The organism is Pseudomonas sp. F007 (assembly GCF_057814275.1).
The window spans coordinates 731,578-842,858 of record NZ_JBVATA010000001.1 but is presented as its reverse complement, the minus strand read 5'-3'; the positions used below and the strand labels follow the sequence as shown (position 1 = coordinate 842,858).

Here is a 111,281-nt window from a genome sequence, read left to right as displayed (position 1 = left end):
CATGATGAATTGCTTGGCTGGGTGACGCTGCATCGCTTTAACGATGACGTTCTGCTTGGTGCCGTCAACGTTCAGTTCGATAACGTGGCTGTAGGCAGCTTCGTTTTCGAACAGCTTGGCGATTTCCTTGGCCACGATGGTCAGGGATTCAGCAGGCTTGTCGCCACCGTATACAACGGCAGGGATGTTCAGTGCGTGACGCAGGCGGCGGCTCGCACCTTTCCCCAGGTCAGTACGCGCTTGAGCGTTCAGGATGAAATCAGTCATTTTGTATCTCCAAAATAGCCATTACCGGCAGGCGTTTGCGACCAGCGCCAAACACGGTATGGGCAAAAAAGCCCCGCCCCGACAGGAATGCCGGGGCGGGGCGCTTTCATCAACGAGAGGTTCGTGAAGGGCAGGGCCCTTAGCGGAACATCGCGCTGATCGATTCTTCATTGCTGATGCGGCGGACCGCTTCGGCAACTACCGGTGCGATATCCAGCTGGCGGATACGTGCACAGGCTTGTGCTGCAGCGGACAGCGGGATGGTGTTGGTCACCACCAGCTCGTCCAGCACGGAATTTTCAATGTTCTCGATCGCCCGACCCGACAGCACAGGGTGTGTGCAGTAGGCAAAGACCTTGGCAGCGCCATGCTCTTTCAGGGCTTTCGCCGCGTGGCACAGGGTGCCGGCGGTGTCGACCATGTCGTCAACCAGAATGCAGGTACGCCCTTCGACATCACCGATGATATGCATCACTTCAGAGTGATTGGCTTTCTCACGGCGCTTGTCGATGATCCCGAGATCCACGCCCAGGGATTTGGCAACAGCCCGTGCACGCACGACGCCACCAATGTCCGGGGACACGATCATCAGGTTTTCGAAGCGTTGGTCTTCGATGTCATCCACCAGTACTGGGGAGCCGTAGATGTTATCTACCGGAATATCGAAGAAGCCCTGGATCTGGTCAGCATGCAAATCAACCGTGAGGACACGATCGATGCCGACTACGGTAAGCATGTCAGCGACGACTTTCGCGCTGATAGCCACACGTGCGGAACGCGGACGGCGATCCTGACGGGCATAACCAAAGTAGGGGATCACCGCAGTGATTCGAGTTGCTGAGGAACGGCGGAAGGCATCAGCCATCACGACGAGTTCCATCAGGTTATCGTTGGTCGGAGCGCAAGTCGGCTGAATAATGAAGACGTCTTTACCGCGAACGTTTTCATTGATCTCGGCAGTAATTTCGCCGTCGGAGAACTTACCGACAGAAATGTCACCGAGAGGGATATGCAGCTGACGTACGACACGCCGAGCCAGATCGGGGTTAGCGTTCCCCGTAAAGACCATCATCTTGGACACGCGCAGTACCTGAAGGCTGAGGGTAACCTGGATGAGTATAGGAAAATGGCAGGGGCGGCTGGATTCGAACCAACGCATGGCAGGATCAAAACCTGCTGCCTTACCGCTTGGCGACGCCCCTGTATTTGTTGCAACGATTACCCAGTAATCGATTCCTTTAGAGCAGACTCTGCAGCTTGCGATGCAACATCGAAACGTTGCTTCCTTTTGCTACAAACCCTGTAAGGGTCTCTGTAAGAAGGGCCGAGACTTTATCAGCTTCAGCTTTGCTTGGGAAGCCCCCAAACACACAACTTCCAGTTCCGGTGAGCTTTGCTTCGGTAAATTTACCTAACAAATTCAAGGCGTTGGCTACAGCTGGATAACGCCTTGTTACCACCGGCAAGCAGTCATTTCGACTGTTTCCCTTGGGAACGGGGCGCACTTTAATGGGCGGCGTGTTACGTGTCAACAACGGATCGGAAAAAATTTCTGCCGTACTAACAGAGACTTGCGGCACAAGCACGACGTACCACGGTTCTTCGGGGTCCACCGGGGTCAGTTTCTCGCCCACGCCTTCGGCGAACGCCGCATGGCCACGGACGAAAACCGGGACGTCGGCACCCAGGGTCAAACCCAGCGTCGCCAGGCGATCTTCGTCCCAGCCCAGTTGCCACAGATGATTGAGACCCAGCAGGGTCGTCGCTGCATTTGAACTGCCGCCACCGATGCCGCCGCCCATGGGCAGGACTTTGTCGATCCAGATATCAATGCCCAGCGTGCATTCGGATTGTTCCTGAAGTTTCTTTGCGGCCTTGACGATGAGGTTGCTGTCGTGGGGCACGCCTTCGAATTCGGTATGCAGGGCAATCACGCCATCATCGCGCACAGCGAAGGTGATTTCGTCGCCGTAGTCGAGGAACTGGAACAGCGTCTGCAACTCGTGATAGCCGTCGTCGCGACGGCCGAGAATATGCAGCATCAAATTGAGCTTGGCCGGCGAGGGCAGAGTCAGGCGGTTGCTAGCCATGTCATTGCCCCAGCTTGCGCGGTTGCCAGGCCTTGATTACCAGCGTGACGTCGAGATCACTGCCATGCAGTTTGATCCGCTCGGGCAGCCAGTAGCCGTTTTGCTCGGTGTAGGCGGTGTATTCGACTTGCCAACCGTCCTGTTCGAGGCTCGCCAGGCGGCTATTACCGTCCAGGGACAGGCGGCTTTTGCTGGCGGGCGATGGCAGGCCGCGCACCCACCAGGCGAGATTGGAGACCGGCAGTTTCCAGCCCAATTGCTCTTCAAGGAGGAGTTCCGGGCTCGGCGCGTTATAACGGCCCTGGTTCGCCACCTCAAGGGTGACATCGCCCGGGCGTCCGGTCAGGCGTGCCGCGCCGCGACCCAGCGGGCCGGACAGGCGGATGTCGTAGTAGTCCTGGCGCTGCAGCCAGAACAGCGTGCCGCTGCCCGAATCTTTCGGCGCGCGGATGCCGATCTTGCCGTCAATCTGCCAGCCATCGAGGCCGGTCAGTTGCTCTTTGTGTTCGCGCCATTGCGCGGGATTGCCGTGACCCTCGACCGATTCGCGGGGGCCAAGGCCCGCACAGCCGGCGAGGAGGGCGATGAAGCTGAATACGATGAAGTGGCGCAAAAACATGATTTTAAAGAGTCTCGGATCCGGTCAGGCGCTTGATGGTGCTGCGCAGGGTAGGGCTGTCGGGTTGGTCCTTGAGGAACTTGGCCCAGATTTGCCGGGCTTCGCGCTGTTTGCCTTTGGCCCACAGGACTTCGCCCAGGTGCGCGGCGATTTCCTGGTCGGGGAAGCGTTCAAGGGCCTGGCGCAGGTAGCGCTCGGCGTCATCGAGGTTGCCCAGGCGAAAATTCACCCAACCCAGGCTGTCGAGCACGGCCGGGTCTTCCGGGCTCAGTTGATGAGCCTGTTCGATCAGGGTCTTGGCTTCGGCGTAGCGCGTGGTGCGGTCGGACAGGGTATAACCCAGGGCATTGAGGGCCATGGCGTTGTCCGGGTCGCGCTTGATGATTTGCCGCAGGTCGGTCTCCATTTGCGCCAGATCGTTACGCTTTTCCGCCAGCATCGCGCGGGTATAGAGCAGGTTCAGGTCATCCGGGTACTGCTTCAAGGCTTTGTCGAGCACTGACCAGGCGCGGTCTTGCTGCTTGTTGGCGGCCAGGGACTCGGCTTCGATCAGGTACAGCTGGATCGCGTAGTCCGGCTGCTCGTCACGCTCCTTGGCCAGGCGGCTCTGGGCTTCGGTGGCGCGACCGTTCTGCATGAGGATGTCGGCCTGGCGCAGTTGCGCCGGCAGATAATCGGTGCCCGGTTCGACCAGGGCGTATTCGATCAGCGCACCTTGTGGGTCATTGCGCTCTTCGGCGATGCGGCCCAGGTTCAGGTGGGCGGAGTCGACGTGGCTGTCGCGGGCGACCAGGTCTTCCAGGTAACCCTTGGCCTCGTCCCAGGCCTTGGCTTCCAGGCAGACCAGCGCCAGGGAGTAGCGCAGTTCATCGTCTTCCGGGTACTGCTGCAGCAGGCTGGAAAACTCGGCCTTGGCGTCGTCCATGCGGTCCTGTTCGACCAGCATGCGGGCGTAGGTCAGGCGCAGGCGCTTGTCATCCGGGTACTTGCGAATGCTTTTCTGCAGCAGCGGCAGGGCTTCGTCGCCGCGATTGAGGCTCTGCAGCAGGCGTGCGCGCAGCAGGATTGGCGCCACTTCACCTTCTTCCGGCGGGTTTTTCTCGAGCAGGGTCAAGGCGCCCTGGGAATCACCGTCCTGTTGCAGCAGCAAGGCCTTGCCGAAAATCAGCTGGCCGTTGTTCGGATGGCGCTGCAGCAGCCGGTCAAAACTTTTCATCAGGCCGTTGCGGGTGTCCTGGTCGGTATCGGCGGCGGACAGGGCGAGGAAATCGAAATGGGTATCGCCCTTGCCTTGCAGGACTTTCTCCATATACATCATGGAGTCGTCATAACGCCCGCTGCGCGCCAGCTGGATAGCCGCGGCGCGTTGCGCCTCGAGGTCGTCGGGGGCGTTTCGGGCCCAGATCAACGCGCTGTCGAGTGCGGCCTGGTCGGCGCCCAGGTATTCGGCGATGCGAAATGCCCGCTCCGAAATGCCCGGGTCCTGGGTGTTGATGGCCTGGGTCACGTAGTTGTCCAGGGCAATGTCGTAACGATTGCGCTGGCCAGCCAGCTCCGCGCTCAGCAGGCTGAAGACCGTGTCTTCGCTGAACGAGCTATAGACCTTGGGCTTTTCAGGGGCGGGTGTGCTCCCTTCGACCGGCGGCGTACCGTCCGTCGAGACGGGTGCCAAGGCCTGGCAGCCGCTGAGGAAGACAAAAGCGAGGAGCAACGCGGAGGATCTATTCATATGGGAAGAGGGCGACTAACCTGCGGTCGGATCATCATGACACAAGCCTTCGGTCAAACATAACCGAGGCGCTCTTTATCTCTTTACGGCCTTTTCACGGGCTGTCTATAAGGACAATAGATAACGGTGGTTGTTCTGAGTCTGGCGAAGTAGGACAATTGTCGGCTTCTCGTCATCATCAGCGATCTTGAATGGCCTTCCTTGCACTCGGTATTAACCACAAGACTGCTTCCGTAGACGTCCGCGAACGCGTGGCCTTTACTCCGGAACAGCTGGTTGAGGCCTTGCAGCAGCTCTGCCGACTCACCGACAGCCGCGAAGCTGCGATCCTCTCCACCTGCAATCGCAGCGAACTCTATATAGAACAGGATCAGCTGAGTGCCGAGACCGTGCTGCGCTGGTTGGCCGACTACCATCATTTAAGCCTCGATGAGCTGCGCGCGAGCGCTTATGTGCATGAAGATGATGCGGCAGTTCGTCACATGATGCGCGTCGCCTCCGGGCTCGACTCGCTGGTGCTGGGCGAACCGCAGATTCTTGGCCAGATGAAATCGGCCTACGCCGTGGCCCGCGAGGCCGGCACCGTGGGGCCGTTGCTCGGGCGCTTGTTCCAGGCCACCTTCAATGCCGCCAAGCAGGTGCGCACCGACACGGCTATCGGCGAGAACCCGGTGTCCGTGGCCTTTGCCGCCGTCAGCCTGGCCAAACAGATTTTCAGCGACTTGCAGCGCAGCCAGGCATTGTTGATCGGTGCCGGTGAAACCATCACTCTGGTTGCCCGGCATTTGCATGAACTGGGGGTCAAGCGCATCGTTGTCGCCAACCGTACCCTGGAGCGCGCCAGTCAGCTGGCCGAGCAGTTCGGCGCCCACGCCGTGTTGCTGTCGGATATTCCGGCCGAGCTGGTGCGCAGCGACATCGTGATCAGCTCCACCGCCAGCCAGTTGCCGATCCTGGGCAAGGGCGCGGTGGAAAGCGCGTTGAAACTGCGCAAGCACAAACCGATCTTCATGGTCGACATCGCCGTGCCGCGGGATATCGAACCGGAAGTCGGCGAACTGGATGACGTCTACCTTTATAGCGTCGACGATCTCCACGAAGTGGTCGCGGAGAACCTCAAGAGTCGCCAGGGAGCAGCCCAGGCGGCGGAAGAGATGGTGTCGATCGGCGCCGATGATTTCATGGTGCGCCTGCGTGAGCTGGCGGCGGTCGACGTGCTCAAGGCCTATCGTCAACAGAGCGAACGCCTGCGCGACGAAGAACTGCAGAAGGCCCAGCGCCTGCTCGCCAACGGCGGCAGCGCCGAGGAAGTGCTGGTGCAACTGGCCCGGGGCCTGACCAACAAACTGCTGCACGCCCCCAGTGTGCAATTGAAAAAGCTTACCGCCGAAGGCCGCCTCGATGCGCTGGCCATGGCACAGGAACTCTTTGCCCTCGGTGAGGGGGCGTCGGATAGCTCTTCGGATAAAAAACCGCAATGAAAGCGTCACTGCTCAATAAACTGGACGTCCTCCAGGATCGTTTCGAGGAACTGACCGCCTTGCTCGGCGATGGCGAAGTCATTTCCGATCAGACCAGGTTCCGCGCTTATTCCAAGGAATACGCCGAACTTGAGCCGGTCGTACAGGCTTATAAAAAGCTGCTCGGCGTACAAGGCGATCTTGAAGGCGCGCAAGCGCTGCTCAAGGACAACGACCCGGACATGCGTGAAATGGCCGTGGAAGAAGTTCGCGATGCCAAGGAATTGCTGGTGACCCTGGAAGCCGATCTGCAACGCATGCTGCTGCCCAAGGATCCCAACGATAGCCGCAACGTCTTCCTCGAAATCCGCGCCGGCACCGGTGGCGACGAGGCGGCGATTTTCTCCGGCGACCTGTTCCGCATGTACTCGCGCTACGCCGAGCGCCGTGGCTGGCGTGTGGAAATTCTCTCGGAAAACGAGGGCGAACATGGTGGCTATAAAGAAGTCATCGCCCGGGTCGAGGGTGACAACGTCTACGGCAAGCTGAAATTCGAATCCGGCGCGCACCGCGTACAGCGTGTACCCGCGACGGAATCCCAGGGCCGCATTCACACCTCGGCCTGCACAGTGGCAGTGTTGCCCGAGCCGGACGAGCGAGAAGCCATCGAGATCAACCCGGCGGATTTGCGCGTCGACACTTACCGCTCCTCCGGGGCGGGTGGTCAGCACGTCAACACCACCGACTCGGCGATCCGCATTACGCACTTGCCGACCGGCACCGTCGTCGAGTGTCAGGAAGAGCGTTCCCAGCACAAGAACCGGGCGCGGGCGATGGCCTGGCTGGTGGCCAAGTTGAATGACCAGCAGACCAGCGCGGCGGCCAATGCCATTGCCAGCGAGCGCAAATTGCTGGTGGGTTCGGGTGATCGCTCCGAGCGGATCCGCACCTACAACTATGCCCAGGGCCGGGTCACCGACCACCGAGTCAACCTGACGCTGTACTCCCTCGACGAGATTCTTGCCGGCGGCGTCGATGCCGTGATCGAGCCGTTGCTGGCCGAGTACCAGGCTGACCAACTGGCGGCGATAGGTGAGTAAATGACCATCATTGCCAGTTTATTGCGCGCCGCCGACCTGCCTGACTCGCCGACCGCGCGCCTGGATGCCGAGTTGCTGCTGGCGGCGGCCCTGGGCAAATCGCGCAGCTTCCTGCACACCTGGCCGGAACGCATCGTGCCCAGCGAAGCCGCGCTGACCTTTGCCGAATACCTGCAACGCCGCCGCAGTGGCGAGCCGGTGGCCTACATTCTCGGCCAGCAGGGTTTCTGGAAACTCGACCTGGAAGTTGCGCCGCACACCTTGATTCCGCGTCCGGACACCGAGCTGTTGGTGGAAGCCGCACTGGAATTGTTGCCAGCCACGCCTGCCCGGGTGCTTGACCTGGGCACCGGCAGCGGGGCAATCGCCCTGGCCCTGGCCAGCGAACGTCCGGCCTGGCAGGTGACGGCGGTGGACCGGGTGCTCGAAGCCGTGGCCCTGGCCGAGCGCAATCGCCAGCGCCTGAATCTGCTCAACGTCACGGTGCTCAGCAGTCACTGGTTCGACTCGCTGAAGGATCATCGCTTCAGCCTGATCATCAGCAATCCGCCGTACATTGCCGCCGCCGACCCGCACCTGGTTGCCGGTGACGTACGCTTTGAACCGGCCAGCGCTCTGGTGGCCGGCGTCGACGGCCTGGACGATCTGCGCCTGATCATTGCCCAGGCACCACAACACCTGGAAGCGGGGGGCTGGTTGATGCTCGAACACGGTTACGATCAAGCCGACGCAGTGCGTGATCTGCTGCAGAGCCAAGGCTTCGACGAGGTCCATAGCCGCAAGGACCTCGGTGGTCATCAGCGAATCAGCCTGGGGCGCCTGCCGTGCTGAACGATCAGGAGCTGTTGCGCTACAGCCGGCAGATCCTGTTGCAGCACGTCGACATCGACGGCCAGCTGCGACTCAAACAAAGCCGCGCGCTGATCATCGGCCTCGGTGGCCTGGGCGCGCCGGTGGCGCTGTACCTGGCAGCGGCCGGAGTCGGCCAGTTGCACCTGGCCGACTTCGATACGGTCGACCTGACCAACCTGCAACGGCAGATCATCCACGACACCGACAGCGTCGGCCTGAGCAAGGTCGACTCGGCGATCCGTCGCCTGAGCGCGATCAACCCCGAGATCGAGCTGCTTGCCCATCGCACCGCGCTGGATGAGGATTCGCTGGCGGCCGCGGTGGCAGCGGTCGACCTGGTGCTCGACTGCTCCGACAACTTCTCCACCCGTGAAGCGGTGAACGCAGCCTGTGTGGCGGCGCGCAAGCCGCTGGTCAGCGGCGCGGCAATTCGTCTTGAAGGGCAGTTGTCGGTGTTCGACCCGCGTCGCGCCGAGAGCCCGTGTTATCACTGCCTGTACGGGCATGGCAGCGAGGCCGAACTGACCTGCAGTGAGGCCGGCGTGGTCGGCCCGCTGGTGGGTTTGGTCGGCAGTCTGCAGGCGTTGGAAGCGCTGAAGTTGCTGGCCGGTTTCGGCGAGCCGCTGGTGGGCCGGTTGTTGTTGATCGACGCGCTGGGCACGCGCTTTCGCGAGTTACGGGTCAAGCGTGATCCAGGTTGCAGTGTTTGCGGTACGCCCCATGCGTGAGGCGCCGGTTGGAGTATTCGACTCCGGAGTCGGCGGGCTCTCGGTGCTGGCGGAGATCCAGCGGCTGCTACCGAATGAGTCACTGCTGTATCTCGGCGATTGCGGGTACATTCCCTATGGCGAGAAAACCCCGGAGTTCATTCGCCAGCGCTGCAGCGTGATGGCGAAATTCTTCCGCGAACAGGGCGCCAAGGCTTTGGTCGTCGCCTGTAACACCGCGACTGTGGCCGGCGTCGCGGATGTACGGCGCGACTATCCAGAGTGGCCCATCGTGGGTATGGAGCCGGCGGTCAAACCCGCTGCCGCGGCCACCCGCAGCGGTGTGGTCGGAGTGCTTGCCACCACCGGAACCCTGCAAAGCGCCAAGTTCGCTGCCTTGCTTGATCGTTTTGCCACTGATGTACGGGTGGTCACCCAACCCTGTCCGGGCCTGGTGGAGATGATCGAAGCGGGCGACCTGCACAGTCCGGCCTTGCGCCAATTGCTTGGGCATTACCTGGAACCGCTGCTGGCGGCCGGTTGCGACACGATCATCCTCGGCTGTACCCATTATCCATTCCTCAAGCACCTGCTGCTGCAGATGCTCCCCGCCGACATCAGCCTGATCGACACCGGTGCCGCCGTCGCCCGGCAACTGCAACGCCTGCTCGCCGAGCGTGAGTTGCTGGCGGATGGGCCGGCAGCGGCCACTCGATTCTGGACCAGTGGCAACCAGCAACACTTCATAAATATCTTGCCGTTACTCTGGAATAACCCCGGCGTTGTGCAAAGCTTCAGTCTGTAGGACGAATCAACAAGCAGGGAAATCCGGCTGAACTTTTGCGCGGGGGCAAGCTTCTATTGCTGCGTCTGTTGAACAAAAACTCTAAAAGTCGTTCGCAAAAAAAGGATGTTTCCTATGAGGCAAGTAGTCTGTCTGGCTGCGCTTGCAGCCGCGTTGTTGGGGAATAGTTTCAGCGTACAAGCAGCGGGCGTGGAGTTCGGGGTAGGCCAGACGAGTGATTCGACCATGACCTATCGCCTGGGGATGCAGTCCGATTGGGACAAGAGCTGGTGGCAGACCGATGTCGGGCGGCTGACCGGTTACTGGAGCGGTGCCTATACGTTCTGGGATGGCGACAAGGAGGCGAGCAATCACAGCCTGTCATTCTCGCCGGTGCTGGTCTATGAATTCGCGGGGGACAGCGTCAAGCCCTACATCGAGGCGGGGATTGGTGTCGCAGTCTTTGCCCATACCGAAGTGGAAGACAACAAGCTCGGTTCGGCTTTCCAGTTCGAAGACCGCTTTGGCGTCGGCCTGCGCTTTGCCGGTGGGCATGAAGTCGGCATTCGTGCAACGCACTACTCCAACGCCGGGATCAGTGATCCGAACGACGGCGTCGAAAGCTACGCGTTGCATTACACGATGCCGTTGTAGGCCTGACTATTTATACGCCGTGGCGATGCCCCGGCGTTCCTCCAGGCACTCAGGTGCGCCCATCTCGAACTCGCGGCAAATCAGCGGACGCTGCTCGTAGATCGTGCACAGCATGGTGTCGCGATCCAGTGCCGCGCACCAGCCATCGTCCAGGCGCAGCATGACTTCGCCGCCCCAATCGTCGGTATCGATGTAGCGCTCGGGCACGCCGGTGTCGGTGATCAGCATGACTTCGAGCTGGCAGCAGCAGGCGGCACAGGTCGAGCAGGTAGCCGACGGATCGACGATTTCGGTGAGGGGGATGGTGTTCATGGGCGCCAGTGTAAGGCAGCAGGCGCACGCCGTGTGAACGCCCTGACGGACGCTCGGCGTCAGACAGGCCTGAACACCTGCCTGACACCGTGGATCAAGGCTGGTCCTCGATGGGCGGCGTGCTCCAGCCGCCGTGTTTACCGATGACCAGGTCAATGCCGTCCGGGCCACTGTTCAGTGGCCAGAGTGCTTGCATATTGAGGGCCGGAAAGCTGATCTGCAGCGGGCGCTGCTTGAGTTGGTCGATGATGTAGTGCGCGGCTTTGTCTGCCGGCAAGCTCAGTGGCAGGGTATCGACGGGGCCCTTGTCGGCCGTACTGGGGCTGGCCACGGTGACTTCGATGCCCTCTGGGGCCAGATCGATTCGTACGGACTCGAACAGATAGCGCAGGCCGGGTTTCGCGCTACCGTTGGCTTCGGAGCGTGGCAACGGCATTTGCGTCAATGGGCTGGCGATGCCGACGAGATGCGGCGCGGTGCCGGCGCGCAACAAAGGCAGGGCGGCGTCGATGCAGAAACTGCTGGCGAGCAGGTTGGTGCGCACCACCAGTTCACTGATCGATGAATCGGACTGCCTGGCGTCGACGAATTCACAGGTCCCGGCATTCAGTATCACCGTGTCCAGGGAGCCCCAGTCGTGCTTGATCTGTTCGCCGATCTCGCGCACGGTCTGGCCGTTGGTCAAATCGCCGGGCAGCACCAGCACCTGGCCCGGGTAGTGGCGGGCGAGGATCTGCAATGGCTCGGCGGTCCGTGCGCTGACCGCCAGATGTACGCCTGCCTTGAGCAGTTGCTCCGCCAGGGCGCTGCCGATGCCGTTGCCGGCGCCGGTGAGCCAGTAGCGTCGTGGTCGTGTGAGGCTCATGCTGCGCTCCTTGTCTGGCATGACTTCCATCCTGAAAGTCGGTGTGCACTGCCCTGCGTCAGGTTAGCCATACAGACCTCCCGCTTCCAGGCGTGTTGGCAGGTTCTTGAAGGCGGCCAGGGCGCGTTCGCGTGATTGACTGAGGTTGACGATGGGCGGGGGATAGCCCGCCACGCCAAACAGTCCGCCTATATTGGCCGGGTTGTGGATATCTTTTTTGCTCAAGTCCGCCAGCTCTGGCAGCCAGTGCTTGATGAACAGGCCTTCGCTGTCGAATTTTTCCGATTGGCTCACTGGATTGAAAATCCGGAAATAGGGGGCCGCGTCGGTGCCGGTGGAAGCGCTCCACTGCCAGCCACCGTTATTGGCAGCCAGGTCACCGTCGATCAGGTGGCGCATGAAGAATCGCTCGCCTTCGCGCCAGTCGATCAGCAGGTTTTTGGTCAGGAACATGGCCACCACCATCCGTAGACGGTTGTGCATCCAGCCGGTGTCCAGGAGTTGGCGCATGGCCGCGTCGATGATCGGCAAACCGGTCCGCGCCTCCTTCCATGCTGCGAGGTCTTCCGGCGCGTTGCGCCAGGCCAGGGCTTCGGTTTCCGGGCGGAAGGCGCGATGTCGGGAGACCCGTGGGTAACCGACCAAAATATGTTTATAGAACTCTCGCCAGAGCAATTCATTGATCCAGGTCACGACTCCAACGCTTCCGCTTTCAAACTCACCCTGATTGCTCTGCAAGGCGGCGTGCAGGCATTGGCGCGGCGAGATCACCCCGGCTGCCAGATAAGTCGAGAGCTGGCTGGTGCCGGGCTTGGCCGGCAAGTCGCGCTCGTCCTTGTAGTAGTCGATCTGGGCGTCCGTGAACTCGGCAAGGCGACGCTGTGCTTCGTCCTCGCCTGCGGGCCACAAGGCTTGCAGCTGTGCACTTGGCGTGGGGAAGCCGTCGAGGTGGGCGGGTATCGGGTCGGGGCTGATGCCAGTCGGGGCCTGCGCCCCGGGCGCTGCGACCAAGGGGGGGAGGCTGCCGTGCAGGCGCGAGTAGCAGACTTTGCGAAACTGGCTGAACACCTGGAAATAGCCGCCGGTCTTGGTCAGGACACTGCCCGGCTGGAACAGCAACTGATCGAGATAGTTGTGCAGGCTGATGCCGGCGGCGTCGAGTGCCTGGCGCACGGCGGCGTCGCGGCGGGTTTCATGCACGCCATACTCGTCGTTGACATGCACGGTCTCGACCCCAAGCTCGTTGCACAGGCGGGCCAATACGCGGGGCGCTTCATCCCAGTGGGAGGCGCTGCGGATCAGCAACGGGATGTTCAGCCTGGCCAATGCCTGACTCAGCTCGGCAAGATTGCGCAGCCAGAAATCCACCTTGCACGGCGCATCGTCATGGGCGAGCCATTGCCCGGGGCTCAGCAGGTAAACCGCGACGCACGGGCCGCGCTGCGCGGCAGCACTGAGGGCGGTGTTGTCATGCAGGCGCAAGTCGCTGCGCAGCCAGACCAATTGCACGTTTGAATCGCCGCGCGACATCAAATCAGCCCTCGCGCAATGAGCGCCTGGTGAGCCGCCAAGGGATCCTCGGCCAGGCACAGATTGGCAAATTCACCGGTCATGCCGGATAACTCGGTGTCGTGAATGCACACCGTGGGGCCGGCCATCAAAATTGGGCAACTGAGCGTGTTCAGAAGTTTCACCAAGTGTTGAAGATTGTTGGTTTTGCTCGAATACAGCAGTACCGCACGGGGCTGCAGGTGTTCGGTGGCCAGGCTCAGCTCGGCGGCAGGCAGGGGCCAGTCGAACACTTCCACCGGGCAGTCGGCGCTGCTGATCAGCCAGGCGACCAGCCACAGGTGCGGTTCGAACGGCAGGTCCGACTGATTGACCAGCAGCACCGGAGCGCCGCGTAGCTGACGGTTGTTGTGGTAGATCCGCGCGCCGAATTTGCTGCGCAGCCAGCTGAAAAAGAAGTTGCGCTCCATCTGCGCGCCAAACAGTCCCTGCCAGCGCTGTTCGAGTTCTGCCAACAGTGGCATCAGCAACTGCTCGCACAGGGTACGGGGCGGATACAGGGACATCGCCTGGTTGAACAGGTCGTCGACCTGGCGCTCAGCCAGGGTACTGATGGCCTGGAGCAGGTTCTGGCGGAACATCTGCCAGTCGTTTTCCACCGGTAGCGCCAACGCCTGGTTGCTGTCGAGTAACGATTTGACCTGGCTGACGGCGACGCCACGATTGAGCCAGGTCAGCACGTCGTGGATGCGTTGTACGTGTTCGCTGGAAAACAGCCGGTGGCCCTTGGGCGTGCGCAGCGGTACCACCAGGCCATAGCGTCGCTCCCAGGCGCGCAAGGTGATTGCGTTGACACCGGTGCGTCGGGCCACTTCCCGGATCGGCAGCCAGCCTTCATCCAGCGCCTGTTGATAGTCGGCGCCGAGGCTTGCGGCAGGGGTGGGAGTGGCGGATGGGATGTTCATTCAGAGGGCATTTCTCAGGCTGAGGTTTTCCGGATGGGGCTGCAGGTAAACCTGTTGCGCAATGTACGGATCGGGATGGTGGCGCAGGTGATGCTTGAGCAGGGTCAGCGGCACCACCAATGGCACGATGCCCTGGCGGTACTGGCCGATCAGTTGCTGGATTTCCTGTTTGTCCTCGTGACTGATGGTCTGCTTGAAGTAGCCACTGAGGTGTTGCAGCACGTTGCTGTGAGTGCCACGGGTTGCGCACTGCTTCAATGCGCTCATCAGGGCGCTGAAATAACGTGGGCCAATGTCTTTCGCGTCGCTCTGGCCCATGTTGCCCAGTAGTTTGCCCAGGGCCTTGTATTGCACCGGGTTGTGGGCCATCAGCAGGTATTTGTAGCGCGCGTGGAAGTCGGTCAGGCCGCGGCGGGTCAGGCCACTGCGCAGCATGTCCTGCCAGGCGGCGTAGGCGAAGACTCGCGTCAGGAAGTTTTCCCGCAGCACCGGGTCGTTGAGGCGTCCGTCTTCCTCCACCGGCAAGTCCGGGTGCCGGGCGCAGAAGGCGTCGGCGTAGATGCCGCGGCTGCCGCCGTCCTGCACATGGCCCTTGGGATGGTAGAGCTTGACCCGCTCCAGCCCACAGGAAGGGGATTTTTGCATGAAGATGTAGCCGCAGATATCGGCCAGCTCAGTGGCCATGCGAGTGCCGTAGTCGGCCAGCGGTTGGGTGACATCCAATCCGGGATCCACGCTGCCGACGGCCCGGCGATGGAGCGCGTCGCCCACCAGGCGGATAGGCTCGCGAGGAATGCCCAGGCCGACCGCGACTTCCGGGCACACCGGGACAAACTCGAAATGTTCACTGAGAACTTCGCTGCACAGCCGGGAATTCTTGTGCCCGGCGTTGTAGCGCACCTCGGCACCCAGCAGGCAGGCACTGATGGCAATCTTCGGTTTGCTCGGGGATTGGCTGGACATCGATGGCCTCGGATTAAACCTGTACAGCGAGAGATAGCTGTACAACATGGCTTAATCATAGAACCAAGGGTCTACAAGTCAAATTTTTTGTATAGGTTTTGCCGTGGGCTGCTGTCCTGGCGACAGCAGCTTGCGAGGCGCCCAGGCGTTATTGCAGGTGTTGGTGCAAGCGGCGGGCGGCTTCCTGGCCGCTCAGCCAGGCCCCTTCGACGCGTCCGGACAGGCACCAGTCGCCGCAGGCGTACAGGCCCAGGTCGGCATCGGCAAGAACACCCCATTCGTGACTGCTGGCGGGGCGGGCGTAGAGCCAGCGATGAGCCAGGCTGAAGGTCGGCGCAGGCATGGCGCTGTGCAGCAGTTCGGCAAACGCGCCATGCAAATGCTCGATCACCGCTTCCTTTGGCAGGTCGATGTGCTGCCGGCTCCAGTTGCTGGTGGCGTGCAGGATCCAGGTGTCGTGGCTGCTGTCGCGTCCCGGTTTGCTGCGGTTGCACGCCAGCCAGTCGAGTGGGCTGTCCTGAACGAAGCAGCCCTGCATGGCGGTATCGAGCGGCGTGTCGAAGGCCAGTGCGACAGCCCAGGTCGGGTCCATTTTGACCCCGGCGGCGACCCCGGCGAGTTTCGGCGCGGCAGCCAGCAGGGCGGTGGCCTGGGGAGCGGGGGTGGCGATGATCACGTGGCTGAAGGGGCCGTGGGTAAAGCCTTCGGCGTCCTGCAGATGCCAGTGTTCTTCACCGCGAAAGACTTCGGTGATCCGGCAGGCGAAATGCACTTCCTGGTCGCCGATCAGGCCGCGGGTGATGGCGCTCATGCGCGGAGTCCCGACCCAGCGCGTCTGCTCGTCGGGCGACGGGCTCAGTTGGCCACCCTGGAAGTTGTACAGTTGCGGCGTCCACTCGGCGGCCCAGCCCTGGCTCTGCCAGCGCTGGACTTCGGTAACAAAACGCCGGTCGCGGGCGGTGAAATATTGCGCGCCCATGTCCAGGGAACCGGCGTCGCTGCGCTTGCTCGACATGCGGCCGCCACTCCCACGGCTTTTATCGAACAACTGCACGGTGTACCCGGTCTCCTGCAGAGCCTGGGCGGCGGAGAGCCCGGCGATGCCGGTACCGATGATTGCAATGGGTAGAGTCATAAGGGCCTCGTTTACCTTTCTCTACAGGCTACGCCGGGGATTAAACCTGTACAATTATATTTTTTGGTATAACTTCCAGCGTTCTGGTTCTGACGGCTTGGCCTATGGTTAATCATGAAACCTGCCCGATCCGAAACGTCCCTGCTTATAAAAATAGACTAGTGATCGAGGTAAAACGCCACGCGAGGAACAAGTCATGCACATATTGCTGACCGGCGGTACTGGTTTGATCGGTCGCGAGCTTTGTCGGCACTGGCTGAGGCAGGGCCACAACTTGACGGTGTGGAGTCGCAGGCCGGAAAAAGTGCCGGGGCTGTGTGGCGCCCAGGTCCGCGCAATTGCCCGGCTGGAGGATCTGGAAGAGACGCCGGTGGATGCGGTGATCAATCTGGCCGGTGCACCGATCGCCGATCGACTCTGGACCCATCGGCGAAAAGCGCTGCTGTGGAGCAGTCGAATCAGCCTGACGGAAACCCTGCTGACGTGGCTGGAAAGTCGTGCGCAGAAACCGCAGGTGCTGATATCCGGGTCGGCCGTGGGGTGGTATGGCGATGGCGGCGAACGGGAGCTGACCGAGGATTCGCCTCCGGTCAGCGAAGATTTCGCCAGTCAGTTGTGCATCGCCTGGGAAGAAACCGCACAGCGCGCCGAAGCCTTGGGCATGCGCGTGGTGCTGATACGGACCGGTTTGGTGCTGGCGGCGCGGGGCGGCTTTTTGTCGCGCCTGTTGCTGCCCTTCAAAGTCGGACTGGGCGGGCCTATCGGCAATGGTCGGCAGTGGATGCCGTGGATTCATATCGATGATCAAATCGGCTTGATTGATTTTCTTCTGCATCAGAATTCGGCCAGCGGTCCCTATAATGCCTGCGCGCCAAAACCGGTACGCAACCGCGAGTTTGCCAAGACCCTGGCCGCGGTGCTGCACCGCCCGGCGTTCATGCCGATGCCAGCCTTCGCGCTGAAGGTCGGCCTGGGCGAGTTGTCGCTGCTGCTGCTGGGTGGCCAGCGCGCGACACCGGCGCGGTTGTTGGCGGCGGGTTACATTTTTCGCTTCACTGATTTGCGCGCGGCTCTGGATGACTTGTCCAGCCGCCTTTGAAATAGGACGTTGCATGACCGATCACGCGTTGCTCCTGGTCAATCTGGGTTCGCCCGCTTCCACACAGGTGGCGGACGTGCGCAGCTACCTCAATCAATTCCTCATGGACCCTTACGTGATCGACCTGCCGTGGCCGGTGCGGCGGTTGCTGGTGTCGCTGATCCTGATCAAGCGCCCCGAGCAATCGGCCCACGCCTACGCCTCGATCTGGTGGGACGAAGGTTCGCCGCTGGTGGTGCTGAGCAAGCGCTTGCAGCAGGCCATGACGGCGCAGTGGACCCATGGTCCGGTCGAGTTGGCCATGCGTTATGGCGAGCCGTCGATCGAGACGGTGCTCACCCGCCTGGCCGCACAGGGCATTCGCAAGATCACCCTGGCGCCGCTGTACCCGCAATTTGCCGACAGTACCGTGACCACGGTGATCGAGGAAGCGAAGCGGGTGGTGCGCGAGAAAAAGCTCGCCGTGCAGTTCTCGATTCTCCAGCCGTTCTACGATCAGGCCGAGTACATCGACGCGCTCGCGGCCAGCGCCGAGCCGTACCTGGAGCAGGACTACGATCACCTGTTGCTGAGCTTCCATGGGTTGCCAGAGCGGCACCTGAAGAAGCTCAATCCGGGACATTGCTTTGAAGCGGGTGGCAATTGTTGCGCCCGGGCGCCTGCCGAAGTGGTTGCCACCTGCTATCGCGCGCAATGCCTGCGCACCGCGGCTGCTTTTGCCAAGCGCCTGGGGTTGCCGGATGGCAAATGGTCAGTGGCATTCCAGTCGCGACTGGGCCGGGCGAAATGGATCGAGCCCTACACCGAGGCGCGTCTTGATGAGCTGGGCAAAAGCGGGGCGAAGAAGATCCTCGTGATGTGCCCGGCGTTCGTCGCCGATTGCATCGAGACTCTGGAGGAAATTGGTGATCGTGGCCTGGAACAGTTCCGCGAGGCCGGAGGCGAGGAGTTGGTGCTGGTGCCCTGTCTCAACGACAACCCGCAGTGGGCGAAGGCGTTGAACAGCTTGTGCGAGCGGGCGCCATTGGCAATCTGAGCGCTGTGAGAGCGGGCAAGCCCGCTCTCACAGGTTCATCGGACGGCTTACAGCAACGGCTCATCCGGTTGCTTGTTCTTCCAGCCATCGTTGCCTGGCAGGATCAGGTTCAGCGCAATTGCCACAATGGCGCACAGCGCGATGCCCTTCAGGCCGAAGTCATCCGGGCCGGTACCGGTACCCACCAGCACACCGCCAATCCCGAACACCAGGGTCACCGAGACGATCACCAGGTTGCGCGCTTCGCCGAGGTCGATCTTGTGCCGGATCATGGTGTTCATGCCCACTGCCGCAATCGAACCGAACAGCAGGCAGAGAATGCCGCCCATCACCGGCACCGGAATGCTCTGCAGCAGCGCGCCGAACTTGCCGATAAACGCCAGGCTGATGGCGAAGATCGCCGCCCAGGTCATGATTTTCGGGTTGTAGTTCTTGGTCAGCATCACTGCGCCGGTCACTTCGGCGTACGTGGTGTTGGGCGGGCCGCCGAGCATGCCGGCGGCAGTGGTGGCGATGCCGTCACCGAACAGTGTGCGATGCAGGCCGGGCTTTTTCAGGTAGTCGCGACCGGTTACGCTGCCGACGGCAATGACGCCGCCGATGTGCTCGATGGCCGGCGCCAGGGCCACTGGAACAATGAACAGGATCGCCTGCCAGTTGAATTCGGGCGCGGTGAAGTGCGGCAGGGCGAACCAGGGCGCAGCGGCGATCTTCGCGGTGTCGACCACGCCGAAGAAAAACGCCATGGCAAAGCCCACCAGCACGCCGGAGATGATCGGTACCAGACGGAAGATGCCTTTGCCGAACACCGCGACTATCAAGGTGGTCAGCAGGGCGGGCATCGAGATCATCATTGCCGTCTGGTAATGAATCAGCTCAGTGCCGTCCCCCGCCTTGCCCATCGCCATGTTGGCGGCAATCGGTGCCATCGCCAGGCCGATCGAAATGATCACCGGGCCAATCACCACTGGCGGCAGCAGGCGGTCGATGAAACCGGTGCCCTTGATCTTCACGGCCAGGCCGAGAAAGGTGTAGACGAAGCCGGCCGCCATCACGCCGCCCATGGTCGCCGCGAGGCCGAACTGGCCCTTGGCGAGAATGATCGGGGTGATGAAGGCAAAGCTCGAGGCCAGGAACACGGGGACCTGGCGGCCGGTCACGAGCTGGAACAGCAGAGTCCCCAGACCCGCCGTGAACAACGCAACGTTGGGGTCGAGGCCGGTAATCAGCGGCATCAGGACCAATGCTCCGAACGCCACGAACAGCATCTGCGCGCCCGACAGGACCTGGCGCCAGAGCGGGTCGTTGAACTCATCCTGCATGGTTACGCGTCCTTCTGCTTGGTGCCGAAGATCTTGTCGCCAGCATCGCCCAGGCCAGGAATGATGTAGCCGTGCTCGTTGAGTTTTTCGTCGATCGAGGCGGTGTAGATGGTCACATCCGGGTGAGCTTTCTCGACCACGGCGATGCCTTCGGGAGCGGCCACCAGGACCATGGCGCAGATCTCCTTGCAACCGGCCTTTTTCAGCAGGTCGATGGTCGCAACCATTGAACCGCCGGTGGCGAGCATCGGGTCGATGATCATGGCCAACCGCTCGTCGATTTCTGGCACCAGTTTTTCCAGATAGGTGTGCGCTTCGAGGGTTTCCTCGTTGCGAGCCACGCCCACGGCGCTGACCTTGGCGCCCGGGATCAGGCTGAGCACGCCTTCGAGCATGCCGATGCCGGCGCGCAGGATGGGTACTACAGTGATCTTCTTGCCGGCGATTTTTTCGACCGATACGGTGCCGCACCAGCCTTCGATGTCGTAGGTTTCAAGGGGCAGGTCTTTAGTGGCCTCGTAGGTCAGCAGGGCGCCGACTTCCTGCGCAAGCTCACGAAAATTCTTCGTGCTGATGTCTGCACGGCGCATAAGGCCAAGTTTGTGTCGGATCAGCGGATGGCGGATCTCACGGATGGGCATAGGGAAAGGCTCCGGCGGCGGGCAAAAAAACCGGCCTAGATTAATCTATCCGAGGTTGTTGTCCTATAGACAATCAGTACGTTAGTCCAGAAACGCTTGATTCGACGCTGCGGGATGCGTACCTTTGCTCGCTTTTCCGAATCTGCCACCCCCCTTGGAGAGCGCCATGTCCGCTGATCTCGAGCATATCCGTCAAATCATGCGAGAGGCTGACTGCCTGTACACCGAAGCTGAAGTCGAGGCCGCCATTGCCCGCGTCGGTGCACACATCAACGAACAACTGGCCGAGCGCAATCCGGTGGTGTTCTGCGTGATGAACGGCGGACTGATTTTCGCCGGCAAACTGCTCACGCACCTGCAGTTCCCGCTGGAAGCCTCTTACCTGCACGCCACCCGTTATCGCAACGAAACCAGCGGCGGCGACCTGTTCTGGAAGGCCAAGCCGGAAGTCTCGTTCATCGACCGTGACGTGCTGATCATCGATGACATCCTCGACGAGGGGCACACCCTGGGCGCGATCATCGATTTCTGCAAACACGCCGGCGCACGCCAGGTGCACACCGCCGTGTTGATCGACAAGGACCACGACCGCAAGGCACGTCCGGACCTCAAGGCCGACTTCGTGGGCCTGCCCTGCGTCGATCGCTACATCTTCGGCTACGGGATGGACTACAAGGGCTACTGGCGCAACGCCAACGGAATCTTCGCCGTTAAAGGTATGTAAACATGACGACGCCCAGCTTTCTTGATCAAGCTTTGTTTGCACAATTGGCCGAGAAGGCTGCGGCCAATCCCCGTGGCCGCCAGCACCACAACTTCCACCAGATGGAAGAACCGTGCCACCGCATGGCCGTGGGCTTGCAGCCGTCGACCTACATCCCACCGCACCGCCACCTGAGCGACGACAAGGCCGAAACCTTGCTGGTGCTCAAGGGCCGCCTCGGCGTGCTGATCTTCGACGAGGCCGGCCAGGTGCTGGCCAAGCGCGTTCTGGAATTGGGCGGCGATACCCTGGGGGTCGACTTGCCGGCCCGGGTTTATCACGGTCTGGTGGTGCTGGAAGCGGACAGCGTGATGTTCGAGTGCAAGTCCGGGCCTTATCGGCCGGTGGGCGAGGGCGAACACGCGCACTGGGCGCCGCGTGAAGGCGAGCCTGGCGTTGCCGAGTATCATGCCTGGATGCGCGCGCAGTTCGATTGACGCCAAGCGGCACACTGTTACAGTGCTGGGCCCCGTTCCGGAGCCCGTCATGAGCCCTTTGATTCGCCGTTGCGCCATCCTCTTGCTGAGCTTCAGCCTGCCCCTGGCCGCCGCACCGGCGGTGATGCATGGGCAGTTCCTGCCGCCGGACGACCTGAACCTGCGTGATACCCCGCCCGAGCAGCAGCAATTGCTGCAGATCACTGATTATTCGGTGGTGGTGGGCAGCCAGCGCCAGTCCAATCAGCAGCCGATTCCGGTGACCTCGCCGGTGCTGATTCGCCTCAAGGGCAAATCCCTGAACAAGGGGGCGAACATCAGCCAGGTGCTGGTGAATTTCGACGGCGAAAGCAAAAGCCTGAAAAAGCCGGTCTACGACGCCGCGACCCGGACCCTCAGCCTGTATTACCCGATGGCTCAATACCGGGTGGTGATGGACTTGCTGCGCAACGATACGCTCTATTGCCAGTTCCTCAGCTACGCCAACGGCCATGTCTGGGCCGACCTGCACACCGGCACCGTGCGCACCCGCTGAACCCTGGTCGTTGAGGCTTGGGCCGGCGCAGGGGTAAACTGCCGGCCCCGTGAAATATCTGCGAGCTGGAGTCGGCAATGCGTAAAGACAAAAAACAAGTGATTGGTGACGAGATCGGCGACGAGCAGATCAAATTGTTCCTCGATTTCGAGCCGGCCGATGCGACTTCACCGTCCCTGCACAAGCTGATCAAGGCCTATCGTGGCCTGCGTATCGACGATTTCGAGCGTTTCCTGACCTTCTTCACCGAAGCCGGCTACGACGTTGACGGCAAGGATGATCAGGGCAATGATTTCGTTGCCCTGATCAAGGATCAGCGTAACGCGCCGGATTACATCGAGCTGATTGAAAAAGCCCGCGGCTAACGCGAAACGCCGCGCACCTTGTAGGAGCTGGCTTGCCAGCGAAGGCGGTCTGTCATTGAACATTGATGTCGGCTGACCCACCGCTTTCGCTGGCAAGCCAGCTCCTACAGGTCAAAAAAAACGCCCCGTTCTCGATGAGAGCGGGGCGTTTTTCATGGCGCCGAATCAAGCGAAGCTTGGGGTCTCGCTGCTGGCTTCAACCAGCTCCAGGGCAACGTTGTTCTGCGCATTGATCTTGCGATACAGCGCCGCGTCGGTTTCCAGGACCTTTTCCCGTGCCGGGAAGATTTCCGCCAGCTTGGCTGCCCACTCACCCTTGGCCTTGCTCGGGAAGCACTTCTCGATCAGCTCAAGCATGATCGAAACGGTCACCGAGGCGCCTGGCGAGGCGCCGAGCAGGGCGGCGAGGGAACCGTCCTTGGCTGCAACCAGTTCGGTACCGAACTGCAGCACGCCGCCTTTTTTCGGGTCTTTCTTGATGATCTGCACCCGTTGGCCGGCCACTTCCAGGCGCCAGTCCTCGGCTTTCGCCTCGGGATAGAAGCGACGCAGGGATTCCAGGCGTTGCTCCATCGATTGCATCACTTCGCTGACCAGGTACTTGGTCAGGTCCATGTTGTTCTTCGCCACGGCCAGCATCGGCCCGATGTTGCCAGCGCGAACCGACATCGGCAGGTCCATGAAGGAGCCGTGCTTGAGGAACTTGGTGGTGAAACCGGCGTAAGGTCCGAACAGCAGGGACTTCTTGCCATCGACCACGCGGGTGTCGAGGTGCGGCACCGACATCGGCGGCGAGCCTACCGCGGCCTGGCTGTAGACCTTGGCCTGGTGATGCTTGACCACTTCCGGATTGTCGCAACGCAGCCATTGGCCGCTGATCGGGAAGCCGCCGAAGCCTTTGCTCTCTTCGATACCCGAGGCTTGCAGCAGCGGCAGCGCCGCGCCACCGGCGCCGAGGAAGACGAACTTGGCGTCGACTTCACGGCTGTTGCCGCTGTTGACGTCCTTGATGCTGACGGTCCAGCCATTGGCGTTGCGCTTGAGACCGGTCACGCGCTTGCAGTACTTGACCTGGGCATCGGGTGCGCTGGTCAGGTGCTTGAGCAGTTGATTGGTCAGGTTGCCGAAGTTGACGTCGGTGCCATTGATTACGCGGGTGGCGGCGAGGGTTTCGCCGGCGTCGCGACCAGGCATCATCAATGGCATCCACTCTGCCATCTTGGCCTTGTCTTCGGTGTATTCCATATCCGCGAAGGCGTGGTGCTGCTTCAGGACGTTGAAGCGCTCCTTGAGGAACGATACGCCTGCGTCACCCTGCACGAAGCTCAGGTGCGGAACCGGGCTGATGAAGGTCTTCGACGAGCCGAACGTGCCTTTGCGGGTCAGGTACGACCAGAACTGCTTCGACACCTCGAACTGGGTGTTGATGTGCACGGCTTTCTTGATGTCGACGCTGCCGTCCGCGGCCTGCGGCGTGTAGTTCAGCTCGCACAGGCCAGCGTGACCGGTGCCGGCGTTGTTCCACGGGTTGGAACTCTCCGCGGCACCGGAATCCATCAGCTCAACGACTTCCAGCTTGATCGCCGGGTCGAGTTCTTTGAGCAGTACCGCCAGGGTGGCACTCATGATGCCGGCCCCAACCAGTACTACGTCGACTGCTTCGTTATGCGCCATTTAACGCGTCTCCAAAATCTGCAGCACCAAATTGTCGGCATGGCTGCCAGGAGTTACGGGGCATGCTCTACAGCGCCCCAGGTCACCCATGGCCAGAATCGCCATGTCCGAATCTTCGCAATTTTTTGCAACTTCGACAGACGTCAGCTTCCGGCCCCAGGGTTCCTATGAACTCACTTCAAGGCGCGGGAGACAATTCGACTTATGGTCGATACGTCCGTTTGTGCAACCAAATCCGTAGCGGACAGGCTTCAGGCTCCGGTATTCGAGGCGTGCCCGGTCCTGTGTCGTTGGGCTGTTGTAGACGCTAATGGTGCATATTCAGACGCAAAACTATTCATTTGCTCGCCACACTCTTGTGAAGTTGTGAAAACCCGTTTTTTCACGCTCTTTTGAAGACGTGAACCTCAAAAAAGGGCTATCTGCGCTGCAGCTCAGTGGCCGAGCGTCATGACAGCTCTGGCAGATTCGCGAAAAGTGGTGGTTTGCAGGATGAACAGCAAGCTCGCCAGCTTCACTCGATCTGTGTGGGCGGCTCTCTGTGGGCGGTGCGGGGGTGTCGATACGCAGGTATCAACGGTGCTGCGAGGCCCGATCAGGAGACGTCCTTATAATCGGGGGGAGATTGTAGCGAAGAAACGCAGGGAAATGGTCGTGTTTAATGAGGTTTATTTGCCCTTCGGTCAACTGGCCAGTGCTGGGCGCAACCGTGGATGACGGCTGCGCGGGCTCAGGCGGGCACTTGATGGCAAGGGCTGGTGCAACCAGTTGAGGCGAATTTCCTCGATTTCTACCCAACCCTCGCCCATTGGCGGCACCTGGCAGTGTTTGAACGACAGGCAGCAGTCGTTGCTGTCGAGACGGGCAAAGTTGCGGTATTTGCGGCGTGGCGCGAACAGCGACCAGAGAAATTGCATGGCGATGCCCTCGAACGGTTGACGGTGCAGAAGTTAGCAGTGTGGCATGACACTCCCGTTACGAGTGCGGGCGGTGGCTGACATTGCACAAGTCTTCAGCCACTGTTCAGGGTTGCTGGTTTGCAGCCGGCGCGCACCGCTATACTGGCGCCCTGTTTGTGCCTGATTTCTGGAGAGAAGCGCATGTTGCAACGCCTGTTGTTCGGTTTGATCACTGTGACCAGCTTGACCCTGGTTGGCTGCGCCCATAGTCCACAGCAACTGGCTCCCGAGCCGAAGCTGACGACCCAATTGGCGCCTGTCGGCCACGGTCAGCCTGTAGTAGTACGGGTCGTGGACGGGCGTCCATCGCCGACCCTGGGTACTCGTGGTGGTATGTACCCGGAAACCAGCGCGATCACCGTGCAGGGTGCGCAGATCCTGCCGAAGTTGCAGGCCCAGGCTGAAGCCGCCGTGCGCCTGCTGGGCTTCACCCCGACTTCCAACGCAATGAATGCACCGCAGTTGACCGTGACCCTGGCGGAGCTGAAGTATCAGTCGCCCAAAGAAGGCCTGTACGTGACCGAGGCGACTATCGGCGCGACCTTCCGCTCCGACGTACAGAACGCCAATCGCCGCTACAGCGGTCGCTACGGCGCTTCGCTGGACCAGCGTTTCGGCATGGCGCCGAATCAGGAAACCAACACCAAGCTGGTCAGCGATGTGTTGAGCGATGCCCTGACGCGCCTGTTCAAGGACCCGACCATCGGTCAGATCCTCGCGGAATAATCGCGCCCAGTTGTAAAAAAGCCCGGCAGCCAGAAATGGCGCCGGGCTTTTTCATGGGCAGGTGATTGGATGCGCTTGAGCCGGTCAAGCCGCCTGGGAGTAAAAGTCGAGCACACTGACACCCGTCAGCAGGTCGGTTTCCGGCAAGTCGGCGTGTTGATGACCGCCGAGGGCGCAATAGACCAGCCAATGACGATCCTGGACGTTGAAGGCCAGGCTGCCGACGAGGGTCTGTTGTTCGTCGGAGGGCGTAATGAGGTACAGGCGATCCTGGTTTTCGGCGTGCAGCATGACAGGCTCCATGTCAGCGGTTTCGAGGGGCGACAGACTGACCTATTTAGATGACGAAGCCGTGACGCAGGACATTAGTCGGGCAGATGTTTCGTTATTTGTCGGAAAGCCCGTGCAGCGCGTGCGGGTTTCGGTAAAATTCGCGCCGCGCTTGCCCTGTTCCATTTGAGGTTCCCGATGTCACTGCATCTCTGGTCGCTGTTTTCCGCCCATCCCGCCAAACTGATCAACGTGCTTGCCCTGCTGTTTGCCTGCCCAGGCAGTTGGCTGCTGCATGTGACGCGCCGCCGCGAGCAACAGGCGCGCGCCAGTCTCGCCGCCCAGGCCGGACGCGAAGAGGGCGATACGCGGTTGCATTTGTCGAGCATCGCCACCTTGCGCATGAACCGTTTCTTCTACGCCTTTGGTTTTTCCTGCCTCGGCGTTGCCCTGATGGTGTCGTGGCTCAGCACCCGGCTGTGATCCAGGCGAAAAAAAACGGCGCTTATCCAGCGCCGTTTTTTTATCGCTAACCTTGCCTCACAGCGGCACGCCGGCCTTGACCCGATACTGATTGCGCACCGGTGTGGCGTATTGCAGCACCAGGAACGGACGGTGTTCCGCAGGGCAGGCATCCAGGCGGCTCTGCCATTCTTGCTCGGCCTTGGCCAGTTCTTCGGCCGGGAACAACTCGGCCGCGCGCGGCACCTGCAGTTGCGGATCGGCGTCTGCCCACTGGGCGTACGCCAGGTAGTGCACCGGGAACAGCCGATAGCCGCCGAGGATCTGCCGGTCCATTTCCGTCGCCAGTTGCTTGGTGTCCTCGAAACGCTCGGTGATCGGCGCGGCAAAGTTCACATGGACCCGGCCCTTGTAGCCGGTAATGCCCTTGGCGATGCTCACGTCGTCCTCGCCCGGCGCCTTGGTGTAGCTGCCGCTGGTGGCGCGGATGAACAGCTCGCGGGCCTTGTCCTGGTCGCACGGATCGTATTCGTAGCTGATCGAGACCGGAGTCAGGTTCAGCGACTGGATGACGTCGGCGAATGGCTCGTCCTTGCGGCTCATGTGGAACATCTTGAGGATCGCCGACTCGGTACGGTCGTCACCGTCCTTGGCGCGGCCTTCGGCCTGGGCGATCCAGATCGACTGGCAATCGTTGCGGATCGAATGATTGATGTAGGCCGAGAGCAACTGGTACGCCGCCATCTTCTCGCGCCGTCCGGTGATCGAGCGGTGCACGATGAAGCTCTTGTTCAGGCGCATCAGGTCGCTGACGAACGGCTTCTGCAGCAGGTTGTCGCCAATCGCGATACGCGGCGTGGGCAGGCCAGCGTGGTACACCGCGTAGTTGACGAACGCCGGATCCATGACGATGTCGCGGTGGTTGGCCAGGAACAGGTAGGCCCTGCCGGACTTGAACTGCTCGACGCCGGTGTAGGTCACGCCATCGGTCGCGCGCTCAATGGTGTGGTCGACATAGTGCTCGACCTTGTCCTGCAAGGTGGCTACCGAAGTGACACCGGCAAACTCGCGGCGCAGCCGATGAGCTATAAGAGGTTTGAGCGCCCAGCCCAGGGCCCCGGCAAAACGCGGGAAGCGAAAGTGCGTGAGGATATCTAGAAATGCCTTGTCGCTCAGCAGCCGTGCCAGCACGGCCGGGACTTCGCTGTCGTCGTAAGGTCGGATGGCATCGAATTCGCCCATCATGCTCTCTTGTTGGAAACGGCTAGGGTTAGTAATGGGTTGGATCAAATCCACACAGGGTACGGTCTGAAAAATCAGCTCAAACAACAATAGCCCTGCAAATAGACCGGCGATTATACGCACAAGTCACTTGGGAGACCGCGATGCTGGAAACCGAGCGCTATGAATGTCCTTATTGTGGTGAAGAAGCCGAAGCTGAGCTGGATCTGTCCGCAGGTGACCAGACCTACATCGAGGACTGTCCGGTCTGTTGTCGGCCGATTACCTTCGTTCTGCAGACTGATGGTGTGGAATGGATGCTCGAAGTTCGCAGCGAAAACGAGTGAGGGGTGACCGCCATGCAGCGCATTTACGAGCCGGAGAACCTGATGGAGGGTGAGTTGCTGCAGGGGATGCTGGCCAGCGAGGGCGTCGAAGCGCACCTGGTGGGTCGTGATTTGCTCGGCGCGACCGGTGAGTTGCCGGTATATGGGCTATTGGGCCTGGCGGTGGAAAATGACCAGGCGCAATACGCCCGCGAGCTGATCGCTGCCTACAATGCCGCCTTGCCGGTGCCCGGCGATGAACCGGATAACTTCCCGGGTGTGCTCGTCTGTTAGGCTGGCGTTCGTTTGATCAAGAGTTGTATTAGCCCATGTGTGGACGTTTTGCCCTGTTTCGCTGGAATCCCGCGTTTGCGGCCCTGCCCGGATTTCCCGCCGATCAGCAGGCGCAGTGGAATATTTCGCCGAATGATTCGGTACTCATCCTGCGTGCCGAGGCCGGCCAGCGGACCCTGGCCCGTGCCCGTTGGGGGCTGACGCCGGCATGGCTGACGGATATGTCGAAGACCCCGGCCCACGCCCGGGCGGAAACCGTCGCCGAACAGCCGATGTTTCGCGAAGCCTTGCGCCAGCGTCGCTGCCTGCTGCCCGCCAACGGTTTCTACGAATGGCGCGGTACCACGCGCAAACGTCCGTATTGGCTGACGCCAGGTGAGGGGGCGTCGCTGTTTTTTGCGGCGATATGGGAAGCCTATCCGGTGCAGGAGCAGGTCTGGCTGAGCACGGCGGTGATCACCCAGCCGGCGGCCAGCCAGCGTCGACCGCTGATTCTCGACGCGGCAGGCCAGGAGGCCTGGCTCGACCCCGAAACCCCGTTGCATGTCCTGCAAGCGCTGCTCGCCAGTGAGCCTGCCGTCCTGCGTGAGCGGGTGCTGGCCAATCTGGTCAATGATCCCAAGCTCAACGCCCCGGAGTGCCTGACCCCGGGTTGAACCCGAACAGCGGATTTCTTCGGCGAAATGCGGCGTTATGCGTCTGTTACATCTGGCGCGCGCACCCGCCACCGCCTAGGATACCGCCATGTTTTCAGGGAGTATTTCAATGAACAAGATTTGGCTTGTGGGCGCACTGGGCGCCAGCCTGTTGCTCAGTGGTTGCCAGTCGGTCAACACCACCAAGAGCGGGGCGGTGGGCGTGGAGCGCTCGCAGTGGATGTTCAGCATGCTGTCGACCGATGAGGTCAACCAGATGTACGCCCAGTCCTACCAGAAGACGGTGGGCGAGGCGGGCAGCAAAGGCGTGCTGGACAAGACCAGCAGCGATGCCAAGCGCGTCCAGGCGATTGCCACGCGGCTGATTGCCCAGGCACCGGTGTTTCGTCCGGATGCGGCGCAATGGAACTGGGAGGTCAATCTGATCAAGAGTGATGAGCTCAACGCCAACTGCGGTCCTGGCGGCAAGATCATTTTCTACACCGGACTGATCGACAAGCTGAAACTCACCGACGACGAAATCGCCGCAATCATGGGCCATGAAATCGCCCACGCCCTGCGCGAGCACGGGCGTGAAGCGATGTCCAAGGCCTATGGCATCGAGATGGCCAAGCAGGGCGCCGGCGCCTTGCTCGGCCTGGGTCAGGACACCCTGGCACTGGCCGACACTGTGGCCAACTACGGCATGACTCTGCCCAACAGCCGCGCCAACGAGAACGAAGCCGACCTGATCGGCCTCGAACTGTCGGCCCGCGCCGGTTATGACCCGAACGCAGCGATCACCTTGTGGAACAAGATGAGCAAGGTTTCCGAAGGTGCGCCGCCTGAGTTCATGAGCACCCACCCGGCCTCCAGCAGCCGTATCGCGTCGCTGCAGGCGGCGATTCCGAAAGTGATGCCGCTCTACAACAGCGCTAAAAAGTAAGCGACAAGCTTCAAGCGGCAAGCTACAAGCTACAAGCCGGGCACAGCGCCTCTGCTTGCAGCTTGAAGCCTGCCGCTACTAGCTGCTTTTAGACCCACCCACTCGTTTGCATCGCCTTGTACACCGCCACCAGCGCAAGGACGAAGAACGCCGACGCCGCCAGGCGACGGATCAGGGTCAGCGGCAGCTTGTCGGCGGCGAAGTTGCCCGCCAATACCACCGGCACGTTGGCAATCAGCATGCCCAGGGTGGTGCCGATGATCACCAGCCACAGTTCCGGGTACTGCGCCGCGAGCATCACGGTGGCAACCTGGGTCTTGTCACCCATTTCGGCGAGGAAGAACGCGATCAGCGTGGTCAGGAACGGCCCGAACTTGCGCGCGGTGCTGCCTTCGTCGTCATCCATCTTGTCCGGCACCAGGGTCCACAGCGCAGTAGCGGTGAAGCTGGCGGCGAGAATCCAGTGCAGCACCGAATCCGAGAAGAACGTACTGAACCAGGCGCCGACAGCGCCGGCCGCAGCGTGGTTGGCCAGGGTCGCGGCGACGATACCGGCGATGATCGGCCAGGGTTTGCGGAAGCGAGCGGCGAGAATGAGTGCGAGCAGTTGCGTCTTGTCGCCGATTTCGGCCAAGGCAACGATTGCGGTAGGAACGAGTAATGAATCCAACATCAGGTATTTTCCCAAGGGGCGGGTCGACACGGCTATGACACGTACAGCCTTCCCGCCCCGGGTAAGGTGTGCGTGTCATAGGTCTTGTCAAACCCTGCGGTCCGTCTGTGCGGACTCTTGGGTCGCATGCGCCATGGTCTTCGGACCAAGTATGTTGACGCATGCCGGACGAGCGTGGCGCTCGTGGGAGACTACTCCCCTAGGACGGAGCGGATTCTGCCTAGACAAAATCCGTTCGGCAAGTGTTCTTTTTCATCCCGGGTTTTAGCCGCGCTTGGCTCGGTAGATGCGAAAACCCTGTCCTTCGGCCTTGATCGAGCAGGGCCCCAGGTGCTCTTCGATGAGTGGCTGGTACTTCAGGAAACTGTTGGCAACCAGTCGCAGTTCGCCGCCGTTTTTCAGATGTTTGGCTGCTTTTCGCAGCAAGTTTTCGGTGGCGAAATAATCGGTGTGGACCCCGACGTGGAACGGTGGATTGCTCAGGATGGCGTTCAAGCCCATGGGCGCGGCGTCGATGCCGTCGCCGGTCAGGACCTCGGCTTCCAGGCCATTGGCTGCCAGGGTCAGGCGGCTGCTCGCGGCGGCAAAGGCATCGACGTCGAGCAGGGTCACCGTATTGTGCGGATAGCGGCGCTTGACTGCCGCGCCGAGTACACCGGCACCGCAGCCAAAATCGAGCAAGTGGCCGCTGGGCAGCTTGTCCAGGTGCTCCAGCAAGAGGGCGCTGCCGCGATCGAGGCGACCATGACTGAACACCCCGGGCAGGCTGATGACTTTCAACGGGCCTTCTGCCAGCGGCAACTCGTATTCCTGAGCCAGGCTTTCCAGGGGTTTGGCCACTGGCGCATTGGCCACGGTCACTTGCCAGAGCTGGCAGTGCCGGGCGCTGTCGAGCTTGCGCGGTTTGCCGAAGGGGTTGAGTTGCTTGGCGGCGCCTTCGATGCCGCTGCGCTTTTCGCCCACCAGGAACAGTTCTCGACCGGCCAGGCGCGAGGCGAGGGCGTTGAGGATGTAATCGGTCAGGTCCTTGGACTTGGGCAGGAACAACACCGCAGTCTCGAACCCGCGCGCCGGCGCCTCGACGCCGAAGTGACTGCGCTCGGCGAAGCGTGCATCCAGCGCCGCCTGATCGCCGGCATGCCAGCACCAGCCGTGGGCCTCGGGCAATTTGCCGAACAGGTCGTCGGCGGGCAAGCCGGCCAGCAGCACGTTGCCTTGAAACAATTCGGCCTGGCGAAGCAGTACTTCACTGCGCGGATCCATACTCTGCTCCTTGAAAAAAAGTCCGGCAGTTTATCAATTGACGACCCGCAGCGCTGTACCGCTGAAAAATCCCCGGGCGTTTTCCGTCAATTGGCCGACGATGCGCTGCCGTGCTTCGCGGCTGCCCCAGGCGTTGTGCGGGGTGACGATCAAGCGCGGGATGTCATTCGCCAGCAACGGATTGCCCGCAGTCGGTGGTTCGACGCTCAGCACATCAGTCGCCGCGCCACCCAGGTGACCGCTGCGCAAGGCGTCGGCCAGGGCCTGCTCGTCGATCAGGCCGCCGCGGGCGGTGTTGACCACCAGCGCGCCGGGCTTGAGCATCGCCAACTCGCGGGCGCCGATGAAATGCCGGGTGTGTTCATTGAGCGGGCAATGCAGGGTCAGGGCGTCGATCTGCGGCAGCAGTTCGTCCAACGGCATGCGCTCGGCGCGCGCCGGGCGGCCGGGGACCTGGCCGGAAATAACCCGCATGCCAAAGGCTTCGGCCAGCCGCGCAACAGCACCGCCCAACTCGCCGTGACCGAGCAAGCCAAGGGTTTTGCCCTGCAATTCGATGATCGGGTAGTCGAGCAGGCAGAACTGTTGGGCCTGTTGCCAGCGTCCTTCGCCAACGGCTTTCTGATAGTCGCCGAGGCGGGTGGCCAGGTTGAGCAGCAGCATCAGCGTGTGTTGCGCCACCGACGGTGTGCCGTAGCCCTGGCAATTGCTCACGGTAATGCCCAAGGCACGGGCGGCGGCGAGGTCGACGTTGTTGGTGCCGGTGGCGGCAATCAGGATCAGCTTCAGGTCTGGGCAGGCCTTGAGGGTTTCGGCATTGAGCAGCACCTTGTTGCTGATCGCCACCTCGGCGCCCTGCAGCCGCTCGATGATGTTCTGCGCGGTGGTCACGGAGCGCAGTTGCAGGTCGCTGAAGCATTGCTGCAAAGCGCTGAGGTCGAGGTCTCCGAGGTCCAGCGAGTTGTGGTCGAGGAATACCGCGCGGCGATTGTTTGTCATTAACTGTACCTTTTGCGCAAGGGTCTGAAGGCGTAATCTGCCGAGCCTACCAGATGAAATAAATAGTTACGCTTGGCCTGAAGGAGCCTTCATGTACTGGACAGAATTCTTGACCGTCGCCCTGATCCACCTGCTGGCTGTCGCCAGTCCCGGTCCGGACTTTGCGGTGGTGGTGCGCGAGGCGGTGACCCACGGTCGCCGCGCTGGCACCTGGACCGCCCTGGGGGTAGGTTGTGCGATCTTCCTGCATGTCGGCTACTCGCTGCTGGGGATCGGCCTGATCGTTTCGCAATCGATCGTGCTGTTCAATGCCCTCAAGTGGCTCGCCGCAGCCTACCTGCTGTACATCGGCTTCAAGGCGCTGCGTGCGCAACCGGCCAAACCCTCGACCGATGACCTGCACAAGGAAGCCGGTGAGCGCACCGCCCGCGGCGCCTTCACATCAGGCTTCGTGACCAACGGCCTGAACCCCAAGGCGACGCTGTTTTTCCTCTCGCTGTTTACCGTGGTGATCAACCCGCACACACCGCTGGCGATCCAGGCCGGTTACGGCGTCTACCTGGCAGCCGCCACGGCGTTCTGGTTCTGCCTGGTGGCGATGCTGTTCAGCCAGCAGCGAGTGCGTGCCGGCTTTGCGCGCATGGGGCACTGGTTCGACCGCACCATGGGCGTGGTGCTGGTGGCGATCGGAGTAAAACTGGCCTTTACCGAGATGCATTGAGACTGCCGAGCTGATTCAGCGCGTTGAGGTACTCCCGGGGGTTGTCGCCGAGCAATCGCCGGAACATCGCGCTGAACGCCCGGCCACTGCCATAGCCCAGCTCATGCGCCACCTGCTGCACGCTTTCCCCGGCGAGCAGCCGAGGCAGAGCTTCCATCAGGCGCAACTGCTGGCGCCAGGCATTGAAATTCATCTGTAGTTGTTGCTGAAACAGCCGGGCCAGGGTGCGTGAGCTGGCGCCGACCTGTTGTGCCCAGTCTTCCAGGGTATGGGCATGGTTCGGGGTTTCCAGCAGCGCCAGGCAGATGCTGCGTAAACGGCGGTCCTCGGGCATCGGGATGTGCAGCGGCAGATTTTCCAGGTTGGCGATTTCTTCCAGCATCAACTGCTGGATCAGCGGGTTTTCCGCCTGCGCGCGGCCCTGTACCGCACGCACGATCAGTTCACGCAGCAGCGGCGTGACCGCCAGTACGCAGCACTGCTGCAGGTTGGCCGGACACAGCTCCGGGGCGATGAACAGCGAGCGCATGTGCACCTCACCCGACATGAAAATTTCATGCTCGACCCAGGGCGGAATCCATACCGCGCGAGTGGGTGGAATCACCCATGCACCTTGCCGGGTGACCACACGCATGGTGCCGCACACCGCATACAGAAACTGCGCTTCGCGATGCTGGTGCAGGACCTGATGTGCGCCATCCTTGTAATTGCGCGGGTAGGCACTGACGGGGCCGTGGAGGAAGTGGCTGACTAACATGTCCGATTCGATGAGTTATATGTCAAGAATGCGATTTATTGCCAACTTAGCATAGCGGCACAACCACAACGAATAGCGTGTCGTCATGAATCAATCGCGAAGTGTCATCCGCTACATCAACGCTGCCCACGTCATCGATCACATGTTCATGCTGATCTTTCCCGCTGCCGTGCTCGGCATGACCCAGGTGTTTGCCCTCGATTACGCGGCAATGATCGGCCTGTCCCTGGGCGGCTTCATTGCCTTCGGTGCCTGCTCGCTACCGGCGGGCTGGCTGGGGGATCGCTGGAGTCGGCGGCAGATGATGCTGGTGTTTTTTTTCGGCATCGGTGCTTCGGCGATCTTTACCGGTCTGAGCAGCACGCCGGCGATGCTGGTGCTGGGCTTGACGCTGATCGGAGTGTTCGCGGCGATCTACCATCCAGTGGGGACCGCGATGTTGGTGGCTTACGCACAGAATCGTGGCCGCGAGATCGGCATCAACGGCATGTGGGGCAACCTCGGCGTGGCGTTTTCGGCGCTGGTCACCGGGTTTCTGGTGGCGCAGTTCGGCTGGCGTTCGGCGTTCATCCTGCCGGGTGTCGTCGCCATCGTGCTGGGCATCGGCTTTGCCTTGCAGGTCCGCGAGGAGCCGATCCCGCAGCGTGCCCATGCCTCGCTGAAGAATGCCTCGGGACAGCGGATCTCCATGCTCATGGTGTTCAGCGTGCTGGCGCTGGCCACCGCCACCGGCGGCGTGGTGTTCAATGCCACGACCATGACCTACCCCAAATTGTTCGAGGAGCGCCTGCACGCGCTGTTTGCCTCGCCGCAGACCCTCGGTGTGGTGGTGAGCCTGGCGTATGCCTTCGGTGCGGTGGCGCAGTTGAGTATCGGTCGGGTGTTGCATCGCTTCAGTCTGAAATGGCCATTCATCCTGCTGACCTTAGGCCAGGCGCCGCTGCTGTTCGGCCTCGCGTATGTCGACGGCTGGGCAGTGATCGCCTTGGGTGCGGCGTTCATGTTCGTGGTGTTCGGCCAGGTCACGGTGAACGATGCGATGGTTGCCAATTTCGTCGCGCCGCAGTGGCAATCTCGGGTCTTCGCCTTGCGCTATTGCCTGTCGTTCGGTGCCAGCGCCACGGCGATTCCATTGATTGCTTACGTCGAGCCACGACAGGGTTTTGTCGGCCTTTACCTGATCCTTGGCGGATTCGCAGCACTGACCTTCGTCGCTGCACTGGTATTCCCACGCACTCCGTCTGAATCGGCTGTAGGGCAGGCAGCCTGAAAATTGTGGGTTTTTGTCCGTGAATGCTGGCGCTGAGCCAGCATTTGCCGGCTCTGCAAATCATTCCTTTGGCTGATTTGGCGTCCGCCAAGGGTGACTAAAGTGCAGTCTTTACGCCAAGACCGTGCAGTCAGATTAAAGGGATCATTATGTTGCAGACTCGCGTTATTCCACCCGCCGAAGGTGCGTATCAATACCCGCTGTTGATCAAACGCCTGCTCATGTCCGGCAGCCGCTACGAGAAAACCCGCGAGATTGTCTACCGTGACCAGTTGCGCTACAGCTATCCAACGCTGATCGAGCGAGTCGCGCGGCTGGCCAACGTGCTGACAGCGGCAGGGGTCAAGGCCGGGGACACCGTGGCGGTGATGGACTGGGACAGCCATCGCTACCTGGAATGCATGTTCGCGATCCCGATGATTGGCGCGGTAATCCACACCATCAACGTGCGTCTGTCGCCCGAACAGATTCTCTACACCATGAACCACGCCGAAGATCGCTTCGTGCTGGTCAACAGCGAGTTCGTCGGTTTGTACCAGGCGATTGCCGGGCAACTGACCACGGTCGAGAAAACCCTGCTCCTCACTGACCTGCCGGAAAAAACCGCCGAGCTGCCAAACCTGGTGGGCGAGTACGAGCAACTCCTGGCGGCCGCGAGCCCGCAGTATCAATTCGAAGACTTCGACGAAAACTCGGTGGCGACCACCTTCTACACCACCGGCACCACCGGCAATCCCAAGGGCGTGTACTTCACTCATCGTCAGTTGGTGCTGCACACCATGGGCGTGTCGACGATCATGGGCAGCATCGACAGCGTGCGCCTGTTGGGCACCAACGATGTCTACATGCCTATCACTCCGATGTTTCATGTGCATGCCTGGGGCTTGCCGTACGTGGCGACCATGCTCGGCCTCAAGCAGGTCTACCCGGGACGCTACGACCCGGAATTCCTGGTGGAGCTGTGGCGCAAGGAAAAGGTCAGCTTCTCCCACTGCGTGCCGACCATCCTGCAAATGCTGCTCAACGCCAAAGGTGCGCAGGGCACCGATTTTGCCGGCTGGAAAATCGTCATTGGCGGCAGTGCGCTGAACCGTGCGCTGTACGAAGCGGCGAAGGCCAAGGGCATCCAGTTGACCGCCGCCTATGGCATGTCGGAAACCGGGCCGTTGGTGTCCTGCGCTCACCTCAACGATGAGCTGATGGCCGGCACCGAAGATGAACGCACCACTTACCGGATCAAGGCCGGGGTGCCGGGGCCGTTGGTGGAAGCAGCGATCATTGATGCCGACGGCCACTTCCTGCCCGCCGATGGCGAATCCCAGGGTGAACTGGTGCTGCGTGCGCCATGGCTGACCGAAGGCTATTTCAACGAACCGCAGAAGGGCGCGGAGCTGTGGGCTGGCGGCTGGCTGCACACCGGCGACGTGGCGACGCTGGACAGCATGGGCGTGATCGACATCCGTGACCGGATCAAGGACGTGATCAAGACCGGTGGCGAATGGGTGTCGTCGCTGGACCTTGAAGACCTGATCAGTCGTCACCTGGCGGTACGTGAAGTAGCAGTGGTGGGCATCCCCGATCCGCAATGGGGCGAACGTCCATTTGCCTTGCTGGTGATCCGCGAAGGCCATGTGATTGGCGCCAGGGAGCTCAAGGAACACCTCAAGCCCTTTGTCGAGTTGGGCCACCTGAGCAAGTGGGCGATCCCGAGCCAGATCGCGCTTGTTACTGAAATTCCCAAGACCAGCGTCGGCAAGCTCGACAAGAAACGCATCCGTCTCGACATCAGCGAATGGCAGGCCAACAACAGCACCTTCCTTTCGACGCTTTAACTCTCCCGTGCCGTGCCCAAAAGGGCACGGCAGGCCCACCAAGCAAGCGCTTGGCTTGTCAAATCGAAATTTTCAGCCATCCTTGCCGAGCCGGCATCTGCCGGACTGGCAACAGGACTGTTCCAGAGTGGTCGGGGGCTGCAAATCACACTTTAGAGGGATCAAGCAGTACAGGCTGCTGGATATAGTCCGTTCAAGGATTTTTAGGAACGCGGCGCACGCACGAACAGGGGCGATGCAACTTTGGATGACTTCGCGAGCGCATGGCTCTCCGTCCTCCAGAGCGTTTTTAAAAGTGCTCACTGCCATAACAATAAAAGCACATGGAGTAGCGTCGATGACATCAGTAAACCAGTTCTGGCGCCGGGCGAAATTGCCCCTGGCGGTCAGTCTCGCCTCTACGCTCGCCGGGCCCGCATTCGGCGTCAGTTTCAACGTTGGTGAAATCGAAGGTCAGTTCGACTCATCCCTCTCGTTGGGCATGAGTGTGTCGACCCAGTCACCGAACAAGAACCTCATTGGCGTCAACAACGGTGGGCATGGTCTGTCCCAGACCTCCGATGACGGCCACCTGAACTTCAAGAGCGGGCAAGCGTTCTCGAAGATCTTCAAGGGCATTCATGACCTGGAACTGAAATACGGTGACACCGGCGCGTTTGTTCGCGGCAAATACTGGTATGACTTCGCGCTGCAAAACGAAGACCTGGAATTCAAGAACGTCAGCAACGACAACCGCAAGGAAGGCGCCAAGTCCTCCGGCGGGCAGATCCTCGACGCCTTCGTCTACCACAACTACGCGATCGCCGATCAGCCGGGCTCCGTGCGCCTGGGCAAGCAGGTGGTCAGTTGGGGTGAAAGTACCTTCATCGGCGGCGGCATCAACTCGATCAACCCGATCGATGTGTCCGCGTTCCGTCGTCCAGGCGCCGAGATCAAGGAAGGCCTGATTCCGGTCAACATGTTCTACGTGTCCCAGAGCCTGACCGAGAACCTGTCGGCCGAAGCCTTCTACCAGATCGAATGGGACCAGACAGTTGTCGACAACTGCGGCACTTTCTTCTCCCAGCCCGACATCATCGCCGACGGTTGCGACAACAACCTGCGCGTATTGAACAAACGCTCGACCCTGCCGGCGGCAGCCTTGGGGCCAGCGGCTGCACTGGGCGTCGACGTCAACGAAGAGGGCGTGCTGGTGCGTCGCGGTCCGGATCGCGATGCTCGCGACAGCGGCCAGTGGGGCGCGTCGTTCAAGTACATGTTCGACCCCTTGGACACCGAGTTCGGTGCCTACTTCATGAACTACCACAGCCGTGCGCCGATCTTCAGCGCCACCGGTGCCTCGCAATCGATCTACAACACCGCCGGCGCCTTGCCAGGGCCGTTCGCGGCACTCGCACCCCTGCTGGTGGCGGGCAACTCGCAGTACTTCGTCGAATACCCGGAAGACATTCGCCTGTACGGCCTGAGCTTCTCCACCACCCTGCCTACCGGCACGGCGTGGCAGGGTGAGCTCAGCTACCGTCCGAACGCGCCGGTGCAGCTGAACTCCACCGACATCCTGTTTGCTGGCGTACGACCTCTGGGCGGCGCCCTGGCCAACGCTTCGCTGCTGTCGGCGTCGCCAGGTTCCGACCTGCACGGCTATCGCCGCAAGGAAGTGACCCAGTTCCAGACCACCCTGACGCACTTCTTCGATCAGGTCATGGGCGCCAGCCGCCTGACCCTGGTGGGTGAAGTCGGCGTGACCCACGTTGGCGGGCTGGAAAGCACCTCGGACGTGCGTTATGGCCGCGATCCGGTCTACGGTCCGGGTGAGTTGCCTGGTGGTAGCTGCGAGTTCCTCAACGGCCGCACCATCGCCGGTGCAGGTCCAGGCACACCGACCAACAACGCCACGCGCAATTGCACCGACGAAGGTTTCACCACCCCGACATCCTGGGGCTACCGTGGCCGTGCGATCTGGGACTACAACGACGTGTTTGCCGGGGTCAACCTCAAGCCTAACGTGGCCTGGTCCCACGACGTCAGCGGCTACTCGCCGGGTCCTGGCGGCAACTTCGAGGAAGGCCGCAAAGCCATCAGCCTGGGCCTGGATGCCGAATACCAGAACACCTACACCGCCAGCCTGGCCTACACCAACTTCTTCGACGGCAAGTACACCACCGTGGATGACCGTGACTTCGTCGCGCTCAGCGTCGGCGTGAACTTCTAAGCATTGCTTCTTCAGGACGAACACGAAATGAAAATAGCCAAGAATCTGATGTACGTCGCGGGCCTGGGGCTGTCATTGCTGGCCACCAGCGTGATCGCCGCCGTACCGGCTGCCGAAGCCGACAAGCTGGGCAAGAGCCTGACGCCCATGGGTGCGGAAATGGCCGGCAATGCCGATGGCTCGATCCCGAGCTGGAAGCCGCTGCCGAAGAATGCCGGGTCCGTCGACAGCCGTGGTTTCCTGTCCAACCCTTATGCCAGTGAACAGCCGCTGTTCACCATCACTGCGCAGAACGTCGACAAGTACAAGGACAAGCTGGCGCCGGGACAATACGCGATGTTCAAGCGTTACCCCGAGACCTTCAAGATGCCGGTCTACACCTCCCATCGTGGCGCTACCGTGCCGGATGACGTGTTCGCCGCCATCAAGAGAAACGCCACCAACACCAACCTGGTGTCGGGCGGCAACGGCCTGGAGAACTTCGAAACGGCGGTGCCGTTCCCGATCCCGAAAAGCGGTGTCGAAGTCATCTGGAACCACATCACCCGCTATCGTGGCGGCAGCGTGACTCGCCTGGTCACCCAGGCCACGCCGCAGGCCAATGGTTCGTACAGCCTGGTGTACTTCCAGGATCAGTTCGTGTTCCGCGACAAGATGAAGGACTACGACCCGAAAAACCCGGGCAACATCCTGTTCTACTTCAAGCAGAAAGTCACCGCGCCAGCGCGCCTGGCCGGTGGTGTGCTGCTGGTCCACGAGACCCTCGACCAGGTCAAGGAACCGCGCCTGGCGTGGGTCTACAACGCCGGTCAGCGTCGTGTGCGTCGTGCGCCACAAGTGTCCTATGACGGCCCAGGTACAGCGGCGGATGGCCTGCGCACCTCCGACAACCTGGACATGTACAACGGTGCGCCGGATCGCTACGACTGGAAGCTCGAAGGCAAGAAAGAGATGTACATCGCCTCCGACGCCTACAAACTCGACGATCCGAAGCTCAAATACGCCGACATCATCAAGGCCGGCCACATCAACCAGGACCTGGCCCGCTACGAGCTGCGCCGCGTGTGGCATGTGGTTGCGACCTTGAAGGAAGGCCAGCGCCACATCTACGCCAAGCGTGACTTCTACATCGACGAGGACACCTGGCAAGCGGCGGTGATCGACCACTACGACGGTCGCGGGCAACTGTGGCGTGTGGCTGAAGCCCATGCCGAGAACTACTACGACAAACAAGTGCCGTGGTACGCCCTGGAAACCCTCTACGACCTGCAGTCCGGCCGCTACCTGGCACTGGGCATGAAGAACGAAGAGAAACAGGCCTACGACTTCGGCTTTACCGCCACCAGCAGCGACTTCACCCCGGCCGCACTGCGCCAGGATGGTATTCGCTAACCCGCTGTAACAGAGGCCGCATCCTCGAAAAAACGCCCCGACTGGTTCGGGGCTTTTTTTTGCGTCGGGAAAAGCGCCGCCATTTGCCTGAAACACCGGAGCGTTACATTCAGCGGCCAATGTGACAGCGATAGGTGGCTTGTGCGGTATTCCGCTGTACTTTTTGTAGCCATTTGTAGCAATTGCCTTCAATCCCTTCTCCTTTACCGCTAGTCTGCGGACATCTGCAATGCCGACAACAGCACTCCAAAAAGAGTTGGCTATGACTGACCTGTTCCGAATCCAGAACTCTCCCGACACTGCGGTGCCAATGTCGCAGGGGCGCTTCTATCGTCCGCCCTTGCCCGATGGTCACGTCGTGCGGCCGCGCCTGTGCGAGCGGCTGAGTGCCGGCTTGCAGGGACGATTGCTGCTGGTCAGCGCGCCGGCCGGATTCGGCAAAAGCTCGCTGGCGGTGGAGTTCTGCCAGAGCCTGGCGCCCCATTGGCAGAGCCTCTGGCTGGGGATCAGCTCGCGCGACAGTGATCCCGGGCGTTTTCTCGAACGACTGCTCGAAGGCCTGCAACACTATTTCCCCCGCCTTGGCAGCCAGGCCCTTGGCCTGCTGAAAATGCGCCAGCGTCATCAGCCCTTTGCCTTTGAAGAATGGCTCGACGGTTTGCTTGATGAACTGGCGGTGCATCTGTCTCCCAGCGAGCCGTTGCTGCTGGTGCTCGATGACTACCATCTGGCGCAGGGGCCGGTGCTTGACCGCTGTCTCCAATTCTTCCTCAACCACCTGCCGGATGGCCTGCTGGTGCTTGTGACCAGTCGCCAGCGTCCGGACTGGCATCTGGCGCGCTTGCGCCTGTCGCGACAATTGCTGGAGTTGCACGAGCAGGATCTGCGCCTGACCCATGATGAGTCCCTGGCCTTGCTCGACCGGCACAGCAGCTCGCTACGCGGCGAGGCGCTGGAGAACCTGATCCGGCGCAGTGAAGGTTGGGTCGCCGGCCTGCGGTTCTGGCTGCTGGCTGCCTCCGAGGCGGGCAGCAGTGCACTGTTGCCACCACCGTTGCATGGCGGCGAAGGGCTGATCCGCGACTACCTGCTGGAGGAAGTCATCGATTGCCTGCCCGCCGAAGTGCAGGCCTTTCTCTACGACACTGCCCCCCAGGAGCGTTTTTGCCGCGAGCTGTGCGACGCCGTGCGCGAAGCCCATGACAGTGGCGAAATCCTGCGCTTCCTGTTGTCCCACCAGGTGTTCCTGGTGCCGCTCGACGAGCAGGGCCACTGGTACCGTTATCACCACCTGTTTTCCGATCTGCTGCGCAGCCGGCCGCCGGCCACCGCCATTGTTCCGGCCGCGACCCTGCATTTGCGTGCCTGCCGCTGGTTCAATGCCCAGGGCCTGCTCGACGAGGCGGTAGAGCAGGCGCTGCGTGCCGGCCATCTGGATGTGGCGGCGAACCTGGTGCAGAACCTGTCGGAGGAGCAACTGCTGGCCGAGCAGAACGTCGGCATGCTCCTGCGCTGGAAAATGGACTTGCCCGACAGCCTGCTGGTCAGCACCCCGCGCTTGATCGTGTTGTACAGTTGGGCCCTGGGCCTGGCCTGCCAACTGGACGCCGCCGAGGAACTGGCCAGCCACTTGAGTCGCTTCCTCCCGGCGCCTTCGGCCACGGCGCAGAAATCCATGCTGGCGCAGTGGCTGGCATTGAGCGGGATCATCGCCCGCGGGCGCGGCCAGCGTGAACAGACTCTGATGTACTGCAGCGAAGCCCTGGAAAGCCTGCCGCACAAACGTTACGGCCAGCGCCTGATGTGCCTGTCGACGTTGTCCAACCTGGCCATTGCCGATGCCGACCTGTGGCGCGCGCGAGGCTTGAACCGCGAGTCCCTGGAACTGGCCCAGCGCGTCGGCAACCCGCTGTTCGAAGCGCTGGCCCATTACGACCGGGCCCGGGTGCTGCAGGCGCGCGGGGAAATTCTGCGCGCCCTCGACGAGGTGCGCCAAGGCCAGCAGCGCCTGCAGGGGCTGTCGCCGCAGCGTCTGTATGCGGTGCGTGCCCGCCTGACTCTGTACGAGGGCTACCTGCTGGTGCTGCGCCTGCAACCGGAGCTCGGCCTGGCACGCTTGCAGGCTGGCTTGTTGGAGGCGCGCGCCTGCCGTGATATCAGCGTGTTGATCGGCCACAGCGTGATCGCCCGCTACGAAGGCAGCAAGGGCGAGTTTGCCAGGGCCTTTGCTGAACTGGCGGAAGCCGAGCGCCTGATGCACATCTGGGACGTGCCGCCGATCTACTACCTGGCGATGATCACGCTGGTCAAATGCGAGCTGTGGCTGGCCCAGGGCCGCACCGACCTGGCGGGTGCCTGGCTGTCCCGGCTCGGGCAGACCTACAACGGCGAACAACCGGCTTCGCCGCCGGAATTCCATCCACAGATGGCCCTGCACATCGAATTGCAGCAAGCCGTGCTGGATGTCATCCAGGGCCAGCCGATGCTGGCCGAAGGGCGTCTCAACGTGTTACTTGAGCACGGGCAGAACAGCGGGCGGCAGATGCTCAGTGTCATGGCCTTGAATCAGAAGGTTGCACTGATGCTCGGCAATGGTCGTGAAGCCGAGGCGCGCAAGGCTCTGGTCCAGGCCTTCGAAGCAGCCCATGGCGGCGTGTTGCAGCCTTTCGAAGGTTTGCTGCGCGAGCGTCCGGACTGGTTGCGCGAGCAACTGGCGTACTGTGCGAATGACGCGCTGCGCCAGAGTCTGTTGCAGCGTCTACCGGCAGGTGCTGCCCGTGCCAGCACCGACCCGGCAGTCGGCAGCGAAACCCTCAGCGCCCGCGAGCAAGCGGTGCTGCAATTGATTGCACGGGGCTGCTCGAATCAGGAAATCAGCGATCAGTTGTTCATCTCGTTGCATACGGTGAAAACCCACGCCAGCCACATCAACAGCAAGCTGGGGGTCGAGCGTCGCACCCAGGCGGTGGCCCGGGCCAAGGAGCTGGGCCTGCTGGCCTAATCGGCTGGCAGCGGCCGCCGGGCCTTGGCGGTCAGTTGCTCGCGGCAGTAATCGGCGAACAGTTGCGCCGGCTTGGTCAACTGTCCCCGCTTGAGCCAGGCCGCCACCAGGCCCGACCCAGTCACCTCTTCGACAATGTCCACGCACACCACCTTCTGCCCGTCGTAGGTGCATTCGGAGTGTGGGCGGGTGACCAGGATCGAGAAGCCGAAGCCCTGGCCGACCATGCCGCGCACCATCTCGATCGAGGGTGAGCTGAAAGCGATCTGCGGGGTCAGCCCCAGTTCGTCGAACAGGCTGACGAAGTAGGTGCGGCTCGGTTGTACGTCCAGCAGAATCATCGGCTCCAGGCACAGGTCGCGCAGCGAGACCTGGGCTTGCTGGGCGAAGCGGTGATCGGCCGGCAGCAACGCGTAGGGCCGCTGGGCCGGCATCAGCGGTTCGGTCTGGATGGTGCCATCGAGGTCGTGTTCATAGAGGATCGCCAGGTCAAACGCCCCCGACGTCAGCCCCTGCACCAACTCCTGCTGCTCGCCATCACGGATGCGGATTTCCACCCCCGGATACAAGGCCGAAAAACCGGCCATCAGCTGCGGCAAATACAGCGGTGCGACCGTTTCAAAGCAGCCGATGTCGATCTGCCCGGACACCACGTCGTTGTCGGCCAGGGCATTCTGTTCGAACTCCCGGGCCATGCGCAGCAGCTCCTGGGCCTTGCGAAAAAAACGCGCACCGCTGGGCGTCAGGGACACGCCCTGGGCGTGATGGCGGATCAGCAGTTGTACGCCGAAGCTGTCTTCCAGGCCCTTGATCGCCGTGGAAATCGACGGCTGGGCGATGTACAGCTTGCGCGACGCCTCGGCGACGCTGCCGCATTCGACCGTGGTGATGAAGTACTTCAGTTGACGCAGATTGTAGGCAGCCACAGCAGACCTCGGGAGGGTAGGTTCAGCGTTACGCTCGATCCCTGAAACCAAGCAATTTGCGCACCGCCCCGATCCGCGTGGGCGACAGTTTTGTCGTGGCTGAACAATAACCACCTCACGCTCGGGTGGGGAGCTCGGCTGCAGAGTTTTTTCATCGCCTGCGAAGACATTTTTACTATTTTTACCCCGCCGCCACCTGGGCCACTATCCACTGCACAAGAAAGCCCATGGAGCATCCGAACGTGTTCGAGCTTGAATATTGGCAAGGCCAGGCTGCCGCGCTGCAGTTTCCTACCCAAGCGTTGATAGGCGGGCAATGGCGTCCGGCGTTGTCCGGGCAGACCTTTACCGCGATCAATCCGGCCACCGGTGGCGTGCTGGCCGAGGTTTCGGCCTGCGGCAGTGAGGACGTCGATGCGGCCGTGAGCAGCGCCCGCCGGGCATTCGATGCCGGTGTCTGGGCGCAGCGTTCTCCCAACGAGCGCAAGCAGGTCTTGCTGCGCCTCGCCGATCTGCTCATGACCCACCGCGAAGAACTGGCGCTGCTCGATTCGCTGAACATGGGCAAGCCGGTGATGGACGCCTACAACATTGACGTGCCGGGCGCCGCCGGGGTGTTTCGCTGGTATGCGGAAAGTCTCGACAAGCTGTATGACCAGGTGGCCCCCAGCGCCAGCAACGTGTTGGCGACCATCACCCGCGAGGCCCTGGGCGTGGTCGCTGCCGTGGTGCCGTGGAACTTCCCCTTGGACATGGCCGCCTGGAAGTTGGCACCGGCCCTGGCCGCAGGCAACTCGGTAATTCTCAAACCCGCCGAGCAGTCGCCGTTTTCTGCGCTGCGTCTGGGTGAACTGGCGCTGGAGGCAGGCATACCACCGGGCGTGCTCAACGTACTGCCGGGCCTTGGCGAACAGGCCGGCAAGGCGCTCGGTTTGCACCCGGACATCGACTGCCTGGTGTTCACCGGTTCCACCGAAGTCGGCAAATACTTCATGCAGTACTCGGCGCAGTCCAACCTCAAGCAGGTGTGGCTGGAGTGCGGTGGCAAGAGCGCGAACCTGGTGTTCGCCGATTGCCAGGACCTGGACCTGGCCGCGCAGAAAGCCGCGTTCGGCATCTTCTTCAATCAGGGCGAAGTCTGCTCGGCCAACTCGCGCTTGCTGGTGCAGCGCTCGATTCACGATGAATTCGTCGAGCGCCTGAAAGTGCAGGCGGCGCGCTGGCAGCCCGGCGATCCACTCGACCCGTCCAGCCCGGCTGGGGCTATCGTCGACAGTCGGCAAACCCGGCGCATCATGGGCTTTATCGATCAGGCTCAACGCCAGGGCGCCCGCCGGGTATGTGGCGGCGAGCAGGCCCGTTTCAATGGTTGTGACAACTTCATTCAGCCGACGATTTTTACTGGCGTCACGCCTGATATGTCGCTGTTTCGCGACGAAGTCTTTGGCCCGGTGCTGGCGGTCACAGCGTTTGACGACGAAGCCCACGCCCTGCAGTTGGCCAACGACAGCGTCTACGGCCTTGCCGCGTCGCTGTGGACCGACGACCTCAACCGCGCGCACCGCGTGGCGCGGCAATTGCGTGCCGGCACCGTCTCGGTCAACAGCGTCGACGCGCTCGACGTGACCGTTCCATTCGGCGGCGGCAAGCAGTCCGGTTTCGGTCGTGACCTGTCGCTGCACTCATTCGATAAATACACCCAGTTGAAAACCACCTGGTTTCAACTGCGCTGATCACCACAACGGAGAACTGGCGATGACCACCCCACGTGAAACCCGCGACTACCAGGCCGCCGATGCTGCACACCACATCCACGCCTTTGTCGATCAGAAAGCCCTCAACGACGAAGGGCCGCGCGTGATGGTCCGTGGCGAACGCCTGCATCTGTGGGACAACGACGGTCGGCGCTACCTGGATGGTATGTCGGGGCTGTGGTGCACCAACCTCGGCTACGGCCGCAAGGACCTGGCCGCTGCCGCGAGCCAGCAACTGGAGCAGTTGCCGTACTACAACATGTTCTTCCACACCACCCACCCGCAGGTGATCGAGCTGTCGGAGTTGCTGTTCAGCCTGCTGCCAGGGCACTACAGCCACGCTATCTACACCAACTCCGGCTCCGAGGCCAACGAAGTGCTGATCCGCACTGTGCGCCGTTACTGGCAGGTACTGGGCAAGCCCGAGAAGAAGGTAATGATCGGGCGTTGGAACGGTTACCACGGCTCGACCCTGGCCGCGACGGCGCTGGGCGGGATGAAATTCATGCACGAAATGGGCGGGATGATTCCGGATATTGCGCACATCGACGAACCTTATTTCTTTGCCCACGAAGGCAACCTCACGCCAGAGGAGTTCGGTCTGCGGGCGGCGCGACAACTGGAGGAAAAAATCCTCGAGCTGGGGGCGGACAAAGTCGCTGGTTTTATCGCCGAACCCTTCCAGGGCGCCGGTGGCATGATCTTCCCGCCGGCGAGCTACTGGCCGGAGATTCAGCGCATTTGCCGCCAGTACGACGTGCTGCTGTGCGCCGATGAAGTGATCGGCGGCTTCGGTCGCACCGGTGAATGGTTTGCCCATGAGTATTTCGGCTTCGAGCCGGACACCCTGTCCATCGCCAAGGGCCTGACCTCTGGCTACATCCCCATGGGTGGCCTGGTGCTGTCGAAGAAAATGGCCCAGGTGCTGGTGGAGCAGGGCGGTGTCTTCGCCCACGGCCTGACCTACTCCGGGCACCCGGTGGCGGCCGCCGTGGCGATTGCCAACCTCAAGGCGCTGCGCGACGAAGGCGTGGTCAGCCGGGTCAAGACCGACATCGGGCCGTATCTGCAGCAATGCCTGCGCGAGGTGTTCGGCAAGCACCCGCTGGTGGGCGATATCCAGGGCACGGGCATGGTCGCGGCGTTGCAACTGGCCGAGGACCGGGACACCCGCAAGCGCTTCGCCAATGAGAACGATATTGCCTGGCGCTGCCGCACGATTGGCTTTGAGGAGGGGGTGATTATTCGCTCCACCCTGGGGCGCATGATCATGGCGCCGGCGTTGATTGCCAGTCGTGAGGAAGTTGATGAACTGATAGGCAAGACCTTGAAGGCGGTGGATCGTACGGCGCGGGAGTTTGGCCGGCTTTGAGTTTTTCGTAAGGTCTTGAAGGCTAATCGCGGCGGTGCGACGTTTCGACAAGCCCGCTCCCACAGGGTTTTGTGTTGGCCGCAGGTTTGGGGCTGCATACCTGACCTGTGGGAGCGGGCTTGCCCGCGATAGCTATCTCTGAATCAAGCCATTTTCAGAGCCCTGCACCAACCCCGGGCAACCCTGCCCAAGGCGCCCATTTTCCGGGCGCTCTAGCGAGTTTTTTGTTCATTCGCATCGACATATTTCCTCATTTTCCTCACCGCGCCCTTGGGCCAACATTCGTCTGGCCAGTCAGCCCAACGCTGACCCTTCAAGGTCCAGTCAGAGACCGCCTGTACCACCTGTTCGAGGCCGCTGGCCGTACTGCCCCGCAACACACAATCAAATCAACAGCTGTGGGAGTGCTCCATGATCAAGTCCTTGCTAACGCGTTTCGCCCATCCGCTGGCGGTCACCGCCATTGCCGCCACAGTCGCCACCAGCGCCCAGGCTGGCACCCTGTCCATCGGCCATACCACCTGGGTCGGCTACGGCACCTTGTACCTGGCCCAGGACCTGGGCTACTTCAAGGAAAACGGCCTGACGGTCGAGCTGCCGGTGGTGGAAGAGGCGGCGATGTACATGGCCGCCCAGGCGTCCGGCCAATTGTCGGGTTCGGCGTCGACCATCGACGAAGTGCTGAAATACCGTCCGCAATTCTGCTTCAAGGCCGTGGCGGCGCTGGATGACAGCCACGGTGGCGACGGTGTACTGGTCGGCAAGGAGGTCAAGAGCCTGCAGGAACTCAAGGGCAAGGCGGTGGCGGTGAACGAGGGTTCGACCTCGCAGTTCTGGCTGTCCTACCTGCTGAAAAAGAACGGCATGAGCATGAGTGATATCACGGTGCAGAACATGACCGCCGATGATGCCGCCACTGCCTTCATCGCCGGGCGGGTGCCGGCCGCAGTGACCTGGGAGCCGCATCTGTCGATGGTCCGCGACAAGCAGCAAGGCAAGGTGTTGATCGACAGCAGCACCACGCCGGGAGTGATCGTCGATGTGGTGGCGCTGAACTGCGACGTCATCGAGAAACAACCGGACGACGTCAAGGCGCTGGTCTCGGGCTTGTACAAGGCCGTGAAGTACACCCAGGAACATCCGGAAAAAGCCTACGAGATCATGGCCAAGGGTGTCGGTGGCTATCTCTCCGATCCGAAAGAACTGGCGGCTGCCGCCAAAGGCGTGCGCTTCTACGACCAGGCCATGAGCGAAAAACTCCTCGGCTCTCCGGGCAAACCGGGCGACAGCGCCGCGCTGATCAAACTGGCCAACGAAACCGCCAGCGAATTGCAAGGCAAACCCTACAACGTCAGCCACGACGATCTGGTCGACAACCGTTTCGTCAGCCCGCTCTAGGAGACTGTCATGTTCAAGCGCAATTCATGGTTGAGCCGCTGCGTCACGCCCAAGACGGCTTTGCCGGTCAAAGTCATCTGGAGCGCCAGTGGCCTGGCCTGGGTACTGTTGGTGGGCCTGTGGGCCGGGTTGTCCTACGGCGGCGTGGTGCCCAGCATGTTCCTGCCGACGCCCGGCGCGGTGGTGGAAGCCGCTGGGCGCCTGAGCCGCGATGGCACCCTCGGCCAGCATGTGTGGGCGAGCCTGGAAGTGGTGATGGTCGGGTTCGTGGTCTCGTCGCTGGTAGCGGTGCCGTTGGGCCTGCTGATGGGCAGCTTCCGTATCGTCCAGGCGTTCCTCGAACCGATGGTCAACTTCATCCGCTACCTGCCGGTCACCTCGTTCGTGCCGTTGTTCATCCTGTGGATCGGCATTGGCCTGGAACAACGGGTGTCGGTGATTATCTTCGGCGTGTTCTTTCAGCAACTGGTGATGATTGCCGACGTCTCCAAGGGCATTTCCAAGGATTTGATCAACGCGTCCTACACCCTCGGTTCCAGCCGGCGTGATGCGGTGCTGCATGTGATCGCCCCGGCGTCCTTGCCCGGCGTACTCGATACCTTGCGCGTGACCATGGGCTGGGCCTGGACCTACCTGGTGGTCGCCGAACTGGTGGCTGCCTCCAGTGGCCTGGGTTACCTGAGCCTCAAGGCCATGCGTGGCTTTCAGGTGGACGTGATTTTTCTCGCCATTGCGATCATCGGCCTGTTGGGCCTGATCACCGACCAACTGTTCCGTTTCCTTCGCCTGAGGATCGCCGCATGGGCTCAGTAACCTCTGCCACTCACCGTTTTGATACTCCCCGAGCGGCTGCCATCAGCGCCGCCCCGCGCCTGCAGGTAGACAAGGTCAGCCTGCGTTACCAGAAACCTGATGGCGGCGTTTTCAGTGCGCTGGAGAAGGTTTCATTTGAGGTGCCGGACCAGCAATTTGCGGTATTGGTCGGCCCTTCGGGTTGCGGCAAATCCAGCTTGCTGTACCTGACCGCAGGCCTGGCGGAACCCACCGAAGGCGAGATCTACGTCGGTGGCCAGCAAGTCGAAGGCCCCGGCGCGGATCGCGGCATGGTGTTCCAGAGCTACACCCTGTTCCCCTGGCTGACCGTACGACAGAACGTCGAATTCGGCCTCAAGCGGCGTGGGATGCCGGCTGCCAAGCGCAAGGAAATAGTCGATTACTATGTCAACGAAGTCGGCTTGAGCGCCTTCGCCGACAACTACGCCAAGCAGCTCTCCGGCGGCATGATGCAGCGCGTGGCCATCGCCCGCGCCCTGGCCAACGACCCGCAGATCCTGTTGATGGACGAACCCTTCGGCGCCCTCGACAGCCAGACGCGCCTGCAAATGCAGCAACTGCTGCTGCGGGTGTGGGGCAACAGCAAGAAAACCGTGTTGTTCGTCACCCACGATATCGATGAAGCCATCCTGCTCGGCGACCGGGTCTACGTCATGGGCGCCCGGCCGGGGCGGATCAAGCAGATCCTCGACGTGCCCATCGAGCGCCCGCGCACGCTGGATATGGTCATGGAGCGCTCGTTCATCGAGATGAAGCGCGAGATCTTCGGCCTGCTGCATGATGAGCTGGAGGAGGCGCACTGATCGAAGGCGAAAATTCAAGTCCCCTGTAGGAGCTGGCTTGCCAGCGATAGCAATCTCCAGTCGTGCGTCGCCAGAATCGACGCCTTCGCCGGCAAGCCGGCTCCTACAAATTCAAACGCAAGAAACGTAGTTCTTGCGTTTGAATCCCGTTTTACCCTGAATACGTTCTCTGACCCAGGAGCCTCCCATGTCCTACGTATTCAAGCGGCTGCCTTCTCCTGTTGGCACCCTGACCCTGATCGCACGGGGCGACAAGCTCTGCGCGATCCTCTGGGAAAACGAAAAACTCAATCGCGTGCGCATCGGCCCGCTGCAGGAAGATATCCACAACCCGCTGCTGCAGGAAACCGAACGCCAGCTCAAGCAGTACTTCGCCGGTGAGCGCGACTGCTTCGAGCTGCCACTGGACTTTGCCGGCACCGAGTTCCAGCAAAAAGTCTGGCGGGCCTTGCTCACCATCCCCTTCGGCGAAACCCGCAGCTACAGCCAGATTGCCCAGCAGATCGGCAGCCCCAAGGCCGTTCGCGCGGTGGGCGCGGCGAACGGCAAGAATCCGCTGTCGATTGTCGCACCCTGTCACCGAGTGATTGGCGCGTCGGGCAGCCTGACCGGCTTCGCCGGCGGCCTGGAGGCCAAACAGTATCTATTGGGGCTGGAAGGCCGGGAGACGTTGCCGCTGGGGTTCTGATCAGCGTCCTGGCGTCTGTCGCCGACGGTATTCATCGACCACATCGCCGAGGGTGGCCGGGGCGCCGCTGCGGATCCAGGCCATGAAATCGCGGTCAAACTTGAACGCGGCCCCGCAGTGTTGGTGCATGAAACGGCGCACGTTCTGGGTGTTTTTGTACGTGGGGTCGATGGCGGTGGTGGCGGTCAGCGTGTCGCTGTGCCAGTTGAATGTCATGAATGCAGCCTCCTTGCGACGATTGTGTAACGCTCGCGCCATCGGCGGCGCTCAGCGGCTGTGCCAGAATAGTCCATTCACTCTCTCCAGGAACACTCATGGACGCTGCCAAACCCGCGCTGATCCGCGAAACCTTCCCCGTCGGCCCGTTGCAGTGCAACTGCACCATCATCGGCGATCCGATCACCAAAAAGGCCATCGTCGTCGATCCGGGTGGCAATCATGAGTTGATCCTGTCGCGCCTCGAAGCCCTGGGCCTGAAGCTGGTGAGCATCATTCATACCCATGCGCACCTGGATCACTTCCTGGCCTCGGGCCAGTTGAAGGAAAAAACCGGCGCCACCTTGCACCTGCACAAGGAAGACCAGTTCCTCTGGGACAACCTGGAGATGCAATGCCAGATGTTCCGGGTGCCTTACACCCCGGTGCCGTCGCCGGATCGCTGGCTGGATGACGATGAAGAGCTGGCCTGCGGCTGCGGGGTGGCACTGCACACGCCCGGGCATACGCCGGGTTCCATGAGCTTCTGGTTTGCAGAGGCTAAGCTGCTGATTGCCGGCGACACCTTGTTTCGACGCGGGGTAGGGCGGACCGACCTGTGGGGCGGCGACCAGGCCACCATCGTGCGTTCGATCAAGCAGCGCCTGTACACCCTCGATGAAGAGGCCACCGTGGTCGCCGGGCACGGTCCTGATACGCGCCTGGGCGATGAGATGCGTGAGAACCCCTTCGTGCGGGCCTGATTTTTCAGGGCGTCGGGGCCGCTCACGGAATTTTTGCCGGTTGTCGTGTTCCAACGCCCGCAGGGGTCTTTTGCCAACGTCCGTTGCACCACAGAATGAAAAAGTAGGAGCTCTCCATGTTCACCTCGCGTCGTTTGATTATTGTCGCTACCGCCGTGGCCTTGTTGTCTGGCTGTGCATCCCCTAACCCGTATGACAACCAGGGTCAGGCCGACGGCGGCTCCACGGGTATGAGCAAAACTGCCAAGTACGGTGGCCTCGGTGCGCTGGCGGGTGCCGTTGCCGGTGCAGCCATCAACCACGACAACCGTGGCAAGGGCGCGCTGATCGGCGCTGCAGTGGTCGGTGCTTCCGCCGCCGGCTATGGCTACTACGCCGACCAGCAGGAAAAGAAACTGCGCGCCAGCATGGCCAACACCGGGGTTGAAGTGCAGCGCCAGGGCGATCAGATCAAGTTGATCATGCCGGGTAACATTACCTTCGCCACCGATTCGGCGAACATCGCCCCAAGCTTCTACCAGCCGCTGAATAACCTGGCAGGCTCGCTGAAAGAGTTCAGCCAGAACCAGATCGAAATCGTCGGCTACACCGACAGCACCGGCAGCCGCCAGCACAACATGGACCTGTCCCAGCGTCGTGCGCAGAGCGTAGCGACCTACCTGACCTCGCAAGGCGTGAGCGGCGCCAACCTCAGCGCCCGCGGCGCCGGCCCGGACAATCCGATCGCGAGCAACAGCGACGTCAACGGTCGCGCGCAGAACCGCCGTGTCGAGGTCAACCTCAAGGCGATTCCTGGCCAGCAGTATGGTGGTCAGCAGTAACAGCCATTCCCTGATTCAATTCCGGGCATAAAAAAACCCTCGACCAAGACATTGGCCGAGGGTTTTTTATGGGCGCTGAAAGCGAGTTACTTCTTCAGGCCATAGTGCTCGTCGAGCATGCCCGGCGCGTTAGGCGTCTTTGGCGCATAGTCGCGAGGCGGTTCCTGGTCGCGCGGTGGCGTCAGGCGTTCCCGTGGTGCATGCCCGGCATCGGCGTGCAGGGCGGCCAGCAGGCGTTGGCGTGTCTGTTCGTCGAGGGCCAGGCGGTTGGCGCCCTCGGCCAGGTGATCCTGCACTTCCTGATAGCTCTGAGTGAGTTTCTTCACCAGCGTTGCGGTGCTGTTGAAGTGGGTAACCACTTCATTCTGATAGCTGTCAAAACGTTCCTGAATGTCATCCAGCTGACGTTGCGTGCTGTTGGGCACGGCATTGGGCAGCAGGCGAGCAACCAGGAATCCAATGGCGACACCGGCAACCAGGGCAAGAGTCGGCAACAACCAAACTAAGAGCGAGTGTTCCACGAGTCCTTCCTCTATAAACGGCTTTGCTTTACGTTAACGGCTCGGACCTGCGCTGTATACCGCGACGAGATCGCAATTATGCCAGGCACAGACTTTTAGCTAGACGAGTCGACCCTTCGAGAGGTCACGGAGTTCCTTCCTTGCTGATGCGTGAAACCCCTGTAGTGATTGATGGCCCGGTGGGTCAACTGGAAGCCTTGTACCTGGATTCCCCCGAACCACGGGGCCTGGCGCTGATTTGCCACCCCAACCCGGTGCAGGGCGGCACCATGCTCAACAAAGTCGTCTCGACCTTGCAGCGCACGGCCCGCGACGCCGGTTTTATTACCTTGCGTTTCAACTACCGTGGCGTCGGCGCGAGTGCCGGCAGTCATGACATGGGCACCGGAGAAGTCGACGACGCCCACGCCGCCGCCCAATGGCTACGCGCCAAACATCCCGGCTTGCCGATCACCCTGCTCGGTTTTTCCTTCGGCGGCTTCGTAGCGGCCAGCCTCGGCGGACGCCTGGAAGCCGAGGGCGAACGCCTCGCGCATTTGTTCATGGTGGCCCCGGCGGTGATGCGCCTGGGCAGCCAGGACCCGTTACCACAGCGCGGCACCTTGACCCTGATCCAGCCGGAAACCGACGAAGTGATCGACCCGCAACTGGTTTACGACTGGTCTGCAGCCCTTGATCGCCCCCATGAGCTGCTGAAAGTGGCAGAATGCGGACACTTTTTTCACGGCAAGCTGACCGATCTCAAGGATCTGCTGCTGCCGCGCCTTTCGAATTGAATGCAGTCAGACAAGCGATTACCCATGACGACTCGTACGCGCATCCTTACCGGCATCACCACCACTGGCACCCCGCACCTGGGCAACTACGCGGGCGCGATTCGCCCGGCGATTGTCGCCAGCCGTGACAGCAATGCCGATTCGTTCTACTTCCTGGCGGATTACCACGCCCTGATCAAGTGCGACGACCCGCTGCGCATCCAGCGCTCGCGTCTGGAAATCGCCGCGACCTGGCTGGCCGGTGGCCTCGATGTGGAGCGCGCAACCTTTTATCGCCAGTCCGATATCCCGGAAATTCCCGAGCTGACCTGGTTGCTCACCTGCGTCGCGGCCAAGGGCCTGCTCAACCGCGCCCACGCCTACAAGGCCTCGGTGGACAAGAACCTGGAGACCGGCGAAGACCCGGACGCCGGCATCACCATGGGCCTGTACAGCTACCCGGTGCTGATGGCCGCGGACATCCTGATGTTCAACGCACACAAGGTGCCGGTCGGCCGCGATCAGATCCAGCACGTGGAAATGGCCCGCGACATCGGCCAGCGCTTCAACCACCTGTTTGGCCAGGGCCAGGAATTCTTCACGCTGCCCGAAGCGCTGATCGAGGAAAGCGTCGCCACCTTGCCGGGCCTCGACGGTCGCAAGATGTCCAAGAGCTACGACAACACCATCCCGTTGTTCAGCAGCGCCAAGGAGATGAAGGACGCGATCTCGCGCATCGTCACCGACTCGCGCGCGCCGGGCGAAGCGAAGGACCCAGACAACTCGCACCTGTTCACCCTGTTCCAGGCCTTCGCCACACCGGCGCAAGCCGCCGAGTTCCACGGCGAACTGCTGCAGGGCCTGGGCTGGGGCGAGGCGAAGAACCGTCTGTTCCAGTTGCTCGATGCCGAACTCGGGGAGTCTCGCGAGCGTTATCACCAGTTGATCGCGCGTCCGGCGGACCTGGAAGACATCCTGCAAATGGGCGCGAAAAAGGCCCGTGCGGTGGCGACCCCATTTCTGCAGCAGCTGCGTGAGGCGGTTGGCCTGCGCTCGTTCGTCACTCAGACCCAGGTTGCGGCCAGCACCAAGAAAAAGGCGGCCAAAGCCGCGCGTTTCGTCAGCTTCCGTGAAGACGACGGCAGTTTCCGTTTCCGTCTGTTGGCGGCCGATGGCGAGCAATTGCTGTTGTCGCGCAATTTTGCCGACGGCAAGACCGCCGGTCAGGTGACCAAGCAGCTGCAATCCGGCCAGGCGCTGGATGTGCGCAGCGAGGGGTCGAGCTTCAGCGTCTGGCTGGAAGGCGAGTGCGTCGGCGACAGCCCGGAGTTCGCCGACGGCGCCGCGCGGGATCAGGCCATCGAGGCCTTGCGCATTGCGCTGACCCCCGTTCAGGAATAATCAACGGCTCGGCCCGACCAAGGGCCGATTGCCATTCTTCAGGGCCGTCGCTACAGTGTCGGCCCGTTTTTGTTGCCTTGCTAACGAATTATGACGCCCCTAGAACGATATCAAGCTGATCTCAAACGTCCGGAATTCTTCCATGACGCCGCCCAGGAAACTGCCGTGCGTCATTTGCAGCGCCTGTACGACGACCTGATCGCGGCCTCGCAAAACAAGCCGGGCCTGCTCGGCAAGCTGTTCGGCAAGAAAGACCAGGCGCCGGTCAAGGGTCTGTATTTCTGGGGCGGCGTGGGTCGCGGCAAGACCTACCTGGTCGACACCTTCTTCGAAGCGCTGCCGTTCAAGGAGAAATCCCGGACGCACTTCCACCGCTTCATGAAGCGCGTGCACGAAGAGATGAAGACCCTGGGCGGCGAGAAAAACCCGCTGACCATCATTGCCAAGCGTTTTGCCACCGAAGCGCGGGTGATCTGTTTCGATGAATTCTTCGTGTCCGACATCACCGACGCGATGATCCTCGGCACCCTGATGGAAGAGCTGTTCAAGAACGGCGTGACCCTGGTCGCGACCTCGAACATCGTACCGGACGGCCTGTACAAGGACGGTCTGCAGCGTGCGCGCTTCCTACCGGCGATTGCGCTGATCAAGCAGAACACCGACATCGTCAACGTCGACAGTGGCGTCGATTACCGTCTGCGTCACCTTGAGCAAGCGGAACTGTTTCACTTCCCGCTCGATGAAGCGTCCCACGAGAGCCTGCGCAAAAGCTTCCGCGCACTCACTCCGGAATGCACGGCAGCCGTGGAAAACGACGTATTGATCATCGAGAATCGCGAGATCCGTGCCCTGCGCACCTGCGACGACGTGGCCTGGTTCGACTTCCGCGAACTGTGCGACGGCCCGCGTAGCCAGAACGACTACATCGAACTCGGCAAGATCTTCCACGCCGTGTTGCTCAGTGGCGTGGAGCAGATGAGCGTCACCACCGACGACATCGCCCGCCGTTTCATCAACATGGTCGACGAGTTCTATGACCGCAACGTCAAGTTGATCATTTCTGCCGAAGTCGAACTGAAAGACCTGTACACCGGCGGTCGCCTGAACTTTGAGTTCCAGCGCACCCTGAGCCGTCTGCTGGAGATGCAATCCCACGAATTCCTGGCCCGGGCGCACAAGCCTTAAACCGGATTCGAATGCACAAAAAAGGGCCTGCAATGCAGGCCCTTTTTTTGTGTTGCGCCCGGGGTCAGGCTGCCTGCTGGAACTGCTGGCGATACTGGTTTGGCGACAGTTCGGTGTGTTGGCGGAACAGCCGTGCGAAGAAGCTCGCATCGTCGTAGCCGACTTCATAGCTGATGGTCTTGATGCTTTTGCGACTGCCTGACAGCAGGCCCTTGGCGGTTTCAATGCGCAGCCTTTGCAGGTAGTGCAGCGGCTTGTCGCCGGTGGCGGTCTGGAAGCGGCGCATGAAGTTGCGAATGCTCATGCCGTGTTCGCGGGCGACGTCCTCGAAGCGGAACTTGTCGGCGAAATGCTCTTCGAGCCAGTGCTGGATCTGCAGGATGATCACGTCCTGGTGCAGTTTCTGCCCGCCAAAGCCGATGCGGCCGGGGGAATAGCTGCGCTGCACTTCGTAGAGAATGTCACGGGCGACGGCCTGGGCGACGTTGGCGCCGCAAAAGCGCTCTATCAGATAGATGTACAGGTCACAGGCCGAAGTGGTGCCTCCTGCGCAAAACAGGTTGTCGGCATCCGTGAGGTGCTTGTCCTTGTTCAGTTGGACGTTGGGGAAACGCTCTTCGAAGGCATTGAAGAAGCGCCAGTAGGTGGTCGCCTCCTTGCCATCCAGCAGGCCCGCTTCGGCGAGCCAGAATACGCCAGTTGCCTCACCACAGAGCACCGCGCCTCGTGCGTGCTGTTCGCGCAGCCACGGCAGGACCTGTGGATAACGCTGGCAAATGGTTTCGAAGTCGTCCCAGAAGGCCGGGAGGATGATCACATCGGTATTTTCCAGGCCGCCGTCCACCGGCATCAGCACATCGCTGAAGCTGTTGACGGGTTTGCCGTCGGGACTGACCACGCGGGTCTCAAAGCCGGGAGTAAGGCCCTGGCCCTGTTGCTTGCCATAGCGCAGGCTGGCCAGATGGAAGAAATCCTTGGCCTGCATGAGTGTGTAGGCAAAAACCCGGTCGATCGCCAGGATGCTGACGCGCCGCAAGGGCGCAGAGGATTGGATAGACATAATTCAATTTATTCTTATAGGGGAAAGTGGTCACCAAGCGGCTGGATCGTCTTATTTTTTGGCGGATGTGTCCAGTGTCCTGTTGCAGGTGCTCGGCTTAGTCTCTGGATTCATTTTCGGCCAACAATAATTACAGGTGCCCCGATGATCCCCAGAACCCTGCTCAGCTCCGAGCACGAATTGTTCCGCGACAGCGTACGAACCTTCCTCGAAAAAGAAGCGGTGCCGTTCCATGCGCAGTGGGAAAAGCAGGGTTTCATCGATCGTGCGTTGTGGAATAAAGCCGGGGAGGCGGGGATGCTCTGCTCCCATCTGCCGGAAGAATATGGCGGCCTGGGCGCGGACTTTCTCTACAGCGCAGTGGTGATCGAGGAGGTCGGGCGCCTGGGGTTGACCGGCATCGGTTTTTCCCTGCATTCGGACATTGTTGCGCCGTACATCCTGCATTACGGCAGTGAAGCCTTGAAACACAAATACCTGCCCAAGTTGGTGTCCGGGGAAATGGTCACCGCGATCGCCATGACTGAACCTGGTGCGGGTTCCGATCTGCAAGGGGTGAAGACCACCGCGGTGCTGGAGGGCGACGAGTACGTGATCAATGGCTCAAAGACCTTTATCACCAACGGCTTCCTGGCGGACCTGGTGATAGTCGTGGCCAAGACCGATCCCAAGGCGGGCGCCAAGGGCACCAGCCTGTTTCTGGTGGAAGCCAACACGCCGGGTTTCGACAAGGGCAAGCGCCTGGAGAAGGTGGGGATGAAGGCCCAGGACACTTCCGAACTGTTCTTCCAGGACGTGCGGGTGCCCAAGGAGAACTTGCTGGGGCAGGCCGGGATGGGCTTTGCCTACCTGATGCAGGAGTTGCCTCAGGAGCGGTTGACGGTGGCTGTCGGTGGCCTGGCTTCGGCGGAAGCGGCGTTGCAGTGGACCCTCGAATACACCCGCGAGCGCAAGGCGTTCGGCAAGTCGATCGCGGACTTCCAGAACACCCGCTTCAAGCTGGCGGAAATGGCCACGCAAATCCAGATCGGCCGGGTGTTTGTCGATCGCTGTCTGGAACTGCACCTGCAAGGCAAGCTCGATGTGCCAACCGCCGCGATGGCCAAGTATTGGGGGACCGACCTGCAATGCCAGGTGCTCGACGAGTGCGTGCAACTGCATGGCGGCTACGGCTTCATGTGGGAATACCCGATCGCCCGGGCCTGGGCGGATGCGCGGGTGCAGCGGATCTATGCCGGGACCAATGAGATCATGAAGGAGATCATTGCGCGGTCGCTTTGATCTGCGGTGACTGGGCGGACGCCATCGCGAGCAGGCTCGCTCCCACAGGTACGGCGTAATACCTGTGGGAGCGAGCCTGCTGGCGAATGGCCCTATGAATCAATCAAGGCGCAGGATTCGGATGATCCTTGTGAATCGCCTCGATCCCCTCCAGCACCTCATCCGACAACTTCAAGTCAAAACTGGCAATGTTGCTGTCCAGTTGCTCAAGGGTGGTTGCGCCAATGATGTTGCTGGTGACGAACGGTTGCTGGGTGACGAACGCCAGGGCCATTTGTGCCGGATCCAGGCCGTGTTGGCGGGCCAGTGCCACATAGCGGCTGCAGGCGGCTTCCGACTGCGGGTTGAAGTAGCGGCTGAAGCGGCTGTAGAGGCTCAGGCGGCCTTTTGGTGGGCGTGCGCCACCTTCGTATTTGCCGGAGAGGAAACCGAACGCCAGCGGCGAGTAGGCGAGCAGGCCGCACTGTTCGCGAATGGCGATTTCCGCCAGGCCCACCTCGAAGCTGCGGTTGAGCAGGTTGTAGGGGTTCTGGATGGTCACCGCGCGTGGCCAGCCGCGGGCTTCGGCCAGGGCGAGGAAGCGCATGGTGCCCCAAGGGGTTTCGTTGGACAGACCGATGTGGCGGATCTTGCCGGCCTTGACCTGTTCGTCCAGCGCTTCGAGGGTGTCTTCGAGCGGCGTCAGGTTGACCTCGCTCTTGTGCTTGTAGCCCAGTTGGCCGAAGAAGTTGGTGCTGCGCTCCGGCCAGTGCAACTGGTAGAGGTCGATCCAGTCGGTCTGCAGGCGCTTGAGGCTGGCGTCTAGGGCCTGGACGATGTGTTCGCGGTTGTGCTTGAGGTGGCCGTCGCGGATGTAATCGATGGTGTTGCCCGGACCGGCGATCTTGCTGGCCAGGACCCAGTCGGCGCGATCGCCACGGCTCTTGAAATAGTTGCCGATATAACGCTCGGTGCTGGCGTAAGTCTCGGCTTTTGGCGGCACCGGATACATCTCGGCGGTGTCGAGAAAGTTGATCCCGGCGCCCTTGGCTCTCTCGATCTGGGCGAAGGCCTCGGCCTCGCTGTTCTGCTCACCCCAGGTCATGGTCCCGAGGCAGATGGCGCTGACATTGAGGTCGGTGCGGCCTAGCTGGCGATAGTCCATCGGGTGCTCCCTTGGCAAAACAATCATAAAAGCAGGTTGAAATATTTTTCGCAATCTGCATAATTGCGCACCTCTTTCTGCAGTGGAAGTGATGCGCCGCCGCCGAAGAATCTTGCCGTTGAACGGACGCGCCGACCCGAGCCCCCGAAAGCGTCTGTATCCGGCTGCCTTTGACTTGTCAAAGTACGCACTATTCAGTAAGATCCGCCGTCTAAATTTACAGGCGGCCCCTGAGGCTATAAAGAATGAAAACTTTTACTGCTAAACCGGAAACAGTACAGCGCGAGTGGTTCGTCGTCGACGCTGCTGGTCAGACCCTGGGTCGTCTGGCCACCGAAATCGCGAGCCGTCTGCGTGGCAAGCACAAGCCTGAGTACACTCCTCACGTTGACACCGGCGACTACATCGTCGTAATCAACGCCGAGCAGATCCGTGTTACCGGTGCTAAAACCACTGACAAAATGTACTACTCCCACTCCGGTTTCCCGGGCGGCATCAAGTCGATCAACTTTGAAAAGCTGATCGCCAAAGCCCCTGAGCGCGTGATCGAGACCGCGGTTAAAGGCATGCTGCCTAAGAACCCGCTGGGTCGTGACATGTACCGTAAGCTGAAAGTCTATGCGGGCGCTGCACACCCTCATACTGCTCAGCAGCCCCAAGAACTGAAGATTTAACGGAATAGTTCATTATGTCGGCGACTCAAAATTACGGCACTGGCCGTCGCAAGACCGCAACCGCACGCGTTTTCCTGCGTCCGGGCACTGGTAACATCTCCATCAACAACCGCTCCCTGGATAACTTCTTCGGTCGCGAAACTGCCCGCATGGTAGTTCGTCAGCCGCTGGAATTGACCGAGACCGTCGAGAAGTTCGACATCTACGTCACCGTTATCGGCGGTGGTGTAAGTGGTCAAGCTGGCGCAATCCGCCACGGTATCACTCGTGCCCTGATGGACTACGACGAAACTCTGCGCAGCGCTCTGCGTAAAGCTGGCTTCGTAACCCGTGACGCACGTGAAGTTGAACGTAAGAAAGTTGGTCTGCGTAAAGCGCGTAAGCGTCCGCAGTACTCGAAGCGTTAATTCGCTCTCGCGTTCAAAGCGCCCAGTCTCCTCACGGAGCTGGGCGTTTTTTATGGGCGATGTTTTTTCGGTGTGACAACTTGCCACAGCCACAGAGGCCCTATACTACAAGGCTTGAGGGTTCTGACGGGTGGTAATTACCTTGTCAGAATTGGGGCTTTTCATTACCATTCTGCAAAATTTTTATAAGTACAGATTTTTACTTAGTAGATGCCTGATTTAACAGGCCACAAAGCTGATGGGAGAGGACTGGATGAGCAATGACGGCGTGAATACAGGCCGGCGTCGCTTCTTGGTAGCAGCCACATCCGTGGTGGGTGCTGCAGGAGCGGTGGGGGCTGCGGTCCCGTTCGTGGGTTCATGGTTTCCCAGTGCCAAGGCGAAAGCCGCAGGTGCACCGGTGAAAGTGAATGTCAGCAAGATCGAGCCAGGCCAGCAATTGATTGCTGAGTGGCGCGGCCAGCCGGTGTTCATTGTCCGCCGTACCCCGGAAATTCTCGGCAATCTCACGAAGATCGAGGGTGACCTCTCCGATCCGGAATCCAAGGCCTCGGTACAACCGGCCTACGTGGACCCGAAGACGCGCTCGATCAAGCCAGAGGTTCTGCTGCTGATCGGTATCTGCACCCACCTGGGCTGCTCGCCGACCTTCCGTCCAGAAGTGGCACCAGCCGACCTGGGTCCGAAATGGGTGGGTGGCTACTTCTGCCCATGCCACGGTTCCCACTACGACCTGGCTGGCCGTGTCTACAAGTCGCAGCCTGCGCCTTTGAACCTGCCAGTTCCCCCGCATTCCTATGAGTCGGACGAGATCATTATCGTCGGCGTCGATACGGAGAAAGCGTGATGAGCAAGTTCATGGATTGGGTTGATGCGCGCTTCCCCGCGACCAAGATGTGGGAAGACCATCTCAGCAAGTATTACGCCCCGAAGAACTTCAACTTCTTCTATTTCTTTGGCTCCCTGGCACTGCTGGTTCTGGTCAACCAGATCGTTACCGGTGTCTGGCTGACCATGAGCTACACCCCGTCGGCGGAAGAGGCGTTTGCCTCCGTCGAATACATCATGCGCGACGTCGAGTACGGCTCGATCCTGCGTCTGCTGCACTCCACCGGCGCTTCGGCGTTCTTCATCGTGGTCTACCTGCACATGTTCCGTGGCCTGCTCTACGGTTCGTACCAGAAGCCGCGTGAACTGGTGTGGGTGTTCGGCATGCTGATCTACCTGGCGCTGATGGCGGAAGCCTTCATGGGCTACCTGCTGCCATGGGGCCAGATGTCCTACTGGGGTGCCCAGGTGATCATCTCGCTGTTCGGTGCGATCCCGGTCATCGGTGACGACCTGACCCAATGGATCCGCGGTGACTACCTGATCTCGGGCATCACCCTGAACCGCTTCTTCGCCCTGCACGTGGTCGCCTTGCCGATCGTGATCCTCGGCCTGGTGGTGCTGCACGTCCTGGCCCTGCACGAAGTCGGCTCGAACAACCCGGATGGCGTGGACATCAAGAAATACAAAGACGAAAACGGCGTACCGCTGGACGGCATTGCCTTCCACCCGTACTACACCGTGAAAGATATCGTCGGCGTGGTGGTGTTCCTGTTCATCTTCTGCTCGATCGTGTTCTTCTTCCCGGAAATGGGCGGTTACTTCCTGGAAAAACCGAACTTTGAAGTGGCAAACGCCTTCAAGACACCAGAGCACATCGCTCCGGTCTGGTACTTCACCCCGTTCTACGCGATCTTGCGTGCGGTGCCGGACAAGCTCCTGGGCGTTATCGCCATGGGTGCCGCGATTGCCGTCCTGTTCGTCCTGCCATGGCTTGACCGCAGCCCGGTCAAATCCATGCGCTACAAGGGCTGGCTGAGCAAGATCTGGTTGTGGGTATTCTGCATTTCGTTCGTGATCCTGGGTGTACTGGGGGTTCTGGCGCCAACGCCGGGTCGTACGCTGCTGTCGCAGGTGTGCACCTTCCTGTACTTCGCCTACTTCATTCTGATGCCGTTCTACACCCGGCTCGAGAAGACAAAACCGGTTCCGGAAAGGGTGACTGGCTGATGAAAAAGCTATTTGCTGTACTGATTCTTGCTGCACTGCCTGTCTTCTCCTTCGCGGCTGAACACGGTGGTCCCGAGCTGGAAAAAGTCGATATCGACGTCTCCGATAAAGCGGCAATGCAAGATGGCGCACGCACGTTCGCCAACTACTGCATGGGCTGCCACAGTGCCAAGTTCCAGCGCTATGAACGCGTCGCTGACGATCTGGGTATCCCCCACGATCTGATGCTCAAGAACCTGGTGTTCACCGGCGCCAAGATCGGCGACCACATGAGCATCGGCATGCAGCCGGCAGACGCAAAGGCCTGGTTCGGCGCTGCGCCGCCGGACCTGACCCTGGTGGCTCGCGTCCGTGGTACTGACTGGCTGTACGGTTACCTGAAGTCGTTCTACGAAGATCCTGCACGCCCTTGGGGTGTGAACAACAAGGTCTTCCCGAACGTCGGCATGCCTAACGTGCTGGTCGGCCTGCAAGGTCGCCAGGTCGTAGGCTGCAAGCAGGTGCAGATCGTCGAAGACGGCAAGAAGCAATATGATCCGCTGACCGGTACGCCGCTGACTCATGAAGCGTGCGATCAGCTGACCATCGTGCCGAAGTCCGGTGCTCTCACCGAAGAGCAGTTCGATGAGAAGGTCAAGAATCTGGTAACCTTCCTCGCTTACTCGGCTAACCCGGTTAAGCTGGAGCATCAACGCATTGGTACCTACGTACTGTTGTACCTGGCGTTCTTCTTCGTATTCGCTTACTTGCTCAAGCGCGAATACTGGAAAGATGTTCACTGATAAAGCTTCAAGCAATTGCTGTTAACCGCGCGCGCCCAAGGGCGTCTCTGAAAACGTGACAGGCCTGGTCAAACAGGTGTTACGGGAGGCGCCCTCTGGGCGCGCGCGTTTTTCCGCTTACGAATATTTCCACAAGCGAGGAGGACCGCCATGGGCGTGACCAATCGGTTGGCCTGTTACTCCGACCCCGCCGACCACTATTCCCACCGAGTGCGCATCGTACTGGCAGAGAAGGGTGTCAGCGCCGAGATCATCAGCGTGGAGGCGGGTCGTCAGCCGCCTAAACTGATCGAAGTGAACCCGTATGGCAGCTTGCCCACCCTGGTCGATCGCGACCTGGCGTTGTGGGAGTCGACGGTGGTGATGGAATATCTGGATGAGCGTTACCCGCATCCGCCGCTGCTGCCGGTCTATCCCGTGGCGCGTGCGAACAGTCGTCTGCTGATGCACCGCATCCAGCGCGACTGGTGCGGCCTGGTGGATCTGATCCTGGATTCGCGCACCAAGGAGCCTGCGCGTGCGCAGGCGCGCAAAGAGTTGCGTGAAAGCCTGACGGGCGTTTCGCCGCTGTTCGCCGACAAACCGTTTTTCCTCAGTGAGGAACAAAGTCTGGTGGATTGCTGCCTATTGCCCATACTCTGGCGTTTGCCGATTCTGGGTATTGAACTGCCGCGGCCAGCCAAGCCGCTGCTTGATTATATGGAGCGCCAGTTTGCGCGTGAGACATTCCAGGCGAGCCTGTCTGCTGTCGAACGCGACATGCGCTAAGGCTTAAGGAGCCACTATGAACTCCAGTCGACCTTATCTGGTCCGTGCGCTCTATGAGTGGATTGTGGATAACGATTGCACCCCGCATATGCTGGTCAATTCCGAGTTCCCTTCGGTGCAGGTGCCGCAGGGTTTTGCCAGCGACGGACAGATCGTCCTCAACGTGTCGCCGGCTGCCGTGCGTCATTTGCATATGGATAACGACGCGGTGAGCTTTGAAGGTCGCTTCGGCGGCGTGCCGCACACCCTGTACGTGCCTGTGGCGGCGATCCTGGGTATTTATGCTCGGGAGAATGGCCAGGGCATGGTGTTCGACCTGGAGTCGCCGGTAGGTGATGAGGACGAGATCGAGCCGGAAGACGATCTGCCGCCACCCGACGACGAGCCACCGCGCCCAAGCGGGCGGCCAAGCCTGAAAGTGGTGAAGTAATAAAAAAGGCGATCCGGATGGATCGCCTTTTTTGTGCCTGCCGTTCGGCTTACATCAGTCGATGTACTCGAACAGTTTGACGATTTTCTGTACCCCGGAAACGCCCTGTACCAGATTGGTGGCCTGGGCGGCTTCCTGTTTGGTCAGCAGGCCGAGCAGGTAGACGATGCCGTTTTCGGTGACGACCTTGATGCGTGAGCCGGGAATGTTGGCGTCGGCCAGCATCTGGGTCTTGATCTTGGTGGTCAGCCAGGCGTCGTTGTTGCGCGCCAGCAGCGACGAAGGCTGCATCACCTGCAGTTCGTTGTGCACGGTCTTGACCCGCTGCACGGCCGCTGCGGCCTGTTCGGCCTGGGCCTTGAGGTCGGCGCGGGGCGTTTGCCCGGCCAGCAGCACGACGCCGTTGAAGCTGGTGACGACAATGTGCGACTTGCTGTCCAGGTCCGGGTTGGCCTTGGCAACGTTGACGCCGACCTTGGTCTCGATCAGCGAATCGTCGATCTTGCTGCCGAAGGTGCGGGTGCCGCGGTCGTCTTGAATGGGGCTTTCACGGCTGGCGGTAACCACCGAGGTGCAACCGCTGATGCCGAGGCACAGGGTCAGGGCCAGAAGGCCTAGGCGATTAGGGGTCATTCTTCACTCCCGAACAGTTGGCTATCGATCAAGTCGCAGAGGCAGTGGATCGCCAGCAAGTGGACTTCCTGAATGCGTGCGGTGACGTTGGCCGGTACGCGAATCTCGACGTCTTCCGGCAACAGCAGCGAGGCCATGCCGCCGCCATCGCGTCCGGTCAATGCTACGACAATCATTTCGCGATCATGTGCGGCCTGGATCGCCTGAATTATGTTGGCCGAGTTGCCGCTGGTGGAAATCGCCAGCAGGACGTCGCCAGGTTGGCCCAGGGCGCGAATCTGCTTGGAGAAGATTTCGTTGTAGCTGTAGTCGTTGGCAATCGAGGTGATGGTCGAGCTGTCGGTGGTCAGGGCGATGGCCGGCAGGCTCGGGCGCTCGCGCTCGAAGCGGTTGAGCAGCTCGGAGGAGAAGTGCTGGGCATCGCCGGCCGAGCCGCCGTTGCCGCAAGCGAGCATCTTGCCTTCGTTTAGCAGGGCGTCGACCATGACCTGGCTGGCTTGCTCGATGTGCGGTGCAAGTACGTCCATCGCCTGTTGCTTGGTATCGATGCTGGCCTGAAAAAGCTGGCGAATTCGGGATTGCATGTCCATCTGTGTGACCTTAAGTGGCGCGGCCTGGTGGCACCGCAATGTGCGGCCCGCAAAGCAAAGAGCAAGAGTTGTGGGTAAAAAACGGCCAAGCCCGAGAGCGTTCAGCTATCAAAGGCGTTCCGTAGCCAGTTCAGATCGGCTGCAGTGCTGTCTATGGCAACCACATCGAAACGGCAGGGAGAGTCGGCCCAGCGTGCCTCGCTCTGCAGAAAATACTGCGCGGCGAGAATCAGTTTTTCGCGCTTGCGCGCATCGATGCTGCCGAGCGCGCCACCCCATTGGGTGTGTTGTCTGTAGCGGACTTCGACGAATACTACTGTATCGCCGTCAAGCATGACCAGATCAAGCTCGCCGCGTTTACACAACCAGTTCTGCGCCAGCAGGCGCAGACCCTGTTGCTGGAGATGCTCGAGCGCCTGGCGCTCGGCATCTCGTCCGCTTTGCTGGCGTGACCTGTCGGGCATCAGCGTGGCGTGTCAGGCAGGCGCTGAACCTGGCCACTGACGAACTGCGCCCATGGCAACTGGCGTTGCACGCGCTGGGTCGGGCCCATGCTCAGGTTGCCCGACTGGCCTTCGATGGTGCTGTCCGGCAGGGCCTTGAGTTGACCCAGGCGTGGCGCCAGGCGGTAAGCGTCGACGCCCATGGCGTACAGGCGGCCCAGGCTGCTGTTGGCTTGCGGCCATTGGGCGGCCACTTGCTGGCGCAGTGGGTCGCTGGTGCTGAGCAGCCATGGGGTTTCGCAGAAGCGAATGCCGTTCATGTCGTTGTACTGGTTCTGGTCGCCGCTCGCACTGTAGACATGGGAAGTGGCGTAGACCGGTACATCGCCGGCGTACTGGAAGTTCAGCGTCGGCTTGATCTGTTGGGCCTGTTGCGGTGTCGAGGCGAGGAAGATGAACTCGATGTCCTGACGGCGCGAAGGTTGTGCGGCGACCGGGGTGCCTACCGTGCTTTGCAGGCTCTTGGCGCGACCTTCGCTCTGGCGCAGTTGGAACAGATCAGCGATCTGCTGGGCCAGTTGCACGGGTTGGTCGACACGCTCGATACCGATAATACTGCCGCCGTTGGCCTGCCAGTCCTGGCTGAAAGCCTTCAATACGCGGTCGCCCCATTCGCCTTTCGGCACCAGTACAGCGGCGCGATGCAGGCCGTCGGCACGGGCGCGGCGCGATACTTCGCGTGCTTCGTCTTCAGCGGCCAGGCCGAACTGGAACAATTGCGCCGGACCTTGTTCACCTTCGCTGTAGTTCAGGGCCAGGGTGGTGATCGGCAGTTGCGGGCGGGTGCTGAGTTGTTTGACCAGTGGTTTTTCCAGCGGGCCGACCACCAGTTGCACGCCGTCGGCTTGCGCCTTGCGATAGAAGTCATCCAGCGAGGTCAGGCGCGAGCTGTCGTAGAACTCGATGGCCGGCGGGTTCTGCCCGGCCTGTTGCGCCTGGTAGTGCGCGGCCATGAAGCCTTCACGCAGCGCCTTGGCAACCGATGCCAGGGGGCCTTCCTGCGGCAGCAGCAGGCCGATCTTGGCCAATGGCTGGCTGGCCAGTTGTTTGAGCTGGGTCAGCGCCAGTGGCAACTGCAGGGCGGCCGGGTGTTTCGAGTGCTGGGCCTTCCAGGTGTCGATGGCGGCCTGTTGGGACTCCAGGGTGCCGGCAGTTTTTACCGCGACCGCCAGGCTCATCCAGCCGCCGAGCTCATCGTCGGTAATGGGCTGCAGTTGATCGGTAGGCAGGGAGGCAATCAGGGCCCAGATGGCTTCGTGATTCTTGCTGGCAGCGTCGCCTTTCATCATTGGCGCGATGGCGATCCGCTCGCGTGCTGCGGCCAGGGTCTGGCCATCGGCTTCGAGAGCACGTGCGCGAACGATGCCGGTGCGCACCTGCTGTTCGTCCGGCAACTCACTGAGGCGTTGCAGGCTCGGGTGGCTGAGGGCGGTCAGCGCCGCCTTGGGCTGGTTGCGGGTCATCGCCAGCTCGGCGGCCAGGGTGCTGGCAAACACCTGTTGGCCTGGCTTGAGTTGGTCCACCGGGACCTGTTGCAGGATTTGCGCGGATTGTCCGGCATTGCCCTGGCGATACGCCAGGTCGGCCGCGCTCAGGCGCAGCAGGGCAGCCTTCTCCGGATTGGTGCTGGTGGCAGCCTGTTCGAGCAGTTGCTCGATACTGGCATCGGCCGTCCGTGGAAGGTCGCCAAGGCTGGACGAGGGCGAGCTGGCGCAAGCCGCCAACAGGGCAGCGAGGCAGAGGGCAGTGAACAGCCGCAGGCAAGCGATCATGTAAGTGTTCCTGATACTCGATCAAATTAGCGTGGAATTGTACCCAAGCACTGGCCGGGGCGCGATGTTGCTGGCGTGAAACGTGCAATTTAGGTCGTGTAAATGTTGCTCGGTTCACTAAAAGGTAGCTGGCGAGGATGACAGTGGCGCGCATCTGCCGGGCATCTACGCGCTACAATGGCGCTTTTACCGACCATGAGGTGTGCGCTTTGACTGCTCCAGGTGCTTTGAATTCCGCTGCTGGCTCGCTTTATGTGGTGGCGACGCCCATCGGCAACCTGGACGACATCAGTGCCCGTGCGCTGAAAATCTTGCGTGAAGTGGCATTGATCGCGGCGGAAGATACCCGCCACTCGCAGCGCTTGATGCAGCACTTCGGCATCGCCACGCCGCTGGCAGCCTGCCACGAACACAACGAGCGCGACGAAGGCAGTCGCTTTATTACTCGACTGCTGGCTGGCGACAATGTCGCGCTGATTTCCGATGCCGGCACGCCGCTGATCTCCGATCCCGGCTATCACCTCGTGCGCCAGGCGCGGGCGGCGGGCATCAATGTGGTACCGGTGCCTGGCGCCTGCGCGTTGATCGCCGCCTTGTCGGCGGCGGGCTTGCCGTCGGATCGCTTCATCTTCGAAGGTTTCCTGCCAGCCAAGGCCGTTGGTCGACGCGCGCGCCTGGACGCTATAAAGGAAGAACCGCGCACACTGATCTTCTATGAGGCGCCGCACCGGATCCTCGAATGCCTGCAGGACATGGAACTGGTGTTCGGTCCCGAGCGTCCCGCCCTGTTGGCGCGCGAATTGACCAAGACCTTCGAAACCCTCAAGGGTCTGCCGCTTGCCGAACTTCGTGGATTCGTCGAGAGCGACAGCAATCAGCAGCGTGGCGAGTGCGTGGTGCTGGTGGCGGGCTGGACGGCGCCACAGAGTGAAGAGGCGGTCAGCAGCGAAGCGATGCGGGTGCTGAATCTGTTGTTGGAAGAGATGCCGCTCAAGCGCGCGGCGGCATTGGCGGCGCAAATCACCGGTGAGCGCAAGAACGTGCTTTATCAGGTTGCCCTGGATAAACAGAAGGGCGAGCAATAACGGGGCTTGCAGAGCGGCAAAAGGCTTTTATTGCTTGTTCTTCGGGCGTTGTGCCGTTAGCATTCGCGCCGGAGAGTCGATCGGACAGTCGCTGCCCTCTATGAAAATTAGGGGGGGGAGGAAAGTCCGGGCTCCATAGGGCGAAGTGCCAGGTAACGCCTGGGAGGCGCGAGCCTACGGAAAGTGCCACAGAAAACAACCGCCTAAGCGCTTCGGCGCCGGTAAGGGTGAAAAGGTGCGGTAAGAGCGCACCGCACGACTGGCAACAGTTCGTGGCTAGGTAAACCCCACTTGGAGCAAGACCAAATAGGGTCCCAAGGCGTGGCCCGCGCTGGGACCGGGTAGGTTGCTAAAGGTGTCCAGTGATGGCCATCGTAGACGAATGACTGTTCAAGACAGAACCCGGCTTACAGATCGACTCTCCACCTTTTTTCGCTGTTGTGCTTGTATTACGGGCATGGCAGCTTGGTATTATCGGTGTCATGTCAGTACCACTTGCTGGTGACACAACTTGATACTGATATGCCATCACCTCCGGCTTCACCCCTTTGTAGAGGCGCGCGTGTAGTAGCAATTACCCACCCCTGCTGAATCACTAGCAGAAGCGCTTTTGTAATACCGAAAAAATCTTACTCTTAATAAATTACTTTAACTTCCGGACGTAGCCTCTTGCGCTGCCTGAAGTTGCTGGTCGTGTTCACTCCCCAAATATCCGTAACCCCTTCTTTTACTCAGTTAAATCGCCGATCTGTAAGGATTTTCCTTTACTGCGCGCCTTGACGGTGCGGTGGGCGCATTCCTATAGTGTGCGCAAGTGGCGGAAAGTGGCATGAAGTGGGTTTTTTGAGCGCAAAACGCTAGAATTTGGAGAAACGCTGACGTGTTTCGCGGAGCTAACGCTATCAGTCTCGATGCAAAGGGCCGTCTCGCTATGCCGAGCCGGTACCGTGACGAGCTGGTTTCGCGAAGTTCCGGGCAATTGATCGTGACGATCGATGCCGTTGACCCCTGTTTATGTGTGTACCCCCTCGATGAGTGGGAGCTTATTGAAACCAAATTGCGCGCACTGCCTTCGCTCCGCGAAGAGAACCGTCGCCTGCAACGTTTGCTGATTGGTAATGCCGTCGACCTAGAGCTCGATGGCAGTGGTCGTTTTCTGGTTCCGCCGCGGTTGCGTGAATATGCCAAGTTGGATAAACGCGCAATGTTGGTGGGCCAACTGAACAAGTTCCAACTATGGGACGAGGATGCCTGGAACGCAGTATCTGCTGCGGACCTGGCTGCTATTCAACAACCGGGCGCCATGCCTGACGAACTGCGTGATTTGATCCTGTGACTATTGATAGCGGCTTTAACCACATCACCGTACTGCTTGACGAAGCCGTCGAGGCTCTCGCCGTACGCCCTGATGGCTGCTATCTCGATGGCACGTTCGGGCGTGGCGGCCATAGCCGCCTGATTCTCAGCCAGCTCGGTCCCGATGGCCGGCTCCTGGGGTTCGACAAGGATCCACAGGCGATTGCCACCGGGCAAACGCTAGCGGCCGAAGACGGCCGCTTTGTCGTTGTGCAGCGCAGCTTTGCCGAACTCGGTTCGGAAGTCGCCGAGCGCGGCCTGGCCGGCAAGGTCAGCGGCGTGCTGCTCGACCTGGGTGTGTCTTCGCCGCAGCTCGACGACCCTGAGCGTGGCTTCAGCTTCCTCAATGATGGCCCGCTGGACATGCGCATGGACCCGTCCCGCGGGATCAGCGCTGCCGAATTCGTCAACACCGCACCTGTCGAAGAAATTGCCCGCGTTTTCAAGGAGTACGGCGAAGAACGCTTCTCCGGTCGCATGGCGCGTGCCGTGGTCGAGCGCCGCGACGTCAAGCCGTTCGAACGTACCGGCGACCTGGCCGAAGTCCTGAAAGTCGCCAACCCGGCGTGGGAAAAGGGCAAGAACCCGGCGACCCGTGCCTTCCAGGGTCTGCGCATTCACGTCAACAACGAACTGGGCGACCTCGAAGCCGGCCTTGATGCCGCGCTCGAGGCGCTGGAAGTCGGTGGCCGGCTGGTCGTCATCAGCTTTCACTCGCTGGAAGACCGCATCGTCAAATTGTTCATGCGCAAACTGGTCAAGGGCGAAAGCGACAACCTGCCGCGCAACCTGCCGGTGCGTTTCGAAGCCTTCGAGCCGAAAATCAAGGTCCATGGCAAAGCGCAGTTCGCCGGAGAAGCCGAACTCAAGGCCAACCCACGTTCCCGTAGCGCGGTCATGCGTGTGGCGGAGAAACTTCGGTGAGCAAGCTTTTCGCCAAGCCACTTCCCGGCGGAAGCTTTTTCATGTTTCTGCTATTTATAGGCGTGCTCGTTTCGGCGATCGCGGTGTCCTACAGCGCCCACTGGAACCGCCAACTGCTGAACTCGCTGTACAGCGAGCTGAGTGTGCGCGACAAGGCGCAGGCGGAGTGGGGCCGGTTGATTCTCGAACAGAGCACCTGGACGGCCCACAGCCGCATCGAAGTGCTGGCCACCGAACAACTGAAAATGCGCATTCCCGGCGCCGCTGAAGTGCAGATGGTGGCGCCATGATGAAGCTCGAAGGTGGTCTGTTCCCCTGGCGCTTTCGCCTGGTCCTGGGCTTGCTCGGGATCATGGTCGCGGCAATCGCCTGGCGCATCATCGACCTGCAAGTGGTTGACCGTGCCTTCCTTAAAGGCCAGGGCGATGCACGCAGCGTCCGTCACATCCCGATTCCCGCGCACCGTGGCCTGATCACTGACCGTAACGGCGAACCGCTGGCGGTGAGTACCCCGGTGACCACCCTCTGGGCCAACGCCAAGGAAATGCAAACGGCCAAAGACAAGTGGCCTGCGCTGGCGGCAGCCCTGGGTCAGGATCCAAAAGCCCTGGCTGAGCGTCTTGAAGCCCAGGCCAACAAGGAATTCATCTATCTGGTGCGCGGCCTGACCCCCGAACAGGGCCAGGTGGTGCTCGACCTCAAGGTGCCGGGCGTCTACGGCATCGAAGAGTTCCGGCGCTTCTATCCCGCCGGCGAAGTCACCGCACACATGGTCGGCTTTACCGACATCGACGACCACGGTCGTGAAGGGGTCGAGCTGGCCTATGACGAATGGCTGGCCGGCGTACCGGGTAAACGCCAGGTCATCAAGGACCGGCGCGGCAGACTGATCAAGGACGTCCAGGTCACCAAAAACGCCAAGGCCGGCAAGCCCTTGGCGTTGTCGATTGACCTGCGCCTGCAATACCTGGCTAACCGCGAGCTGCGCAACGCGATCATCGAAAACGGTGCCAAGGCCGGCAGCCTGGTGATCATGGACGTCAAGTCCGGCGAGATCCTGGCCATGGTCAACCAGCCGACCTATAACCCGAACAACCGTCGCAACCTGCAGCCGGCGATGATGCGTAACCGCGCGATGATCGACGTGTTCGAGCCGGGTTCGACCATGAAAGCCATCTCCATGAGCGCCGCCCTGGAAACCGGGCGCTGGAAGCCGAGTGACACCGTCGAGGTGTACCCGGGCTCCCTGCAGATCGGCAAATACACCATCAAGGACGTGTCCAAGAGCGAAGGCCCGGTGCTCGACCTGACCGGCATCCTGATCAACTCCAGTAACGTCGGCATGAGCAAGATCGCCTTCGATATCGGCGGCGAAGCGATTTTCCGCCTGGCGCAACGCATCGGCCTGGGTCAGGACACCGGCCTCGGCTTCCCGGGTGAGCGGGTCGGCAACTTGCCGAACTATCGCGAGTGGCGCAAGGCCGAGACGGCGACGCTGTCCTATGGCTACGGCATCTCGGTGACCGCCATCCAGTTGGTCCACGCCTTCTCGGCGCTGGCCAACAATGGTCGCATCGCGCCGCTGACCCTGATCAAGACCGACAAGCCGCCGCAGACCACTCAGGTGATTCCGGAGAAGGTCGCGAAAACCATGCAGGGCATGCTGCAGCAAGTGATCGAGGCGCCGCGCGGGGTATTCCGTGCGCAGGTGCCGGCTTATCACGTCGCAGGCAAGTCCGGTACCGCGCGCAAGACGTCGGTCGGCACCAAGGGCTACGCCGAGAACTCCTACCGTTCGCTGTTCGCCGGCTTCGGCCCGATGAGCGATCCGCGTTTTGCCATCGTCGTGGTGATCGACGAGCCTAGCAAGGCCGGTTACTTCGGTGGCCTGGTATCGGCTCCGGTGTTCTCCAAAGTCATGTCGGGCACCCTGCGCCTGATGAATATTTCCCCGGACAATCTGCCGCCGACCCAACAGGCCAACGCCACACCGGTAGTCCCGCTTAAAGCCAATGGAGGGCGCGGCTGATGTCTCTGAGCCTGAACAAGATTTTCGCCCACGCCGGCCACGATCTGCTGATTCGCGAACTGACCCTGGACAGCCGCAATGTGCGCGCTGGCGACCTGTTCCTGGCTGTGCCGGGCGGCAAGGTCGATGGTCGAGCGCACATCGCCGATGCCCTGCAACGTGGTGCGGCCGCCGTGGCCTATGAAGTGGAAGGGGCGACCGTCCTGCCGATCACCGACGTCCCGCTGATTCCGGTCAAGGGCCTGGCCGCGCAGTTGTCGGACATCGCCGGGCGTTTCTACGGTGAGCCGAGCCATCACCTCAATCTGGTCGGCGTGACCGGGACCAATGGCAAGACCAGCGTGACCCAACTGGTTGCGCAAGCGCTTGACCTGTTGGGCCAGCATTGCGGCATCGTCGGCACTCTGGGCAGCGGCTTTTATGGCGCGCTGCAAAGCGGCCTGCACACCACGCCGAACCCGATTGCCATGCAGGCGACCCTGGCCGACCTGAAGAAGGCAGGGGCCAAGGCGGTGGCCATGGAAGTTTCTTCCCATGGCCTGGATCAGGGGCGTGTCAGTGCGCTGGCGTTCGACGTGGCCGTGATGACCAACCTGTCCCGCGATCACCTGGATTACCACGGCACCATGCAGGCCTACAGCGAAGCCAAGGCCAAGCTGTTCGCCTGGAATGACCTGAAGTGCCGGGTGGTGAACCTGGACGATGAATTCGGCCGGCAGTTGGCCGCCGAAAAACGTGAATCGCGGCTGATCAGCTACAGCCTGGAAGATGCCAGCGCCTACCTGTATTGCCGCGAAGCCCGCTTCGACGACGAAGGTGTGCGCGCCACGCTGGTGACGCCGCAGGGCGAGCACCATCTGCGCAGCACCTTGCTCGGTCGTTTCAATTTGAGCAACGTGCTGGCTGCAGTCGGCGCCTTGCTCGGCCTGGATTACGCACTGGACGAGATCCTGCGGGTACTGCCCAAGCTCGAAGGCCCGGTCGGCCGCATGCAGCGTCTTGGTGGTGGCAGCCAGCCTCTGGTGGTGGTCGATTACGCCCATACCCCGGATGCCCTGGAAAAAGTCCTGACCGCTTTGCGCCCCCACGCCAAGGGCCAGTTGCTGTGCCTGTTCGGTTGCGGTGGTGATCGCGATCGCGGCAAGCGCCCGCTGATGGCCGAAGTGGTCGAGCGTCTGGCCGATGGCGTGCTGGTCACCGATGACAATCCGCGCACCGAAGACCCGGCACAGATTTTCGACGATATCCGCGCCGGTTTTACTGCTGTGGATAAGGTGCGTTTTGTCCCGGGCCGTGGCCCGGCGATTGCCCAGATCATTGCCAGCGCCAGCGCTGATGACGTGATTGTGCTGGCCGGCAAAGGCCACGAGGACTACCAGGAAATCAATGGCCAGCGCCATGCCTTCTCTGATCTGGTCGAAGCCGATCACGCCCTGACCGCTTGGGAGGTGGCCCATGCTTAAGCCTCTGACCTTGAGCGACGTGGCAGCAGCACTGGCCGGCCGGGTGATCGGCGCAAACAGCCGTTTCGACGGCGTCAGCATCGACAGCCGGGCCATCCAGCCGGGCCAGTTGTTTGTCGCCTTGAGCGGTCCGCGTTTCGACGGTCACGATTACCTCAACGAAGTTGCAGCCAAAGGCGCAGTTGCCGCGTTGGTGGAGCGTGAAGTGCCGAACTCGGCGCTGCCGCAACTGCTGGTAAAAGACACTCGCCAGGCGCTGGGTCAACTCGGCGCGCTGAATCGCGCGGCCTATGACAAGCCTGTCGCGGCGATCACCGGTTCCAGCGGCAAGACCACGGTCAAGGAGATGCTCGCGAGCATCTTGCGCACCCGCGGTCCGGTGTTGGCCACCCGTGGCAACTTGAACAACGACCTCGGTGTGCCCCTGACCCTGCTCGAACTGGCCCCGGAGCACAGCGCAGCGGTCATCGAACTCGGCGCCTCGCGCCTCGGTGAAATTGCCTACACCGTGGCCATGACCAAGCCTCATGTTGCCGTGCTCAACAATGCCGGGACCGCCCACGTCGGCGAATTCGGCGGGCCCGACAAAATCGTCGAAGCCAAGGGCGAAATTATCGAGGGCCTGGGTGCCGACGGCATCGCTGTGCTGAATCTGGACGACAAGGCCTTCGCCATCTGGAAAAACCGCGCAGCCGGTCGCCAGGTGCTGACCTTTGCCCTGGAAAACAGCCAGGCTGACTTTTATGCCAGCGACCTGGGCCGCGATGCCCGGGGTTGCCCGTCCTTCACGTTGCACAGCCCGATGGGTGCCGAACCGGTCCAGTTGAACCTGCTGGGCACCCATAACGTGGCCAATGCCCTGGCCGCTGCGGCCGCCGCCCATGCCCTCGGCGTGTCGCTGTTTGGCATCGTTACCGGGCTGAATGCAGTGCAACCGGTCAAGGGTCGTGCAGTCGCGCAATTAGCCAGCAACGGCATGCGCGTGATTGATGATTCTTACAACGCAAACCCCACCTCCATGTGCGCTGCCGTTGATATACTGGCCGGCTTTTCCGGTCGCACTGTTCTGGTGCTCGGAGATATCGGCGAGTTGGGCGAATGGGCGGAGCAGGGGCACCGCGATGTGGGCGCTTATGCCCGCGGCAAGGTATCCGCGTTGTACGCCGTGGGTCCGTTGATGGCGCACGCCGTCGCGGCTTTCGGTGAGCAGGCCCGTCATTTTGCCAATCAGGCCGAACTGATTGCGGCGCTCGGCGCCGAAACCGATTCAAACACCACCATTTTGATCAAGGGCTCGCGCAGCGCGGCGATGGAAAACATCGTGGCGGCGTTGTGCGGTTCGAGCGGGGAGAAACATTAATGCTGCTGCTGCTAGCGGAGTATCTGCAACAGTTCTACAAGGGCTTCGCGGTCTTCCAGTACCTGACCCTGCGCGGGATTCTCGGCGTACTGACCGCGTTGTCGTTGTCGCTGTGCTTTGGCCCGTGGATGATCCGTACCCTGCAGAACCGTCAGATTGGCCAGGCGGTGCGTAACGATGGCCCGCAATCGCACCTGTCGAAATCCGGCACCCCGACCATGGGTGGCGCGCTGATCCTGTCCGCCATCGGCGTAAGCACCTTGCTCTGGGCTGACCTGACCAACCGTTACGTCTGGGTCGTGCTGCTGGTGACCCTGCTGTTCGGTGCCATTGGCTGGGTCGACGATTACCGCAAAGTCATCGAGAAGAACTCTCGTGGCCTGCCGAGTCGCTGGAAGTATTTCTGGCAATCGGTGTTCGGCCTCGGCGCGGCGATCTTCCTTTATATGACCGCGCCAACCGCGGTAGAAACCACCCTGATCCTGCCGATGCTCAAGGACTACAGCATTGCGCTGGGCGCGGGCTTCATCGTCCTCACCTACTTCGTGATCGTCGGTTCGAGCAACGCGGTCAACCTGACTGACGGCCTCGACGGCCTGGCGATCATGCCGACGGTGATGGTCGGCGGCGCACTGGGGATCTTCTGCTACCTGTCGGGCAACGTGAAGTTCGCCGAATACCTGCTGATTCCTTATGTACCGGGCGCCGGTGAGCTGATCGTGTTCTGCGGCGCACTGATCGGCGCGGGCCTGGGCTTTCTCTGGTTCAACACCTATCCAGCCCAGGTGTTCATGGGCGACGTCGGCGCGCTGGCACTGGGCGCTGCGCTGGGCACCATCGCGGTGATCGTGCGCCAGGAAATCGTTCTGTTCATCATGGGCGGCGTGTTCGTGATGGAAACCCTGTCGGTGGTCATCCAAGTTGCCTCTTTCAAACTGACCGGTCGCCGGGTGTTCCGCATGGCGCCGATTCACCACCACTTTGAACTCAAGGGCTGGCCCGAGCCTCGGGTGATCGTCCGTTTCTGGATCATCACCGTGATTCTCGTGCTGTTTGGCCTTGCCACCCTGAAACTGAGGTAGAACGAGTGTCCCTGATCGCTTCTGACCACTTCCGCATCGTTGTCGGCCTCGGCAAGAGCGGCATGTCCCTGGTTCGCTTCCTGGCGAACCGGGGCGTGGCGTTTGCCGTGGCCGATACGCGGGAAAATCCACCGGAGCTGGTCACGCTGCGCCGTGACTACCCGCACGTGGAAGTGCGTTGTGGCGAGCTGGATGTCGAATTCCTCTGCCGTGCCGATGAGCTCTACGTGAGCCCCGGCCTGGCGCTGGCGACTCCGGCCCTGCAGGCGGCCGCTGCCCGTGGGGTGAAACTGTCCGGTGACATCGAGCTGTTCGCGCGTAACGCGAAGGCGCCGATCGTCGCCATCAGTGGCTCCAACGCGAAAAGTACGGTGACCACCCTGGTCGGTGACATGGCGGCTGCGGCCGGCAAGCGCGTGGCGGTGGGCGGTAACCTCGGCACGCCGGCGCTGGATCTGCTCAGCGACGACGTCGAGCTGTACGTGATGGAACTGTCGAGTTTCCAGCTGGAAACCACCGACCAGCTCAACGCCGAAGTGGCCACCGTGCTGAACATCAGCGAAGACCACATGGACCGCTACAGCGGCCTGCCGGCCTACCACCTGGCCAAGCACCGGATCTTCCGTGGCGCGAAGCAGTTCGTGGTCAACCGCCAGGATGCACTGAGCCGGCCGCTGATGGGCGAGGGCCAGCCGTGCTGGACCTTCGGCCTGAGCAAGCCGGATTTCAAGGCGTTCGGGATCCGCGAAGAGGACGGCGAAAAGTACCTGGCGTTCGAATTCCAGAACCTGATGCCGGTGCGTGAACTGAAAATCCGTGGTGCGCACAACCAGTCCAACGCCCTGGCGGCACTGGCGCTCGGCCATGCAGTCGGTCTGCCGTTCGATGCGATGTTGACGGCCCTGCGCAGCTTCGCCGGTCTCGAGCATCGCTGCCAGTGGGTACGTGATCTCGATGGCGTCAGCTACTACAACGACTCCAAGGCGACTAACGTCGGCGCCGCTCTGGCGGCCATCGAAGGCCTGGGCGCGGACATCGCCGGCAAACTGGTGCTGATCGCTGGTGGCGATGGCAAGGGCGCCGAGTTCAAGGACCTGCGTGACCCGGTCCTGGCCCACTGCCGCGCCGTGGTGCTGATGGGCCGCGATCGCGAGCTGATCGGCGAAGCCATCGGCGACGGCGTGCCGCTGATTCGCGTCAACTCGCTGGACGAGGCGGTCGCGCAATGCCGCGCCCTGGCCCAGCCGGGTGATGCGGTGCTGTTGTCACCGGCCTGTGCCAGTTTCGACATGTTCAAGAACTACGAAGAGCGTGGGCACTTGTTCGCCCGGGCCGTGGAGGGCTTGGCATGAGTCTGCGCGACATCATCAAGCCTTATCCTTCGCCGATCATCACCGGACGCGGAATCGACCTCGACTTCCCGATGCTCGCCGGTTGCCTGGCACTGATCGGCCTCGGGCTGGTGATGATCGCCTCGGCGTCCACCGAAGTGGCTGCGGTGCAGTCGGGCAGCGCCCTCTATTACATGATTCGCCACCTGATCTACGTGGTGCTGGGGCTGGGTGCTTGCGTGGTCACCATGATGATCCCGATTGCCACCTGGCAGCGTCTCGGCTGGCTGATGCTGATCGGCGCGTTCGGCTTGCTGGTGATGGTGATCATTCCGGGGATCGGCCGTGAAGTGAACGGTTCGATGCGCTGGATCGGCTTCAGCTTCTTCAACGTCCAGCCTTCGGAAATCGCCAAGGTGTTCGTGGTGATCTACCTCGCCGGTTATCTGGTGCGGCGCCAGAAAGAAGTGCGCGAGAGCTGGATGGGTTTCTTCAAGCCGTTCATCGTGCTGCTGCCGATGGCCGGCCTGCTGCTGATGGAGCCGGACTTCGGCGCCACGGTGGTCATGATGGGCGCGGCGGCGGCCATGCTGTTTCTCGGCGGGGTCGGGCTGTTCCGCTTCTCGTTGATGGTGGTGCTGGCGGTGGCGGCGGTGGTGTTGCTGATCCAGGTGCAGCCTTACCGGATGGCGCGTCTGACCAACTTTGCCGACCCGTGGGCTGATCAATTCGGCGCCGGTTACCAGCTGTCGCAGGCGTTGATCGCCTTTGGTCGTGGCGAATGGTTTGGGGTTGGCCTGGGTAACAGCGTGCAAAAGCAGTTCTATCTGCCGGAAGCCCACACCGACTTCGTGTTCTCGGTATTGGCCGAAGAGCTGGGGGCGATCGGATCGCTGTGCACCGTGGCGCTGTTCACCTTCGTCTGTATTCGCGGCATGTACATCGGCTTCTGGGCCGAACGCGCCAAACAGTATTTTGCAGCCTATATCGCCTACGGCCTGTCCTTCCTGTGGATTGGTCAATTCCTGATCAACATCGGGGTGAATGTCGGCCTGCTGCCGACCAAGGGTCTGACCCTGCCGTTCCTCAGCTACGGCGGCAGCTCGCTGGTGATCTGCTGTGCCTGCCTGGGCCTGTTGCTGCGCATCGAGTGGGAGAGTCGGACCCACCTGGGCAGCGAGGAAATGGAATTCAAGGAGAGTGATTTTGCCGAGGAGCCAACCCATGGGCGCTAACGTGCTGATCATGGCGGGCGGCACCGGTGGCCACGTGTTCCCGGCGTTGGCCTGCGCACGCGAGTTCCAGGCGCGCGGTTATACCGTGCACTGGCTCGGCACGCCCCGTGGCATCGAAAACGAGCTGGTGCCGAATGCCGGCCTGCCCTTGCACCTGATCAACGTCAGCGGCCTGCGCGGCAAGAGCAAGCTGTCGCTGCTCAAGGCACCGTTTGTGTTGCTCAAGGCCGTGATGCAGGCGCGCAAGATCATTGCGCAGCTGAAGCCGGTCTGCGTTCTCGGTTTCGGTGGCTATGTCACCGGCCCTGGCGGTGTTGCGGCCCGGCTTGCTGGTGTGCCGGTAATCGTCCACGAACAGAATGCCGTGGCCGGTACCGCCAATCGGTTGCTGGTGCCGTTGGCCGCCCGAGTCTGCGAAGCTTTCCCGGATACCTTCGCTGCCCGCGATAGCCGGCGCACCACCGGCAACCCGGTGCGCACCGAACTGTTCCTCGAAACACCGCGCCCGGCGCTGGCCGGACGCAAGGCGCGTTTGCTGATCCTCGGCGGGAGCCTGGGCGCAGAACCCTTGAACAAGTTGCTGCCCGAAGCCCTGTCGCAGGTGCCTGTGGACCTGCGTCCGGAGGTGTTTCACCAGGCTGGCAAGAATCACGATGAAGTGACTGCCGAGCGCTATCGCGCTGCTGGCGTCGAGGCGCAGGTGCAGCCGTTCATCAAAGACATGGCCCAAGCCTATGGCTGGGCCGACCTGGTGGTCTGCCGCGCGGGTGCGCTGACCGTCAGCGAGCTGGCTGCCGCCGGTCTGCCCTCGATGCTGGTGCCATTGCCCCACGCGATCGACGATCACCAGACCCGCAACGCCGATTATTTGGCCCGTGAAGGCGCTGCCTTCCTGATGCCGCAAAGAACGACTGGCGCCGCGGATCTTGCCGCGCGCCTGACAGAGGTGCTGATGCAACCACAACGACTCAACGACATGGCCGGCGCCGCTCGTCGCCTGGCCAAACCTGATGCCACCCGCAACGTGGTCGATATCTGCCTGGAGGTGGTGCATGGTTGAGAATCAGAAAGCCATGCCGCAGCCGGAAATGCGCCGCATCCGTCGAATCCACTTCGTCGGCATCGGCGGCGTGGGCATGTGCGGGATTGCCGAAGTGTTGCTCAACCTGGGTTATGAAGTGTCGGGCTCCGACCTCAAGGCCTCCCCGGTGACCGAGCGCCTGGAATCCTTTGGCGCACAGATTTTCCTTGGCCACCGCGCCGAGAACGCCGCGACCGCCGATGTGCTGGTGGTCTCGAGTGCCGTGAACACCTCCAACCCGGAAGTGGCAACTGCCCTGGAACGCCGGATTCCGGTGGTCCCGCGTGCCGAGATGCTCGCCGAACTGATGCGCTACCGCCACGGCATTGCCGTCGCCGGTACCCACGGCAAGACCACCACCACCAGCCTGATTGCCTCGGTGTTCGCCGCCGGTGGCCTGGACCCGACCTTCGTCATCGGTGGCCGCCTGAATGCAGCCGGCACCAATGCACAACTGGGCACCAGCCGCTACCTGATCGCCGAAGCCGATGAGAGCGACGCCAGCTTCCTGCACCTGCAGCCGTTGGTGGCCGTGGTCACCAACATCGACGCCGACCACATGGCGACCTACGACGGTGACTTCAACAAACTGAAGAAAACCTTCGTCGAGTTCCTCCACAACCTGCCGTTCTACGGCCTGGCCGTGGTGTGCCTGGACGACCCGGTGGTTCGCGAAATCCTCCCGCAGGTCAAGCGTCCGACCGTCACCTACGGCTTCAGCGAAGACGCCGACGTGCGCGCAATCAATGTGCGCCAGACCGGCATGCAGACCTTCTTCACCGTGCTGCGTCCTGACCGCGAGCCGCTGGACGTGTCGGTCAACATGCCAGGCAACCACAACGTGCTGAACTCGCTGGCGACCATCTGCATCGCCACCGACGAAGGTGTCAGCGACGAAGCCATCGTCCAGGGCCTGTCGGGCTTCCAGGGCGTGGGCCGACGCTTCCAGGTCTACGGTGAACTGCCGGTCGATAACGGCCACGTGATGCTGGTGGATGACTACGGTCACCACCCGACCGAAGTCGCTGCGGTGATCAAGGCCGTACGCGGTGGCTGGCCGGAGCGCCGCCTGGTGATGGTCTACCAGCCACACCGCTACAGCCGTACGCGCGACCTGTACGACGATTTCGTCAATGTGCTGGCCGATGCCAACGTGCTGCTGCTGATGGAAGTCTATCCGGCCGGCGAAGAACCGATCCCGGGCGCCGACAGCCGCAAGTTGTGCAACAGCATTCGCCAGCGTGGCCAACTCGACCCGATCTACATCGAGCGCGGTGTCGACCTCGCGCCACTGGTCAAGCCGCTGCTGCGTGCCGGTGACATTCTGCTGTGCCAGGGCGCCGGCGATATCGGTGGCCTTGCCCCCAAACTCTTGAAAAGTCCGTTGTTCGCGGGCGCCGTTGTCGCGCCCAGTGAAGGGAAGCTGAAATGACTGCTGACTACGCCAACCTGTCCTCGACCATCGCCCCGAAAGACTTCGGCCGCGTCGCCGTGCTGTTCGGTGGCAAGAGCGCCGAGCGCGAAGTGTCGCTGAAATCCGGCAACGCCGTGCTCGAAGCCCTGCAAAGTGCAGGCGTGGACGCCTTCGGTATCGATGTTGGCGATGACTTGCTGCAGCGCCTGCTCAGCGAAAAGATCGACCGCGCGTTCATCATTCTCCACGGTCGTGGCGGTGAAGACGGCAGCATGCAGGGTCTGCTGGAAGTCGCCGGTATTCCCTACACCGGCAGCGGCATCCTCGCCTCGGCGCTGGCCATGGACAAACTGCGCACCAAGCAGGTGTGGCACACCGTGGGTATTCCGACGCCCCGCCATGCGGTATTGAGCAGCGAAGCCGATTGTATTTTGGCAGCGACGGAACTGGGCTTCCCTTTGATCGTCAAACCGGCGCATGAAGGTTCAAGTATCGGTATGGCCAAAGTGACATCAGCGTCTGAATTGACCGACGCCTGGAAAGCGGCCAGCACCTACGATTCGCAAGTCCTGGTTGAACAATGGATCCAAGGTCCGGAGTTCACCATTGCCATGCTGCGTGGCCAGGTATTGCCGCCGATCGCCCTGGGCACGCCACACACTTTCTACGACTACGACGCCAAGTACATCGCGTCCGATACCCAGTATCGGATTCCGTGCGGCCTCGACAGTGCCAAGGAACAAGAACTCATGGATCTCACGGCCAAGGCCTGTGAGACGCTGGGTATCGCCGGTTGGGGACGGGCTGACGTGATGCAGGACGCCGAAGGGCAGTTCTGGTTTCTCGAGGTCAACACCGCACCGGGCATGACCGATCACAGCCTGGTGCCGATGGCGGCACGGGCGGCTGGCCTGGATTTCCAACAGTTGGTGTTGGCAATCCTCGCAGCCAGCATTGAGTCGCGAGGTTAAGTCCATGCAAGGCGCCCAGCTTCGTCATCCAACCCCCGTACCCGGCCGCAAGCCGGTGCCACGGGGTGCCAGTCGAATGGTGGCTAAAGAGCCGTTGTCGGTGCGCCTGCCCAAAGCCAACTTCGGCTTTCTCAAGGCTTTGTTCTGGCCGGTGCTGCTGGTGGCGCTGGGTTTCGGTACCTATGAAGGTGCGCAGCGCCTGATGCCGTATGCCGACCGGCCGATCACCAAGATCAATGTGCAGGGCGACCTGAGCTACATCAGCCAGCAAGCGGTACAGCAGCGGATCGCGCCTTTCGTCGCGGCGAGCTTCTTCACCATCGACCTGGCGAGCATGCGCACCGAGCTGGAAACCATGCCCTGGATCGCCCACGCCGAAGTGCGTCGGGTCTGGCCGGACCAGGTGGTGATTCGCCTGGAAGAACAACTGCCGGTGGCCCGTTGGGGTGACGAGGCATTGCTGAACAACCAGGGCCAGGCCTTCACCCCGCGTGAGCTGGCCAACTACGAACATTTGCCACAGCTGTTCGGTCCACAGCGGGCCCAGCAGCAAGTGATGCAGCAGTATCAGGTGTTGAGCCAGATGCTTCGGCCGTTGGGCTTCTCCATCGCCCGGCTGGAGTTGCGTGAACGTGGCAGCTGGTTCCTGACCACAGGTGCCGGCAGTGCGGGACCGGGGATCGAGTTGTTGTTGGGCCGCGGCAACCTGGTGGAAAAGATGCGCCGCTTCTTTGCCATCTACGACAAGACGCTTAAAGAACAGATTACGAACATTGCGCGCATCGACCTGCGTTATGCCAACGGCCTCGCCGTCGGCTGGCGGGAACCTGTAGCGCCCACGACGGCCCAACCCGCCGTCGCGAAGAATTGAGAAGAGGCAGGACCATGGCAAACGTGCAAAGCGGCAAAATGATCGTCGGTCTGGATATCGGTACCTCCAAGGTGGTGGCACTGGTAGGCGAGGTCGCGGCCGATGGCCAGCTGGAAATCGTCGGGATCGGTACCCATCCTTCCCGCGGCCTGAAGAAGGGCGTGGTGGTCAACATCGAATCCACCGTGCAGTCGATCCAGCGCGCCATCGAAGAAGCGCAACTGATGGCCGGTTGCCGGATTCACTCGGCATTTGTCGGCGTTGCCGGCAACCACATTCGCAGCCTGAACTCCCACGGCATCGTGGCGATTCGTGATCGCGAAGTCAGCTCCGCCGACCTTGAGCGCGTTCTCGACGCTGCGCAGGCCGTGGCGATCCCGGCCGACCAGCGCGTCCTGCACACCCTGCCGCAGGACTACGTGATCGACAACCAGGAAGGCGTGCGTGAGCCGCTGGGCATGTCCGGCGTGCGCCTGGAAGCCAAGGTCCACGTGGTCACCTGCGCGGTCAACGCCGCACAGAACATCGAAAAGTGCGTGCGTCGCTGCGGCCTGGAAATCGACGACATCATCCTCGAGCAACTGGCCTCGGCCTACTCGGTGCTGACCGACGACGAGAAAGAGCTGGGCGTGTGCCTGGTGGACATCGGCGGCGGTACCACCGACATCGCGATCTTCACCGAAGGGGCGATCCGTCACACCGCAGTGATCCCGATTGCCGGCGACCAGGTGACCAACGACATCGCCATGGCCTTGCGCACGCCGACCCAGTACGCCGAAGAAATCAAGATTCGTTATGCCTGCGCCCTGGCCAAACTGGCCGGTGCCGGTGAAACCATCAAGGTGCCAAGCGTCGGCGACCGTCCGCCGCGCGAACTGTCGCGCCAGGCCCTGGCCGAAGTGGTCGAGCCACGTTACGACGAGCTCTTCACCCTGATCCAGGCCGAGCTGCGTCGCAGCGGCTACGAAGACCTGATCCCGGCTGGCATCGTGCTGACCGGCGGTACCGCGAAGATGGAAGGCGCGACCGAACTGGCCGAAGAGATTTTTCACATGCCGGTTCGCCTGGGCGTGCCCCATGGCGTCAAGGGCCTGGACGATGTCGTACGCAACCCGATTTATTCCACCGGCGTGGGTTTGCTGATGTACGGCCTGCAGAAGCAGTCCGATGGCATTTCCTTCTCGGGGATCAGCAGCAACCGCGATAGCTACAGCAACGAGGAAGCCAAGAGCCCGTTGATCGATCGCATCAAGAGCTGGGTCCAGGGCAACTTCTAAAGAAGCAGCGGCAAGCTTCCAGCTTGAAGCTGCAAGACAGAGCAAGCAGCAATACGCAGTACAGCAGTAGGCGAAAAAAACTAGAGAATTGAAGGAGAGGGAAAATGTTCGAACTCGTAGACAACATCCCCGCAAGCCCGGTCATTAAAGTCATCGGTGTTGGCGGAGGCGGCGGCAACGCCGTCAACCACATGGTCAAGAGCAACATTGAAGGCGTTGAGTTCATCTGCGCCAACACTGATGCCCAGGCGCTGAAAAGCATCAGCGCGCGGACCATCCTGCAACTGGGTACCGGCGTGACCAAAGGCCTGGGTGCCGGCGCGAATCCGGAGGTTGGCCGTCAGGCTGCCCTGGAAGACCGCGAGCGCATCGCTGAAGTGCTGGCCGGCACCAACATGGTATTCATCACCACTGGCATGGGCGGCGGTACCGGTACCGGTGCGGCGCCAATCATTGCCGAAGTGGCCAAGGAAATGGGAATCCTCACCGTTGCGGTGGTGACCCGTCCGTTCCCGTTCGAAGGTCGCAAGCGCATGCAACTGGCCGACGAAGGCATCCGCCTGCTGTCGGAAAGCGTCGACTCGTTGATCACCATCCCTAACGAAAAACTGCTGACCATCCTCGGTAAAGACGCCAGCCTGCTGTCGGCTTTCGCCAAGGCCGACGACGTGCTGGCCGGTGCCGTTCGTGGTATCTCCGACATCATCAAGCGTCCGGGCATGATCAACGTCGACTTTGCCGACGTGCGTACCGTGATGAGCGAAATGGGCATGGCGATGATGGGCACTGGCTGCGCCAGCGGTCCTAACCGTGCACGTGAAGCGACCGAAGCAGCCATCCGCAACCCGCTGCTCGAAGACGTCAACCTGCAAGGCGCGCGTGGCATCCTGGTGAACATCACCGCCGGTCCTGACCTGTCCCTGGGTGAGTACTCCGACGTGGGTAGCATCATCGAAGCCTTCGCTTCCGAGCACGCCATGGTCAAGGTCGGTACCGTTATCGATCCGGACATGCGCGACGAGCTGCACGTGACCGTGGTGGCTACCGGTCTGGGCGCGAAAATCGAGAAGCCGGTCAAGGTTATCGACAATACCGTTCACACTTCCATGACCAGCGCCCCGGCTCCTGTTGCCGCTGCCGCACGTCAGGAACTGCCGTCGGTGAACTACCGCGACCTCGATCGTCCAACCGTGATGCGCAACCAGGCCCAGGCCGGCGCAGCCGCGGCGGCGAAGCTGAATCCGCAAGATGATCTGGACTACCTGGACATCCCGGCATTCCTGCGTCGTCAGGCCGATTGATGAAATGTATCAGGGCTATGAAGGTGATTGGTGTTCAGCAAAGGCGTGGTCTGCTATCATCGCCAGCCTTTGTTGATACCAGTTCGCAATTTGCGCTGAAGCGGCCCAAGCCATGATTAAACAACGCACACTGAAAAATATTATCCGTGCCACAGGTGTAGGTCTGCACTCCGGGGAGAAGGTATACCTGACCCTCAAGCCTGCACCGATCGACACCGGAATCGTCTTTCGCCGTGCCGACCTCGATCCTGTGGTCGAGATCCCGGCGCGTGCGGCCAACGTCGGCGAGACAACCATGTCGACGACGCTGGTCAATGGCGACGTGAAAGTGGACACGGTTGAGCACTTGCTCTCGGCCATGGCTGGCCTGGGCATCGATAACGCCTACGTCGAGCTCTCCGCGTCCGAAGTGCCAATCATGGATGGTAGCGCTGGACCTTTCGTATTTCTGATTCAATCGGCAGGCCTGGAAGAACAGGACGCTGCCAAGAAGTTCATCCGCATCCTGCGTGAAGTGACAGTGGAAGACGGCGACAAGCGCGCCACTTTCGTCCCTTTCGAAGGCTTCAAGGTGAGCTTCGAGATCGATTTCGATCACCCGGTGTTTCGCGACCGCACCCAAAGCGCCAGCGTGGATTTTTCCAGCACTTCGTTCGTAAAAGAAGTCAGCCGCGCCCGTACCTTTGGTTTCATGAGTGATATCGAGTACCTGCGCAAGCACAACCTCGCACTCGGCGGCAGCGTTGAAAACGCCATTGTGGTTGACGCCGATGGTGTACTGAACGAAGACGGCCTTCGCTATGAAGACGAATTCGTGAAGCACAAGATTCTCGATGCAATTGGCGACCTCTACCTGCTGGGCAATAGCCTGATTGGTGAGTTCAAGGGCTTCAAGTCCGGCCATGCACTGAACAACCAGCTGCTGCGCAAGTTGATTGAGCAGACAGACGCTTGGGAAGTCGTGACTTTTGAAGACGCCAGCACTGCTCCTATCTCTTACATGCGCCCGGTTGCGGCAGTGTAAGTAAAAAACCTCTCTAGTTTTTTAAAGGCTGCCTTCGGGTGGCCTTTTTTTATTCCTGAACTTTCTCCCATCCCCTTGTAGGAGCGAGCTTGCTCGCGAAAAACGTCAACGATAACGAGCAATCCCGGACAAAACAAAAATCTACCCCAACGCACCCACCACCCGATTACGCCCCTCGCCCTTGGCCTGATACAACGCCTTGTCCGCCCTGAACATCAGGTTCTCCAGATTCTCGTTCACTTGTCCGCTGGAGGTAGCCAGGCCAATGCTCACGGTCATCGGCGCTTCGTCATCGGCAAACGGCGGCATCCGCTCGACCGCCGCGCGAATGTTCTCGGCAATCCGCAGCGCCCCGGCGTTGTCGGTTTCCGGCAGCACCACGGCGAACTCCTCTCCGCCGTAACGGGCCGCCAGATCGCCAGGGCGGCGAATGTTTTCAGTGATGACCCGGGCCAACACGCGCAGGGCATCGTCACCGCCCTGATGGCCGTGGCGATCATTGAAGGCCTTGAAGTGGTCGGCGTCGATCATCAGCATCGACAGCGGCTTGCCTGAGCGCTGGGCGCGAGACCATTCGCGGCTCAGCACTGCATCCAGGGTGCGGCGGTTGGCGACACCCGTCAGCGAATCGATCGCCGCCTGTTGTGCCAGTTCCTGCTCGGCGTGATGGCGCAGGCGCAGTTCGCGGCACAGCAGCAGGGTCAGCCACAGCAGGCCGATGCACAGCACCCCGGTGGCGCCGCTGATGACGTAGGCGGTGCGTCGCCAGGTGGCGAAGATTTCATCCACCGACAGCGCCACGCTGACCGTCAGCGGCAAGTTGCCGACGCGGGAGAAGGTGTACAGCCGATCACGCTGGTCCATGCTCGAGACGCTGGTGAAGCTGCCGCTGCCCTCGCGCATGATGCGAATCACGTTGGGCCGGGCGCCGAAGCTCTGGCCGATGCTGTTGTTGAGCAGCATGGGCTTTTGCGCGAGCAGGATGCCGTCCTTGTCGAGCACGTTGAGGGTGCTGTCGTTGCCGATGTCCAGGCCGTTGAACAGCTCGTTGAAGTACTCGAGGCGCATCGACGCCACGGCGACGCCGAGAAACTCACCGTTGGTGGAGGAGATGCGGCGGCTGAAGCTGATCTGCCACTGGTCGTTGTCAGGGCAGTCGCAACGGGGCTTGAACGGGCGGCTGATGAACATCCCGGTGTCGTGGTTGAAGGCGTGGGCGAGGAAGTAGTCGCGGTCGGCAAAATTGCCCGGCTTGGGCTCTATCAATGAGGAGTCGGCCGTGACGTTGCCGTACTTGTCCAGCAACAACAGGTCGCCCTTGAAGCGTGCGGCGCTGGAACGATCGAACAGCACCAGATGGCGCACCTGCGGCGACACCTGTTGCAGGTCCTTGCGCTGGGAGGCGGCAATCAGGCCTTGCAGCGACAGGTCATAGAGTTCGACGTTGCGCAGCACATCGGCGTCGATCAACTGCACGATGTTGTTCGCACTGCGGGTCGCGGCCTGCAAAGCGTTGGCGTGCTCGCGGATGAGCAGGAAGGTGACGATGGCGATGATCGCGATGACTGTCAGCGAGCTGCCGAGAATCAGCATGAATTCCGGGCGCCGGGTGTTGCCCGTCAGGGGAAGGTGCATACGGCGGGTGCTCTGACAAATTATTTGTGTAGGAGCGAGCTTGCTCGCGAAGATCGTGAACGATGACGCGTGCATCCTGAGTCAACGCGGCGCGCTTAAGTTCTTCGCGAGCAAGCTCGCTCCTACAAAGTATTTCATTTGCCTGCATCAAGCCGCTACTGCTTACCTAGAAAACATTCAGCGGATAGTCGACGATCAGCCGATATTCGTCCGTATCACTGTCCAGCGACCCATACCCATTGCCGCCGCGATGGGTCGCCCATTGCAGGCGCAGCGCCAGGTCCTTCGCCTTGCCACCTTGCACCACATACTGCAGGTCGAGGTCGCGCTCCCAGTGTTTGGCGTGCTTGCCGTCTGCGTTGTACCAACTGGCGTAGCCGGGGCTATTCGGATCGACCTTGCTCAGGTTCAGCGTGCCGCGCGAGTACGACAGCGCCGAGGTCAGTCCCGGCAGGCCGGCACCGGCGAAGTCATAGGCGTATTTGAGTTTCCATGAGCGCTCGTTGGGGCCGTTGAAGTCCGAGTACTGCTGCGAGTTGTCGAGGTAGACGCTGTCGCCCTGGGCGATGTAGTCGAACGGTGTGTTGCCGTTCACCCGCTGATACGCCGCGGTGACGCTGTGACTGCCGATCCCGACCGTGAAGTGCAAGCTGTAGGTGTTGTTGTCGATGGCGCCGAGCAGGGCATCGCCGCTGTCCTGGGTGTGGTAGTAGTGCAGGCCCGGGTTGAGGCTGACCAGCTCGTTTAGCTCGTGGGTATAGTCGAGGTCGTAGTAGTACTGGTTCCAGACGTCCTTCAGTTGGGAGGCGTACAGGCTGCTGCTCAATCCAGAGACACCGCTCCAGGCAGTCCCGACCCAACTCAGGTGCTGGCTTTCCTCGCCATCGGGCAAAGCGCCGTAGCCGCTGCCAATCCGTTGATGGCCGCTCTGGTTGTAAGGCTTGGTGAAGCTCGCCTGGCCGCCCTCGAGCAGCCAGCCATCGAAGCTGTGGTTGCTCAGGCTGACGCCGCGGAAGGTCTGCGGCAGCATGCGGCTCATGCCGCCGGCGATCACCGGGTTGTTGAGAAACAGATCGCCGGCCTTGAGCTCGGTGTCCAAGGCGCGCACCTTCAGGGTCGCGCCAGCGGTGGAAAATGAAGACGGCGCCTTGCCGTTGCCATCGCCGACCGGAAGTATGCTCGAGTTGTCGGTGCCGCCACCGCCATCGAGTTTCAAGCCGAGCATGGCATGGGCATCAACCCCAAAGCCGACGCTGCCCTGGCTGTAGCCTGACTGGAAAATGCCGAGCAAGCCCTGGCCCCACTCGATGTTGTCGTCGCTGTGCTGCAGACGATTTCGATTCATGTAGTAGTTGCGGGCGTTGAGGTCGAGGCTTGAGCCTTCAACGAAGCCTGTTGGGCTGGAATCTTCTGCGGCCTGGCTGGCGGTGGCGATCGTTGCGGCGATTGCAACGAACAGGGTACGGCGACTAACGGTGATGCTCACGAGGGATACAGCTCCTTGAATCAATAGCCAACAGGGCCATTGTTTGAAGTCCAGTGTTTCTTATAGGCAGTAACGAAGTTTCCAGTTGTAAAAACATAACAAAAAAAAGCCGCTGATAGCAGCGGCTTTTAAGACAACTCAACCTGGGAAAGAGCCGGGAAAAGTGTCGAGGGAAACAGTTACATAGTGCGGATCAGCTATCTTTTTCAACCTGTGGTTGAGCCTTGATAGTCGATGCTTGCGGGGTGTGCTCAGGGTTTTGGGCCTTGGCGGTCAGTTCGGCCTGGGCCTGGTCGAAGGCGGCAGCGCGCGCGGCATTTTGCGCGACAAAGGCTGGCGACTCTTCGGCCATGGCCAAAGGCGAGAGGAACAGGGACGACAAAACGAAAGCGCTGGCAATACCCATACTATTGGACATCTTTAAAACCTTCTTGCTTGGCAAGTGCTGTTTGGTGCGGGCAAAGATAAGGCGCTTGGGCAAACGGAAACAGAGCGATTTACAGAAAGGACTATTGCGCCAGAAGCAACAGTCAGACCGGCAAACAAATGCCGAAGGTGTTGACCCCATCATCGCTGCGCACAAACACATCGCCGCCGTGCATCAACGCAATTGCCTTGACGATGGCCAGGCCGAGGCCATGGTTGGCGCCGCTGTTGCTGCGCGAGGCGTCAACTCGATAGAAGCGCTCGAACAGCCGGCCCAGATGCTCACCGGCGATCGGCTCGCCCGGGTTGGCCACGCCGAGGCGCACCTGGTGTTCTTCAGTGGCGATATGCACCTCGATCACCTGCCCGGGCGCGGTGTGCTGCACCGCGTTATTGAGCAAGTTGATCAAGGCCCGGCGCAGGTGGGCGATCTCGATCTGCACCTGGGCATCGCCGCTGACCTGCACGCGGACCTGGGCATCTTCGAGGATGAAATCCAGGTAATCGAGGGTGGTCGCCACTTCGTCAGCCAGCGAGGTGGCGGTGAGTTTGGTGGCCTTGCTGCCCTGGTCGGCGCTGGCGAGGAACAGCATGTCGTTGATGATCGAACGCAGGCGTTCCAACTCTTCCAGGTTCGATTGCAGCACTTCGAAGTAGTGTTCGGCCGAACGTCCACGGGTCAGGGCCACCTGGGTCTGGCCGATCAGGTTGGTCAGCGGCGAGCGCAGTTCATGGGCGACGTCGGCGTTGAATGACTCGAGGCGCGTGTAGGCTTGCTCGACCCGTTCCAGGGTCGAGTTGAACGAGGTGACGAACTGATCGAGTTCCGGTGGCAGGGGCGACAACTGCAGGCGCGCCGACAACAGCGGCGGCGCCAGGCGTTGCGCCTCATGGGACAACTTGATCAGCGGCTTGAGGCCAATGCGCGCGACCCAGTAACTCAACGCGCACGACAGCAACACGCCGACGATCGCCAGGCCGATCAAGGCGATCAGCAAGTGGTGCTGGGTTTCGTAAACCGTCTGGGTGTCGATGCCGATCATGAAGCGCAGGGGCGGGCGCTGATCCTTGGCCGGAAATTGGCTGACCAGCACCTTGAGCGGGTAGGGCTGCTGCGGCAACTGCATGTCGCGCATGCCCAGCGGGCCTTCGGCAAAAGCGCGGATCTGCGGGGTGATGGTGCCGTATTCGTATTGGCGGTCGCCACTGATGATCCAGAAACGGATGCGTTTGTCTTCTTCGCCCAGCAGCTTGAGCTTGTTGTTGATCTTCACCCAATGTTCCGGTGTACCGAAGCGCCCGACCGTGGATTCGAGCACGCTGTAGCGCGCGTCCAGTTCAGCTTCCGGCAGCAGGCCCAGGCCCTTGTCGACCTGTTGATACAAGGCCCAGCCGATCAGCAGGAACACCAGCGCCGCCACCAGGCTGAACATCGCGCTCAGGCGCAGGGCGATGGAGTTACGGGGCACGGCGGCTCTCCAGCACGTAGCCCATGCCACGGATGGTGTGCAGCAGTTTCTCTTCGAACGGGCCGTCGATCTTCGCCCGCAGGCGCTTGATCGCCACTTCGACGACGTTGGCATCGCTATCGAAATTGATGTCCCAGACCATCTCCGCAATCGAGGTTTTCGAGAGGATCTCGCCCTGGCGCCGGGCCAACACGCTGAGCAGCGAGAACTCCTTGGCGGTCAGGTCCAGGCGTGTGCCGGCGCGGGTGGCCTTGCGGCTGATCAGGTCAATCCACAGGTCGGCGACGCTGACCTGCACCGGTTCGTGGCCGCCGCTGCGCCGGGTCAGGGCTTGCAGGCGGGCCACCAATTCGAGGAACGAAAACGGCTTGCCGAGGTAGTCGTCGGCGCCGTCGCGCAAACCGCGGATGCGGTCTTCGACCCGTTCGCGGGCGGTGAGCATGATCACTGGCGTCTGCTTGCGCGCGCGCAGTGCCCGAAGTACGCCAAAACCGTCGAGGCCGGGCAGCATGACGTCGAGGACGATCACTGCGTAGTCGCCTTCCAGGGCCAGGTGCAGGCCCTCGATGCCGTCGGGCGCGACGTCGACGGTGTAGCCTTGTTCGGTCAGGCCGCGATACAGGTAATCCGCGGTTTTTTCTTCGTCTTCGACAATCAGGACGCGCATGACCCGCCTCAGTGTGTGGTCGCCAGCGCGGGCGCTGGCGTGGGCCGATGGAATAGCCGCTCGAGCCACAAGTATATGACCGGCGTGGTGAACAGCGTCAGCGCCTGGCTGACCAGCAGCCCGCCGACCACGGCGATACCCAGCGGTTGGCGCAACTCGGCGCCGGTGCCGTGGCCGAGCATCAACGGCAGGGCGCCGAGCAAGGCGGCGAGGGTGGTCATGATGATCGGCCGGAAACGGGTGATACAGGCTTTATAGATCGCCTCCTCGGGCGACAGGCCGCCGTTACGTTGAGCATCGAGGGCGAAGTCGATCATCAGGATGCCGTTCTTCTTGACGATGCCAATCAGCAGCACCAGGCCGATCAGGGCCATGATCGAAAAGTCCTGGCCCAGCAGCCAGAGCATGATCAGCGCGCCCAGACCGGCCGACGGCAGTGTGGAAATGATCGTCAGCGGGTGTACAAAGCTCTCGTAGAGCACGCCAAGGATGATGTACACCGCCACCAGCGCCGCGAGGATCAGCCACGGCTGACTGGCCAAGGAGCTCTGGAACGCCTGGGCGGCGCCCTGGAAGTTGCCGTTGACCGAAGTCGGCATGCCGATCTCGGCCTTGGCCTGATTGAGCAGAATCACCGCATCGCCCAAGGCCACGCCGGGCGCCAGGTTGAAGGACAGGTTGGCGGCCGGGAACATGCCGTCGTGGGCAATCGACAAGGGGCCGACCGTCGGCGCATCGAAACGCGCCAGCGCCGACAGCGGCACCATCTCGCCGCTCAAGGGCGAGCGCAGGTAGAAGTAGGCCAGGCTTTCGGCCTTGCCGCGCTGGCGGGTGTCGAGTTCGAGGATCACGTTGTATTGGTTGATCTGGGTCTGGAACTCATTCACCTGACGCTGGCCGAAGGCGTCGTAGAGCGCTTCGTCGACATCGCTGGCGGTCAGCCCGAAACGCGCGGCGGCGGCCCGGTCGATGCTGATGTGGGTGATGCTGCCGCCCAGTTGCAAGTCATTGGACAGGTCGCGGAAGGCCGGGATAGTGCGCAGTTTTTCGGTCAGGCGCTGGGTCCACAGGTTGAGGGTCGGGCCGTCGTTGCTCTTGAGCACGTACTGGTACTGGGCGCGGCTCGGGCCCGAGCTGAGGTTGATGTCCTGGCCGGCGCGCAGGTACAGGACGATGCCCGGGACTTTCATCAATTGCGGGCGAATGCGGTCGATGAACTCACTGGCCGAAACATCGCGCTCGCCGCGTTTTTTCAGGGCAATCCAGAACCGGCCGTTGGCGATGGTCTGGTTGCTGCCCGAGACGCCGACCGAGTGGGAGAACGCCTGAACGGCGGGATCGGCAGCGACGATTTCCGCCATCGCCAGGTGTTTTTTCACCATGTCGCCGTAGGAGATATCGGCAGCAGCTTCGGTGGTGCCGAGGACGAAACCGGTGTCCTGCACCGGGAAGAAACCCTTGGGGATAAACACATAGCCGGCCACCGCCATCCCCAGGGTCACCAGGAACACCCCGAGCATCAGCTTCTGGTGCGCCAGGGCGCGGCGCAGGCCGTGTTCATACCAGGCCAGCAGGCGCTCGCCAAAGCCCGGCTTGGCGTGGGCGTGGTGTTTCGGTGCGCGCATGAACAGCGCGGCCAGGGTTGGGGCCAGGGTCAGGGACACCACCACCGAAATCATGATGGTCGAGGTGGCGGTCAGGGCAAATTCCTTGAACAGTCGTCCGACCACACCACCCATGAACAGCAGCGGGATGAACGCCGCCACCAGCGAGAAACTGATCGATACCACCGTGAAGCCGATCTCGCCAGCGCCCTTGATCGCCGCTTCGCGCATGCCATCGCCGGCTTCCAGGTGGCGGTGGATGTTTTCCACGACGACAATCGCATCGTCGACCACGAAGCCGACGGAAATCACGATCGCCACCAGGGTCAGGTTGTTCAGGCTGAAACCCATCACGTACATCAGGGCGAAACTGGCGATCAACGACACCGCCAGCACGCTGGAGACAATCAGCGTCGCCGACAGCTGGCGCAGGAACAGTGCCATTACCGCGACCACCAGCAGCACCGCGATCAGCAGGGTCAGCTCCACCTCATGCAGCGAGGCGCGGATGGTCTGGGTGCGGTCGATCAGCACCTTGACCTCGACCGACGCCGGCAACATCGCCTGCAGGCTCGGCAAGGCGGCCTGGATGCGGTCGACGGTCTCGACGATATTCGCCCCCGGCTGGCGGAATATCACCAGGTTGACCCCGGGCTGGGTTCCAGACCAGGCCTGCACGTAGGCATCTTCCGCACCGTTAACCACCTTGGCCACGTCGCGCAGATGGACTGGCGCACCGTCCTTGTAGGAAACGATCAACTGGCCGTATTCCTCGGGGTGGAACAATTGGTCGTTGGTCGACAGCGTAGAAATGCTCGACTCGCCATACAGCGCGCCTTTGGCCAGGTTGAGACTGGTCTGCTGGATCGCCAGGCGGATGTCGGCCAGGGTCAGGCCGATGGCGGCGAGTTTGTCGGCCGAGGCCTGGACGCGAATCGCCGGGCGCTGTTGGCCGGTGATATTGACCTGGCCGACACCGTCGACCTGGCTCAGTTGGCGGCCGAGCAGGGTTTCGGCGTAGTCGCTCAATTGCGTGCCGGGCATCTGCAGCGAGCTGACGCTGAGGATCAGCACCGGGCTGTCGGCCGGGTTGACCTTGCGCCAGGTCGGCAGGGTCGGCATGTCCTTGGGCAGCTTGCCGGCCGCGGTGTTGATCGCCGCCTGGACTTCCTGGGCGGCGGTGTCGATGCTTTTGTCGAGGGTGAATTGCAGGGTCAGGTTGGTCGAGCCCAGAGCGCTGCTGGAGGTCATCTGGGTCACGCCGGGAATCGCGCTGAACTGCACTTCCAGCGGCGTCGCCACCGACGAGGCCATGGTGTCCGGGCTGGCGCCGGGCAGCAGGGCGTTGACCTGGATGGTCGGGAATTCGGCTTCCGGCAGCGGCGCGATGGGCAGCTTGGGGAAGGCGATCAGGCCGAGCAGCACCAGGGCGAAGGTCAACAGCACCGTGGCCACCGGATGGTCGATGCACCAGGCGCTGATGCCGCCACGGGCCTTCATGGCTGGGCCTGCGTGGCGGTGGCTTGGGTCAGCTCGGTCGGCTCGTCGAGAATCTGTACGCTGGCCCCCGGTTTGAGCCGCGATTGGCCGTCGCTGACCAGCACGTCACCGGCTTGCACGCCCTTGATGATGTTCAGGTCGCTGTTCTGATAGACCATCTGTACCGGTACCGATTCGACCTTGCCGTCCTTGACCCGATAGACGAAGTGCTGGTCGAGGCCGCGCTGGACCACGGTCGGCGGCACCACCAGCGCATCCTTGTTCAACGCGGTCTGGATCTTGATGGTCACCAGTTGCCCGGGCCAGAGCTTTTGCCCGGCGTTGTCGAATTCGGCCTTGGCGCGGATGGTCCCGGTGTTGGCGTTGATCTGGTTGTCGATCAGGGTCAGATGGCCTTCACCCAGCAGGTCGCCGGTCTGACCGTCGGTGTCAGCCCCCAGATAGGCGTTGACCGCCGCTGCCGGCGTGGCGCCGATCAGCCCTTGCAAGGTGGGCAGCATTTGCTGGGGCAGGGAAAACTCGACGGCGATGGGGTCGATCTGAGTCACGGTGAACAGGCCCTGGGTGTCACTCATGCGCAGGAAGTTGCCTTCATCCACGGTGCGAATGCCGACCCGACCGCTGACCGGTGAACGAATCTGCGTGTAGGAAAGCTGTACCTGCGCGGCGTCGATGGTCGCCTGATTGCCGAGCAAGGTGGCTTGCAACTGCTTGACCAGCGCCTGTTGCTGATCGTAGGTCTGCTTGGACACGCCGTCATCGACGCTGAGCAGCTTGTAGCGCTTGAGATTGACCAACGCCACCTGCAACTGCGCCTGGCTTTCCCCCAGTTGTGCCTTGGCCTGGTCGAGGCTGGCGCGAATCGAGCGGTCATCGATAGTGGCCAGCAGGTCACCGGCCTTGACCCATTGTCCTTCCTTGACCAGCAACTTGGTGAGAATGCCGTCGATCTGCGGACGTACGACCACGCTGTGCAGCGACAGCACCGAGCCAATCCCGCTGACGTAACGCGGCACATCGCGCTCGGCGACGCTGACCACGCGCACGGGAATCGCCGTCGGCGCCGTCAGTTTGCTCGAGGTCGGGCGCAGCAGGATCCAGGCGCCGGCGGCGACCAACACAATCAGGGCGCCGACGAGCAGCAGGGAACGTTTGTGGGTGGGCATCAGGTCAGTCGCCAGGGCCAGAGGGTTGGATTGGGAGCAGTATGCCTCTGTTATAGGCTTTCGATCCGGTCAGCAGCGTGACGGCTAACTGACAGCGGCGACAGTTTCGAGTGACAGGACTTGTCGTCTCAAGCCAGAAGCTTGCCGCTGCGCTTCCCGCTATACTGCCGGTCTTTCGTGGCCCACCTTTCGGGTCCGACTCAATGCAACACCGGAGCATTCATGACTTCCCCGACACAAACGCCTGCGGCTGACGACCAGGCTGACCTGCCAGACAGCGTCGACTCCAGCGCCGACGGTGACAGCAAAAACGCGATCCCGGCCTTCAAGTTTCCCTTCAAACCGGGCGAACTGGCCGCAGCCAAGCAGGGCAACCAGCCGTGGTACAAGAACGGCGCCAAGAACGGCCATACCAAAGTGCCAGGCGCCGCGCCTCCGGGTACTCGCCGTTCGATGGGCAAACGCTGAGTCGTGCCGGATCACGCCGCACGCAATGAAATAAACGCATAGGTCTGCGGTGGTTCCACGGTCCACCACGCCCCGGCGGCCTGCATCTGTTCGGCGACATTGTCGCCCGACACATGAAACTGCCACTCCTCGACCGCCTCCACTGACGCATCTGCCTGAGCCTGTTCCAGCGCCTGGGCAAATGCCGTCATGTCCGGCAGATAGGCGGTAAAGCCATCGCCCTTGAGCGCGCTGGTGCGAATTCCCAAGCGCCGGCAGAGCGCTTCCTTGATTCGAATGTCATCTCGATCGGCCTGGCGCGACTGTTCGATCAGGCTCGCCAATTCCAGGTCAGCCAATTGACCACCGACAATCAGCTCGGGACCCTGCTCCCACGACTCCGGCGGACAGTCCTTGGCCCCCGGCGTCAGCGGAATATGCGGATTGATTTCCATCGGATAGATCCGACACACCAGCGGCCGCCGGTCATAAATCCGACACAGGTTTTCCTCGTCAAGATTCCGGCAGCGTCCAGGGTTGAACGCGGCAAAGGTGATGGTCACGTAGGCCTTGGCTGCGCCACTGGGCACTGCCACAGAGCGCCGCTGCGCATGCTCGCGCTGCTCGGCCGGCAGCCCCAGGCCATTGCCGAGAAACCCTTCCACCAAGACGATTACAGCGCCTCCATCCGCCGCCCACATACGGGCTTCGGCGAGGGTCAGGGGTACATGGTGGTCACTGCAGCACTTGCCGCAACCTACGCAGGAAAACTTTGTGTTCATGGAAAAGCCGGCCACGTATCAGCGATGACGGAAAACCATCGCAGGGGACGGCCACGAAGCAAGGAGTGCGCCAGTCACTGACCTTTGCCGGTCGCCCGCACCGAGTCCCACTCAGTCACGTAGGCGGTTTTGCTTTTCTTGTGATAGAGGCACAACTCGGTGCCGGTCTGGCCCTTCATGTGTTTCTGCGGGTACTTACCCTCTAGCAGCAGCGCGGTGTAGCCGACCCGATCATCGAACTGCGCGGCGTTGCCCACCGGTTTGACGTGGTTCAACTGGCTGGCCTTGGTGCAACTGGCGAGCACGGCCTTGTCGAAGGCGGCCCAGGCATCGGGGCTGGAAGCCTGGGCCTGGGAGGCGAGGGCGGTCAGGGTGAGGAAGAGCAGGGCGTGGGTTTTCATGGCAGGTCTGCGCGGGGGAAAGGGGTTGTAGGAGCGAGCTTGCTCGCGAAAAACGCCAACGATGACGCAGTCATTCTGAACGAGCGCGGCGGTCTCACGCTTTTCGCGAGCATTCGAGCGTCGACCGGCGGCTCCAACAGTAGAGGTACCGGAGTATGCCGGATACTTCGCGACGGTTTTGCTGAACTCCCTCAATCCCCAAGCAATTCTCGGCGGACCACATACATGCCAGCCTTTTCGTACAGCCGTCGCGCCCGATGGTTGTCTTCCATGACCTTCAGGTCGACATAACCTTCGCGCCGTTGTTGGAACACACTCAATCCATGTAGCAGCAATGCCCGCCCCAGGCCCCGGCCCTGGGCGCGTGGATGCACCACCAGATGGTGGATGAAGGCGCTGGTCCAGCACTGGATCACCCCGACAATGCCCTGGCTGTCCGCCGCGATGAAGCACAACTGCGGGTCGTATTCGGCGTCGCGCTCGAAGCGTTCGCGCCACTCGTCCAGGGCTGGCACGCTGCCGCCGCCATTTTCGTAGCCGGCTTTCAGCAACAGATGCACAGCCGCTGCCTGCGCCGGTTGATAAGTGCTCAGGTTGATGCCCGCCGGCCACTCTGCGTTTGGCAGAACGTTGCGCAGATCACGGCGCAGCAGCAGGCACCAGGCCTCGCCCATGGCTCAAGCGCCCTGTTGTGCCACCGCTTTGGCGGCGGTGATCAGGCACTGAGTGAGTTCCGGCGAGGAGAACTTGGTCAGCAGCGCATTGGCGCCAGACAAGCGAGCCTTCTCACTGTTCATCGCGCTGTCCAGCGAGGTGTGCAGCAACACGTAGAGATGGGCGAAATCCGGTGTTTCGCGCAGGGTGCGGGTGAAGGCGTAACCGTCCATCTCGGACATTTCAATGTCCGAGACAATCAGGTTGATCTGCTGCGCGGTGCCTTGCAGATCCAGCAAACAGTCGATGGCTTCCCGGGCGCTGCGTGCGGTATGGCACTCCAGGCCGAGGTTGCGCAGGGTGTGCACCGATTGTTGCAATGCCACCTGGCTGTCATCGACCACCAGAATCCGCGCATTGCCGAGCAATTCGGCCTCTTCCATGCTCAGTTCGGTGGGGGCGTTGTCCAGCGGTGCCGGAGCGATACCGTGGATGACCTTCTCGATGTCGAGGACTTGCACCAGGGTGCCGTCAACCGAGGTCACGCCGGTGATGTACGAACGCACGCCGCCGGAGCCGTAGGGCGGTGGGCGGATGTCCGACGTCAGGCAGTGCACGATCTTGCTCACCGCCTGCACATGCAGGCCCTGCCTGGAGCGGCTGACCTCGGTGACGATCAGGCAGCCGCCGTCGGGGTCCACCAACGGACGCTCGCCAATCGCCCGGCTCAGGTCAATCACCGACAGCGAGTTACCGCGCAAGGTGGCAATGCCTTTGACGTGCGGGTGGGAGTCCGGCAACCGGGTGAGGGGCGGGCAGGGGATGATTTCGCTGACTTTCAGCAGGTTGATCGCCATCAGCTTGCCACTGCGCAAGGTAAACAGCAGAAGCGATAGGGAATCTGCGCGGGCTTTGGTCGTGGACATAAAAACCTTCTGTGGAACGCTGGTATCAGGTTATCGACCTGTGAGGGGCTGGCTTTAGCCTGCAACGCGGCACATTCACCCCCTGTAGGAGCTGGCTTGTGTAGGAGCTGGCTTGTGTAGGAGCTGGCTTGCCAGCGAAGCTTTTAGCGTTCTCAAAGACGCCTTCGCCGGCAAGCCGGCTCCTACAAGGGGCGTGAACAACATCCAATACATCCGCAAGGTGAGATGTGCGGGTATTACTTCAACCCCAACCGCTTGGCCATGCGCCCCAGATTCGCCCGATCCAGGCCCAGTTCGCGGGCGGCGCTGGCCCAGTTGTGCTGGTGGCGCTCCAGGCTGGCACTGATCAACTGCCGTTGATAGTGCTCGGTGGCCTGGCGCAAATCGCCGGTTACCGTGTTCACCGGGGTTGGCGCTTCGGACAGCGGCGACGCCGGCAATGTGTCATGGGGCAGATCCAGGTCAGCGGCACTGAGGCTGAGAATTTTCGGCCGTTCGCGGGCATTACCCAAGGCCTTGAGTGCGCTGCGGCCGATCAGGTGTTCCAGCTCACGGACATTGCCCGGCCAATCGTAGGCCAGCAGCGCCGCCTGGGCGTCGCTGGACAGGCGCAGGCTGTTGAGGCCCATGCGTGAGCGGTTCTGTTCGAGGAAGTAACCGCTTAGCAGTAGTACATCGCGGCCCCGGTCCCGCAGCGCCGGCACCCGCAACGGGTAAACGCTCAGGCGATGGTAGAAGTCGGCACGGTAACGGCCACTGCGCACTTCTTCAGCGAGGTCGCGGTTGGTGGCGGCGATCAGGCGCACGTCGACCTGATGCTCGCGGTCCGAACCCAGGCGTTGCAATTGACCGCTCTGCAGCACCCGCAGCAACTTGGCCTGGACCGTCAGCGACAGCTCGCCGACCTCATCCAGAAAAAGCGTGCCACCATTGGCCAACTCGAATTTGCCACGCCGCTCGCTGGTGGCGCCGGTGAAGGCGCCACGCACATGGCCGAACAGCTCGCTTTCCACCAGGGTGTCGGGCAGCGCCGCGCAGTTGAGGCTGATGATCGGCTTGTCGGCACGCTTTGACGCGGCGTGTATGGCCTGGGCGACCAACTCCTTGCCGACCCCGGTTTCGCCGGTGATCAACACCGTCAGGTCGCTGCCACCGACCAGCTCGATCTCTTCCACCAGGCGTTTGTGGGCTTTGCTCTGGCCGATCATTTCGCGCTGCTGCTGGCCGCTGGCCTGGCGATAGACCTCGGCGCGCTGATGCTCGTCCTCGACCCGGTTGGCCAGGCGCTCGATGCGTTCGGCGGCGTTGACCGTGGCGGCGGCGAGGCTGGCAAAGGCTTGCAGGGCGTCCAGTTCGATCGGCTCGAAGCGTTCCGGGTCCAGCGCATCAAGAGTCAGCAGGCCCCAGGGACGCTCATCGATAAACAGCGGGCAACCCATGCAGTCGTGGACTTCCAGGTGCTCGTGCAGACCGTCCACCAGACCGTCGTAGGGGTCCGGAAGGTCGCTGTCGGCGGCAAAGCGGGTGGGCCCGGGGCTGCTCAGCAGGACCTCGAAGCGCGGGTGCTCGCTGACCTTGAAGCGCCGGCCCAGGGTGTCAGTGCTCAGGCCGTCGACGGCCAGTGGCACCAGCCACTCACCATCAAGGCGCAGCAGGGCGGCAGCGTCGCAGGGCAGCAGGGCGCGCATCGCTTCGAGCAGGCGTCGATAGCGCTCGCCTTCGGGCAATTCGCGGGACAGGTCAGCGACCAGGGGCAGCAGGGTGGTGAGCAAGGCTTTTGCAGTCATAATGACTCCGTGTAGTCTGTATGACTATAAATGCTAGCGTGTCGATATGACTACCTTAAAATTAAGCTATTGATTTATAACAATTTTAAACGTGGCACGAAAGCTGATTAGACAAGGGCAACTCATTAGAAAAGCCGTCGTGCAGGAGTCACCCGAATGCTTAGCGCCCAAGACCGTGCCATCGTCAAATCCACCGTGCCCTTGCTGGAAAGTGGTGGCGAAGCCCTGATCACCCATTTCTACCGCATGATGCTCTCCGAATACCCCGAAGTACGTCCGCTGTTCAACCAGGCGCACCAGGCCAGCGGCGACCAGCCTCGCGCCCTGGCCAACGGCGTGCTGATGTATGCCCGGCACATCGACCAGCTCGACCAGCTCGGTGACCTGGTGGCGAAGATCATCAACAAGCACGTTGCGCTGCAAATTCTTCCGGAGCACTACCCGATTGTCGGCAGCTGCCTGCTGCGCGCCATCAGCGAAGTGCTGGGCGACGAGATCGCCACGCCGGAAGTGATGAGCGCCTGGGCTGCGGCCTACGGCCAATTGGCGGATATCCTGATCGGCGCCGAGGCGGCGATCTACGACCAGAAAGCCGAAGCCGTCGGCGGCTGGCGCGGGGCGCGGGAGTTCAAGCTGGCCAAACGGGTGGAAGAGAGCAGCGAAATCACCTCGTTCTACTTCGAACCAGCAGACAAGGGGCCGATTCTGGCGGCGGAGCCGGGGCAGTACATCGGCATGCAGCTGATCCTCGACGGCGAAGAGATCCGCCGCAATTACTCGCTGTCTTCCCTGGGCACTGACGGCCAGTACCGCATCAGCGTCAAGCGCGAGGCCGGCGGTCGCGCCTCGAATTATCTGCACGACCAGTTCCAGGTTGGCGCCAGCATTCAATTGTTCCCGCCTGCCGGGGATTTCACCCTGACGACCAGCGACAAACCGCTGGTGCTGATCAGTGGCGGTGTCGGCATCACCCCGACCCTGGCGATGCTCGAGGCGGCGCTGGCCACTGAGCGGCCGGTGCATTTCATCCACTGCGCGCGCAACGGTGGCGTGCATGCCTTCCGCGACTGGATCGACGCGCTGGCCGAGCGTCACCCGCAACTCAAGCGCTTCTACTGCTATGCCGAAGACGACGGCATCAGCCCGGCGGCGCACAAGGTCGGGCTGCTGAGTCAGGAGCAACTGGCGCACTGGCTGCCAGAACAACGCGACCTCGATGCCTACTTCCTCGGGCCTAAAGGCTTCATGGCGGCGGTCAAGCGTCACCTCAAGGCGCTGGGCGTGCCGGAAAGCCAGAGCCGCTACGAGTTCTTCGGCCCGGCGGCTGCGCTGGAGTAATCATTGCTGCTGTCTGCAAGGGGCTGTTGGCGCACGAAAGGCGCCACAGCCCCTTTTCTTTAATCCGCTGTTAATACCCCTGCCGTTAATTCCCTCCTGTTGAACCGCCAGCGAAAATTCCGACACCTCGGCGCGTGCTGCATGGCCGCGTGCGGCGTGTACACTGGCGGGCATTGCCTGTCGCTGGAAAAATATCTCCTGGTGCTGGAGCGCAGATCCCCCTGAAGGAGCGAGCCTGTCGAAACGTCGCACCGTCGCGATGGTCGTCAACGATAACGCGTCATACCTGAGTAAATGCGCCGTCTTTGAGTTAATCGCGAGCAGGCTCGCTCCTACAGGGGATTTGCATCTCACAGGAGATTTACACCAGGCCATCACCTGCATCTATGACTAAGGAAACCGCAATGAACGAGGAAACCATGCGTCTGGGCCGAGAGCGGCGCTATCTGGTGTTGCTGGGGCTGATCTGTCTGGCGTTGATCGGCGGGGCGTTGTACATGCAGATCGTCCTCGGCGAGGCACCTTGCCCGCTGTGCATCCTGCAGCGTTATGCGCTGCTGCTGATCGCCATCAGTGCCTTTGCCGGGGCCGCCATGAGCTCGCGGCGTGGCATCAGCGTCTTTGAAACCCTGGTGGTGATCTTCGCTCTGGCGGGGGCCGCGACGGCCGGGCACCACGTCTACACCCAGTTCTATCCTGCGGTGAGCTGCGGCATCGATGTGCTGCAGCCGATTGTCGATGACCTACCGTTGGCGAAGATTTTCCCGCTGGGTTTCCAGGTCGACGGTTTCTGCTCCACGCCTTACCCGCCGATCCTCGGCCTGTCGTTGGCGCAGTGGGCGCTGGTGGCCTTCGTGCTGATCGTGGTGCTGGTGCCGCTGCTGGTTTCGCGCAATCGTAAACAGCTGGATCAGGGTCGCTGAATCAGGCCTCCCCAGCTGAAAACAACGCCCCGGCCCTCGAAAGAGGCCGGGGCGTTTTGCGTTCCGGCGTCAGCGTTGGAAGACCATGACGTGACGCAAGTTCGGGTGCGACACATGTGCGACATGTTGTCACAGAGAAAGTGTCGCAGGCGGTTTCAAATTCCATATTTGGTTATGGATTGATACAGAAAATCGCACCGGAGTAATGCCTGAACAAGACTCATTTTTATCCGGCGGCAGGCAGTTTTAACAGCCTTGGGCAATTGGCCAGAGCCCTTGTGAAAAGGGGGCTTTAGCGGGTCAGATGATCGCGCGAGGCAGTCGAAGCTGTCTGAAATGCGCTCAGTAGGCCTACATTTTCTGGGGTTCTTGTTGAGAATTAATCGCGATAAGATAGGCGATCGTTACGGATTTATTTAATGATTGTTGCCGTATCCGATAAAAATTATTTCGGGATGAGACATGGTTTATAAAACGTTACATATCTACAATCGCCCGCACTGAAATTCCGGCACTGCTCATCCCTGAGCAGCGAAGGGTGGTCGAGGGGCGGTTTGAGTGCTCCGTGCGACCCCAGGTGTCGGTGCCTTCCAATTTTCCGCACCAAATGGAATTGGTCTGTGACAAGGCCTTTGACCACGAATTCGAATAAGAAACCAGCGCTCGCCGAGTTGATGTCACTGCGCGTTTAACGCAGGACGGGCAAGCCCTTATTCAATCCAAGAAAAATGCCAACCCTTGGCAGGGTGAAGTGTTGGCGATCAAAACCCAACTGCATTGCGCAAGCTGCTTTAGAGGTCGTGAGATGAGTAAAAACAGGTACCCCAGACTACTAGGCTTAGTGCCGCTGCTCGGCACGTTGTTGCTGGGAGGTTGCAACATGACCTTGCTCAATCCCACGGGCCAGGTTGGCCTGGAACAGCGAAACCTGATCATCACCGCCACCCTGCTGATGCTGTTGGTGGTTATTCCGGTGATCGTCATGACGTTCCTGTTCGCCTGGAAATACCGCGCCTCCAACACCAAGGCGACCTACACGCCGAAATGGAACCACTCCACCAAGATTGAAATCGCGGTGTGGACTGTTCCGGTGCTGATCATCATTGCCCTGGGTTACATCACCTACAAGTCGACCCACGAGCTGGACCCGTACCGTCCAATCGAATCCGACGTGAAGCCGGTGACCATCGAAGTGGTCGCGCTGGACTGGAAGTGGCTGTTCATCTACCCGGAACAAGGCATTGCCACGGTCAACAAGATCGTGTTCCCGGCCCACACGCCGATCAACTTCCGCATCACCTCCGATGCCGTGATGAACTCGTTCTTCATCCCGGGCCTGGGCGGCCAGATCTACGCGATGGCGGGTATGCAGACCAAGTTGCACCTGATCGCTGATCGCAACGCTGAAATGGACGGTATCTCCGCCAACTACAGCGGTGCTGGCTTCACCGGCATGAAATTCAAGGCAATTTCCACCACTCAGGAAGAATTCGACGCCTGGGTCAGTGAAGTCAAAAAGTCACCTAAACAGCTTGAACAGGCTGAATACGCGGCTCTTGCCAAGCAAAGCCAGAACAACCCGGTTGAACTCTATTCGTCGGTGACGCCGAACCTGTTCCAGACCATCGTCGACAAGTACGAAGGCATGAAACCGGGTCCGAAGGTCAAGCACGAGAAGAAAGAAAAAGAAGTGGCCGCTACGGACATGGACTCGCATTCAGCTGCCGGGGCAGAGGAGTAAAAGATGTTTGGTAAATTAAGTTGGGAAGCGGTCCCGTTCCACGAGCCGATCGTGATGGTGACCATCGCCATGATCGCGCTGGGTGGTCTGGCACTGTTCGCGGGTATCACTTACTTCAAGAAGTGGACCTATCTGTGGACCGAGTGGCTGACTTCGGTTGACCACAAGAAAATTGGCGTGATGTACATCATCGTCGCCATGGTCATGCTGCTGCGCGGCTTTGCCGACGCCATCATGATGCGTACCCAGCTGGCCATGGCTACCGAAGGTTCGCCTGGCTACCTGCCACCTGAACACTATGACCAGATCTTCACCGCTCACGGTGTGATCATGATCATCTTCATGGCGATGCCATTCTTCACCGGCCTGATGAACCTTGCAGTGCCGCTGCAGATCGGCGCGCGTGACGTTGCGTTCCCGTTCCTGAACTCCCTGAGCTTCTGGCTGCTGGTGTCGGGCGTTGTGCTGATCAACCTGTCCCTGGGCGTCGGCGAATTCGCCAAGACCGGTTGGGTTGCCTATCCGCCGCTGTCGGGCCTGCAATTCAGTCCGGGCGTGGGGATGGATTACTACATCTGGGCGCTACAGCTATCCGGGTTAGGTACGACGCTAACGGGGGTCAACTTCCTCGCGACCGTACTGAAAATGCGTACCCCTGGCATGAAACTGATGGACATGCCGATCTTCACCTGGACCTGCACCTGGGCCAACGTCCTGATCGTCGCGTCGTTCCCGATCCTGACCGCTACCCTGGCACTGCTGACGCTTGACCGTTACATGGATTTCCACATTTTCACCAATGAACTTGGTGGCAATCCAATGATGTACGTCAACCTGTTCTGGGCCTGGGGCCACCCTGAGGTGTACATCCTGATCCTGCCGGCATTCGGCATCTTCTCGGAAGTGATCTCGGCGTTCACCGGCAAGAAACTGTTCGGCCACCACTCGATGATCTACGCCTCGGGCGCGATCTCGGTACTGGGCTTCATGGTTTGGCTGCACCACTTCTTCACCATGGGTTCGGGTGCCAGCGTCAACGCCTTCTTCGGTCTGGCGACGATGCTGATTTCGATCCCGACGGGTGTGAAGCTATTCAACTGGCTGTTCACCATTTACCAGGGCCGTCTGCGTTTCACCAGCCAGGTGCTGTGGACCCTGGGCTTCATGGTGACCTTCGCCATCGGCGGCATGACCGGCGTACTGCTGGCCATCCCGGGTGCGGACTTCGTCCTGCACAACAGCCTGTTCGTGATCGCGCACTTCCACAACGTGATCATCGGCGGCGCGGTATTCGGCTACATCGCAGGTTTCGCGTTCTACTTCCCTAAAGCGTTCGGCTTCAAGCTGCACGAAGGTTGGGGCAAGGCTGCATTCTGGTTCTGGATCACCGGCTTCTTCGTCGCGTTCATGCCGCTCTACGTCCTGGGTTTCATGGGCATGACCCGTCGTCTGAACGCTACCACCAACCCTGAGTGGGTCCCGTACCTGTACGTGGCCATGTTCGGTGCGGTGATGATCGCGGTCGGCATCGCCTGCCAGCTGATCCAGCTGTACGTCAGCGTGCGTGATCGCAAGCTGCCGGAAAACATGTGCGAACACGGTGACCCGTGGAATGCCCATACCCTGGAATGGTCGACCTCGTCGCCACCTCCGTTCTACAACTTTGCCGTACTGCCAAAAGCTGACTGCATCGACCCGTTCACCGAGGCCAAGGAAAACGGCACTGCGTACCAGGCTCCGGCCAAGTACCAGCCGATCCACATGCCGAACAACACCGCGACCGGTGTGGTGATGGGCGCGCTGTTGACCGTGTTCGGATTCGCGATGATCTGGCACATCTGGTGGCTGGCAATCGCGAGCCTGGCTGGCACCGTGATCTACTTCGCGATCCACGCGGCCCGTGATGATCAAGGCTATATGGTGCCGGTCGACGTGATCGAGCGCATCGAAGCCGAGCAGCACAAGCGTCTGGTCGCAGCCGGGAAAATCCCAGCTTCTGCCACCCGTGTTGAAACCTCGTTGGAACAGGCTTAAACCATGTCGAACTTAGTGACCAATGCTGGACACACCCATGTCGATGGACATGGGCATGATGACCATCACCACGACTCGGGCGAGATGACCGTATACGGTTTCTGGCTCTACCTGATGACCGACTGCATCCTGTTTGCGTCGATCTTCGCGGTGTACGCGGTACTGGTAAACAACGTAGCGGGTGGCCCGTCGGGCCACGACATCTTCGAACTGCCGTACGTACTGGGCGAAACCGCTCTGCTGCTGTTCAGTTCGATCACCTACGGCTTCGCCATGCTGGCCTTCTTCAAGGGCAACAAGAAGCAGGTCCTGGGCTGGTTGGCCATGACCTTCCTGTTCGGTGCCGGCTTCATCGGCATGGAGATCAACGAGTTCCACATGCTGATCTCCGAGGGCTACGGCCCTAGCCGTTCGGGCTTCCTGTCCGGCTTCTTCACCCTGGTCGGTACCCACGGTCTGCACGTGACCAGCGGTCTGATCTGGATGGCGATCATGATGTATCAGGTCAACAAGCACGGCCTGACGGCGACCAACAAGACGCGTCTGAGCTGCCTGAGCCTGTTCTGGCACTTCCTCGACGTTGTGTGGATCTGCGTATTCACCGTTGTTTACCTGATGGGGACTCTGTAAATGGCTAACGCATCACACTCCCACGACGAAGCCGGTCACGGCAGCGTCAAGTCGTACGCCATCGGCTTCATCCTGTCGGTGATCCTCACCGTGATCCCGTTCGGCCTGGTGATGTACCCGTCGCTGCCGAAGTCGATCACCCTGTGGATCGTCCTGGCGTTCGCGATCATCCAGGTGCTGGTGCACCTGGTGTACTTCCTGCACATGGACCGTTCGGCTGCACAGCGTAACAACGTCATTGCGTTTGTCTTCGCCGCGATCGTGATTGTCCTGCTGGTTGGCCTGTCGCTGTGGATCATGTTCAGCATCCACACGTTCATGATGGCGAAGTGAGGTAAGTCCGGATGTCCTTTAAGCACTTTATCCAAATCACCAAACCGGGGATCATTTTCGGTAACGTGCTTTCTGTGGCAGGCGGATTTTTCCTGGCCTCGAAGGGGCATGTCGATCTGGCCATTTTCCTGGCCGCGATGATCGGCACTTCCCTGGTCGTGGCCTCG

The 111,281-nt window shown here is 61.3% G+C and carries 110 protein-coding genes, 1 tRNA gene, 1 other RNA gene, 1 pseudogene and 1 riboswitch (2 of these 114 only partly in view); of the genes and pseudogenes, 70 read left to right on the top strand and 43 right to left on the bottom strand.

The annotated features are described in order from the left end of the window. The 6 genes from ACZYR5_RS03990 to ACZYR5_RS03965 all read right to left on the bottom strand — a co-directional run. Nucleotides 1-267, bottom strand: the beginning of a protein-coding gene (locus tag ACZYR5_RS03990; RefSeq protein ID WP_489087812.1) for a 50S ribosomal protein L25/general stress protein Ctc. The gene continues 330 nt to the left of window position 1, outside the view; only the first 267 of its 597 coding nucleotides appear in the window; its start codon is at nt 265-267; its stop codon lies beyond the left edge, outside the window. Nucleotides 268-406: 139 nt separating this feature from the next. Next, on the bottom strand, nt 407-1,348 hold the full coding sequence (locus ACZYR5_RS03985; protein ID WP_003171603.1) for a ribose-phosphate pyrophosphokinase: 942 nt from the start codon (nt 1,346-1,348) through the stop codon (nt 407-409). Nucleotides 1,349-1,394: 46 nt separating this feature from the next. Beyond that, nucleotides 1,395-1,469 (bottom strand) — tRNA-Gln (locus ACZYR5_RS03980). A 36-nt stretch (nt 1,470-1,505) separates the two neighbouring features. Beyond that, nucleotides 1,506-2,357 carry a 4-(cytidine 5'-diphospho)-2-C-methyl-D-erythritol kinase gene (gene ispE, locus ACZYR5_RS03975; RefSeq protein ID WP_489087813.1) on the bottom strand — a complete coding sequence of 284 codons (852 nt, stop codon included), beginning with the start codon at nt 2,355-2,357 and terminating at the stop codon, nt 1,506-1,508. Between the two features lies 1 nt (nt 2,358). Beyond that, on the bottom strand, nt 2,359-2,976 hold the full coding sequence (lolB, locus tag ACZYR5_RS03970; RefSeq protein WP_489087814.1) for a lipoprotein insertase outer membrane protein LolB: 618 nt from the start codon (nt 2,974-2,976) through the stop codon (nt 2,359-2,361). Nucleotides 2,977-2,980: 4 nt separating this feature from the next. Then, on the bottom strand, nt 2,981-4,705 hold the full coding sequence (locus tag ACZYR5_RS03965; protein ID WP_489087815.1) for a tetratricopeptide repeat protein: 1,725 nt from the start codon (nt 4,703-4,705) through the stop codon (nt 2,981-2,983). Between the two features lie 191 nt (nt 4,706-4,896). Here ACZYR5_RS03965 and hemA point away from each other — a divergent pair, with 191 nt between their 5' ends. From hemA to ACZYR5_RS03935, 6 genes are all read left to right on the top strand, one after another. Then, nucleotides 4,897-6,186 (top strand): glutamyl-tRNA reductase, encoded by a 1,290-nt coding sequence (gene hemA, locus ACZYR5_RS03960; protein WP_489087816.1) that lies wholly within the window; start codon nt 4,897-4,899, stop codon nt 6,184-6,186. Next, the gene (prfA, locus tag ACZYR5_RS03955; protein ID WP_489087817.1) at nt 6,183-7,265 is read left to right on the top strand and encodes a peptide chain release factor 1; all 1,083 of its coding nucleotides are present in this window, start codon (nt 6,183-6,185) and stop codon (nt 7,263-7,265) included. Before hemA ends, prfA begins: the two co-directional genes overlap by 4 nt. Then, a complete protein-coding gene (gene prmC / locus ACZYR5_RS03950) occupies nt 7,266-8,096 on the top strand; it encodes a peptide chain release factor N(5)-glutamine methyltransferase (RefSeq protein ID WP_489087818.1) in 831 nt (276 codons plus the stop codon). Further along, the gene (locus ACZYR5_RS03945; RefSeq protein ID WP_489087819.1) at nt 8,090-8,845 is read left to right on the top strand and encodes a molybdopterin-synthase adenylyltransferase MoeB; all 756 of its coding nucleotides are present in this window, start codon (nt 8,090-8,092) and stop codon (nt 8,843-8,845) included. The genes prmC and ACZYR5_RS03945 overlap by 7 nt, the downstream gene beginning before the upstream one ends. Next, complete coding sequence (gene murI, locus ACZYR5_RS03940) at nt 8,838-9,629, top strand: glutamate racemase (protein WP_489087820.1); 792 nt, start codon at nt 8,838-8,840, stop codon at nt 9,627-9,629. Before ACZYR5_RS03945 ends, murI begins: the two co-directional genes overlap by 8 nt. A 114-nt stretch (nt 9,630-9,743) precedes the next feature. Next, nucleotides 9,744-10,262 (top strand): acyloxyacyl hydrolase, encoded by a 519-nt coding sequence (locus ACZYR5_RS03935; RefSeq protein ID WP_489087821.1) that lies wholly within the window; start codon nt 9,744-9,746, stop codon nt 10,260-10,262. 6 nt (nt 10,263-10,268) lie between these two features. On the opposite strand, the gene ACZYR5_RS03930 is transcribed toward ACZYR5_RS03935, so the two are convergent. The 6 genes from ACZYR5_RS03930 to ACZYR5_RS03905 all read right to left on the bottom strand — a co-directional run bounded on the left by ACZYR5_RS03930 (nt 10,269) and on the right by ACZYR5_RS03905 (nt 16,011). Then, nucleotides 10,269-10,574 (bottom strand): YkgJ family cysteine cluster protein, encoded by a 306-nt coding sequence (locus tag ACZYR5_RS03930; RefSeq protein WP_489087822.1) that lies wholly within the window; start codon nt 10,572-10,574, stop codon nt 10,269-10,271. A gap of 94 nt (nt 10,575-10,668) precedes the next feature. Next, entirely contained in the window at nt 10,669-11,439 is a 771-nt protein-coding gene (locus tag ACZYR5_RS03925) for an SDR family NAD(P)-dependent oxidoreductase (RefSeq protein WP_489087823.1), read from the bottom strand. Nucleotides 11,440-11,502: 63 nt separating this feature from the next. Next, nucleotides 11,503-12,948 carry a deoxyribodipyrimidine photo-lyase gene (gene phrB / locus ACZYR5_RS03920; protein ID WP_489087824.1) on the bottom strand — a complete coding sequence of 482 codons (1,446 nt, stop codon included), beginning with the start codon at nt 12,946-12,948 and terminating at the stop codon, nt 11,503-11,505. A 20-nt stretch (nt 12,949-12,968) separates the two neighbouring features. Next, nucleotides 12,969-13,913: a MerR family transcriptional regulator gene (locus tag ACZYR5_RS03915; RefSeq protein ID WP_489087825.1), complete on the bottom strand. Its 945-nt coding sequence runs from the start codon at nt 13,911-13,913 to the stop codon at nt 12,969-12,971. Beyond that, complete coding sequence (locus tag ACZYR5_RS03910; RefSeq protein ID WP_489087826.1) at nt 13,914-14,876, bottom strand: YbgA family protein; 963 nt, start codon at nt 14,874-14,876, stop codon at nt 13,914-13,916. 148 nt (nt 14,877-15,024) lie between these two features. Further along, on the bottom strand, nt 15,025-16,011 hold the full coding sequence (locus tag ACZYR5_RS03905; protein WP_489087827.1) for an NAD(P)/FAD-dependent oxidoreductase: 987 nt from the start codon (nt 16,009-16,011) through the stop codon (nt 15,025-15,027). A 196-nt stretch (nt 16,012-16,207) separates the two neighbouring features. On the opposite strand from ACZYR5_RS03905, the gene ACZYR5_RS03900 reads away from it, so the two are divergent. Together ACZYR5_RS03900 and hemH are read left to right on the top strand one after the other, a co-directional pair. Beyond that, complete coding sequence (locus ACZYR5_RS03900; RefSeq protein ID WP_489087828.1) at nt 16,208-17,110, top strand: TIGR01777 family oxidoreductase; 903 nt, start codon at nt 16,208-16,210, stop codon at nt 17,108-17,110. Between the two features lie 13 nt (nt 17,111-17,123). Further along, complete coding sequence (hemH, locus tag ACZYR5_RS03895; RefSeq protein WP_489087829.1) at nt 17,124-18,146, top strand: ferrochelatase; 1,023 nt, start codon at nt 17,124-17,126, stop codon at nt 18,144-18,146. A 47-nt stretch (nt 18,147-18,193) separates the two neighbouring features. Here hemH and ACZYR5_RS03890 read toward each other — a convergent pair whose 3' ends face one another. After that, nucleotides 18,194-19,468 (bottom strand): uracil-xanthine permease family protein, encoded by a 1,275-nt coding sequence (locus tag ACZYR5_RS03890; RefSeq protein ID WP_489087830.1) that lies wholly within the window; start codon nt 19,466-19,468, stop codon nt 18,194-18,196. A 2-nt stretch (nt 19,469-19,470) separates the two neighbouring features. After that, on the bottom strand, nt 19,471-20,109 hold the full coding sequence (gene upp / locus ACZYR5_RS03885) for a uracil phosphoribosyltransferase (RefSeq protein WP_489087831.1): 639 nt from the start codon (nt 20,107-20,109) through the stop codon (nt 19,471-19,473). Between the two features lie 166 nt (nt 20,110-20,275). Between upp and ACZYR5_RS03880 the strand changes: the two genes are divergently transcribed. The 4 genes from ACZYR5_RS03880 to ACZYR5_RS03865 all read left to right on the top strand — a co-directional run bounded on the left by ACZYR5_RS03880 (nt 20,276) and on the right by ACZYR5_RS03865 (nt 22,209). Beyond that, entirely contained in the window at nt 20,276-20,833 is a 558-nt protein-coding gene (locus ACZYR5_RS03880; protein WP_489087832.1) for a hypoxanthine-guanine phosphoribosyltransferase, read from the top strand. 2 nt (nt 20,834-20,835) lie between these two features. Beyond that, the gene (locus ACZYR5_RS03875) at nt 20,836-21,309 is read left to right on the top strand and encodes a WbuC family cupin fold metalloprotein (protein ID WP_489087833.1); all 474 of its coding nucleotides are present in this window, start codon (nt 20,836-20,838) and stop codon (nt 21,307-21,309) included. A gap of 49 nt (nt 21,310-21,358) precedes the next feature. Continuing rightward, nucleotides 21,359-21,844, top strand: coding sequence for a hypothetical protein (locus ACZYR5_RS03870; protein ID WP_489087834.1), 486 nt, complete (start codon nt 21,359-21,361; stop codon nt 21,842-21,844). A gap of 77 nt (nt 21,845-21,921) precedes the next feature. Then, on the top strand, nt 21,922-22,209 hold the full coding sequence (locus tag ACZYR5_RS03865; protein WP_489087835.1) for a PA4642 family protein: 288 nt from the start codon (nt 21,922-21,924) through the stop codon (nt 22,207-22,209). A 165-nt stretch (nt 22,210-22,374) separates the two neighbouring features. Here ACZYR5_RS03865 and mqo read toward each other — a convergent pair whose 3' ends face one another. Further along, entirely contained in the window at nt 22,375-23,883 is a 1,509-nt protein-coding gene (gene mqo, locus ACZYR5_RS03860) for a malate dehydrogenase (quinone) (RefSeq protein ID WP_489087836.1), read from the bottom strand. 683 nt (nt 23,884-24,566) lie between these two features. After that, nucleotides 24,567-24,800 carry a hypothetical protein gene (locus ACZYR5_RS03855; protein WP_489087837.1) on the bottom strand — a complete coding sequence of 78 codons (234 nt, stop codon included), beginning with the start codon at nt 24,798-24,800 and terminating at the stop codon, nt 24,567-24,569. Nucleotides 24,801-24,983: 183 nt separating this feature from the next. Here ACZYR5_RS03855 and ACZYR5_RS03850 point away from each other — a divergent pair, with 183 nt between their 5' ends. Continuing rightward, complete coding sequence (locus ACZYR5_RS03850; RefSeq protein ID WP_489087838.1) at nt 24,984-25,568, top strand: YajG family lipoprotein; 585 nt, start codon at nt 24,984-24,986, stop codon at nt 25,566-25,568. An 84-nt stretch (nt 25,569-25,652) separates the two neighbouring features. Here ACZYR5_RS03850 and ACZYR5_RS03845 read toward each other — a convergent pair whose 3' ends face one another. Next, a complete protein-coding gene (locus tag ACZYR5_RS03845) occupies nt 25,653-25,859 on the bottom strand; it encodes a hypothetical protein (RefSeq protein ID WP_236483546.1) in 207 nt (68 codons plus the stop codon). A gap of 177 nt (nt 25,860-26,036) precedes the next feature. Between ACZYR5_RS03845 and ACZYR5_RS03840 the strand changes: the two genes are divergently transcribed. Further along, nucleotides 26,037-26,321, top strand: a complete 285-nt coding sequence (locus ACZYR5_RS03840; RefSeq protein WP_489087839.1) for a hypothetical protein — start codon at nt 26,037-26,039, stop codon at nt 26,319-26,321. A 57-nt stretch (nt 26,322-26,378) separates the two neighbouring features. On the opposite strand, the gene ACZYR5_RS03835 is transcribed toward ACZYR5_RS03840, so the two are convergent. After that, a complete protein-coding gene (locus ACZYR5_RS03835) occupies nt 26,379-27,545 on the bottom strand; it encodes a 1-acyl-sn-glycerol-3-phosphate acyltransferase (RefSeq protein ID WP_489087840.1) in 1,167 nt (388 codons plus the stop codon). 140 nt (nt 27,546-27,685) lie between these two features. On the opposite strand from ACZYR5_RS03835, the gene ACZYR5_RS03830 reads away from it, so the two are divergent. The 4 genes from ACZYR5_RS03830 (at nt 27,686) to ACZYR5_RS03815 (ending at nt 29,722) form a co-directional block, all read left to right on the top strand. Continuing rightward, nucleotides 27,686-27,868: a CPXCG motif-containing cysteine-rich protein gene (locus ACZYR5_RS03830; protein ID WP_489087841.1), complete on the top strand. Its 183-nt coding sequence runs from the start codon at nt 27,686-27,688 to the stop codon at nt 27,866-27,868. 12 nt (nt 27,869-27,880) lie between these two features. Then, entirely contained in the window at nt 27,881-28,141 is a 261-nt protein-coding gene (locus tag ACZYR5_RS03825) for a putative signal transducing protein (RefSeq protein WP_489087842.1), read from the top strand. A gap of 35 nt (nt 28,142-28,176) precedes the next feature. Beyond that, nucleotides 28,177-28,797 (top strand): SOS response-associated peptidase, encoded by a 621-nt coding sequence (locus ACZYR5_RS03820; RefSeq protein ID WP_489087843.1) that lies wholly within the window; start codon nt 28,177-28,179, stop codon nt 28,795-28,797. 109 nt (nt 28,798-28,906) lie between these two features. Next, nucleotides 28,907-29,722, top strand: coding sequence for a M48 family metallopeptidase (locus tag ACZYR5_RS03815; protein WP_027619518.1), 816 nt, complete (start codon nt 28,907-28,909; stop codon nt 29,720-29,722). A gap of 88 nt (nt 29,723-29,810) precedes the next feature. Here ACZYR5_RS03815 and ACZYR5_RS03810 read toward each other — a convergent pair whose 3' ends face one another. The 3 genes from ACZYR5_RS03810 to ACZYR5_RS03800 form a co-directional block, all read right to left on the bottom strand. Continuing rightward, a complete protein-coding gene (locus ACZYR5_RS03810) occupies nt 29,811-30,395 on the bottom strand; it encodes a TMEM165/GDT1 family protein (protein WP_489087844.1) in 585 nt (194 codons plus the stop codon). A gap of 89 nt (nt 30,396-30,484) precedes the next feature. Further along, nucleotides 30,485-30,608: riboswitch (yybP-ykoY riboswitch) on the bottom strand. 51 nt (nt 30,609-30,659) lie between these two features. Beyond that, on the bottom strand, nt 30,660-31,658 hold the full coding sequence (locus ACZYR5_RS03805; protein WP_489087845.1) for a methyltransferase: 999 nt from the start codon (nt 31,656-31,658) through the stop codon (nt 30,660-30,662). 33 nt (nt 31,659-31,691) lie between these two features. After that, nucleotides 31,692-32,657, bottom strand: a complete 966-nt coding sequence (locus ACZYR5_RS03800) for a 2-hydroxyacid dehydrogenase (protein ID WP_489087846.1) — start codon at nt 32,655-32,657, stop codon at nt 31,692-31,694. Between the two features lie 91 nt (nt 32,658-32,748). Between ACZYR5_RS03800 and ACZYR5_RS03795 the strand changes: the two genes are divergently transcribed. Further along, nucleotides 32,749-33,378, top strand: a complete 630-nt coding sequence (locus ACZYR5_RS03795) for a LysE family translocator (RefSeq protein WP_489087847.1) — start codon at nt 32,749-32,751, stop codon at nt 33,376-33,378. Here the strand turns inward: ACZYR5_RS03795 and ACZYR5_RS03790 are convergent. Further along, complete coding sequence (locus ACZYR5_RS03790; RefSeq protein ID WP_489087848.1) at nt 33,362-34,135, bottom strand: AraC family transcriptional regulator; 774 nt, start codon at nt 34,133-34,135, stop codon at nt 33,362-33,364. The genes ACZYR5_RS03795 and ACZYR5_RS03790 overlap by 17 nt on opposite strands. Before the next feature lie 85 nt (nt 34,136-34,220). On the opposite strand from ACZYR5_RS03790, the gene ACZYR5_RS03785 reads away from it, so the two are divergent. The 5 genes from ACZYR5_RS03785 to ACZYR5_RS03765 all read left to right on the top strand — a co-directional run bounded on the left by ACZYR5_RS03785 (nt 34,221) and on the right by ACZYR5_RS03765 (nt 43,842). After that, entirely contained in the window at nt 34,221-35,405 is a 1,185-nt protein-coding gene (locus ACZYR5_RS03785; RefSeq protein ID WP_489087849.1) for an MFS transporter, read from the top strand. A 149-nt stretch (nt 35,406-35,554) separates the two neighbouring features. Further along, nucleotides 35,555-37,237 (top strand): fatty acid--CoA ligase, encoded by a 1,683-nt coding sequence (locus ACZYR5_RS03780; RefSeq protein WP_489087850.1) that lies wholly within the window; start codon nt 35,555-35,557, stop codon nt 37,235-37,237. A gap of 337 nt (nt 37,238-37,574) precedes the next feature. After that, a complete protein-coding gene (locus tag ACZYR5_RS03775; protein WP_489087851.1) occupies nt 37,575-39,449 on the top strand; it encodes a DUF1302 domain-containing protein in 1,875 nt (624 codons plus the stop codon). Nucleotides 39,450-39,476: 27 nt separating this feature from the next. Further along, nucleotides 39,477-40,841: a DUF1329 domain-containing protein gene (locus ACZYR5_RS03770; RefSeq protein WP_489087852.1), complete on the top strand. Its 1,365-nt coding sequence runs from the start codon at nt 39,477-39,479 to the stop codon at nt 40,839-40,841. A 262-nt stretch (nt 40,842-41,103) separates the two neighbouring features. Next, complete coding sequence (locus tag ACZYR5_RS03765) at nt 41,104-43,842, top strand: winged helix-turn-helix domain-containing protein (protein ID WP_489087853.1); 2,739 nt, start codon at nt 41,104-41,106, stop codon at nt 43,840-43,842. Here the strand turns inward: ACZYR5_RS03765 and ACZYR5_RS03760 are convergent. Then, complete coding sequence (locus tag ACZYR5_RS03760) at nt 43,839-44,768, bottom strand: LysR family transcriptional regulator (RefSeq protein WP_489087854.1); 930 nt, start codon at nt 44,766-44,768, stop codon at nt 43,839-43,841. The two genes, ACZYR5_RS03765 and ACZYR5_RS03760, sit on opposite strands and share 4 nt — an antisense overlap. A 242-nt stretch (nt 44,769-45,010) precedes the next feature. On the opposite strand from ACZYR5_RS03760, the gene ACZYR5_RS03755 reads away from it, so the two are divergent. From ACZYR5_RS03755 to ACZYR5_RS03730, 6 genes are all read left to right on the top strand, one after another. After that, nucleotides 45,011-46,501, top strand: coding sequence for an aldehyde dehydrogenase (locus ACZYR5_RS03755; RefSeq protein WP_489088468.1), 1,491 nt, complete (start codon nt 45,011-45,013; stop codon nt 46,499-46,501). A gap of 22 nt (nt 46,502-46,523) precedes the next feature. Further along, nucleotides 46,524-47,894 (top strand): aspartate aminotransferase family protein, encoded by a 1,371-nt coding sequence (locus ACZYR5_RS03750; RefSeq protein WP_489087855.1) that lies wholly within the window; start codon nt 46,524-46,526, stop codon nt 47,892-47,894. 411 nt (nt 47,895-48,305) lie between these two features. Then, entirely contained in the window at nt 48,306-49,292 is a 987-nt protein-coding gene (locus ACZYR5_RS03745; protein ID WP_489087856.1) for an ABC transporter substrate-binding protein, read from the top strand. Nucleotides 49,293-49,301: 9 nt separating this feature from the next. Then, on the top strand, nt 49,302-50,105 hold the full coding sequence (locus tag ACZYR5_RS03740) for an ABC transporter permease (RefSeq protein WP_489087857.1): 804 nt from the start codon (nt 49,302-49,304) through the stop codon (nt 50,103-50,105). Continuing rightward, entirely contained in the window at nt 50,093-50,929 is an 837-nt protein-coding gene (locus tag ACZYR5_RS03735; protein WP_489087858.1) for an ABC transporter ATP-binding protein, read from the top strand. Before ACZYR5_RS03740 ends, ACZYR5_RS03735 begins: the two co-directional genes overlap by 13 nt. Before the next feature lie 187 nt (nt 50,930-51,116). After that, nucleotides 51,117-51,617, top strand: coding sequence for a methylated-DNA--[protein]-cysteine S-methyltransferase (locus ACZYR5_RS03730; protein ID WP_489087859.1), 501 nt, complete (start codon nt 51,117-51,119; stop codon nt 51,615-51,617). Here the strand turns inward: ACZYR5_RS03730 and ACZYR5_RS03725 are convergent, their stop codons facing one another. Further along, the gene (locus tag ACZYR5_RS03725) at nt 51,618-51,833 is read right to left on the bottom strand and encodes a DUF6434 domain-containing protein (RefSeq protein ID WP_489087860.1); all 216 of its coding nucleotides are present in this window, start codon (nt 51,831-51,833) and stop codon (nt 51,618-51,620) included. It abuts the gene before it with no gap. Between the two features lie 98 nt (nt 51,834-51,931). Between ACZYR5_RS03725 and ACZYR5_RS03720 the strand changes: the two genes are divergently transcribed. Continuing rightward, nucleotides 51,932-52,576: an MBL fold metallo-hydrolase gene (locus tag ACZYR5_RS03720; RefSeq protein WP_489087861.1), complete on the top strand. Its 645-nt coding sequence runs from the start codon at nt 51,932-51,934 to the stop codon at nt 52,574-52,576. A 116-nt stretch (nt 52,577-52,692) separates the two neighbouring features. Continuing rightward, entirely contained in the window at nt 52,693-53,397 is a 705-nt protein-coding gene (locus ACZYR5_RS03715) for a YiaD family glycine zipper/OmpA-like lipoprotein (protein WP_489087862.1), read from the top strand. 86 nt (nt 53,398-53,483) lie between these two features. Here the strand turns inward: ACZYR5_RS03715 and ACZYR5_RS03710 are convergent, their stop codons facing one another. Continuing rightward, on the bottom strand, nt 53,484-53,918 hold the full coding sequence (locus tag ACZYR5_RS03710) for a Z-ring associated ZapG family protein (RefSeq protein WP_027619539.1): 435 nt from the start codon (nt 53,916-53,918) through the stop codon (nt 53,484-53,486). 146 nt (nt 53,919-54,064) lie between these two features. On the opposite strand from ACZYR5_RS03710, the gene ACZYR5_RS03705 reads away from it, so the two are divergent. The 3 genes from ACZYR5_RS03705 to zapE all read left to right on the top strand — a co-directional run bounded on the left by ACZYR5_RS03705 (nt 54,065) and on the right by zapE (nt 57,259). After that, on the top strand, nt 54,065-54,694 hold the full coding sequence (locus ACZYR5_RS03705; protein WP_489087863.1) for an alpha/beta hydrolase: 630 nt from the start codon (nt 54,065-54,067) through the stop codon (nt 54,692-54,694). A gap of 24 nt (nt 54,695-54,718) precedes the next feature. After that, entirely contained in the window at nt 54,719-56,074 is a 1,356-nt protein-coding gene (locus tag ACZYR5_RS03700) for a tryptophan--tRNA ligase (protein ID WP_489087864.1), read from the top strand. 90 nt (nt 56,075-56,164) lie between these two features. Next, on the top strand, nt 56,165-57,259 hold the full coding sequence (gene zapE / locus ACZYR5_RS03695; protein WP_489087865.1) for a cell division protein ZapE: 1,095 nt from the start codon (nt 56,165-56,167) through the stop codon (nt 57,257-57,259). A 64-nt stretch (nt 57,260-57,323) separates the two neighbouring features. Here the strand turns inward: zapE and ACZYR5_RS03690 are convergent, their stop codons facing one another. After that, complete coding sequence (locus ACZYR5_RS03690; protein WP_489088469.1) at nt 57,324-58,220, bottom strand: GlxA family transcriptional regulator; 897 nt, start codon at nt 58,218-58,220, stop codon at nt 57,324-57,326. A gap of 243 nt (nt 58,221-58,463) precedes the next feature. Here ACZYR5_RS03690 and ACZYR5_RS03685 point away from each other — a divergent pair, with 243 nt between their 5' ends. Then, on the top strand, nt 58,464-59,600 hold the full coding sequence (locus ACZYR5_RS03685) for an acyl-CoA dehydrogenase family protein (RefSeq protein WP_489087866.1): 1,137 nt from the start codon (nt 58,464-58,466) through the stop codon (nt 59,598-59,600). A 103-nt stretch (nt 59,601-59,703) separates the two neighbouring features. Here ACZYR5_RS03685 and ACZYR5_RS03680 read toward each other — a convergent pair whose 3' ends face one another. After that, nucleotides 59,704-60,744 (bottom strand): NADP(H)-dependent aldo-keto reductase, encoded by a 1,041-nt coding sequence (locus ACZYR5_RS03680; RefSeq protein WP_489087867.1) that lies wholly within the window; start codon nt 60,742-60,744, stop codon nt 59,704-59,706. A gap of 245 nt (nt 60,745-60,989) precedes the next feature. Here ACZYR5_RS03680 and rplM point away from each other — a divergent pair, with 245 nt between their 5' ends. The 7 genes from rplM (at nt 60,990) to ACZYR5_RS03645 (ending at nt 65,863) form a co-directional block, all read left to right on the top strand. After that, nucleotides 60,990-61,418 carry a 50S ribosomal protein L13 gene (gene rplM, locus ACZYR5_RS03675; protein WP_489087868.1) on the top strand — a complete coding sequence of 143 codons (429 nt, stop codon included), beginning with the start codon at nt 60,990-60,992 and terminating at the stop codon, nt 61,416-61,418. 14 nt (nt 61,419-61,432) lie between these two features. After that, nucleotides 61,433-61,825, top strand: coding sequence for a 30S ribosomal protein S9 (gene rpsI, locus ACZYR5_RS03670; RefSeq protein WP_003228056.1), 393 nt, complete (start codon nt 61,433-61,435; stop codon nt 61,823-61,825). A 253-nt stretch (nt 61,826-62,078) separates the two neighbouring features. Continuing rightward, complete coding sequence (petA, locus tag ACZYR5_RS03665) at nt 62,079-62,672, top strand: ubiquinol-cytochrome c reductase iron-sulfur subunit (protein ID WP_489087869.1); 594 nt, start codon at nt 62,079-62,081, stop codon at nt 62,670-62,672. Next, nucleotides 62,672-63,883: a cytochrome b gene (locus tag ACZYR5_RS03660; protein WP_095146673.1), complete on the top strand. Its 1,212-nt coding sequence runs from the start codon at nt 62,672-62,674 to the stop codon at nt 63,881-63,883. The genes petA and ACZYR5_RS03660 overlap by 1 nt, the downstream gene beginning before the upstream one ends. After that, nucleotides 63,883-64,665 (top strand): cytochrome c1, encoded by a 783-nt coding sequence (locus ACZYR5_RS03655; protein ID WP_027619549.1) that lies wholly within the window; start codon nt 63,883-63,885, stop codon nt 64,663-64,665. The genes ACZYR5_RS03660 and ACZYR5_RS03655 overlap by 1 nt, the downstream gene beginning before the upstream one ends. 150 nt (nt 64,666-64,815) lie before the next feature. Then, the gene (locus tag ACZYR5_RS03650) at nt 64,816-65,433 is read left to right on the top strand and encodes a glutathione S-transferase N-terminal domain-containing protein (RefSeq protein WP_027619550.1); all 618 of its coding nucleotides are present in this window, start codon (nt 64,816-64,818) and stop codon (nt 65,431-65,433) included. A gap of 16 nt (nt 65,434-65,449) precedes the next feature. After that, on the top strand, nt 65,450-65,863 hold the full coding sequence (locus ACZYR5_RS03645; RefSeq protein ID WP_489087870.1) for a ClpXP protease specificity-enhancing factor: 414 nt from the start codon (nt 65,450-65,452) through the stop codon (nt 65,861-65,863). A gap of 54 nt (nt 65,864-65,917) precedes the next feature. Here ACZYR5_RS03645 and ACZYR5_RS03640 read toward each other — a convergent pair whose 3' ends face one another. The 4 genes from ACZYR5_RS03640 to ACZYR5_RS03625 all read right to left on the bottom strand — a co-directional run bounded on the left by ACZYR5_RS03640 (nt 65,918) and on the right by ACZYR5_RS03625 (nt 69,361). Further along, nucleotides 65,918-66,496, bottom strand: coding sequence for a BON domain-containing protein (locus ACZYR5_RS03640; RefSeq protein WP_489087871.1), 579 nt, complete (start codon nt 66,494-66,496; stop codon nt 65,918-65,920). After that, the gene (locus ACZYR5_RS03635; RefSeq protein ID WP_489087872.1) at nt 66,493-67,086 is read right to left on the bottom strand and encodes a phosphoheptose isomerase; all 594 of its coding nucleotides are present in this window, start codon (nt 67,084-67,086) and stop codon (nt 66,493-66,495) included. The genes ACZYR5_RS03640 and ACZYR5_RS03635 overlap by 4 nt, the downstream gene beginning before the upstream one ends. Nucleotides 67,087-67,187: 101 nt before the next feature. Continuing rightward, nucleotides 67,188-67,550, bottom strand: a complete 363-nt coding sequence (locus tag ACZYR5_RS03630; RefSeq protein ID WP_489087873.1) for a YraN family protein — start codon at nt 67,548-67,550, stop codon at nt 67,188-67,190. After that, nucleotides 67,550-69,361 (bottom strand): penicillin-binding protein activator, encoded by a 1,812-nt coding sequence (locus ACZYR5_RS03625; protein ID WP_489087874.1) that lies wholly within the window; start codon nt 69,359-69,361, stop codon nt 67,550-67,552. The genes ACZYR5_RS03630 and ACZYR5_RS03625 overlap by 1 nt, the downstream gene beginning before the upstream one ends. A gap of 209 nt (nt 69,362-69,570) precedes the next feature. On the opposite strand from ACZYR5_RS03625, the gene rsmI reads away from it, so the two are divergent. From rsmI to lpxC, 18 genes are all read left to right on the top strand, one after another. Further along, nucleotides 69,571-70,446 (top strand): 16S rRNA (cytidine(1402)-2'-O)-methyltransferase, encoded by an 876-nt coding sequence (gene rsmI / locus ACZYR5_RS03620; protein ID WP_489087875.1) that lies wholly within the window; start codon nt 69,571-69,573, stop codon nt 70,444-70,446. Nucleotides 70,447-70,518: 72 nt separating this feature from the next. Beyond that, nucleotides 70,519-70,872: RNase P RNA component class A (rnpB, locus tag ACZYR5_RS03615), an RNA gene on the top strand. A 454-nt stretch (nt 70,873-71,326) separates the two neighbouring features. Next, on the top strand, nt 71,327-71,782 hold the full coding sequence (gene mraZ, locus ACZYR5_RS03610) for a division/cell wall cluster transcriptional repressor MraZ (protein WP_011063319.1): 456 nt from the start codon (nt 71,327-71,329) through the stop codon (nt 71,780-71,782). Then, entirely contained in the window at nt 71,779-72,726 is a 948-nt protein-coding gene (gene rsmH / locus ACZYR5_RS03605; RefSeq protein ID WP_489087876.1) for a 16S rRNA (cytosine(1402)-N(4))-methyltransferase RsmH, read from the top strand. The genes mraZ and rsmH overlap by 4 nt, the downstream gene beginning before the upstream one ends. Then, nucleotides 72,723-73,016 carry a cell division protein FtsL gene (gene ftsL / locus ACZYR5_RS03600; RefSeq protein WP_489087877.1) on the top strand — a complete coding sequence of 98 codons (294 nt, stop codon included), beginning with the start codon at nt 72,723-72,725 and terminating at the stop codon, nt 73,014-73,016. Before rsmH ends, ftsL begins: the two co-directional genes overlap by 4 nt. Then, nucleotides 73,016-74,755, top strand: coding sequence for a peptidoglycan D,D-transpeptidase FtsI family protein (locus ACZYR5_RS03595; protein ID WP_489088470.1), 1,740 nt, complete (start codon nt 73,016-73,018; stop codon nt 74,753-74,755). The genes ftsL and ACZYR5_RS03595 overlap by 1 nt, the downstream gene beginning before the upstream one ends. Next, complete coding sequence (locus ACZYR5_RS03590) at nt 74,755-76,218, top strand: UDP-N-acetylmuramoyl-L-alanyl-D-glutamate--2,6-diaminopimelate ligase (RefSeq protein WP_489087878.1); 1,464 nt, start codon at nt 74,755-74,757, stop codon at nt 76,216-76,218. The genes ACZYR5_RS03595 and ACZYR5_RS03590 overlap by 1 nt, the downstream gene beginning before the upstream one ends. Beyond that, nucleotides 76,211-77,578, top strand: a complete 1,368-nt coding sequence (locus tag ACZYR5_RS03585; protein WP_489087879.1) for a UDP-N-acetylmuramoyl-tripeptide--D-alanyl-D-alanine ligase — start codon at nt 76,211-76,213, stop codon at nt 77,576-77,578. Before ACZYR5_RS03590 ends, ACZYR5_RS03585 begins: the two co-directional genes overlap by 8 nt. Next, entirely contained in the window at nt 77,578-78,660 is a 1,083-nt protein-coding gene (mraY, locus tag ACZYR5_RS03580) for a phospho-N-acetylmuramoyl-pentapeptide-transferase (RefSeq protein ID WP_489087880.1), read from the top strand. The genes ACZYR5_RS03585 and mraY overlap by 1 nt, the downstream gene beginning before the upstream one ends. A 5-nt stretch (nt 78,661-78,665) precedes the next feature. Continuing rightward, on the top strand, nt 78,666-80,012 hold the full coding sequence (gene murD, locus ACZYR5_RS03575; RefSeq protein WP_489087881.1) for a UDP-N-acetylmuramoyl-L-alanine--D-glutamate ligase: 1,347 nt from the start codon (nt 78,666-78,668) through the stop codon (nt 80,010-80,012). After that, on the top strand, nt 80,009-81,226 hold the full coding sequence (gene ftsW / locus ACZYR5_RS03570) for a putative lipid II flippase FtsW (RefSeq protein WP_489087882.1): 1,218 nt from the start codon (nt 80,009-80,011) through the stop codon (nt 81,224-81,226). The genes murD and ftsW overlap by 4 nt, the downstream gene beginning before the upstream one ends. After that, the gene (murG, locus tag ACZYR5_RS03565) at nt 81,216-82,286 is read left to right on the top strand and encodes an undecaprenyldiphospho-muramoylpentapeptide beta-N-acetylglucosaminyltransferase (protein WP_489087883.1); all 1,071 of its coding nucleotides are present in this window, start codon (nt 81,216-81,218) and stop codon (nt 82,284-82,286) included. The genes ftsW and murG overlap by 11 nt, the downstream gene beginning before the upstream one ends. Further along, nucleotides 82,279-83,739, top strand: coding sequence for a UDP-N-acetylmuramate--L-alanine ligase (gene murC, locus ACZYR5_RS03560; RefSeq protein WP_489087884.1), 1,461 nt, complete (start codon nt 82,279-82,281; stop codon nt 83,737-83,739). Before murG ends, murC begins: the two co-directional genes overlap by 8 nt. Then, nucleotides 83,736-84,692, top strand: a complete 957-nt coding sequence (locus ACZYR5_RS03555) for a D-alanine--D-alanine ligase (protein WP_489087885.1) — start codon at nt 83,736-83,738, stop codon at nt 84,690-84,692. Before murC ends, ACZYR5_RS03555 begins: the two co-directional genes overlap by 4 nt. A 4-nt stretch (nt 84,693-84,696) precedes the next feature. Continuing rightward, nucleotides 84,697-85,563 carry a cell division protein FtsQ/DivIB gene (locus tag ACZYR5_RS03550; RefSeq protein ID WP_489087886.1) on the top strand — a complete coding sequence of 289 codons (867 nt, stop codon included), beginning with the start codon at nt 84,697-84,699 and terminating at the stop codon, nt 85,561-85,563. Between the two features lie 14 nt (nt 85,564-85,577). Further along, entirely contained in the window at nt 85,578-86,840 is a 1,263-nt protein-coding gene (gene ftsA / locus ACZYR5_RS03545) for a cell division protein FtsA (RefSeq protein WP_027619570.1), read from the top strand. 104 nt (nt 86,841-86,944) lie between these two features. Beyond that, nucleotides 86,945-88,141 carry a cell division protein FtsZ gene (gene ftsZ, locus ACZYR5_RS03540; RefSeq protein ID WP_027619571.1) on the top strand — a complete coding sequence of 399 codons (1,197 nt, stop codon included), beginning with the start codon at nt 86,945-86,947 and terminating at the stop codon, nt 88,139-88,141. A 112-nt stretch (nt 88,142-88,253) separates the two neighbouring features. Then, complete coding sequence (gene lpxC / locus ACZYR5_RS03535) at nt 88,254-89,165, top strand: UDP-3-O-acyl-N-acetylglucosamine deacetylase (RefSeq protein ID WP_027619572.1); 912 nt, start codon at nt 88,254-88,256, stop codon at nt 89,163-89,165. 141 nt (nt 89,166-89,306) lie between these two features. Here the strand turns inward: lpxC and ACZYR5_RS03530 are convergent, their stop codons facing one another. Further along, nucleotides 89,307-90,800: a sensor domain-containing diguanylate cyclase gene (locus ACZYR5_RS03530; protein ID WP_489087887.1), complete on the bottom strand. Its 1,494-nt coding sequence runs from the start codon at nt 90,798-90,800 to the stop codon at nt 89,307-89,309. A gap of 40 nt (nt 90,801-90,840) precedes the next feature. Here ACZYR5_RS03530 and ACZYR5_RS03525 point away from each other — a divergent pair. Beyond that, nucleotides 90,841-90,931 (top strand): annotated as a pseudogene (locus ACZYR5_RS03525) (outer membrane lipoprotein carrier protein LolA); the annotation flags it as partial. Nucleotides 90,932-90,966: 35 nt separating this feature from the next. Here the strand turns inward: ACZYR5_RS03525 and ACZYR5_RS03520 are convergent. From ACZYR5_RS03520 to ACZYR5_RS03495, 6 genes are all read right to left on the bottom strand, one after another. Beyond that, nucleotides 90,967-92,286 carry an OprD family porin gene (locus tag ACZYR5_RS03520; protein WP_489087888.1) on the bottom strand — a complete coding sequence of 440 codons (1,320 nt, stop codon included), beginning with the start codon at nt 92,284-92,286 and terminating at the stop codon, nt 90,967-90,969. 193 nt (nt 92,287-92,479) lie between these two features. Next, nucleotides 92,480-92,704 (bottom strand): hypothetical protein, encoded by a 225-nt coding sequence (locus tag ACZYR5_RS03515; RefSeq protein WP_489087889.1) that lies wholly within the window; start codon nt 92,702-92,704, stop codon nt 92,480-92,482. Between the two features lie 112 nt (nt 92,705-92,816). After that, nucleotides 92,817-94,181: a heavy metal sensor histidine kinase gene (locus tag ACZYR5_RS03510; protein ID WP_489087890.1), complete on the bottom strand. Its 1,365-nt coding sequence runs from the start codon at nt 94,179-94,181 to the stop codon at nt 92,817-92,819. Further along, on the bottom strand, nt 94,171-94,848 hold the full coding sequence (locus tag ACZYR5_RS03505) for a heavy metal response regulator transcription factor (protein WP_027619576.1): 678 nt from the start codon (nt 94,846-94,848) through the stop codon (nt 94,171-94,173). Before ACZYR5_RS03505 ends, ACZYR5_RS03510 begins: the two co-directional genes overlap by 11 nt. Before the next feature lie 8 nt (nt 94,849-94,856). After that, the gene (locus ACZYR5_RS03500; RefSeq protein WP_489087891.1) at nt 94,857-97,952 is read right to left on the bottom strand and encodes a multidrug efflux RND transporter permease subunit; all 3,096 of its coding nucleotides are present in this window, start codon (nt 97,950-97,952) and stop codon (nt 94,857-94,859) included. Beyond that, nucleotides 97,949-99,118 (bottom strand): efflux RND transporter periplasmic adaptor subunit, encoded by a 1,170-nt coding sequence (locus tag ACZYR5_RS03495; protein ID WP_489087892.1) that lies wholly within the window; start codon nt 99,116-99,118, stop codon nt 97,949-97,951. Before ACZYR5_RS03495 ends, ACZYR5_RS03500 begins: the two co-directional genes overlap by 4 nt. A 222-nt stretch (nt 99,119-99,340) precedes the next feature. Here ACZYR5_RS03495 and ACZYR5_RS03490 point away from each other — a divergent pair, with 222 nt between their 5' ends. Then, nucleotides 99,341-99,586: a hypothetical protein gene (locus ACZYR5_RS03490; protein WP_489087893.1), complete on the top strand. Its 246-nt coding sequence runs from the start codon at nt 99,341-99,343 to the stop codon at nt 99,584-99,586. Between the two features lie 11 nt (nt 99,587-99,597). Here the strand turns inward: ACZYR5_RS03490 and ACZYR5_RS03485 are convergent, their stop codons facing one another. From ACZYR5_RS03485 to norR, 5 genes are all read right to left on the bottom strand, one after another. Continuing rightward, nucleotides 99,598-100,347: a YkgJ family cysteine cluster protein gene (locus tag ACZYR5_RS03485; RefSeq protein ID WP_489087894.1), complete on the bottom strand. Its 750-nt coding sequence runs from the start codon at nt 100,345-100,347 to the stop codon at nt 99,598-99,600. A gap of 74 nt (nt 100,348-100,421) precedes the next feature. Then, nucleotides 100,422-100,748 (bottom strand): hypothetical protein, encoded by a 327-nt coding sequence (locus ACZYR5_RS03480; RefSeq protein ID WP_489087895.1) that lies wholly within the window; start codon nt 100,746-100,748, stop codon nt 100,422-100,424. A 191-nt stretch (nt 100,749-100,939) separates the two neighbouring features. Next, entirely contained in the window at nt 100,940-101,422 is a 483-nt protein-coding gene (locus ACZYR5_RS03475) for a GNAT family N-acetyltransferase (RefSeq protein WP_489087896.1), read from the bottom strand. Between the two features lie 3 nt (nt 101,423-101,425). After that, a complete protein-coding gene (locus ACZYR5_RS03470) occupies nt 101,426-102,328 on the bottom strand; it encodes a chemotaxis protein CheV (protein ID WP_489087897.1) in 903 nt (300 codons plus the stop codon). Nucleotides 102,329-102,564: 236 nt separating this feature from the next. Next, nucleotides 102,565-104,115 (bottom strand): nitric oxide reductase transcriptional regulator NorR, encoded by a 1,551-nt coding sequence (gene norR / locus ACZYR5_RS03465; protein ID WP_489087898.1) that lies wholly within the window; start codon nt 104,113-104,115, stop codon nt 102,565-102,567. A 156-nt stretch (nt 104,116-104,271) separates the two neighbouring features. Here norR and hmpA point away from each other — a divergent pair, with 156 nt between their 5' ends. From hmpA to cyoE, 7 genes are all read left to right on the top strand, one after another. After that, nucleotides 104,272-105,453 (top strand): NO-inducible flavohemoprotein, encoded by a 1,182-nt coding sequence (gene hmpA, locus ACZYR5_RS03460; protein WP_489087899.1) that lies wholly within the window; start codon nt 104,272-104,274, stop codon nt 105,451-105,453. A 404-nt stretch (nt 105,454-105,857) separates the two neighbouring features. Then, the gene (locus tag ACZYR5_RS03455) at nt 105,858-106,376 is read left to right on the top strand and encodes a disulfide bond formation protein B (RefSeq protein WP_489087900.1); all 519 of its coding nucleotides are present in this window, start codon (nt 105,858-105,860) and stop codon (nt 106,374-106,376) included. Between the two features lie 805 nt (nt 106,377-107,181). After that, a complete protein-coding gene (gene cyoA, locus ACZYR5_RS03450; protein ID WP_027619589.1) occupies nt 107,182-108,117 on the top strand; it encodes a ubiquinol oxidase subunit II in 936 nt (311 codons plus the stop codon). Between the two features lie 3 nt (nt 108,118-108,120). Beyond that, complete coding sequence (gene cyoB, locus ACZYR5_RS03445) at nt 108,121-110,151, top strand: cytochrome o ubiquinol oxidase subunit I (protein WP_489087901.1); 2,031 nt, start codon at nt 108,121-108,123, stop codon at nt 110,149-110,151. Between the two features lie 3 nt (nt 110,152-110,154). Beyond that, the gene (locus tag ACZYR5_RS03440) at nt 110,155-110,781 is read left to right on the top strand and encodes a cytochrome o ubiquinol oxidase subunit III (protein ID WP_489087902.1); all 627 of its coding nucleotides are present in this window, start codon (nt 110,155-110,157) and stop codon (nt 110,779-110,781) included. After that, nucleotides 110,782-111,114, top strand: a complete 333-nt coding sequence (gene cyoD, locus ACZYR5_RS03435) for a cytochrome o ubiquinol oxidase subunit IV (RefSeq protein ID WP_027619592.1) — start codon at nt 110,782-110,784, stop codon at nt 111,112-111,114. An 11-nt stretch (nt 111,115-111,125) separates the two neighbouring features. Then, nucleotides 111,126-111,281: the start of a heme o synthase gene (cyoE, locus tag ACZYR5_RS03430; protein ID WP_027619593.1), read on the top strand. It continues 732 nt past the right edge of the window; the window shows 156 of its 888 coding nt (coding positions 1-156); it begins with the start codon at nt 111,126-111,128; its stop codon lies beyond the right edge, outside the window.

What these genes read in the sequence shown, in the direction of transcription:
- ACZYR5_RS03740 (WP_489087857.1), top strand. Translation starts at nt 49,302, where the DNA reads ATGTTCAAGCGCAATTCATGGTTGAGCCGCTGCGTCACGCCCAAGACG.
- ACZYR5_RS03905 (WP_489087827.1), bottom strand. Translation starts at nt 16,011, where the DNA reads ATGACTCTACCCATTGCAATCATCGGTACCGGCATCGCCGGGCTCTCC.
- ACZYR5_RS03875 (WP_489087833.1), top strand. Translation starts at nt 20,836, where the DNA reads ATGACGACGCCCAGCTTTCTTGATCAAGCTTTGTTTGCACAATTGGCC.
- ACZYR5_RS03480 (WP_489087895.1), bottom strand. Translation starts at nt 100,748, where the DNA reads ATGAAAACCCACGCCCTGCTCTTCCTCACCCTGACCGCCCTCGCCTCC.
- ACZYR5_RS03550 (WP_489087886.1), top strand. Translation starts at nt 84,697, where the DNA reads ATGCAAGGCGCCCAGCTTCGTCATCCAACCCCCGTACCCGGCCGCAAG.
- ACZYR5_RS03595 (WP_489088470.1), top strand. Translation starts at nt 73,016, where the DNA reads ATGAAGCTCGAAGGTGGTCTGTTCCCCTGGCGCTTTCGCCTGGTCCTG.
- petA (WP_489087869.1), top strand. Translation starts at nt 62,079, where the DNA reads ATGAGCAATGACGGCGTGAATACAGGCCGGCGTCGCTTCTTGGTAGCA.
- rplM (WP_489087868.1), top strand. Translation starts at nt 60,990, where the DNA reads ATGAAAACTTTTACTGCTAAACCGGAAACAGTACAGCGCGAGTGGTTC.
- cyoD (WP_027619592.1), top strand. Translation starts at nt 110,782, where the DNA reads ATGGCTAACGCATCACACTCCCACGACGAAGCCGGTCACGGCAGCGTC.
- ACZYR5_RS03705 (WP_489087863.1), top strand. Translation starts at nt 54,065, where the DNA reads ATGCGTGAAACCCCTGTAGTGATTGATGGCCCGGTGGGTCAACTGGAA.
- ACZYR5_RS03505 (WP_027619576.1), bottom strand. Translation starts at nt 94,848, where the DNA reads ATGCGCGTCCTGATTGTCGAAGACGAAGAAAAAACCGCGGATTACCTG.
- upp (WP_489087831.1), bottom strand. Translation starts at nt 20,109, where the DNA reads ATGCCCATCCGTGAGATCCGCCATCCGCTGATCCGACACAAACTTGGC.
- ACZYR5_RS03680 (WP_489087867.1), bottom strand. Translation starts at nt 60,744, where the DNA reads ATGGACTATCGCCAGCTAGGCCGCACCGACCTCAATGTCAGCGCCATC.
- prfA (WP_489087817.1), top strand. Translation starts at nt 6,183, where the DNA reads ATGAAAGCGTCACTGCTCAATAAACTGGACGTCCTCCAGGATCGTTTC.
- ACZYR5_RS03795 (WP_489087847.1), top strand. Translation starts at nt 32,749, where the DNA reads ATGTACTGGACAGAATTCTTGACCGTCGCCCTGATCCACCTGCTGGCT.
- murI (WP_489087820.1), top strand. Translation starts at nt 8,838, where the DNA reads ATGCGTGAGGCGCCGGTTGGAGTATTCGACTCCGGAGTCGGCGGGCTC.
- murG (WP_489087883.1), top strand. Translation starts at nt 81,216, where the DNA reads ATGGGCGCTAACGTGCTGATCATGGCGGGCGGCACCGGTGGCCACGTG.
- cyoB (WP_489087901.1), top strand. Translation starts at nt 108,121, where the DNA reads ATGTTTGGTAAATTAAGTTGGGAAGCGGTCCCGTTCCACGAGCCGATC.
- ACZYR5_RS03815 (WP_027619518.1), top strand. Translation starts at nt 28,907, where the DNA reads ATGAACAAGATTTGGCTTGTGGGCGCACTGGGCGCCAGCCTGTTGCTC.
- ACZYR5_RS03890 (WP_489087830.1), bottom strand. Translation starts at nt 19,468, where the DNA reads ATGCAGGATGAGTTCAACGACCCGCTCTGGCGCCAGGTCCTGTCGGGC.
- ftsZ (WP_027619571.1), top strand. Translation starts at nt 86,945, where the DNA reads ATGTTCGAACTCGTAGACAACATCCCCGCAAGCCCGGTCATTAAAGTC.
- zapE (WP_489087865.1), top strand. Translation starts at nt 56,165, where the DNA reads ATGACGCCCCTAGAACGATATCAAGCTGATCTCAAACGTCCGGAATTC.
- ACZYR5_RS03495 (WP_489087892.1), bottom strand. Translation starts at nt 99,118, where the DNA reads ATGCCCACCCACAAACGTTCCCTGCTGCTCGTCGGCGCCCTGATTGTG.
- ACZYR5_RS03490 (WP_489087893.1), top strand. Translation starts at nt 99,341, where the DNA reads ATGACTTCCCCGACACAAACGCCTGCGGCTGACGACCAGGCTGACCTG.
- ACZYR5_RS03900 (WP_489087828.1), top strand. Translation starts at nt 16,208, where the DNA reads ATGCACATATTGCTGACCGGCGGTACTGGTTTGATCGGTCGCGAGCTT.
- ACZYR5_RS03590 (WP_489087878.1), top strand. Translation starts at nt 74,755, where the DNA reads ATGTCTCTGAGCCTGAACAAGATTTTCGCCCACGCCGGCCACGATCTG.
- ACZYR5_RS03820 (WP_489087843.1), top strand. Translation starts at nt 28,177, where the DNA reads ATGTGTGGACGTTTTGCCCTGTTTCGCTGGAATCCCGCGTTTGCGGCC.
- ACZYR5_RS03930 (WP_489087822.1), bottom strand. Translation starts at nt 10,574, where the DNA reads ATGAACACCATCCCCCTCACCGAAATCGTCGATCCGTCGGCTACCTGC.
- ACZYR5_RS03925 (WP_489087823.1), bottom strand. Translation starts at nt 11,439, where the DNA reads ATGAGCCTCACACGACCACGACGCTACTGGCTCACCGGCGCCGGCAAC.
- ACZYR5_RS03770 (WP_489087852.1), top strand. Translation starts at nt 39,477, where the DNA reads ATGAAAATAGCCAAGAATCTGATGTACGTCGCGGGCCTGGGGCTGTCA.
- ACZYR5_RS03915 (WP_489087825.1), bottom strand. Translation starts at nt 13,913, where the DNA reads ATGAACATCCCATCCGCCACTCCCACCCCTGCCGCAAGCCTCGGCGCC.
- ACZYR5_RS03830 (WP_489087841.1), top strand. Translation starts at nt 27,686, where the DNA reads ATGCTGGAAACCGAGCGCTATGAATGTCCTTATTGTGGTGAAGAAGCC.
- ACZYR5_RS03850 (WP_489087838.1), top strand. Translation starts at nt 24,984, where the DNA reads ATGTTGCAACGCCTGTTGTTCGGTTTGATCACTGTGACCAGCTTGACC.
- ACZYR5_RS03500 (WP_489087891.1), bottom strand. Translation starts at nt 97,952, where the DNA reads ATGAAGGCCCGTGGCGGCATCAGCGCCTGGTGCATCGACCATCCGGTG.
- ACZYR5_RS03935 (WP_489087821.1), top strand. Translation starts at nt 9,744, where the DNA reads ATGAGGCAAGTAGTCTGTCTGGCTGCGCTTGCAGCCGCGTTGTTGGGG.
- ACZYR5_RS03485 (WP_489087894.1), bottom strand. Translation starts at nt 100,347, where the DNA reads ATGAACACAAAGTTTTCCTGCGTAGGTTGCGGCAAGTGCTGCAGTGAC.
- ACZYR5_RS03840 (WP_489087839.1), top strand. Translation starts at nt 26,037, where the DNA reads ATGTCACTGCATCTCTGGTCGCTGTTTTCCGCCCATCCCGCCAAACTG.
- ACZYR5_RS03730 (WP_489087859.1), top strand. Translation starts at nt 51,117, where the DNA reads ATGTCCTACGTATTCAAGCGGCTGCCTTCTCCTGTTGGCACCCTGACC.
- ACZYR5_RS03855 (WP_489087837.1), bottom strand. Translation starts at nt 24,800, where the DNA reads ATGCAATTTCTCTGGTCGCTGTTCGCGCCACGCCGCAAATACCGCAAC.
- hemH (WP_489087829.1), top strand. Translation starts at nt 17,124, where the DNA reads ATGACCGATCACGCGTTGCTCCTGGTCAATCTGGGTTCGCCCGCTTCC.
- ACZYR5_RS03845 (WP_236483546.1), bottom strand. Translation starts at nt 25,859, where the DNA reads ATGCTGCACGCCGAAAACCAGGATCGCCTGTACCTCATTACGCCCTCC.
- ACZYR5_RS03800 (WP_489087846.1), bottom strand. Translation starts at nt 32,657, where the DNA reads ATGACAAACAATCGCCGCGCGGTATTCCTCGACCACAACTCGCTGGAC.
- ACZYR5_RS03645 (WP_489087870.1), top strand. Translation starts at nt 65,450, where the DNA reads ATGAACTCCAGTCGACCTTATCTGGTCCGTGCGCTCTATGAGTGGATT.
- cyoA (WP_027619589.1), top strand. Translation starts at nt 107,182, where the DNA reads ATGAGTAAAAACAGGTACCCCAGACTACTAGGCTTAGTGCCGCTGCTC.
- rpsI (WP_003228056.1), top strand. Translation starts at nt 61,433, where the DNA reads ATGTCGGCGACTCAAAATTACGGCACTGGCCGTCGCAAGACCGCAACC.
- ACZYR5_RS03870 (WP_489087834.1), top strand. Translation starts at nt 21,359, where the DNA reads ATGAGCCCTTTGATTCGCCGTTGCGCCATCCTCTTGCTGAGCTTCAGC.
- ACZYR5_RS03530 (WP_489087887.1), bottom strand. Translation starts at nt 90,800, where the DNA reads ATGCACCTTCCCCTGACGGGCAACACCCGGCGCCCGGAATTCATGCTG.
- ACZYR5_RS03735 (WP_489087858.1), top strand. Translation starts at nt 50,093, where the DNA reads ATGGGCTCAGTAACCTCTGCCACTCACCGTTTTGATACTCCCCGAGCG.
- ACZYR5_RS03745 (WP_489087856.1), top strand. Translation starts at nt 48,306, where the DNA reads ATGATCAAGTCCTTGCTAACGCGTTTCGCCCATCCGCTGGCGGTCACC.
- norR (WP_489087898.1), bottom strand. Translation starts at nt 104,115, where the DNA reads ATGACTGCAAAAGCCTTGCTCACCACCCTGCTGCCCCTGGTCGCTGAC.
- ACZYR5_RS03640 (WP_489087871.1), bottom strand. Translation starts at nt 66,496, where the DNA reads ATGACCCCTAATCGCCTAGGCCTTCTGGCCCTGACCCTGTGCCTCGGC.
- lpxC (WP_027619572.1), top strand. Translation starts at nt 88,254, where the DNA reads ATGATTAAACAACGCACACTGAAAAATATTATCCGTGCCACAGGTGTA.
- ACZYR5_RS03455 (WP_489087900.1), top strand. Translation starts at nt 105,858, where the DNA reads ATGAACGAGGAAACCATGCGTCTGGGCCGAGAGCGGCGCTATCTGGTG.
- hemA (WP_489087816.1), top strand. Translation starts at nt 4,897, where the DNA reads ATGGCCTTCCTTGCACTCGGTATTAACCACAAGACTGCTTCCGTAGAC.
- ACZYR5_RS03470 (WP_489087897.1), bottom strand. Translation starts at nt 102,328, where the DNA reads ATGTCCACGACCAAAGCCCGCGCAGATTCCCTATCGCTTCTGCTGTTT.
- ftsA (WP_027619570.1), top strand. Translation starts at nt 85,578, where the DNA reads ATGGCAAACGTGCAAAGCGGCAAAATGATCGTCGGTCTGGATATCGGT.
- ACZYR5_RS03780 (WP_489087850.1), top strand. Translation starts at nt 35,555, where the DNA reads ATGTTGCAGACTCGCGTTATTCCACCCGCCGAAGGTGCGTATCAATAC.
- ACZYR5_RS03660 (WP_095146673.1), top strand. Translation starts at nt 62,672, where the DNA reads ATGAGCAAGTTCATGGATTGGGTTGATGCGCGCTTCCCCGCGACCAAG.
- ftsW (WP_489087882.1), top strand. Translation starts at nt 80,009, where the DNA reads ATGAGTCTGCGCGACATCATCAAGCCTTATCCTTCGCCGATCATCACC.
- ACZYR5_RS03965 (WP_489087815.1), bottom strand. Translation starts at nt 4,705, where the DNA reads ATGAATAGATCCTCCGCGTTGCTCCTCGCTTTTGTCTTCCTCAGCGGC.
- ACZYR5_RS03655 (WP_027619549.1), top strand. Translation starts at nt 63,883, where the DNA reads ATGAAAAAGCTATTTGCTGTACTGATTCTTGCTGCACTGCCTGTCTTC.
- lolB (WP_489087814.1), bottom strand. Translation starts at nt 2,976, where the DNA reads ATGTTTTTGCGCCACTTCATCGTATTCAGCTTCATCGCCCTCCTCGCC.
- mraY (WP_489087880.1), top strand. Translation starts at nt 77,578, where the DNA reads ATGCTGCTGCTGCTAGCGGAGTATCTGCAACAGTTCTACAAGGGCTTC.
- ACZYR5_RS03790 (WP_489087848.1), bottom strand. Translation starts at nt 34,135, where the DNA reads ATGTTAGTCAGCCACTTCCTCCACGGCCCCGTCAGTGCCTACCCGCGC.
- prmC (WP_489087818.1), top strand. Translation starts at nt 7,266, where the DNA reads ATGACCATCATTGCCAGTTTATTGCGCGCCGCCGACCTGCCTGACTCG.
- ACZYR5_RS03635 (WP_489087872.1), bottom strand. Translation starts at nt 67,086, where the DNA reads ATGGACATGCAATCCCGAATTCGCCAGCTTTTTCAGGCCAGCATCGAT.
- ACZYR5_RS03775 (WP_489087851.1), top strand. Translation starts at nt 37,575, where the DNA reads ATGACATCAGTAAACCAGTTCTGGCGCCGGGCGAAATTGCCCCTGGCG.
- ACZYR5_RS03475 (WP_489087896.1), bottom strand. Translation starts at nt 101,422, where the DNA reads ATGGGCGAGGCCTGGTGCCTGCTGCTGCGCCGTGATCTGCGCAACGTT.
- ACZYR5_RS03910 (WP_489087826.1), bottom strand. Translation starts at nt 14,876, where the DNA reads ATGTCCAGCCAATCCCCGAGCAAACCGAAGATTGCCATCAGTGCCTGC.
- ACZYR5_RS03765 (WP_489087853.1), top strand. Translation starts at nt 41,104, where the DNA reads ATGACTGACCTGTTCCGAATCCAGAACTCTCCCGACACTGCGGTGCCA.
- mqo (WP_489087836.1), bottom strand. Translation starts at nt 23,883, where the DNA reads ATGGCGCATAACGAAGCAGTCGACGTAGTACTGGTTGGGGCCGGCATC.
- ACZYR5_RS03785 (WP_489087849.1), top strand. Translation starts at nt 34,221, where the DNA reads ATGAATCAATCGCGAAGTGTCATCCGCTACATCAACGCTGCCCACGTC.
- murC (WP_489087884.1), top strand. Translation starts at nt 82,279, where the DNA reads ATGGTTGAGAATCAGAAAGCCATGCCGCAGCCGGAAATGCGCCGCATC.
- ACZYR5_RS03700 (WP_489087864.1), top strand. Translation starts at nt 54,719, where the DNA reads ATGACGACTCGTACGCGCATCCTTACCGGCATCACCACCACTGGCACC.
- ACZYR5_RS03650 (WP_027619550.1), top strand. Translation starts at nt 64,816, where the DNA reads ATGGGCGTGACCAATCGGTTGGCCTGTTACTCCGACCCCGCCGACCAC.
- ACZYR5_RS03440 (WP_489087902.1), top strand. Translation starts at nt 110,155, where the DNA reads ATGTCGAACTTAGTGACCAATGCTGGACACACCCATGTCGATGGACAT.
- ACZYR5_RS03585 (WP_489087879.1), top strand. Translation starts at nt 76,211, where the DNA reads ATGCTTAAGCCTCTGACCTTGAGCGACGTGGCAGCAGCACTGGCCGGC.
- ACZYR5_RS03625 (WP_489087874.1), bottom strand. Translation starts at nt 69,361, where the DNA reads ATGATCGCTTGCCTGCGGCTGTTCACTGCCCTCTGCCTCGCTGCCCTG.
- ACZYR5_RS03555 (WP_489087885.1), top strand. Translation starts at nt 83,736, where the DNA reads ATGACTGCTGACTACGCCAACCTGTCCTCGACCATCGCCCCGAAAGAC.
- ACZYR5_RS03725 (WP_489087860.1), bottom strand. Translation starts at nt 51,833, where the DNA reads ATGACATTCAACTGGCACAGCGACACGCTGACCGCCACCACCGCCATC.
- ACZYR5_RS03805 (WP_489087845.1), bottom strand. Translation starts at nt 31,658, where the DNA reads ATGGATCCGCGCAGTGAAGTACTGCTTCGCCAGGCCGAATTGTTTCAA.
- hmpA (WP_489087899.1), top strand. Translation starts at nt 104,272, where the DNA reads ATGCTTAGCGCCCAAGACCGTGCCATCGTCAAATCCACCGTGCCCTTG.
- ACZYR5_RS03835 (WP_489087840.1), bottom strand. Translation starts at nt 27,545, where the DNA reads ATGATGGGCGAATTCGATGCCATCCGACCTTACGACGACAGCGAAGTC.
- ACZYR5_RS03720 (WP_489087861.1), top strand. Translation starts at nt 51,932, where the DNA reads ATGGACGCTGCCAAACCCGCGCTGATCCGCGAAACCTTCCCCGTCGGC.
- ACZYR5_RS03715 (WP_489087862.1), top strand. Translation starts at nt 52,693, where the DNA reads ATGTTCACCTCGCGTCGTTTGATTATTGTCGCTACCGCCGTGGCCTTG.
- ACZYR5_RS03685 (WP_489087866.1), top strand. Translation starts at nt 58,464, where the DNA reads ATGATCCCCAGAACCCTGCTCAGCTCCGAGCACGAATTGTTCCGCGAC.
- ACZYR5_RS03825 (WP_489087842.1), top strand. Translation starts at nt 27,881, where the DNA reads ATGCAGCGCATTTACGAGCCGGAGAACCTGATGGAGGGTGAGTTGCTG.
- ACZYR5_RS03865 (WP_489087835.1), top strand. Translation starts at nt 21,922, where the DNA reads ATGCGTAAAGACAAAAAACAAGTGATTGGTGACGAGATCGGCGACGAG.
- ACZYR5_RS03515 (WP_489087889.1), bottom strand. Translation starts at nt 92,704, where the DNA reads ATGTCCAATAGTATGGGTATTGCCAGCGCTTTCGTTTTGTCGTCCCTG.
- ACZYR5_RS03880 (WP_489087832.1), top strand. Translation starts at nt 20,276, where the DNA reads ATGTCCGCTGATCTCGAGCATATCCGTCAAATCATGCGAGAGGCTGAC.
- ACZYR5_RS03810 (WP_489087844.1), bottom strand. Translation starts at nt 30,395, where the DNA reads ATGTTGGATTCATTACTCGTTCCTACCGCAATCGTTGCCTTGGCCGAA.
- ACZYR5_RS03630 (WP_489087873.1), bottom strand. Translation starts at nt 67,550, where the DNA reads ATGCCCGACAGGTCACGCCAGCAAAGCGGACGAGATGCCGAGCGCCAG.
- ACZYR5_RS03750 (WP_489087855.1), top strand. Translation starts at nt 46,524, where the DNA reads ATGACCACCCCACGTGAAACCCGCGACTACCAGGCCGCCGATGCTGCA.
- ispE (WP_489087813.1), bottom strand. Translation starts at nt 2,357, where the DNA reads ATGGCTAGCAACCGCCTGACTCTGCCCTCGCCGGCCAAGCTCAATTTG.